The sequence below is a fragment of the Halosolutus gelatinilyticus genome, from assembly GCF_023028105.1.
Taxonomy (GTDB): Archaea; Halobacteriota; Halobacteria; order Halobacteriales; family Natrialbaceae; genus Halosolutus; species Halosolutus gelatinilyticus.
In genome coordinates this window covers 223,337-332,402 of the sequence record NZ_CP095491.1, presented here as the reverse complement: position 1 = coordinate 332,402, position 109,066 = coordinate 223,337, and the positions used below count along the sequence as shown (strand labels likewise).

117 protein-coding genes and 1 tRNA gene (2 of these 118 cut by a window edge) are annotated in these 109,066 nt (G+C 65.6%); 49 read left to right on the top strand and 69 right to left on the bottom strand.

Annotated elements, in window-relative coordinates; all coding sequences use genetic code 11:
• Both MUH00_RS01730 and MUH00_RS01725 read right to left on the bottom strand, forming a co-directional pair.
• Positions 1 to 902, bottom strand: partial view of an amidohydrolase family protein gene (locus MUH00_RS01730; RefSeq protein ID WP_247002051.1) — the 5' portion only. 121 nt of this gene lie to the left of the window's left edge; 902 of the gene's 1,023 nt are visible here — the first part of the coding sequence; its start codon is at positions 900 to 902; its stop codon lies beyond the left edge, outside the window.
• Between the two features lie 112 nt (positions 903 to 1,014).
• Positions 1,015 to 2,247 (bottom strand): HD domain-containing protein, encoded by a 1,233-nt coding sequence (locus tag MUH00_RS01725; protein ID WP_247002050.1) that lies wholly within the window; start codon positions 2,245 to 2,247, stop codon positions 1,015 to 1,017.
• A 276-nt stretch (positions 2,248 to 2,523) separates the two neighbouring features.
• On the opposite strand from MUH00_RS01725, the gene MUH00_RS01720 reads away from it, so the two are divergent.
• Entirely contained in the window at positions 2,524 to 2,772 is a 249-nt protein-coding gene (locus tag MUH00_RS01720) for a hypothetical protein (RefSeq protein WP_247002049.1), read from the top strand.
• A gap of 52 nt (positions 2,773 to 2,824) precedes the next feature.
• On the opposite strand, the gene MUH00_RS01715 is transcribed toward MUH00_RS01720, so the two are convergent.
• Positions 2,825 to 3,004, bottom strand: coding sequence for a hypothetical protein (locus tag MUH00_RS01715; RefSeq protein WP_247002048.1), 180 nt, complete (start codon positions 3,002 to 3,004; stop codon positions 2,825 to 2,827).
• 106 nt (positions 3,005 to 3,110) lie between these two features.
• Entirely contained in the window at positions 3,111 to 3,737 is a 627-nt protein-coding gene (locus MUH00_RS01710) for a TetR/AcrR family transcriptional regulator (RefSeq protein ID WP_247002047.1), read from the bottom strand.
• Between the two features lie 131 nt (positions 3,738 to 3,868).
• Here MUH00_RS01710 and MUH00_RS01705 point away from each other — a divergent pair, with 131 nt between their 5' ends.
• Positions 3,869 to 4,273 (top strand): VOC family protein, encoded by a 405-nt coding sequence (locus MUH00_RS01705; RefSeq protein WP_247002046.1) that lies wholly within the window; start codon positions 3,869 to 3,871, stop codon positions 4,271 to 4,273.
• 126 nt (positions 4,274 to 4,399) lie between these two features.
• Here MUH00_RS01705 and MUH00_RS01700 read toward each other — a convergent pair whose 3' ends face one another.
• The 9 genes from MUH00_RS01700 to MUH00_RS01660 all read right to left on the bottom strand — a co-directional run bounded on the left by MUH00_RS01700 (position 4,400) and on the right by MUH00_RS01660 (position 14,112).
• Positions 4,400 to 5,512, bottom strand: coding sequence for a Gfo/Idh/MocA family protein (locus MUH00_RS01700; protein WP_247002045.1), 1,113 nt, complete (start codon positions 5,510 to 5,512; stop codon positions 4,400 to 4,402).
• 147 nt (positions 5,513 to 5,659) lie between these two features.
• Positions 5,660 to 6,628 (bottom strand): sugar phosphate isomerase/epimerase family protein, encoded by a 969-nt coding sequence (locus tag MUH00_RS01695; protein WP_247002044.1) that lies wholly within the window; start codon positions 6,626 to 6,628, stop codon positions 5,660 to 5,662.
• Positions 6,629 to 6,757: 129 nt separating this feature from the next.
• A complete protein-coding gene (locus tag MUH00_RS01690; RefSeq protein WP_247002043.1) occupies positions 6,758 to 7,843 on the bottom strand; it encodes a Gfo/Idh/MocA family protein in 1,086 nt (361 codons plus the stop codon).
• Positions 7,844 to 7,882: 39 nt separating this feature from the next.
• Positions 7,883 to 8,086, bottom strand: a complete 204-nt coding sequence (locus MUH00_RS01685; RefSeq protein ID WP_247002042.1) for a DUF8005 family protein — start codon at positions 8,084 to 8,086, stop codon at positions 7,883 to 7,885.
• Entirely contained in the window at positions 8,079 to 9,272 is a 1,194-nt protein-coding gene (locus MUH00_RS01680) for an ABC transporter ATP-binding protein (protein ID WP_247002041.1), read from the bottom strand. The genes MUH00_RS01685 and MUH00_RS01680 overlap by 8 nt, the downstream gene beginning before the upstream one ends.
• A 2-nt stretch (positions 9,273 to 9,274) precedes the next feature.
• Entirely contained in the window at positions 9,275 to 10,324 is a 1,050-nt protein-coding gene (locus MUH00_RS01675; RefSeq protein WP_247002039.1) for a carbohydrate ABC transporter permease, read from the bottom strand.
• 1 nt (position 10,325) lies between these two features.
• Positions 10,326 to 11,339 (bottom strand): carbohydrate ABC transporter permease, encoded by a 1,014-nt coding sequence (locus MUH00_RS01670; protein WP_247002037.1) that lies wholly within the window; start codon positions 11,337 to 11,339, stop codon positions 10,326 to 10,328.
• A gap of 8 nt (positions 11,340 to 11,347) precedes the next feature.
• Positions 11,348 to 12,814, bottom strand: a complete 1,467-nt coding sequence (locus tag MUH00_RS01665) for a substrate-binding domain-containing protein (RefSeq protein WP_247002035.1) — start codon at positions 12,812 to 12,814, stop codon at positions 11,348 to 11,350.
• A gap of 218 nt (positions 12,815 to 13,032) precedes the next feature.
• Positions 13,033 to 14,112 carry a TrmB family transcriptional regulator gene (locus MUH00_RS01660; protein WP_247002033.1) on the bottom strand — a complete coding sequence of 360 codons (1,080 nt, stop codon included), beginning with the start codon at positions 14,110 to 14,112 and terminating at the stop codon, positions 13,033 to 13,035.
• A 199-nt stretch (positions 14,113 to 14,311) separates the two neighbouring features.
• Here MUH00_RS01660 and MUH00_RS01655 point away from each other — a divergent pair, with 199 nt between their 5' ends.
• Positions 14,312 to 15,157 (top strand): DUF8054 domain-containing protein, encoded by an 846-nt coding sequence (locus tag MUH00_RS01655; protein WP_247002031.1) that lies wholly within the window; start codon positions 14,312 to 14,314, stop codon positions 15,155 to 15,157.
• Between the two features lie 14 nt (positions 15,158 to 15,171).
• Here MUH00_RS01655 and MUH00_RS01650 read toward each other — a convergent pair whose 3' ends face one another.
• The 10 genes from MUH00_RS01650 to MUH00_RS01605 all read right to left on the bottom strand — a co-directional run bounded on the left by MUH00_RS01650 (position 15,172) and on the right by MUH00_RS01605 (position 25,691).
• The gene (locus tag MUH00_RS01650) at positions 15,172 to 16,137 is read right to left on the bottom strand and encodes a carbohydrate kinase family protein (protein WP_247002030.1); all 966 of its coding nucleotides are present in this window, start codon (positions 16,135 to 16,137) and stop codon (positions 15,172 to 15,174) included.
• Positions 16,138 to 16,374: 237 nt separating this feature from the next.
• Entirely contained in the window at positions 16,375 to 16,995 is a 621-nt protein-coding gene (locus tag MUH00_RS01645) for a nitroreductase family protein (RefSeq protein ID WP_247002028.1), read from the bottom strand.
• A 267-nt stretch (positions 16,996 to 17,262) separates the two neighbouring features.
• On the bottom strand, positions 17,263 to 18,339 hold the full coding sequence (locus MUH00_RS01640) for a methionine synthase (RefSeq protein WP_247002025.1): 1,077 nt from the start codon (positions 18,337 to 18,339) through the stop codon (positions 17,263 to 17,265).
• The gene (locus tag MUH00_RS01635) at positions 18,336 to 19,343 is read right to left on the bottom strand and encodes a 5-methyltetrahydropteroyltriglutamate--homocysteine methyltransferase (protein ID WP_247002023.1); all 1,008 of its coding nucleotides are present in this window, start codon (positions 19,341 to 19,343) and stop codon (positions 18,336 to 18,338) included. The genes MUH00_RS01640 and MUH00_RS01635 overlap by 4 nt, the downstream gene beginning before the upstream one ends.
• A 143-nt stretch (positions 19,344 to 19,486) precedes the next feature.
• Positions 19,487 to 20,713 carry an outer membrane protein assembly factor BamB family protein gene (locus MUH00_RS01630; RefSeq protein ID WP_247002021.1) on the bottom strand — a complete coding sequence of 409 codons (1,227 nt, stop codon included), beginning with the start codon at positions 20,711 to 20,713 and terminating at the stop codon, positions 19,487 to 19,489.
• Between the two features lie 131 nt (positions 20,714 to 20,844).
• Positions 20,845 to 21,426: a HemK2/MTQ2 family protein methyltransferase gene (locus MUH00_RS01625; RefSeq protein WP_247002019.1), complete on the bottom strand. Its 582-nt coding sequence runs from the start codon at positions 21,424 to 21,426 to the stop codon at positions 20,845 to 20,847.
• On the bottom strand, positions 21,427 to 22,617 hold the full coding sequence (locus tag MUH00_RS01620; protein ID WP_247002018.1) for a mechanosensitive ion channel family protein: 1,191 nt from the start codon (positions 22,615 to 22,617) through the stop codon (positions 21,427 to 21,429). It lies immediately after the preceding gene.
• Between the two features lie 190 nt (positions 22,618 to 22,807).
• Positions 22,808 to 23,644, bottom strand: coding sequence for a 16S ribosomal RNA methyltransferase A (locus tag MUH00_RS01615; RefSeq protein ID WP_247002016.1), 837 nt, complete (start codon positions 23,642 to 23,644; stop codon positions 22,808 to 22,810).
• An 83-nt stretch (positions 23,645 to 23,727) separates the two neighbouring features.
• Positions 23,728 to 24,645: an ABC transporter permease gene (locus tag MUH00_RS01610; protein WP_247002014.1), complete on the bottom strand. Its 918-nt coding sequence runs from the start codon at positions 24,643 to 24,645 to the stop codon at positions 23,728 to 23,730.
• A complete protein-coding gene (locus tag MUH00_RS01605) occupies positions 24,642 to 25,691 on the bottom strand; it encodes an ABC transporter ATP-binding protein (protein ID WP_247002012.1) in 1,050 nt (349 codons plus the stop codon). The genes MUH00_RS01610 and MUH00_RS01605 overlap by 4 nt, the downstream gene beginning before the upstream one ends.
• A 394-nt stretch (positions 25,692 to 26,085) precedes the next feature.
• Between MUH00_RS01605 and MUH00_RS01600 the strand changes: the two genes are divergently transcribed.
• Positions 26,086 to 26,757 carry a helix-turn-helix domain-containing protein gene (locus tag MUH00_RS01600; RefSeq protein WP_247002010.1) on the top strand — a complete coding sequence of 224 codons (672 nt, stop codon included), beginning with the start codon at positions 26,086 to 26,088 and terminating at the stop codon, positions 26,755 to 26,757.
• A gap of 159 nt (positions 26,758 to 26,916) precedes the next feature.
• Here the strand turns inward: MUH00_RS01600 and MUH00_RS01595 are convergent, their stop codons facing one another.
• From MUH00_RS01595 to MUH00_RS01585, 3 genes are read right to left on the bottom strand one after another with little or no spacing between them, the layout of a single operon-like run.
• Positions 26,917 to 27,513, bottom strand: a complete 597-nt coding sequence (locus tag MUH00_RS01595) for a DUF655 domain-containing protein (RefSeq protein ID WP_247002008.1) — start codon at positions 27,511 to 27,513, stop codon at positions 26,917 to 26,919.
• 45 nt (positions 27,514 to 27,558) lie between these two features.
• Positions 27,559 to 27,915: an RNA polymerase Rpb4 family protein gene (locus MUH00_RS01590; RefSeq protein WP_247002006.1), complete on the bottom strand. Its 357-nt coding sequence runs from the start codon at positions 27,913 to 27,915 to the stop codon at positions 27,559 to 27,561.
• A gap of 13 nt (positions 27,916 to 27,928) precedes the next feature.
• Positions 27,929 to 28,237 (bottom strand): 50S ribosomal protein L21e, encoded by a 309-nt coding sequence (locus MUH00_RS01585; RefSeq protein WP_247002003.1) that lies wholly within the window; start codon positions 28,235 to 28,237, stop codon positions 27,929 to 27,931.
• A gap of 172 nt (positions 28,238 to 28,409) precedes the next feature.
• Between MUH00_RS01585 and MUH00_RS01580 the strand changes: the two genes are divergently transcribed.
• Both MUH00_RS01580 and MUH00_RS01575 read left to right on the top strand, forming a co-directional pair.
• Positions 28,410 to 29,594 carry a cystathionine gamma-synthase gene (locus MUH00_RS01580; protein WP_247002001.1) on the top strand — a complete coding sequence of 395 codons (1,185 nt, stop codon included), beginning with the start codon at positions 28,410 to 28,412 and terminating at the stop codon, positions 29,592 to 29,594.
• Between the two features lie 59 nt (positions 29,595 to 29,653).
• A complete protein-coding gene (locus MUH00_RS01575) occupies positions 29,654 to 30,337 on the top strand; it encodes an MBL fold metallo-hydrolase (RefSeq protein WP_247001999.1) in 684 nt (227 codons plus the stop codon).
• Positions 30,338 to 30,418: 81 nt separating this feature from the next.
• Here MUH00_RS01575 and MUH00_RS01570 read toward each other — a convergent pair whose 3' ends face one another.
• Entirely contained in the window at positions 30,419 to 31,543 is a 1,125-nt protein-coding gene (locus tag MUH00_RS01570; protein ID WP_247001997.1) for an RNA ligase, read from the bottom strand.
• 117 nt (positions 31,544 to 31,660) lie between these two features.
• Between MUH00_RS01570 and MUH00_RS01565 the strand changes: the two genes are divergently transcribed.
• Both MUH00_RS01565 and MUH00_RS01560 read left to right on the top strand, forming a co-directional pair.
• Positions 31,661 to 32,125, top strand: a complete 465-nt coding sequence (locus tag MUH00_RS01565; RefSeq protein WP_247001995.1) for a hypothetical protein — start codon at positions 31,661 to 31,663, stop codon at positions 32,123 to 32,125.
• An 82-nt stretch (positions 32,126 to 32,207) separates the two neighbouring features.
• Positions 32,208 to 32,882, top strand: coding sequence for an RNA ligase partner protein (locus MUH00_RS01560; protein ID WP_247001993.1), 675 nt, complete (start codon positions 32,208 to 32,210; stop codon positions 32,880 to 32,882).
• A gap of 121 nt (positions 32,883 to 33,003) precedes the next feature.
• Here the strand turns inward: MUH00_RS01560 and MUH00_RS01555 are convergent, their stop codons facing one another.
• The 3 genes from MUH00_RS01555 to MUH00_RS01545 form a co-directional block, all read right to left on the bottom strand.
• On the bottom strand, positions 33,004 to 33,270 hold the full coding sequence (locus tag MUH00_RS01555) for an elongation factor 1-beta (RefSeq protein ID WP_247001991.1): 267 nt from the start codon (positions 33,268 to 33,270) through the stop codon (positions 33,004 to 33,006).
• Between the two features lie 6 nt (positions 33,271 to 33,276).
• Entirely contained in the window at positions 33,277 to 33,456 is a 180-nt protein-coding gene (locus tag MUH00_RS01550) for an HVO_2753 family zinc finger protein (RefSeq protein ID WP_247001989.1), read from the bottom strand.
• Positions 33,457 to 33,749: 293 nt separating this feature from the next.
• Complete coding sequence (locus tag MUH00_RS01545) at positions 33,750 to 34,700, bottom strand: DUF106 domain-containing protein (protein WP_247001988.1); 951 nt, start codon at positions 34,698 to 34,700, stop codon at positions 33,750 to 33,752.
• 171 nt (positions 34,701 to 34,871) lie between these two features.
• Here MUH00_RS01545 and nreA point away from each other — a divergent pair, with 171 nt between their 5' ends.
• From nreA to MUH00_RS01530, 3 genes are all read left to right on the top strand, one after another.
• Complete coding sequence (gene nreA, locus MUH00_RS01540; protein ID WP_247001986.1) at positions 34,872 to 36,173, top strand: DNA repair protein NreA; 1,302 nt, start codon at positions 34,872 to 34,874, stop codon at positions 36,171 to 36,173.
• A gap of 68 nt (positions 36,174 to 36,241) precedes the next feature.
• The gene (locus tag MUH00_RS01535; protein WP_247001984.1) at positions 36,242 to 36,469 is read left to right on the top strand and encodes a hypothetical protein; all 228 of its coding nucleotides are present in this window, start codon (positions 36,242 to 36,244) and stop codon (positions 36,467 to 36,469) included.
• 75 nt (positions 36,470 to 36,544) lie between these two features.
• Positions 36,545 to 36,736, top strand: coding sequence for a hypothetical protein (locus tag MUH00_RS01530; protein WP_247001982.1), 192 nt, complete (start codon positions 36,545 to 36,547; stop codon positions 36,734 to 36,736).
• A gap of 182 nt (positions 36,737 to 36,918) precedes the next feature.
• Here MUH00_RS01530 and MUH00_RS01525 read toward each other — a convergent pair whose 3' ends face one another.
• On the bottom strand, positions 36,919 to 37,071 hold the full coding sequence (locus tag MUH00_RS01525) for a hypothetical protein (RefSeq protein ID WP_247001980.1): 153 nt from the start codon (positions 37,069 to 37,071) through the stop codon (positions 36,919 to 36,921).
• A gap of 141 nt (positions 37,072 to 37,212) precedes the next feature.
• Between MUH00_RS01525 and arcD the strand changes: the two genes are divergently transcribed.
• Positions 37,213 to 38,649: an arginine/ornithine antiporter ArcD gene (gene arcD, locus MUH00_RS01520; protein WP_247001978.1), complete on the top strand. Its 1,437-nt coding sequence runs from the start codon at positions 37,213 to 37,215 to the stop codon at positions 38,647 to 38,649.
• Between the two features lie 15 nt (positions 38,650 to 38,664).
• Here arcD and MUH00_RS01515 read toward each other — a convergent pair whose 3' ends face one another.
• The 6 genes from MUH00_RS01515 to MUH00_RS01490 form a co-directional block, all read right to left on the bottom strand.
• Positions 38,665 to 39,792, bottom strand: coding sequence for an AI-2E family transporter (locus MUH00_RS01515; protein ID WP_247001977.1), 1,128 nt, complete (start codon positions 39,790 to 39,792; stop codon positions 38,665 to 38,667).
• A gap of 152 nt (positions 39,793 to 39,944) precedes the next feature.
• Positions 39,945 to 40,661 (bottom strand): PHP domain-containing protein, encoded by a 717-nt coding sequence (locus MUH00_RS01510; RefSeq protein WP_247004041.1) that lies wholly within the window; start codon positions 40,659 to 40,661, stop codon positions 39,945 to 39,947.
• 199 nt (positions 40,662 to 40,860) lie between these two features.
• The gene (locus MUH00_RS01505) at positions 40,861 to 41,370 is read right to left on the bottom strand and encodes a DUF302 domain-containing protein (protein ID WP_247001974.1); all 510 of its coding nucleotides are present in this window, start codon (positions 41,368 to 41,370) and stop codon (positions 40,861 to 40,863) included.
• Positions 41,371 to 41,490: 120 nt separating this feature from the next.
• Positions 41,491 to 41,874: an RDD family protein gene (locus MUH00_RS01500; protein WP_247001972.1), complete on the bottom strand. Its 384-nt coding sequence runs from the start codon at positions 41,872 to 41,874 to the stop codon at positions 41,491 to 41,493.
• A 345-nt stretch (positions 41,875 to 42,219) separates the two neighbouring features.
• A complete protein-coding gene (locus tag MUH00_RS01495) occupies positions 42,220 to 42,918 on the bottom strand; it encodes a CPBP family glutamic-type intramembrane protease (RefSeq protein WP_247001970.1) in 699 nt (232 codons plus the stop codon).
• A 6-nt stretch (positions 42,919 to 42,924) separates the two neighbouring features.
• Positions 42,925 to 43,209 carry a DUF5789 family protein gene (locus MUH00_RS01490; protein WP_247001968.1) on the bottom strand — a complete coding sequence of 95 codons (285 nt, stop codon included), beginning with the start codon at positions 43,207 to 43,209 and terminating at the stop codon, positions 42,925 to 42,927.
• A 118-nt stretch (positions 43,210 to 43,327) separates the two neighbouring features.
• Between MUH00_RS01490 and MUH00_RS01485 the strand changes: the two genes are divergently transcribed.
• Positions 43,328 to 44,281 (top strand): cell division protein CdpA domain-containing protein, encoded by a 954-nt coding sequence (locus MUH00_RS01485; RefSeq protein WP_247001966.1) that lies wholly within the window; start codon positions 43,328 to 43,330, stop codon positions 44,279 to 44,281.
• Between the two features lie 113 nt (positions 44,282 to 44,394).
• Positions 44,395 to 45,126: a GNAT family N-acetyltransferase gene (locus tag MUH00_RS01480; RefSeq protein WP_247001964.1), complete on the top strand. Its 732-nt coding sequence runs from the start codon at positions 44,395 to 44,397 to the stop codon at positions 45,124 to 45,126.
• A gap of 27 nt (positions 45,127 to 45,153) precedes the next feature.
• Here the strand turns inward: MUH00_RS01480 and MUH00_RS01475 are convergent, their stop codons facing one another.
• From MUH00_RS01475 to MUH00_RS01460, 4 genes are all read right to left on the bottom strand, one after another.
• Complete coding sequence (locus MUH00_RS01475; RefSeq protein ID WP_247001962.1) at positions 45,154 to 45,639, bottom strand: metal-dependent hydrolase; 486 nt, start codon at positions 45,637 to 45,639, stop codon at positions 45,154 to 45,156.
• Between the two features lie 78 nt (positions 45,640 to 45,717).
• The gene (locus MUH00_RS01470; protein ID WP_247001960.1) at positions 45,718 to 46,236 is read right to left on the bottom strand and encodes a CinA family protein; all 519 of its coding nucleotides are present in this window, start codon (positions 46,234 to 46,236) and stop codon (positions 45,718 to 45,720) included.
• A 286-nt stretch (positions 46,237 to 46,522) separates the two neighbouring features.
• Complete coding sequence (locus MUH00_RS01465; RefSeq protein WP_247001958.1) at positions 46,523 to 47,611, bottom strand: right-handed parallel beta-helix repeat-containing protein; 1,089 nt, start codon at positions 47,609 to 47,611, stop codon at positions 46,523 to 46,525.
• A 425-nt stretch (positions 47,612 to 48,036) separates the two neighbouring features.
• Positions 48,037 to 48,399, bottom strand: a complete 363-nt coding sequence (locus tag MUH00_RS01460) for a nuclear transport factor 2 family protein (RefSeq protein ID WP_247001957.1) — start codon at positions 48,397 to 48,399, stop codon at positions 48,037 to 48,039.
• Positions 48,400 to 48,530: 131 nt separating this feature from the next.
• Here MUH00_RS01460 and MUH00_RS01455 point away from each other — a divergent pair, with 131 nt between their 5' ends.
• Positions 48,531 to 49,631: a pyridoxal phosphate-dependent aminotransferase gene (locus tag MUH00_RS01455; protein WP_247001955.1), complete on the top strand. Its 1,101-nt coding sequence runs from the start codon at positions 48,531 to 48,533 to the stop codon at positions 49,629 to 49,631.
• Positions 49,632 to 49,650: 19 nt separating this feature from the next.
• Here MUH00_RS01455 and MUH00_RS01450 read toward each other — a convergent pair whose 3' ends face one another.
• The gene (locus MUH00_RS01450) at positions 49,651 to 49,989 is read right to left on the bottom strand and encodes a DsrE family protein (protein ID WP_247001953.1); all 339 of its coding nucleotides are present in this window, start codon (positions 49,987 to 49,989) and stop codon (positions 49,651 to 49,653) included.
• 129 nt (positions 49,990 to 50,118) lie between these two features.
• Between MUH00_RS01450 and MUH00_RS01445 the strand changes: the two genes are divergently transcribed.
• A complete protein-coding gene (locus MUH00_RS01445; RefSeq protein WP_247001951.1) occupies positions 50,119 to 51,309 on the top strand; it encodes an ArsA family ATPase in 1,191 nt (396 codons plus the stop codon).
• A gap of 182 nt (positions 51,310 to 51,491) precedes the next feature.
• Positions 51,492 to 51,722, top strand: a complete 231-nt coding sequence (locus MUH00_RS01440; RefSeq protein WP_247001949.1) for a helix-turn-helix domain-containing protein — start codon at positions 51,492 to 51,494, stop codon at positions 51,720 to 51,722.
• A gap of 96 nt (positions 51,723 to 51,818) precedes the next feature.
• On the opposite strand, the gene MUH00_RS01435 is transcribed toward MUH00_RS01440, so the two are convergent.
• Both MUH00_RS01435 and MUH00_RS01430 read right to left on the bottom strand, forming a co-directional pair.
• Positions 51,819 to 52,379 (bottom strand): DUF8108 domain-containing protein, encoded by a 561-nt coding sequence (locus tag MUH00_RS01435; protein ID WP_247001947.1) that lies wholly within the window; start codon positions 52,377 to 52,379, stop codon positions 51,819 to 51,821.
• Between the two features lie 183 nt (positions 52,380 to 52,562).
• A complete protein-coding gene (locus MUH00_RS01430; protein WP_247001945.1) occupies positions 52,563 to 53,501 on the bottom strand; it encodes an SDR family oxidoreductase in 939 nt (312 codons plus the stop codon).
• A gap of 168 nt (positions 53,502 to 53,669) precedes the next feature.
• Here MUH00_RS01430 and MUH00_RS01425 point away from each other — a divergent pair, with 168 nt between their 5' ends.
• Positions 53,670 to 54,116, top strand: coding sequence for a DUF7344 domain-containing protein (locus MUH00_RS01425; protein ID WP_247001943.1), 447 nt, complete (start codon positions 53,670 to 53,672; stop codon positions 54,114 to 54,116).
• 171 nt (positions 54,117 to 54,287) lie between these two features.
• Here MUH00_RS01425 and MUH00_RS01420 read toward each other — a convergent pair whose 3' ends face one another.
• Complete coding sequence (locus MUH00_RS01420) at positions 54,288 to 55,079, bottom strand: endonuclease V (RefSeq protein WP_247001941.1); 792 nt, start codon at positions 55,077 to 55,079, stop codon at positions 54,288 to 54,290.
• Between the two features lie 203 nt (positions 55,080 to 55,282).
• On the bottom strand, positions 55,283 to 56,221 hold the full coding sequence (locus MUH00_RS01415; protein ID WP_247001939.1) for a rhomboid family intramembrane serine protease: 939 nt from the start codon (positions 56,219 to 56,221) through the stop codon (positions 55,283 to 55,285).
• A 216-nt stretch (positions 56,222 to 56,437) separates the two neighbouring features.
• Between MUH00_RS01415 and MUH00_RS01410 the strand changes: the two genes are divergently transcribed.
• The 4 genes from MUH00_RS01410 to MUH00_RS01395 all read left to right on the top strand — a co-directional run bounded on the left by MUH00_RS01410 (position 56,438) and on the right by MUH00_RS01395 (position 59,368).
• Positions 56,438 to 56,878 carry a DUF5788 family protein gene (locus MUH00_RS01410; RefSeq protein WP_247001937.1) on the top strand — a complete coding sequence of 147 codons (441 nt, stop codon included), beginning with the start codon at positions 56,438 to 56,440 and terminating at the stop codon, positions 56,876 to 56,878.
• The gene (gene polX / locus MUH00_RS01405; protein ID WP_247001935.1) at positions 56,878 to 58,629 is read left to right on the top strand and encodes a DNA polymerase/3'-5' exonuclease PolX; all 1,752 of its coding nucleotides are present in this window, start codon (positions 56,878 to 56,880) and stop codon (positions 58,627 to 58,629) included. The genes MUH00_RS01410 and polX overlap by 1 nt, the downstream gene beginning before the upstream one ends.
• 57 nt (positions 58,630 to 58,686) lie before the next feature.
• Positions 58,687 to 59,148: a Mut7-C RNAse domain-containing protein gene (locus tag MUH00_RS01400; RefSeq protein ID WP_247001933.1), complete on the top strand. Its 462-nt coding sequence runs from the start codon at positions 58,687 to 58,689 to the stop codon at positions 59,146 to 59,148.
• A gap of 64 nt (positions 59,149 to 59,212) precedes the next feature.
• A complete protein-coding gene (locus MUH00_RS01395) occupies positions 59,213 to 59,368 on the top strand; it encodes a hypothetical protein (protein ID WP_247001931.1) in 156 nt (51 codons plus the stop codon).
• An 18-nt stretch (positions 59,369 to 59,386) separates the two neighbouring features.
• Here the strand turns inward: MUH00_RS01395 and MUH00_RS01390 are convergent, their stop codons facing one another.
• Positions 59,387 to 60,163 (bottom strand): PHP domain-containing protein, encoded by a 777-nt coding sequence (locus tag MUH00_RS01390; protein ID WP_247001929.1) that lies wholly within the window; start codon positions 60,161 to 60,163, stop codon positions 59,387 to 59,389.
• 362 nt (positions 60,164 to 60,525) lie between these two features.
• On the opposite strand from MUH00_RS01390, the gene MUH00_RS01385 reads away from it, so the two are divergent.
• The gene (locus MUH00_RS01385; RefSeq protein ID WP_247001927.1) at positions 60,526 to 60,813 is read left to right on the top strand and encodes a DUF7565 family protein; all 288 of its coding nucleotides are present in this window, start codon (positions 60,526 to 60,528) and stop codon (positions 60,811 to 60,813) included.
• Positions 60,814 to 61,000: 187 nt separating this feature from the next.
• On the opposite strand, the gene MUH00_RS01380 is transcribed toward MUH00_RS01385, so the two are convergent.
• Both MUH00_RS01380 and MUH00_RS01375 read right to left on the bottom strand, forming a co-directional pair.
• Positions 61,001 to 61,438: a transcription elongation factor Spt5 gene (locus MUH00_RS01380; protein ID WP_247001925.1), complete on the bottom strand. Its 438-nt coding sequence runs from the start codon at positions 61,436 to 61,438 to the stop codon at positions 61,001 to 61,003.
• Complete coding sequence (locus MUH00_RS01375) at positions 61,438 to 61,611, bottom strand: protein translocase SEC61 complex subunit gamma (RefSeq protein WP_247001923.1); 174 nt, start codon at positions 61,609 to 61,611, stop codon at positions 61,438 to 61,440. The genes MUH00_RS01380 and MUH00_RS01375 overlap by 1 nt, the downstream gene beginning before the upstream one ends.
• Positions 61,612 to 61,730: 119 nt before the next feature.
• Between MUH00_RS01375 and MUH00_RS01370 the strand changes: the two genes are divergently transcribed.
• Entirely contained in the window at positions 61,731 to 61,940 is a 210-nt protein-coding gene (locus tag MUH00_RS01370; RefSeq protein WP_247001920.1) for a hypothetical protein, read from the top strand.
• Between the two features lie 81 nt (positions 61,941 to 62,021).
• Here the strand turns inward: MUH00_RS01370 and MUH00_RS01365 are convergent, their stop codons facing one another.
• From MUH00_RS01365 to MUH00_RS01355, 3 genes are all read right to left on the bottom strand, one after another.
• The gene (locus MUH00_RS01365; protein ID WP_247001918.1) at positions 62,022 to 63,155 is read right to left on the bottom strand and encodes a S1C family serine protease; all 1,134 of its coding nucleotides are present in this window, start codon (positions 63,153 to 63,155) and stop codon (positions 62,022 to 62,024) included.
• Positions 63,156 to 63,375: 220 nt separating this feature from the next.
• A complete protein-coding gene (locus tag MUH00_RS01360) occupies positions 63,376 to 64,614 on the bottom strand; it encodes a mandelate racemase/muconate lactonizing enzyme family protein (RefSeq protein ID WP_247001916.1) in 1,239 nt (412 codons plus the stop codon).
• A 118-nt stretch (positions 64,615 to 64,732) separates the two neighbouring features.
• Positions 64,733 to 65,800, bottom strand: coding sequence for a glucose 1-dehydrogenase (locus MUH00_RS01355; protein ID WP_247001914.1), 1,068 nt, complete (start codon positions 65,798 to 65,800; stop codon positions 64,733 to 64,735).
• Between the two features lie 287 nt (positions 65,801 to 66,087).
• Between MUH00_RS01355 and MUH00_RS01350 the strand changes: the two genes are divergently transcribed.
• Positions 66,088 to 68,340 (top strand): COG1361 family protein, encoded by a 2,253-nt coding sequence (locus MUH00_RS01350; RefSeq protein WP_247001913.1) that lies wholly within the window; start codon positions 66,088 to 66,090, stop codon positions 68,338 to 68,340.
• A gap of 6 nt (positions 68,341 to 68,346) precedes the next feature.
• On the opposite strand, the gene MUH00_RS01345 is transcribed toward MUH00_RS01350, so the two are convergent.
• From MUH00_RS01345 to MUH00_RS01330, 4 genes are all read right to left on the bottom strand, one after another.
• Complete coding sequence (locus tag MUH00_RS01345; RefSeq protein ID WP_247001911.1) at positions 68,347 to 69,408, bottom strand: TrmB family transcriptional regulator; 1,062 nt, start codon at positions 69,406 to 69,408, stop codon at positions 68,347 to 68,349.
• A 210-nt stretch (positions 69,409 to 69,618) separates the two neighbouring features.
• Positions 69,619 to 69,819: a DUF7534 family protein gene (locus MUH00_RS01340; RefSeq protein WP_247001909.1), complete on the bottom strand. Its 201-nt coding sequence runs from the start codon at positions 69,817 to 69,819 to the stop codon at positions 69,619 to 69,621.
• Positions 69,820 to 69,952: 133 nt separating this feature from the next.
• The gene (locus MUH00_RS01335; protein ID WP_247001907.1) at positions 69,953 to 71,203 is read right to left on the bottom strand and encodes an alanyl-tRNA editing protein; all 1,251 of its coding nucleotides are present in this window, start codon (positions 71,201 to 71,203) and stop codon (positions 69,953 to 69,955) included.
• A 105-nt stretch (positions 71,204 to 71,308) separates the two neighbouring features.
• The gene (locus tag MUH00_RS01330; RefSeq protein ID WP_247001905.1) at positions 71,309 to 71,857 is read right to left on the bottom strand and encodes a helix-turn-helix domain-containing protein; all 549 of its coding nucleotides are present in this window, start codon (positions 71,855 to 71,857) and stop codon (positions 71,309 to 71,311) included.
• A 274-nt stretch (positions 71,858 to 72,131) separates the two neighbouring features.
• Between MUH00_RS01330 and MUH00_RS01325 the strand changes: the two genes are divergently transcribed.
• The 4 genes from MUH00_RS01325 (at position 72,132) to MUH00_RS01310 (ending at position 74,114) form a co-directional block, all read left to right on the top strand.
• Positions 72,132 to 72,216, top strand: a tRNA-Leu gene (locus MUH00_RS01325).
• Positions 72,217 to 72,406: 190 nt separating this feature from the next.
• Positions 72,407 to 72,658: a hypothetical protein gene (locus tag MUH00_RS01320; RefSeq protein WP_247001903.1), complete on the top strand. Its 252-nt coding sequence runs from the start codon at positions 72,407 to 72,409 to the stop codon at positions 72,656 to 72,658.
• A 223-nt stretch (positions 72,659 to 72,881) separates the two neighbouring features.
• Entirely contained in the window at positions 72,882 to 73,445 is a 564-nt protein-coding gene (locus tag MUH00_RS01315) for a DUF420 domain-containing protein (protein ID WP_247001901.1), read from the top strand.
• A 111-nt stretch (positions 73,446 to 73,556) separates the two neighbouring features.
• Positions 73,557 to 74,114 carry a methyltransferase family protein gene (locus tag MUH00_RS01310; RefSeq protein WP_247001898.1) on the top strand — a complete coding sequence of 186 codons (558 nt, stop codon included), beginning with the start codon at positions 73,557 to 73,559 and terminating at the stop codon, positions 74,112 to 74,114.
• 27 nt (positions 74,115 to 74,141) lie between these two features.
• On the opposite strand, the gene purF is transcribed toward MUH00_RS01310, so the two are convergent.
• Positions 74,142 to 75,614 carry an amidophosphoribosyltransferase gene (gene purF / locus MUH00_RS01305; RefSeq protein WP_247004039.1) on the bottom strand — a complete coding sequence of 491 codons (1,473 nt, stop codon included), beginning with the start codon at positions 75,612 to 75,614 and terminating at the stop codon, positions 74,142 to 74,144.
• A 311-nt stretch (positions 75,615 to 75,925) separates the two neighbouring features.
• Positions 75,926 to 76,816 carry a ribonucleotide-diphosphate reductase subunit beta gene (locus MUH00_RS01300; RefSeq protein WP_247001896.1) on the bottom strand — a complete coding sequence of 297 codons (891 nt, stop codon included), beginning with the start codon at positions 76,814 to 76,816 and terminating at the stop codon, positions 75,926 to 75,928.
• A 132-nt stretch (positions 76,817 to 76,948) separates the two neighbouring features.
• Here MUH00_RS01300 and MUH00_RS01295 point away from each other — a divergent pair, with 132 nt between their 5' ends.
• Positions 76,949 to 78,796, top strand: coding sequence for a MutS-related protein (locus MUH00_RS01295; RefSeq protein WP_247001895.1), 1,848 nt, complete (start codon positions 76,949 to 76,951; stop codon positions 78,794 to 78,796).
• 21 nt (positions 78,797 to 78,817) lie between these two features.
• Here the strand turns inward: MUH00_RS01295 and MUH00_RS01290 are convergent, their stop codons facing one another.
• Positions 78,818 to 79,357 carry a DUF6735 family protein gene (locus MUH00_RS01290; RefSeq protein WP_247001893.1) on the bottom strand — a complete coding sequence of 180 codons (540 nt, stop codon included), beginning with the start codon at positions 79,355 to 79,357 and terminating at the stop codon, positions 78,818 to 78,820.
• 158 nt (positions 79,358 to 79,515) lie between these two features.
• Here MUH00_RS01290 and MUH00_RS01285 point away from each other — a divergent pair, with 158 nt between their 5' ends.
• Positions 79,516 to 80,190, top strand: coding sequence for an HAD family hydrolase (locus MUH00_RS01285; protein ID WP_247001891.1), 675 nt, complete (start codon positions 79,516 to 79,518; stop codon positions 80,188 to 80,190).
• Positions 80,191 to 80,262: 72 nt separating this feature from the next.
• Here the strand turns inward: MUH00_RS01285 and MUH00_RS01280 are convergent, their stop codons facing one another.
• A complete protein-coding gene (locus tag MUH00_RS01280; protein WP_247001889.1) occupies positions 80,263 to 80,700 on the bottom strand; it encodes an SRPBCC domain-containing protein in 438 nt (145 codons plus the stop codon).
• Between the two features lie 73 nt (positions 80,701 to 80,773).
• The gene (locus MUH00_RS01275; RefSeq protein ID WP_247001887.1) at positions 80,774 to 81,220 is read right to left on the bottom strand and encodes an SRPBCC domain-containing protein; all 447 of its coding nucleotides are present in this window, start codon (positions 81,218 to 81,220) and stop codon (positions 80,774 to 80,776) included.
• Between the two features lie 111 nt (positions 81,221 to 81,331).
• Here MUH00_RS01275 and MUH00_RS01270 point away from each other — a divergent pair, with 111 nt between their 5' ends.
• The 4 genes from MUH00_RS01270 to MUH00_RS01255 all read left to right on the top strand — a co-directional run bounded on the left by MUH00_RS01270 (position 81,332) and on the right by MUH00_RS01255 (position 85,049).
• Positions 81,332 to 82,621 carry a DUF7405 family protein gene (locus tag MUH00_RS01270; RefSeq protein WP_247001885.1) on the top strand — a complete coding sequence of 430 codons (1,290 nt, stop codon included), beginning with the start codon at positions 81,332 to 81,334 and terminating at the stop codon, positions 82,619 to 82,621.
• 226 nt (positions 82,622 to 82,847) lie between these two features.
• Positions 82,848 to 83,861, top strand: a complete 1,014-nt coding sequence (locus MUH00_RS01265; protein ID WP_247001883.1) for an alcohol dehydrogenase catalytic domain-containing protein — start codon at positions 82,848 to 82,850, stop codon at positions 83,859 to 83,861.
• A gap of 69 nt (positions 83,862 to 83,930) precedes the next feature.
• Positions 83,931 to 84,731 (top strand): NAD-dependent epimerase/dehydratase family protein, encoded by an 801-nt coding sequence (locus MUH00_RS01260; protein ID WP_247001881.1) that lies wholly within the window; start codon positions 83,931 to 83,933, stop codon positions 84,729 to 84,731.
• A gap of 96 nt (positions 84,732 to 84,827) precedes the next feature.
• Positions 84,828 to 85,049 carry a DUF7535 family protein gene (locus MUH00_RS01255; protein WP_247001879.1) on the top strand — a complete coding sequence of 74 codons (222 nt, stop codon included), beginning with the start codon at positions 84,828 to 84,830 and terminating at the stop codon, positions 85,047 to 85,049.
• A gap of 118 nt (positions 85,050 to 85,167) precedes the next feature.
• Here MUH00_RS01255 and MUH00_RS01250 read toward each other — a convergent pair whose 3' ends face one another.
• The 3 genes from MUH00_RS01250 to MUH00_RS01240 form a co-directional block, all read right to left on the bottom strand.
• Complete coding sequence (locus MUH00_RS01250; RefSeq protein ID WP_247001877.1) at positions 85,168 to 86,175, bottom strand: glutathione S-transferase family protein; 1,008 nt, start codon at positions 86,173 to 86,175, stop codon at positions 85,168 to 85,170.
• 97 nt (positions 86,176 to 86,272) lie between these two features.
• On the bottom strand, positions 86,273 to 87,511 hold the full coding sequence (locus MUH00_RS01245) for an iron-containing alcohol dehydrogenase family protein (RefSeq protein WP_247001875.1): 1,239 nt from the start codon (positions 87,509 to 87,511) through the stop codon (positions 86,273 to 86,275).
• Positions 87,512 to 87,577: 66 nt separating this feature from the next.
• Complete coding sequence (locus MUH00_RS01240) at positions 87,578 to 88,543, bottom strand: ring-cleaving dioxygenase (protein ID WP_247001873.1); 966 nt, start codon at positions 88,541 to 88,543, stop codon at positions 87,578 to 87,580.
• Positions 88,544 to 88,653: 110 nt separating this feature from the next.
• Between MUH00_RS01240 and MUH00_RS01235 the strand changes: the two genes are divergently transcribed.
• The 3 genes from MUH00_RS01235 (at position 88,654) to MUH00_RS23100 (ending at position 90,566) form a co-directional block, all read left to right on the top strand.
• Positions 88,654 to 88,875, top strand: a complete 222-nt coding sequence (locus MUH00_RS01235) for a hypothetical protein (RefSeq protein WP_247001871.1) — start codon at positions 88,654 to 88,656, stop codon at positions 88,873 to 88,875.
• On the top strand, positions 88,872 to 89,714 hold the full coding sequence (locus MUH00_RS01230) for a beta-keto acid cleavage family enzyme (protein ID WP_247001869.1): 843 nt from the start codon (positions 88,872 to 88,874) through the stop codon (positions 89,712 to 89,714). Before MUH00_RS01235 ends, MUH00_RS01230 begins: the two co-directional genes overlap by 4 nt.
• 330 nt (positions 89,715 to 90,044) lie before the next feature.
• Positions 90,045 to 90,566: a sulfurtransferase gene (locus MUH00_RS23100; RefSeq protein ID WP_425603032.1), complete on the top strand. Its 522-nt coding sequence runs from the start codon at positions 90,045 to 90,047 to the stop codon at positions 90,564 to 90,566.
• A 6-nt stretch (positions 90,567 to 90,572) separates the two neighbouring features.
• Here MUH00_RS23100 and MUH00_RS01225 read toward each other — a convergent pair whose 3' ends face one another.
• Complete coding sequence (locus tag MUH00_RS01225; RefSeq protein ID WP_247001867.1) at positions 90,573 to 90,971, bottom strand: helix-turn-helix domain-containing protein; 399 nt, start codon at positions 90,969 to 90,971, stop codon at positions 90,573 to 90,575.
• 219 nt (positions 90,972 to 91,190) lie between these two features.
• Between MUH00_RS01225 and MUH00_RS01220 the strand changes: the two genes are divergently transcribed.
• The 3 genes from MUH00_RS01220 to MUH00_RS01210 all read left to right on the top strand — a co-directional run bounded on the left by MUH00_RS01220 (position 91,191) and on the right by MUH00_RS01210 (position 94,309).
• The gene (locus MUH00_RS01220; protein WP_247001865.1) at positions 91,191 to 92,138 is read left to right on the top strand and encodes an NAD(P)/FAD-dependent oxidoreductase; all 948 of its coding nucleotides are present in this window, start codon (positions 91,191 to 91,193) and stop codon (positions 92,136 to 92,138) included.
• Positions 92,138 to 92,788 carry a class I SAM-dependent methyltransferase gene (locus tag MUH00_RS01215; protein WP_247001863.1) on the top strand — a complete coding sequence of 217 codons (651 nt, stop codon included), beginning with the start codon at positions 92,138 to 92,140 and terminating at the stop codon, positions 92,786 to 92,788. The genes MUH00_RS01220 and MUH00_RS01215 overlap by 1 nt, the downstream gene beginning before the upstream one ends.
• Positions 92,789 to 93,220: 432 nt before the next feature.
• Positions 93,221 to 94,309, top strand: coding sequence for a DNA methyltransferase (locus tag MUH00_RS01210; protein ID WP_247001861.1), 1,089 nt, complete (start codon positions 93,221 to 93,223; stop codon positions 94,307 to 94,309).
• A 269-nt stretch (positions 94,310 to 94,578) separates the two neighbouring features.
• Here MUH00_RS01210 and MUH00_RS01205 read toward each other — a convergent pair whose 3' ends face one another.
• Positions 94,579 to 95,241 carry a potassium channel family protein gene (locus tag MUH00_RS01205; RefSeq protein WP_247001859.1) on the bottom strand — a complete coding sequence of 221 codons (663 nt, stop codon included), beginning with the start codon at positions 95,239 to 95,241 and terminating at the stop codon, positions 94,579 to 94,581.
• A gap of 228 nt (positions 95,242 to 95,469) precedes the next feature.
• Here MUH00_RS01205 and MUH00_RS01200 point away from each other — a divergent pair, with 228 nt between their 5' ends.
• Both MUH00_RS01200 and MUH00_RS01195 read left to right on the top strand, forming a co-directional pair.
• The gene (locus MUH00_RS01200; RefSeq protein WP_247001857.1) at positions 95,470 to 96,918 is read left to right on the top strand and encodes an NCS2 family permease; all 1,449 of its coding nucleotides are present in this window, start codon (positions 95,470 to 95,472) and stop codon (positions 96,916 to 96,918) included.
• A 109-nt stretch (positions 96,919 to 97,027) separates the two neighbouring features.
• A complete protein-coding gene (locus MUH00_RS01195) occupies positions 97,028 to 97,285 on the top strand; it encodes a glutaredoxin family protein (protein ID WP_247001855.1) in 258 nt (85 codons plus the stop codon).
• Between the two features lie 146 nt (positions 97,286 to 97,431).
• Here the strand turns inward: MUH00_RS01195 and MUH00_RS01190 are convergent, their stop codons facing one another.
• Positions 97,432 to 98,397 (bottom strand): transcriptional regulator, encoded by a 966-nt coding sequence (locus MUH00_RS01190; protein WP_247001853.1) that lies wholly within the window; start codon positions 98,395 to 98,397, stop codon positions 97,432 to 97,434.
• Between the two features lie 169 nt (positions 98,398 to 98,566).
• Between MUH00_RS01190 and MUH00_RS01185 the strand changes: the two genes are divergently transcribed.
• From MUH00_RS01185 to MUH00_RS01170, 4 genes are all read left to right on the top strand, one after another.
• Complete coding sequence (locus MUH00_RS01185) at positions 98,567 to 99,886, top strand: tRNA(Ile)(2)-agmatinylcytidine synthase (protein WP_247001851.1); 1,320 nt, start codon at positions 98,567 to 98,569, stop codon at positions 99,884 to 99,886.
• Between the two features lie 101 nt (positions 99,887 to 99,987).
• Positions 99,988 to 101,097 (top strand): OBG GTPase family GTP-binding protein, encoded by a 1,110-nt coding sequence (locus tag MUH00_RS01180; protein ID WP_247001849.1) that lies wholly within the window; start codon positions 99,988 to 99,990, stop codon positions 101,095 to 101,097.
• A 104-nt stretch (positions 101,098 to 101,201) separates the two neighbouring features.
• Complete coding sequence (locus MUH00_RS01175) at positions 101,202 to 103,028, top strand: Na+/H+ antiporter NhaC family protein (protein WP_247001847.1); 1,827 nt, start codon at positions 101,202 to 101,204, stop codon at positions 103,026 to 103,028.
• Positions 103,029 to 103,091: 63 nt separating this feature from the next.
• Positions 103,092 to 103,886, top strand: coding sequence for a VOC family protein (locus tag MUH00_RS01170; protein ID WP_247001845.1), 795 nt, complete (start codon positions 103,092 to 103,094; stop codon positions 103,884 to 103,886).
• A 51-nt stretch (positions 103,887 to 103,937) separates the two neighbouring features.
• Here MUH00_RS01170 and MUH00_RS01165 read toward each other — a convergent pair whose 3' ends face one another.
• On the bottom strand, positions 103,938 to 105,065 hold the full coding sequence (locus MUH00_RS01165) for a hypothetical protein (protein ID WP_247001843.1): 1,128 nt from the start codon (positions 105,063 to 105,065) through the stop codon (positions 103,938 to 103,940).
• Positions 105,066 to 105,547: 482 nt separating this feature from the next.
• Between MUH00_RS01165 and MUH00_RS01160 the strand changes: the two genes are divergently transcribed.
• Entirely contained in the window at positions 105,548 to 107,821 is a 2,274-nt protein-coding gene (locus tag MUH00_RS01160) for a BGTF surface domain-containing protein (protein ID WP_247001841.1), read from the top strand.
• Positions 107,822 to 108,032: 211 nt separating this feature from the next.
• On the opposite strand, the gene MUH00_RS01155 is transcribed toward MUH00_RS01160, so the two are convergent.
• Complete coding sequence (locus tag MUH00_RS01155; protein ID WP_247001839.1) at positions 108,033 to 108,449, bottom strand: thiol-disulfide oxidoreductase DCC family protein; 417 nt, start codon at positions 108,447 to 108,449, stop codon at positions 108,033 to 108,035.
• A gap of 205 nt (positions 108,450 to 108,654) precedes the next feature.
• Here MUH00_RS01155 and MUH00_RS01150 point away from each other — a divergent pair, with 205 nt between their 5' ends.
• Positions 108,655 to 109,066: the beginning of an HTTM domain-containing protein gene (locus MUH00_RS01150; RefSeq protein WP_247001838.1), read on the top strand. Its footprint extends 1,178 nt past the window's final position; the window shows 412 of its 1,590 coding nt (coding positions 1-412); it begins with the start codon at positions 108,655 to 108,657; the stop codon falls past the right edge of the window.

The following is a 109,066-nucleotide window of genomic DNA, read 5'->3' as shown; positions in this document are numbered from 1 at the left end:
TCGCGGCCCGGTTCGAGCGCGCCGTAGTTTCGATCGACCAGTTCGGCGCCGTGGACCGTGGCCATACGGAGGATCTCGTCGGCCGGCAGCGACGAGAGTTTCGCGACGAACTCCATCTCCCGGAACATCGACGGCGAGTTGAGCATCACGTTGTCCGTCCCGAGCGCGAGCGTGGTCCGCTCGGCCAGCTCCTCGAACGGGGGCAGTCCCACGTCGGTGACGAGGTTCGATCGTGGACAGACGACGATCGGGACTTCTTGCTCGGAAACCCGCTCCAGATGGTCGGATTCGGGGTGGACCATGTGGACCAGGAAGTCCGGCTCGAGGTCCAGCGCGGGATCGATGTCGGTCGCGTCGACCTCGCCGGCGTGGATGCCGAACGGCTTGCCCGCCTCGCGGGTCGCGGCCCGCTCGCGATCGAAGGCGTCGTCGTTGGCGCCGCTCGCGCCGAACCCGTCGCCCGCGCGCATGGCGTCGATCGATCCGCGTGCGAACGCGAAGGCCTCGACATCGAGGTCGGCCGCGGCCTCGTCGAGCATCTCGACGCCGGCGATGTCGCCCTCGCGGAAGTCGAGACAGGCGGCCGTCCCGCTTCGCTGCATGAACCCGAGCGATCGACGCATCGCCGAGACCAGTTCCTCGCGATCGGCCTCGCGGAGCAGTCGGTGTTTCAGCCCGTCCGGCGGGGCGACGAGTTCCACGAGCGAGAGGCCGCGGCCCGCCTCCTTCGCGATCGAGTCGCCGATGTGGGTGTGTGCGTTGACGAACGCCGGCACGATGATGTCGGTACTCTCGACCGATACTTCTTCGATCGCCTCAATCTGACCCTCGCCGTCGACGACGAGCCGTCCCTCGACCGGCTCGAACTCCCGGCCCCGCAGAATCGTCCCTGTGTATTCCATATCCGAGTGTTCGTCGGCGCTTCCTTGAACGGTTCGACACGGCGTGAGCCGCGTCTCGACTCCGTGATCGAGCCGGTCGGCGATCGCCGCCGTCGGGGACGCGGCGTGTCGATCACTCGACGAACTGGTCGAGTGTCGCGTCGAGGCCGTTTCGAACCTCCGTTACCAGCGCCCCGTTGATATCGAGTCCCAGCACGTCGACGGCCGCGCGGCCGACCCGATCGCGCCGGCCGGCCGGCGAGTAGACCCCGAGACGCCACTGGGAGTGTTGGGCCGCCCGGAGGGCGCCGACGAGCGGCGACTGCTGTTCGAGGTGCCGGATCTCGCCGTTGACCATCACGCGCGTCGTCGACTCCGTCATGGAGGGGCGCGGCGGAACGTCGAGGATGACGGTCTCGGGATCGACCGCTGCCTCGTCGGCGATCTCGCGCTCGAACTCCCGGATCGTCCCGTGATCGGCTTCGATGACGCCGCCCGGCACGTCGTCCATCTCGGCCCACACGGCTCGCTTGAAGAGATCCCGCTGGTCGAGACGGCGGGAGAATTCGGTCGTCGCCTCGCACGATCGCAGGGCCACGATCAGGTCGTAGTCGTCCATCCGTTGGAGGGTCGCGGCGTCGACGTCCGCGTCCGGCGCGTCGAGCAGTCGTTCCGTCCCGCGGCGGAGCATCGCCTTGCCGATCCGGGCGACGCTGTGGCTGTAGACGGTCGGGTTCATCAGCGCCCGCGCCACCAGCAGGCTTTCGGCCGTCTGGACGTTCCCCTCGTCCAAGACGAGTTCGCCGTCGACGAACGCGAGTTCCCTGACCAGTCGACCGGTGTCGATCGTCCCGTAGGGAACGCCGGTGTGGTGGGCGTCCCGCACGAGGTAATCCATCCGATCGACGTCGAGTTCGCCCGAAACGAGTTGCCCGAACCGACCCTCGCCGGCGACGAGGTCGGCGACCGTCTCGGGAACGAGGTCGTGATCGCGCAACACGTCGCCCACCTGTCCCTGGGTCAGGAGGTCGTGGACGTCGTCGTGGTACCGGCCCGTCCGCCGGTAGATCAGCGATTCGAGGTTGTGACTGAACGGGCCGTGACCGACGTCGTGGAGGAGGGCCGCTGCGTGGACGCGCTCGGCCTGTCTGCCCTCGACGCCGAGGTGTTCGAGCGCGGCGCACGCGAGGTGGTAGACGCCGAGGCTGTGTTCGAACCGGGTGTGGTTCGCGGAGGGGTAGACGAGCGAAACGGTGCCGAGCTGTCTGATCCGTCGCAACCGCTGGACGGCCGGCGTGTCGAGGAGGTCGCGCGCCACGCCCTCGACCCGGATGTGGTCGTGGACGCTATCCTTGATGATCTTCATGCCGAACCGTTCGGCGCGCTCACACAAAAACCGTCGCGCGAAATCCGAGGCGAGCGGATTCGACCATCGTACCCGCGACCAGTACGGCTTTCACCGCCGAACGCGAATTCCGGATATGGCCGCGATGACGATTATGACGATCGCGCTGTTCGCGATCACGATCATCTGTCTGATCGCGCTGCTGTACATTTCGACCCAGTGGGAAGAGTGAGTCGAAAGCCGCGAATGCCGGCACTATCTCTAATGGTGTCGCCGTGTGTCGTTCCAGTACCGCCAATGACCGATCTTACTATTCCACCGGATGCCAACACGGACCGGGCTGCGGCGCTCATCCGGGAACACGTCGACGTCGGCGACGAGGTCGAGGTCTGGGAGGGCGATCGAACCGGCGCGGACGATCCCGAGCACGTGGGTACGGTGACTGGATTCGAACCCGGCTACCTGGAACTCGACGGGCAGTCGCCGGGGGAGGGAAGCATCCGGTACGACCAGATCCGCTCGGTCGTCCGCGTCGACACGCGGTGAGGAAGGCCGGGCGCGATCGACCGACGGCCCGACGGAAGCAGGTGATCGACGCTCACTCCCGATCGTCCCGGTGATCGTTGTGCGCCGCTCGGAGTCGATCGAGCTCGCGAGTCGCCGCCGGCGATCGGCGGTGTTGCGGGTCCGCGATCGCCTCGCCGGAGCCCTCGATTCGCTCTTCGGGATCGGCGACGACGATCCAATCGCGCAGTCGGGTGCGGATCGATCGGAGCACGCGCGAACGAACGGACGCCAGGACTAAAACGTCCCATATCGGAGAATCGAGCGGTAGTTGCCGCGGTTTCGGTGTCCGTGTTCCGTAGAGAGCGCGAACACGGGAGTCAATTCGGGCGATCGGATACCCCGAGCAGCTCCGATTCGAACCAGGCGATGGTCTCCAGGGTGGTATCGCGCGCCGAATCGGTGTCGAGCGAGAGGTCCTGGTTGCGCGCGCCGTCGATGGCTGCGAGGAGAAACACGGCAGCTTTTTCCGGGTCGATCGAGCGAAACGTCCCGTCCTCGATGCCTTCAGCGATGATTTCGGCGGTCAGATCTACCAGATAGGTGTGGTTCCGAGTGAATCGTTTTCGGAGTTTGGGATCGTGTACGGCTAACGCCTGGAGCTGGTGGATGGCAATGTGATAGTGTCGTCCGTGCTCGGCGACGCCGCCGGGGCCGTACGCCTGAAATTCCAGGACCGTCCACAGTTTCTCGGAAGGGGCGTCCTCGTCGTCGATTCCCATCAGACGCTTCGTTCCTTCGAGAACGTGATCGAGGAGCGATCGGAGTAAGTCGTCTTTCGAATCGAAGTAGTAGTGTACGAGACCCCGGTTTTTTCCGGCCCGTTCGGCCACTTTTCGGAGCGTGAGCCCCTGGTACCCCTCCTCGGCGAGCACCCACACGGTCGCTTCCATGATCATCTCGTGCGTGTCGAATTGATCCCAGAATTCGTCGCCCGGATCCGGCATGTCCGGTGCTATCCACCGTAGCTAATTCAATCTACATGCTCCGGAGCGTATCACCACCGAAAGCGTTAAGCGACGACGGCTCGATCAGAAATTAGCCAAGCGGCTAAAATTGGCACCCGACGAGGAAGATCATGTTCGAGAAACTATCGATGGTGACGCGAATCGTTTCGGACCAGGAGGAGGCGCTGGCGTTCTACAGGGATAAGCTGGGGTTCGAAGTCACGGGCGATCACGAGGGGCCGCACGGTCGGTTCCTGACGGTCGCTCCGGAAGGCGACAGCACGGGCCTCGTTCTGATGAGTCCCGACGGATTCGACGACGAAACCGCGGGCCAGCTAGAGACGCTCCTCGGTAACGATTTCGGGCTCATCTACGAGGTAGACGACTGCCGGAGCGCCTACGAAACGCTCAGAGAGAAGGGGGTAGCGTTCCGCGGCGAACCGGAAGAGATGCCGTGGGGGACGCAAGCGGTCGCACTCGATACGGACGGGAACGAGATCGTCGTTCAGGAACCCGTCGCGTCGAGTTCGTTCTAACGGCGAGACGCCGTCGATCGGATCCCGACGTACGTTCGGGTTGGAGACCCGCGAATCAACTGCGCCCCTTCGAACGCGGCCTTTTCGGTCCGAATTCGGTTCGAGACGCCCGAATCGGAACTGGCGTTACTCGATCGTCACCCACTCGCCGCGCTCGTCGCTCTCCTCGATCGCCGCGAGCACGCGCTGAGCGGCGAGGCCGTCCTCGAAGCTGGGTGCGAACTCGCCGTCGTCCGCAATCGCGGAGAGGAACTCGTAGTTCTCGTGGACGAACGTGTGCTCCCAGCCGACGACGTGGCCCGGCGGCCACCAGTGGTCGACGTAGGGGTCGTCCGCGTCGGTGACGAGGATCGTCTGGTAGCCCCGATCGCCCTCGCGGAGCAGTTCGAGTTCGTTCAGCCGTTCGAGCGAGAACTTCAGGCTCCCCTTCGAGCCTTGGATCTCGATCGTGTGGTCGTTCTTGTGGCCGTTCGCGAAGCGGGAGGCTTCGAGCGTCCCCATCGCGCCGTTTTCGAACGCGACCTGCGCGGAGTAGGCGTCGTCGACGGTGACCGGTCGGGTCTCGTCGCTTCCTTCCACCGGTCGCTCCTCGACGAACGTCTGCAGGTGGCCGCTCACGCGCTCCATCTCGCCCGCGAGGTCGCCGACGAGGAACCGAAGCAAGTCGACCGTGTGAGCGCCGAGGTCGCCCAGCGCTCCGGACCCGGCCATCTCCTCGTCGTTGCGCCACGACCACGGCGCGTCGGGATCGACCAGCCAGTCCTGGAGGTACCGCCCGCGGACGTGGTGGATCTCGCCGAGTTCACCGTCGTCGAGCAGCCGCTTTGCGTACCGGATAGCCGGGACGAACCGGTAGTTGAAGGCGCAGCCGTTCACCACGCCGGCCTCGCGAGCGGCGTCGGCCATCCGCTCGGCCTCCTCGAGCGTCGGCGCCAGCGGCTTCTCGCAGAACACGGGGGTGCCGGCCTCGAGCGCGGCGATCGAAGGCTCGGGGTGGACGTGGTTCGGCCCGAGGTTGTAGAAGACGTCGACCTCATCGACGACGTCCCGCCAGTCGGTCGCGATCGATTCGAAGCCGAGCCGATCGGCAGCTTCGGTGAGCGCCGCCTCGTCGCGGCCGATCAGGACGCTGCGCTCGGCGTCCGGAGCGTCCGGGAAAAACATCGGCAGCCGCGCCAGTGCGTTCGCGTGGGCTTTCCCCATGAATCGGTAGCCGAGTACGCCGACTTCGAGTGTCATGCGAGAATATTCACAATAGACGTAGTTAGAGGTTTTCGTCGCGGCGGGTTCGTAACGGAGTCCAGACGGGGCGAAACGGGCTCGGCAGGGATGTACCGGAGCCGGGGCGGCCCCCGAGGGATCACCGCCTCCCGCCGACGGCGCTCGTTACTCGGCCCAGTAGGCTTCGCCGGGCTGCTCGCGGAAGATCGCCCGATCGAGCAGTTGGACGGCCTTCTCGAGGCCCTCGCGGGAACTGGTCAGCGAGTCCTCGTGTTCGATGCTCAGGGTGCCGTCGTAGTCGACCATCCGCAGCGTCGAGACGACGTCCTTCCAGTGGGACTCGCCGTGGCCGTAGCCGACCGAACGGAAGATCCACGATCGGTTCGGTTCGTCGTCGTAGGGCGCGGTGTCGAGGACGCCCTTCTCGCGGGCTTGCTCCTCGTAGACGCGGGTGTCCTTGGCGTGGAAGTGGTGGATGGCGTCCGCCTCGCCGAGCAGCCTGATCGCGTCCGTGATCGAGATGCCCTGCCAGTAGAGGTGCGAGGGGTCGAAGTTCGCGCCGACCCGCTCGTTGGTCGCCTCGCGCAGGCGAAGCAGGCCGTGGGGCTCGTAGACCAGCATGTTCGGGTGCATCTCGATCGCCAGATCGACGCCGTGATCGTCGGCGTACTCCGCGAGGTCCGACCAGTAGTCGACGGCGACCTCCCACTGGTACTCGTGGGCGTCGGCGTGTTCGGTCGGCCACGGCGCCGTGATCCAGTTCGGCACCTCGTCGTTCGGGCCGCCGCCGGGCAGCCCCGAGAAGCACGTGACCGCGTTCACGTCGAGCTGGTCGGCGAGTTCGATCGCCTCGCGGAGTTCGGTGTCCGCCGCCGCGGCCTGCTCGTCGTCGGGATGCAGCGGGTTGTTGTGCGTCGCGAGCGCGCTGATATGCATGCCGTGCTCGTCGAGCAACTCGCGCACCTCGGCTTGCGCGTCCTCGTCGTCGAGGAACTCGTCTCTGGGCAGGTGCGTGTCTCCGGGGTAGCCGCCGACGCCGGGTTCGATCGCGTCGACGCCGATGCCGGCGAGGTACGCGACCGCGTCCTCGAGCGATTCACCGTACAGTGGCGGGGTGTGAATGCCGATATCCATACGTGCGAACCGTGGACGCCCCGGCCTATAAATCCAGTGTTGAAAACCGAATTAATTTCCGGGTAGCGCGGCTCTCGATGTCGATCTTCGGTCCACAGTTCCGGACGGATCGAACGGGGAGATGCCCGATCAGGACTCCACTCGCGGTTCGAGCGAAACGGTTCGGCCCGTCTCGCTCGAGCGGTAGATCCCATCGACGATCCGCTGGACGGTCAGCGCCTCCTCGACGGCGCCGCCGATCGACCGCCCGGTGGCGATCGCCTCGTAGAACGCCCGCTGTTCGTCGCTGTGCGTGTCGTTCTCCCGGGTTTCGATCGTCGCGTCGACGAAGTGGTCGGTGCCGTCCGAACTCGCCGAGTGGATCGTGAGTTCGTTCTCGTAGAGGTCGAAGACGGCCGCGGCCTCCGTTCCGTGGACGACGAACTCCTTCGACGGCGGTCGGTTGGTCGCCCAGGCGGTTTCGAGCGAGATCGTTCGCCCCTCCGCGCAGCGAACGAAGGCGCTCGCCGAGTCGTCGACGTCGAATCCGTCGGGACCCGCGTCGGTGCCCCACATCTCGAGGTAGGCGTAATCGTCGCGGGAACCGAACTCCGATCGGGTGACGCCCGAGACCTCGTCGACGGCGGGGTAGTCGAGCAGGTACAGCGCGAGATCGATGGCGTGGACGCCGAGATCGATCAGCGCGCCGCCGCCGGCGATGTCGCGGCGGGTGAACCACGATCCGCGGCCGGGGACGCCCCGCCGTCGGACGTAGTTGGCCTCGACGTGGGTGACCTCGCCGAGTTCGCCGCGATCGATCCGCTCCTTGATGAGGCGCACGGCGTTCAGGAACCGGTTGTTGAACCCGACCATGCAGGTGCTCTCGGACGCTGCGGCCGCCGCGGCGATCCGCTCCGCGCTCTCGATCGAGTGGGCGAGGGGCTTCTCGAGGAGGACGTGTAGGCCGCGCTCGAGCGCGTCCACGGCGTACTCCTCGTGGTACTTGTTCGGCGTGGTGATGACGATCGCGTCGCCGGCGTCGTAGAGGTCGCGGTGATCCGCGTAGACGTCTGCGGCGTATCGACTCGCGAACCGATCGCGCGCCTCCTTCGAGACGTCCATCCCGCCGGCGAGCGGGACGCCCAGCTGCTCGAGCCGATCGGCGTGGTACTGGCCGATGTTCCCGAGGCCGACGATGCCGGTCGGAACGGTCGCGAGATCCGCATCCGCGGTCATCGACCCTCCGCTCGATCGCCGGTCACGTTCGGATCACCATCAGTACAGTTGCTTCTCTGTATCTGTTCGCTCATTCTCTTGCTGTTGTCGCTGCTTGCGTCGAGTTCGGCCGCGACGATACTGCTTGATTCCCGGAACGATCTTGTTCTTCAGGTCGAGGACGAACGAGACGATCCCGTAGATCCAGAAGAAAAACAGGATCGTAAACCCGCCGTAGTAGACGATCGGAACGAGGTTACTCACGCTGACCACCGGATTCGGCCTCCGGCTGTGCGGCTGCCGCCGACAGCTGTTTGATGCCGTGGACGAGCGCCTCTCCCGACGCCGTATCGAACAGGTGGATCTTCGACCGGTCGAGGACGACCGACACCGACTCCTCCTCGCTGATGTCGGTGTCCGGGTCGACGCTCATCAGCAGCTGGCTCGACGAGGACGACGCCTCGTCGCTGGTCATCATCTCGGCGCTCGTGCCGTCGAGCGAGAGGTAGACGAAGATCTGGTCGCCCATCGGCTCGAGCACGTCGGTTCGCGCCTCGATGACGTCCGAGGCGTCGCCGACCTGGTTCGCGTTGCTCGTCAGGTGGATGTCCTCCGGACGGATACCGACCGTGACGCCGTCGCCGACGGTCGTCTCGATCGCGGACGGATCGAACGCGAGGTCGAAGTGCTCGGTCTCGACGCCGCCGGCGGTGAGGGTACCCTCGACGAAGTTCATCGACGGCGAGCCGATGAAGCCGGCGACGAACAGGTTCGCGGGTTCGTTGTAACAGGTAAGCGGCGGATCGATCTGCTGGAGTTCGCCGCTGTTGATGACCGCGATCCGGTCGGACATGGTCATCGCCTCCGCCTGGTCGTGGGTGACGTAGATGATCGTCGTGTCCAGTTGCTTGTGGAGCCGCTGGAGCTCCGTCCGCATGTGGACGCGAAGCTTCGCGTCGAGGTTGGCGAGCGGTTCGTCCATCAGGAAGACGTCGGGTTCGCGGACGATCGCGCGGGCGATCGCGACGCGCTGTTGCTGGCCGCCCGACAGTTCGTTCGGCTCCCGTTCCAGCATACCTTCGAGCTGGACGATTTCGGACGCCTGCTGGACGCGACGATCGATCTCGTTCTTGTCGTATTTGCGGAGCCGAAGGCCGAACGAGATGTTGTCGTAGACGTTCATGTGCGGGAACAGCGCGATGTTCTGGAAGACCATCGAGACCCCGCGGTCTTTCGGCGGGAGGGTGGTGACGTCGGTATCACCGATTTTGATCGTTCCCGCTGTCGGTTTCGTGAGGCCGGCGATGGTCTCCATCGTCGTCGATTTCCCACAGCCCGACGGGCCGACCAGACAGATGAACTCGCCGTCTTCGATGTTGAGATTCATCTCGTCGACGGCGACGACGTCTTCGTATCGTTTCGTGACGGTATCGAGTGTTACGCGTGCCATTGTTACTCCTTGAGTGCTCCTTCAGTCAATCCGCTGACGATCTTTTCCTGTGCGACCACGACGAGGATCACCATGGGCAACACGCCGACGATGCTGGCAGCCGCCATCAGGTTGAAATCCGTCGTGTACTGGGTCTGGTAACTCAGGATCCCACCGACGAGCGGCGACCACTGCTGGGGCTCGTTCTGCAGCGCCATGATCGAGCTGAAGAAGTACTCGTTGTAGACGGCGATGAACGTCAACACGGCGGCGGTCGCGACGCCGGGTGCCGACAGCGGCATGATCACGCGAAACAGCGCGCCCAGTCGGGTCGTCCCCTCGACGCGCGCTGCGTCCTCGAGCCCGTCCGGAATCTGGGCGTAGAACGTGGTGAGGATGAAAATCGACAGCGGCAGGAACAGCGCGCTGAAGGGCATGATCATCGAGCCCGGCGTGTTGACCAGCCGCGGCGGCGAGAGCAGTTCGACGTCTAGGAACGGCACCGTCACCGGGAGCAGTTGGATACCCAGGAACGGCACCGTTACCGGATTGCCGAGGAACACCTCGTACAGCGGGATGAGAAACGCCGCCGGCGGGAAGTACGAAATCGCCAGCACGGCGAGCATCATCAGGCCGCGACCGGGGAACTCCAACCGCCCGAAGACGTAGCCCGCGAGGCTCGCGAGGACGATGACGATGATCGTCGTCGTCGTCGCGAGCACGAAGCTGTTGAAGACGTAGAGGTGGAACGGCACCTGCTGGAACACCTCGACGAACGCTCCGGGGTTGAGGTCCTGAAGTGGGGGCGTCGGGAACGGTATCTCACCGACGATCGGGAACCCTACCTCCCAGTCACCGCCGAGAATCTGGGCGTTCGGCGTCAGCGCGAGCACCAGTAGCCAGTAGAACGGGAACAACGTCGTCACCAGGAAGAACCCGGTGATGACGTAGAACAGCGCGCGGTACAGCCGCTTGCGCTTTTCCGGCTCGTTGACGACGCCGTGGACCCACCGTTCGAGCGGTCCCCTGTTCTCGTCGGCGATCGTCTCGGCCGGCTGATCGCTCGTTGCCATCCTAGAATCCCTCCTTGTACTGCTGGTAGATGACTCCCATCACGGCGATCGCGATGATGCCGGCGGTGACGAACGCGATCGCGGACGCGAGGCCGCGGTTGGTGTTGAACGTCGCCACGACCATACACGATAGCGACGGAACCGTCGTACAGCCCGACACCGTGTCGATGAGACCGTAGATCCGCATCGCGTCGATCGTCCGGAACAGGATCGCGATCCCGAGCGCCGGCAGGACCAGCGGGAACGTGATGTAGCGAAACTCCTGCCACTTGGTCGCACCCGCGACCTTCGCCACGTCGTAGAGGCTCCGGTCGATGCTCTGGAGGCCGGCGAGGATGAGCAGCGCCATGAACGCCGTCGTCTTCCAGATATCGGCGACCGTGATGATCAACAGCGAACTCCACGGATCATTCAGCGTGTTCACTGGCTCGACGATCCCCCAGTTGGCCAGGTACTCCGTCATGAATCCGGTGTCCGGGTGGAACATCAGGTAGAAGATCATCCCCTGGATGACGACCGGGATCGCCCACGGAATGATGATCGCCGCGCGGACCCACCGGCGGCCACGGAAATCCTGATCCAGGACCAGTGCCTGACCGAAGCCGATCAGCGTCTCGAAGAAGACGCTTACGACCGAAAAGATCAGGGTCACCGCCAGCGCGCTCCGGAACGCCCCGTCGACGTGGACGAACGGGAAGTTCCCGTCGGTGCTGACGCTCGGAAGGAACGTCGTCGACCCCGGCATTCGCGGGTCGGCGCCGCCGGTGAACAGCTGGACGTAATTCTCGAACCCGACGAATACCGGTTCCTCCAGGACGTTTTGATACAGCGACAGCTCGAACGTCCGCAACAGTGGATAGAGCGCGATCGCACTCAACAGGAGCACGATCGGCGACAACAGCAGGTAGGCGAACCCGGTCTCCCCGAGGTTCTCCATCCACCGCGTGATCGCAACGATCGGGCCCGATCGGTTCGTCTGCCGCGCGGGCCCGCTCACCGAGTCTTCGGTACTCATTTGTTGGCTTATTGCTGCTCGATAGCTTCCAGACTGTTCTGGAGGTCGGCGGCGGCGTCTTCCGGACTCTTCTCGCCGGCGACCGCGCGGTTGACCTCTTCGGCGATGCTTTGGGACTGGTCGGGCCACACGGTGGTCACCGGACGCGGCATCGCGTTCTCACCGGCGACGCGGAGCGTGTCCATGTAGCGGCCCATCGGCTCGACCTGTTCGGCTTCCTCCGTGTCGAAGAGGTGCGGCTTCGGCGGGACCCAGCCCCAGAGGTCGAACATGCCGAGGTTGAACTCGTCGACCATCATCGCGCGGAGAACCTCGATGGCGTCCGCCTTGTTCTCGGAGTTCGGGTTGAGGACGGTGAGCCAGCCGCCGAGGGCGGCCGTCGTGCCGCCGGTTCCGGGCTGGGCCGCCTCGTCCTCGGTCACGCCGTAGGGGATCGGCATCGCGCCGTAGTCCTCGACCGGGATTGTGTCTTTATCGCCGTCGATGTTCTGGTTGATCGCGTACGGCCAGTTGCGCTGCATGGCCGCCTCGCCGCTGAGGATCGCTTCGCGAGCGTTCTCTTCCTGCCACGACGTGATCGAGGGCGTGGCGATGCCGGTCGGATAGTCCTCGTGGGTGTGTTCGCCGTGTTCCTCGGCGACGAACGTGCGCATCATCCGCAGCCCCTCGATAAACTCCGGTTCGTCGACGGTGACCGGTCGATCGCCGACCGGACCGAACAGGTTGTCGAAGCCGCCGAAGTAGGCGCCGCCGAACGAGGACATGACCTCATTCCACGTACAGCAGGCGGTTCCCTCGTAGATGTCCCACTGCGTGGCCAGCCCGTATTCCGCGTCGGAGTTCTCGACGATCTCCTGGGTGACGTCGGCCCACTCCTGCCAGGTCATCGGTTCGGTGGCCCACTCGTCGAAGTCGTCGTCGGTGAAGCCGGCGTTCCGCGCGTAATCCTTTCGGTACTGCATCGTCGGGTAATCCGGGAATATCGGGATGCCGTACAGGTCGTCCGAATCGGGATCGCGGCCCATCGCGGTGAACGACTCGAAGTACTCGTCTTCGACGAGCGAGAGGTCCTCGTCGTCGAGTTCGTCGCTCAGGTTGGCGATGTGGTCGCGCTGGATGAAAATGTTGACCCACCCGCTGTCCATCATGAGCAGGTCCGGCTGGACCTCTTCGGCCTGCAGCAGGTTCGTGTAATCGCTCCGCCGGGTGCCGGTGTCCTCGTGACCGGGCTGGAGTTCGATTTCGATTCCATCCGCCCCGCTGTCTTCCAGCAGTTGGATGAACTCGTCGCCGATCGCCTCCTCCATGTTCGGGCCGACCCCCACGACGACGGCGTCCGCGGACGAACTGCTGTCGCCGTAGATGCAGCCAGAGAGGCCGACCGCGGCTCCGCTCACTCCGGCTGCCTTGACGAACGTTCGTCGGGAAACGCTCGAAGTAGTGCTGTCCTTCCCCTGTGAGGACTTCTCACTCATAGAAAAGACTATGAGAGTTATTCATATTTATACCTAATGGATTGGGTACAACAGGTGTTGTTAACGTGAATTACACCTTCAGTTCAACCGGTCTGTAATTTCGGACAGATTGTCGCGATCGCGGAACGACCCTCGCTTCTCGCGACCCGAACGAGTTGTGGCTCGGATGCGAGTACCATACTGCACTTCTGTTGGGATCGGTCCCGATCGAGGCGGCGTCATCGGTCGATCGACTCGATCGTAATCCGAACGCCTTCGAAGTCCTCGATCATGGCGCCCCAGCCGCCAACGGTGTAGCGATCGTCGTCGGTCGCGAGCGTCACCGACGCCTCGCCCGCCAGTTGGGCCAGCGGCGCCGGTCGGCCGTCGTTCGTCGCGACGCCGGCGTACGTCGCGTCGGTGATCCGACCGCGTTTGGTCACCTCGCGACCCGTGTCGGTCTCGAATCCCCGAATCGTCGCTTCGATCGAATACCCCTCGTCGAGCAGCGGGACGACGTCCCGGATGCACTGCCGGAGGTCGACGTAGGTGATCGGAGGTTCGTCCCGTTGCCCCGCGTAGATCGTCTCGTGAACCTCCCAGAGGCAGGTGAGGAAGTACCAGTGGAAGACGTAGGCGTGCGTCCGGTCGTTGACGATGACGCCGTACTCGTTCGTCGAGTCCACGTGGGGGGAGAAACACGCCCACGATCGATCGACGAGCGCGAGAAACGGCGACGGAAGGGCGCGGTACCGCGCCTCGGTGCAGGTTCGAGCCAGCGTCCTCTCGTCGGGCAACTCCGGATCGCCGACCGTCGGCGGGAACAGACAGATCTTGACGTCCACGCCGTTCTCGAGGGCGACCGCGAGCGCGTCCGCGAGGTCCTCGAACTGGGCCGGCGTCAACCCGATCTGGACCTGGTTCGTGGCCGATCGGATCAGTTCGTCCGCCTGCGCGAGAACCGTATCGAGTCGCTTGACGATGCTGACCTTGTGCTCTTTGATGTCCGGACGACTCCAGCGGTTCTCGATCTCGTCGGCGGCCGTTTCGAACCGGTCGGCGCGGGTCCGAAGATCCGCGAGGACGTCGGCCGGGTCGTGTGCGCGAGCGTGGAGACTATCCTGTTCGTAGGTCTCGATGTAGCCCTCGTCCTCGAGCCCGCGCAACACGTCGTAGATCCGCGGATCGGGGACGGAACTGGCTTGTGCGAGGTCCGTCGCCGGCGCGGAGCCCAACTCCAGTAACGTTACGAACGCGTCCGCCTGGTACGGCGAGAGTCCGGCGTCCTCGAGCGTGTTCCTGAGTTCGTCACCGTCCATGCGGGCTCACCCGGCGCCGTACGCCGTTCGGATCCGTCGTCGACCGCCGTCGGAGCGACGACCGAATGTCCCGACCGGTCGTCGAAATTCGACGCGATCCCATCACGATTTCGGTCATTCACGAGAGGTATAACACCCGTTGTAAATAAGTTTGTCTTCCGTCGCTACACTCAAGGTGATCCAACAGGAACGACCCGTCATGACCGACCCTCTCGAACGGTTTCGTCGGCCCGAGTACACCGGTGAGAATCGGTGCTGGCCGTGTACCGTCGTCAACGGCGTGCTCGTCGCGATCGTCGCCGGCGCGCTGGCGATCCTCGATCGACGGACGGCCGCCGCGGTCGCCGCCGTCGTCGGCGCGGTCGCCATCGCGCTGCGAGGGTACGTCGTCCCGTACACGCCGCAGTTCGCCCCCCGGCTCGTCGCCGCGCTCCCGATCGACGGGTTCGATCACGTCGAGCCCGGCGACGAACCCGGATCGCTGTCCGATCCCGCGCCCGCCGATGCGGACGCCGACGGCGAATCCGAACGGCCGAGCGGCGAAGCGGTTCTGACCGCGCTGCTCGAGGCCGACGTCGTCGAGCCGGCCGGCGAAGACGTTCGGCTCGCGGACGACTTTCGCGAGGAGTGGCGCCGCGAGATGCGGGCGCTGCGCGACCTCGATTTCGACGGGCTCGCGCGGGTCGCCGACGAGCAAACCGCGCCGTCGATCGGGGCGCGAGCGGACCGAAGCTGGGGTCGGTCGATGCTCGTTCTCGAGGGCGACAGCGGCGTTCCAACCACGCTGCGACGGGGCGTGGCCGTCGCCGAACTCGCGGCCGCCCGGGCGCTCGAATCCCGCGTCGAGTCCGGTCCGATTCGCCGCGCCGCCGGCCGGCCGTTGCGGTCGCTCCTCGATCGCTGCCCGCTCTGCGACGAGGAGCTGGCCGTCATCCAGTCGAGTTGCTGCGGCGAGGTGACGCCGATCGGACAGACGCCGCCACAGAAGCTGGTCTGTTCCTCGTGCAACGAGCGGTTCTTCACGTTCACCGAACCCGAGCGCTGATCGGCGCGCGTCGACTACTCGTTCTCGATCGGCTCGTCCTCGATAGCCCGGACGGCGTCTCGATCCGGGAGCGCCGCCATCGCCCCCGCGGCCGTCGTCGCGGCGGCCCCGACCGCGTTGGCGAACGCCAGCGTCTCGGCCAGTCCGCGTCCCTCGCGCAATCCGGCGATCGCGCCGGCGACGAAGGCGTCCCCCGCGCCCGTCGTGTCGACGACGTCGGACTCGAAGCCCGGGTGGCTGGCCGTCCCCTCCCACTCGGTCCCGTCCGCGCCGACGGCGATCGCCCCCGACTCGCCGCGGGTGATGAACGCGAGGTCCGGCCCGGCGGTCAACGCGTCCCGGGCGATCGACGCGGCGTCGTCGCCCGCGAACCCCAGTCTCGCGAGTTCCCCTTCGGTCGCCTTCAGCACGTCGACGGTCGCGAGCGCCGTCCCGACGACGTCCCGGTACGTTTCCTCGTCCGACCACAGTTCCGGGCGCTCGTTCGGGTCGAACGATACCGTACAGCCCCGGTCGGCGGCCCGTTCGATCAGGTCGAGCGTGGCCTCGCGCGAGGACCCGGCCGCGAGCGCCACGCCGCCGACGTGGACCCACTCGCAGCCGTCGAGAACCGCGTCGTCGACCCGTCCCGGTTCGAGCCGCGTGTCCGCGGTCCCCTCGCGGTAGAACGAGAACTCGCGATCGCCCGTCTCGTCGTGCGTGACGAACGCGAGCGAGGTCTTCGCCGCCGGATCGCGCTCGAGCAACCGCTCCGGAAGCCCCTGGTCGACGAGCGTCTCGTACAGGTATCGGCCGAACGGATCGTCTCCCACGCGCGTCCAGAACAGCGGCACACGCTCGAGGCGGGCGAGCGCCACGGCCACGTTCGCCGGCGCGCCGCCGGGCCGCCGATCGAACCCCTCGACCGTCGCGATCGGCCCCGGTTCGTCGGGGAGAAAGTCGATCAGCGTCTCGCCGGCGATCAGGATGTCGTGACTCATGGACCCCCGTTTGCCCTCCCGGTGATAAGGTGTTGCGGACCGTCACCACCCGACGTCGTCCGGGACACGATCGAATCGCCTCGACTCCTTCGCGAGCCGACTCCGGTCGATTCGCCCGTCGAAGGCCCTCCGAACGACGGGGGTTCCGGCAGGAGCGCGGTCGACGATCGTCGATTCCGGTGCGAGTTGTGATCCGATCCGATTCGAAGACGGGCGTTCGGCTCGCGCGCCGGGGCGTTACTCCCGGAAGCCGCCGCGGTGGAGCACCTCCGCGAGGGGCTTGCGATCGCTCGGCCGTTCGCGCTCGCGGAGGTCGTCGGACAGCGTCTCGGGCGGCGCGCGCTCGCCGATCGCGACCATCGCTTCGACCGCGAACTCCGTCGGAACGTCGAGTTCCTCGGCCGCGCGTTCGTAGTCGAACCCGGCCATCCCGTGAACGGCGAGGCCGCGGCGCGCACCTTCGAGTGCGAGGTTCTGCCAGGCTGCACCGGTGTCGAACGAGTGGGTCGGCGCCGGCTCGCCGTTGTGGTCGAACGTCGTCTTCGAGACGATCACCGCGAGGACGGCCGCATCCGTCGCCCACGATCGGTTTCCGTCGGCGAGCAGATCCACGAACGTCTCCCACTCGTCGTCCTCGCGCGCAGCGTAGATGAACCGCCAGTGCTGGTTGTTGTACGCCGAAGGCGCCCAGCGGGCTGCCTCGAACAGCGGCAGGAACTCCTTCTCGTCGAGCGCCTCGCCGGTCATCGCGTACGGCGACCACCGGTTGACGAACAGCGGGTCGATCTCGTGATCCGGGTCGCGGTGGTCGGCAACTTCGTCGTCGAGTTCGTGGGCTTTCGAAGCGGCTCGTTGCATCGTCCTCCCGTTAGTACCGCTCCTACGTATACGTTTCCAGACATACCGGTTATCAGGTAACGGTCGCGCCGTCGGCTCGTGTTTCCGAACCACATACGAAAACGATATGAAAGGAACGTGTCGCGTGTTATCGAACGAAACGCGCCGTCGGGTCAAGCGCGTCGCCGAGCGAAACGCGAGAGCACTCGACCCGGACCGCGATCGGAACGGATCACCGAACGAACGAAATCGGCTGCGATCGGCGCTTCGGGCCCGTGACGACTGTCGTCAGTCGTCGGCGGTCGCCGCGTGTTCGCGATCGACGTCGACGTTGCCCTCGTCGAGGTCGGCCTCGACGTTGCGGGCGGCTTCGACCATGTTCGCCATCTTGCCGTAGGCGACCTCGCGGGGGAGCAGCTTCACGCCGCAGTCCGGCGAGACGACGAGCTGCTCCGGCGGGACGACTTCGAGGCCCTTCTTGATGTTCTCCTCGATCTGCTCGACGGATTCGACCTCGGCGACGTGGACGTCGGTGACGCCGAGAGCGAGATCCGCCGTGAACTCGGGATCCGTGAAGACGTCGAGCTGATCGTAGTCGCCGTTGGCGAGTTCGAGGTCGAACTCGTCGACGGGGAACTCCAGAATCTCGGGGTAGATTCGGGAGTAGTCGCCGTAACAGACGTGGAGGCCGATGCGGACTTCCTCGGGGATGTCGGCGACGATGTGTTCGAGCGCCTCGCCGACGATCGCGTGGTCGTCGGGCGTCGTCGCGAGTGCGGGTTCGTCGATCTGGATGTACCGCGCGCCGGCGTCGACGAGCTTCTCGATCTCCTCGTTGACGAGGTCGGCGAGGTCGAGTGTGAGCTCGTCGTCGCTGTCGTAGGCCTCGTTGAACGACCAGTTCGCGAGCGTGTACGGACCCGTGATGGGAACCTTGACCGGCCGATCGGTCGCGTCGGCGGTGAACTCGTACTCGTCGACGAGCCAGGAGTCGGTGTACTCGACCTCGCTCACGACCGAGGGCTTGTCAAAGTAGTTGTGCCCCCAGACCTTGACGGGGCCGTTGAACTCGTAGCCCTCGATGCGGTGGGCGAAGAACTCGACCATCTCGTTGCGCCGCATCTCGCCGTCGACGACGACGTCCAGGCCGGCGCGCTCGTGCTCTCGTGCGATGAGGCGGGCCGCGTCGTCCTTGGCTTCCTGGTAGTCGTCGGCGTCGAACTTGTGGTCCGGGTCCTCGTAGAGCTCCTTCGCGCGGTTGAGCCACTTCGGCTTCGGATAGCTGCCGACGACGGTCGTCAGGATGAAGTGGTCGTTCTCGTGGTGGTCGGGTCGGAACTGGTCTTTGTTCTCCTTCGTGCTCATGCTGCTTTCACCTCCGCGAGGTCCGCAGCCTCCGCAAGGACGGCGAGTTTCTCCTCGAACGTCGCGTACGGCAGGTAGAACGTCTCGGTGTTCGTCGTCAGGTAGACCGTCTCGAACTCGGTGACGGGAAGTTGATCGAAGACCCACTCGACCCGATCGCGGATCGCTTCGGGGTCCTCTACGAGCGTGTTCTGGCCGTCCGCGAGGCCGAGCGAGACGTCGGCGGCGGCGCCGTACTCCTGGATGTTGTACAGGTTGTCCTCCCGGTTCGCGACGAAGTCGAAGCCGACCGCGTCGATATCCGCGTCGAGCAGGTGCGCGTAGACCTTCTCCTCGAGCGCGCCCCAGTAGGGCTGGACGACGATGTCGGCGTCGGTCGCGCTCGCGACCCGATCGATCGCCTCGCTCGCGCGCTCGTCCTGCCCGTCGTCCGGCGCGTTCTCGACGAGCGACGGTTCGAGCAGGAACAGCGTCTCGTGCTCCGGGAAGGCCTCGATTTCGCCTTCGAGGAAGTCGGCGATCGCCGCGAGGAACTCGGCCTCGTCGCCGTAGTGGTCGTCGGTGGCGAGATCCGCCAGCGAGTACGGGCCCGGCAGGACGGCCTGCAGACTATCGTCCTCGTCGAGCAGCTCCGCCGCGGCCTCGAGTTCGCCCGCGACGTCGCCGGAGAACCCGAGGTCGTCGGTCACGACGGGATCGCGGTAGAAGTTGTTGTTGTCGTAGTAGCGGACGATCCCCTGGGTGTCGACCGCGTCGTGGACCGCCAGCGGGTGCGCGAGCATGTCGTCCCAGCGAAGCTGTCCCTCCGCGACGCGATCGAGGCCGGCCTCCCGCTGGACGTCGATCACTTCCTCGCGCGCCTCCTCGTAGGCCGCCGCGATCTCCTCGCCCTCGTCGCCGCTGATGAGATCGTGTTTCTGGTGGCCCTTGAGGTCCGAGAGGTCGTCTTTCGCCCAGTCCGGGAGCGGGAAGAGCCCCGGCGTGGTCGAAACGTATTCGGTCATTCGTGATCTCGGCTAGGCTATACCGACGCTTAATATTTTCCATCCGTTCTAATACGTGGTAGTAATTCCATCGGACGTGTTCGCGCCTCGAGACGATCGGTAAAATAGACGTTGGGCGCGTATATGGGTGTTCTCCGTCCGAATCACTCCAGCGCTAGCAGCGCGTACGTTTCCTCCTCTTCGACTTCCGCGACGACGTAGAGTGTCCCGTCGTCGAGGACCGGCCCCGGTCCGACGCGGCCCTCGAAACGCCGCTCGAACCGGAGCGCCGGCCCGTCGGACGGGTCGCCGCCGGGCGTCGGATCGACCGCCCGGAGGCGGTCGCCGCCCACGAACAAGGTGTCGCGACCGAACGCCGGCGCGGTGTGACGCCAGTCGCCGATGTCGTACTCCCAGTAGCGGGTTCCGGAGTCGGAACTGATCGCCTGGAGCGATCGGCCGTTGGCGACGAAGACGACGCCGTTCGCGAGGCCGATTCCACGATCGGCCGCGCCGGTGTCGATCGACCACTGGATCCCGTCCGCGGCGTCCGCGTTTGGGCCCGCCGCCAGTGCGTGCGTCGTTCCGTTCCGGCAGTTGACGTAGACGGCATCGGTATCGACGCTCGGGGGACACGTCGGTGCCGCGGGGAGCTGCCACCGTTTCCAGCCGATCCCGTTCTCTGCGAGGGCGTAGACCATCCCGGCCTCCGTGGCGACGATCGAGTAGTATCCCATGAAGACGGCGGTGTGATCAATCACCTGTCCGAAGACACCCCGTCGCCACTGGACGCTGCCGTCTTCCGGATCGAGCGACACGACTTGCTCGCCCACCCCGCAGATTAGCGATGATCCGGCATACGTCGCCGTCGTCGTTACCCGTCCCGGCGTCTCGAAGGTGCGCTCCCACAGCGTCTCGCCGCTCTCCGAATCGATCGCGAGAACCGCGTCGTGCGTCGAGACGTAGGCGACGCCGTCCCAGAGCAACGGTGCAGTATAGACGTCGGCGAACGTCCACAGTTCCGTCCCGTCGTCGGCGTCGAAGACGCGGAGCGTGTCTCCATCAGGGAAGTAAACGCGACCGCTGACGACGACGGGGTCCTCGTACGCTAGCTGTGCGACTTCGACCCGCCAGCGTTCGGTCACCCCGTCGACCGGCGCTTCGCCGTCGGCGACCGCCCGGGTGTGGGCGGCGTTACAGCCGAACGTCGACCACTCGCCGTTCGCGCCGTTTACGTGCCGACTCGGATCCGGAAGTTCGTCGACGCCCGATTCGGGCGGGTCGTCGGGGTCCGGTTCCGTTACGGATCGATCGGTCAGTTCCGAACAGCCCGCGATCGCGACGCTCGCGGCACCGACGCTCGCCAAGAGGGCCCGTCTCGTCGGAGACATACTTTCGCCATTTCAGTAGATTTGATAAATACCTTCGGTATCCGCAAGCGCGTCCCGACGCGCGTTCGGAATCGAACCGGTCACGCTCCGAAGGAGGCCGTACGATCGGATCTCACTCCACCGGATCGAACTCAACGAAACAATTTGAGCACCGTCAGCGTCTCGAAGGGGAACGACTCGTCGGCGACGGCAACCGCACTGAAGTCCTCCTCGCCAGCACGCTCGACCACGTCGTCGACGCCGGTGAGGCTGCTGACGAGCAGGTAGACGACGCCGTCCGGCGCCAGCACGCGATCGACGGTTTCGAGGAACGGATCGATGACGGCCCGGCCGTCCTCGCCGCCCGAGAGGGCGCGTTCCATCCAGTCGTCCCACTCGTTCTCGGGATCGGTCGGCAGGTACGGCGGGTTGAACGCGACGACGTCGAAGGCGCCGTCAGCGAACGGCGTCACGAGGTCCGCCCGAACCACCTCGACACCCTCGCCCCGGGCCTGCTGAACCGCGTGCGGATTCAAGTCCGACGCGATCACGCGGGCGGCGGTCTCCTCGGCGATCCGTCCCGAGACGTATCCCGAGCCGGTGCCGACTTCCAGGACGAGATCCTCGGGGTCGGCGTCCGAGAGCCGATCGCAAACCGTCCGGGCGAGCAGCTCCGAGTCCTCCGCGGGCTGGTAGACGTCCGTTTCGACGCCCCGACGATCGCGCAGTCCCATTTACTCCCCCTCCGGGGGCGACACCCGTCGGTCTTCCGACTCGCCCCGGTCGCTCGCATCTCGGGTCCCGTCGGTCGCACCGCGCGCGCGATCGTCCGCGATTTGGAAGCCGCCCGTCTCGGCGCGGCCGGAGAGTTCGCGCTGCGGGTACGGGATCTTGATCCCCTCGTCCTCGAAGGTGCGCTTGATCGCGTTGATCGCTTCGGTCCGGGCCCGCCAGCGGCGTCGCCCGCTCGGCCTGTCGATCCAGAACCGGACGCCGAGGATCACCGCCGAGTCGCCGAACGCCTTGCCGACGACCTGCGGCGACGGCGCGTCGAGGATCCGATCGATCTCGGACACCGCTTCCTTCGCGAGGTCGGACGCCCGCTCGACGTCGGTCGCGTAGTCGACGCCGACCTCGACCTCGATGCGGAGTCGGCCGCGCTTCGATCGGTTGGTCACCATGCTCGACGAGATGACGTCGTTGGGGATCATCACGTACTCCCCGTCGAACGTCTTGAGCCGCGTGTTGACGATCGAGATGTCGGTGACGACCCCCTCGTCGTCCTCGACGGCGATCCAGTCGCCGATCTCGAAGGGGCGATCGAACATGAGGACGAAGCCGGCGATCACCGTCCCGAGGGTCTGGCGCGCGGCCATACCCACGACGATGCCGAGGAACCCGGCCCCAACGAGGAGTCCGCTCAAGTCCTCGACCCAGACGCTGAGGATGACCACGAGCGACACCGACCAGATGATCACCTGCGTGATGCGGTGGGTGACCTCGCGCTGGTGGTCCGTGACGACGGCCGCGGAGCCGAGCAGTTCCTTCAGGAGCCTGCGGGCGAATCGCGTGACGATGAACGTCGCGACGAGCAGGATGAACGTGACGACTACCCGTGTGATCGTCTCGCCGCCGAATCCGAACTGGCTCGAGATATTTTGCAGATCGCTCGTCAGTCCCCACGTACCGAGGGTTACGCTGAGACTCAGGAGACCACTCCCAACGAGGACCGTCATCGTAACGATGTCGCTGTACAGCGGTTGCGTTCGCTCGTTGAGCCAGTCCTGGAGCTGTCGGTAAGAGAGGAGCACGATGAGCAGGAACCCGACCGCGGCGAACGTCACCGCGAGCTTGAGTTGTAGCGTGTTGAAGATCGTCTCCAGTTTGTCGAGTGCCGTCGGGTCACTCGTCAGTGCGTCAAACATAGGTCGGTTCGTCTCGCCGGCGTATCGTCGGTGCACCCTTGAGTATTCGTCGGTCGGCTCCCGTCGATTCGGATCGTCCGCGTCAGTTTACGCGGTTTACACCGATCGAGCGGCCGAGACGAATCCTCCGCCGATCGGCCCGGTCACTCGGTCGGCCGCCAGACGTCGGTCCGGCTATTCGGCAACCCGGCTACTCGATCGGTTGCCCGACGTCGAGCGCCAGTTGCGCCAGTTCGGCGAACTCCGCGGGCGTCACCGCGTCGGCGCGCTTTCCCAGCAGGTCCTCGTCGGCGGCCTCGACGACGGCGTCGGGGTCGTCGAGCCCCGAGATATGGGCCGTGTTCCGGATCGCGTTCCGGATCGTCTTGCGGCGCTGGGTGAACAGCGCCTTGACGAACCGCAGGAAAAAGTCCTCGTCGCCGACCTCGTAGTCGGGGTCTCGGGGAACCAGCCTGACGACCGCGCTCCGGACCGCCGGCGGCGGCGAGAAGGCCTCCTTCGGGATCGACTCGACGAGTTCCGGTTCGGCGAAGTGCTGGGTCGAGACCGAGAGCCGGCCGTACTCGGAGGTTCCGGGCTCGGCGACCATCCGCTCGGCGAACTCCTGCTGGTACATCAACACGAGCGGCTTGCCCTCGGGGAGCAGCCGAAAGGTGATCTCGCTGGAGACGCCGTAGGGGAGGTTCGACACCGACGCCGTGAAGTCGGGCAGGTCGACCGCGAGGGCGTCGCCCTCGATCACCGTCAGTTCCCCCGCGTCGATCTCGTCGGCGAACTCCTCCCGCAGGAAGGCCGCGAGGTCCCGATCGCGCTCGATCACGGTCACCTCGTCGGCGATCGCGAGCAGTCGATCGGTCAGCGCGCCCGTCCCGCCGCCGATCTCGAGGACGTGGCTCGCGTCGGCGTCGATCTCTTCTAAGTAGGTCGGCAGCCGATCGAGGACGCGATCGTCGACGAGGAAGTGCTGATCGCGGTCCGGATCGCCGCGCACGCCCGCCCGGGCGATCAGCCCGTCTGGATCTCTCATCGCCGGCGCTTCGTGCGGGGCGGGTGTAAACGCACCGTCTCGCGGTCCGGCGAGGTCCGGTCTGACGAACCTCGTTCGGTAACTCAATCGACTCGCGAACTCGAAGTGCGGTACAACAGGACGGTGGCGATACCACAGAGCGCGAGGCCGAGCGCACCGAGGGCGGCTACCGCCGGTACGACGGTGTTCCAGACGCCGGAGAACGCCGTCACGTCGATCACGGTGAGGACGTCCCGGCCGAGCATCAGCGCGCGAACGGCGTCGACGCCGTACGTGACCGGGTTGTACGTCGCCAGGACCTGCATCCACTCCGGTAAGACCTCGATCGGCAAGAAAGCGCTCGAGAGGAACAACATGGGATACTGCAACAGGTTCGCCCAGATGACGGTCGACTCGTGATCCCGCGTCACGAGCGCGGCGATGTTCGAGAACGCTGCGAACCACAGCGAGAACACGACGGCGATCGCGAAGATGCCGACTAGTCCGGGCAGCCCCGTCTCGACGTACGTGCCGACCGAACCGCCGGTATCGATCCACAGGACCGCGTAGCCGAGTGCGAGGATCATCCCCGTCTGGACGACGATCCGGAGAACGTCGGCGAGGGCTTTCCCGAGGAAAATCGCCCCGCGATGGGTCGGCGAGACGAGCACCTTCTCCAACATGCCGCTTTCCATGTCGTCGACCAGTCCGATCCCGGAGTTGCCGGCCGCCTCCATCGCCGACAGGATGACGATGGCCGGCGTGAGGTAGATCACGTAGGAGACGTCCGTTCCGAGCGCGTCTCTGAGCGCGTCTCCGGTGATCTGCCCGAACACCTCGGTGAACAATACGAGAAAGATGAGGGGCGTCAGCAGGGCCTCGAGCACCACGAACGGGTTACGGAGGTTCTTCCGCAGCCATCGCTTGAGCGTGACCCAGACGTCGCCAGCAAAGCTGTTTCCGACCGCCCGCCCGTCGATCTCCCGCTCCCGTCCGGGCTCGCGTTCCGCGGTCGTGCTCATCGACCCACCTCCGTCCGGACGGACGCGTCCGGCCGTTCCGCTTCCGACGCCCCTTCGCGCGCCGTCTCGCCGGTGATCGCGAGGAAGACGTCGTCGAGCGTCGGCGATCGAACGTCGAATCCCGTCACGGTGAAGCCGGCATCCCGAAGCGCGACGAGGAGGTCAGTCCCGGCCCGCCGCGCGCGCTCGGACGCGATCGCGATGCCATCGTCGGTGCGTTCGATCGTCGCGTCCGCGAACAGTCCCGACTCGCGCGCGATCCGGGCGGCCTCGGTCCGCTTGTCGGCGGTCGAATCCTCGATCGTGATCTCGAGGACGTCGCCGCCGACCTGCGATTTGAGCGCATCCGGTGAATCGGTGGCGACGATGTGCCCGTTCTGGATCACGGAGAGACGGTCGCAGAGCTCGTCGGCCTCCGCCAGGTACTGGGTCGTGAGGAACACGGTCGTCCCTCGTCGGTTGATCTCTCGGAAGTACTCCCAGAGGCGATTCCTGGCCTTCGGATCCAGGCCGGTCGTGGGCTCGTCCAGGAACACGAGCGGCGGCTCGTGAACCAGCGCGGTCGCCGCGTCAAGGCGTTTTTGCATCCCGCCGGAGAAGTCGCCAGCGCGCTTGTCTGCGACGTCCGCGAGATCGACGAGTTCTAACAGGTCGTCGATCCGCTCGGCCCGCTCGCTCCGGGGGACGCCGTAGGTCTCGCAGGCGAACCGGATGTTCTCGCGGGCCGTGAGTTCGCGATCGACGCTCGTCTCCTGGGCCATGTAGCCGATGGACGAGCGGACGGCGCGCGCGTCGTCGACGACGTCGAACCCGTTGACCGTCACCGAGCCGGCGGTGGGTCGTAATAGCGTCACGAGCGTCTTGATGGCGGTGGTCTTTCCTGCCCCGTTCGGCCCCAGAAACCCGAAGAATTCGCCTTCGGGGATTTCGAGGTCGATCCCGCGAACCGCTTGCGTTCCGTCCGAGTACGTGAGTTCGACGTTCCGCGCCGCGATCGCGTTCGACGGCGCGTCCCGCGTCTCGCCCGGTTCGACGGACGCGCTCATACGCTCACCTCCGTCCCCGCCGCACCCGCGCCCGGCGTCTCGACGTCTCCGATCGCGCGGGACCGGACCCGGATCGTGCTCCGAGACGGAGTAGGGGTACCTACTTGTGGTCGAATCTCGCTCGACCTCGATCGATCGTCCCCGATCACAACCGCACCGAAAGCGGGTCGTTCGGCGGTTGCTGTCCGGACGGTATCGCATCTCTCGTCGGAATCTCGTTTCACCATCACGTCGAGAGAGGAGCTGCTCATCCTCGGGAATAGCGCCGTGCATGCACGGCGTTTTTATCAGGCGGGCACGATTACTCGCATTCGATGGCATCGATCGCTCGTCGTCCGGCACCGCCGCACGCGAGGAACCGACCGATCGACCGGCCGCTCGAAAACCGAATCCGATGAGATACGTAACCGTCGTACTGACGCCGACCGAAGAATACGTCTGCCAGCAGATAGAGGGAGAGTACGTCGATCCGAGGGAAATCCGGATCGACGGAACACTGGTCGCCACGCAGGAAGTGATCCATTACGTCAACCTGCTCAACGACGGGACCGCCGTCGGGGTCGCACAGTTCAGCGGCGATGCCGATCGACTCGCGGCGATAGAATCCGACTATCCGGAGATCCTCTCGTGTACGGTAACGGGTGGTGAGACGTGGCTGGCGTACATGCACTACGAACCCGACGAGCTTCAAACGACCCTTCTCGAACTGATCGACGCCGAGGCGATCAGCATCGACTGGCCGATGCGGGAGACCCGCGACGGGCTGCGAGTAACGTTCTTCGGTTCGGAGCCCGCCCTCCATCGGATGATCGCCAGCATCCCCGACGAAATGGACCTGACGCTCGAACGGGTCGGAGAGTATCAGCGGGAGATGGACGATCCGGCGGAGAACCTAACCGACCGCCAGCAGGAGATCGTACGGACGGCGATCGCGATGGGCTACTACGACATTCCGCGGGATGCAACGCAACGCGACCTGGCGGACGAACTCGGACTTTCGCGAGGGACGATCGGGGAACATCTTCGACGAGCGGAAGCCAATTTGATCCGATCGGTGATCGTGTGAAAGCGCGCGTCGGCTCGGTGCCGCGGTAAAAATGGACGAGGCAATTCGACGGTCGTCGCGCCGTTCGAACCGAGAACGGATGACGGACTGGCCGAGCCGGTCGCTCTCCGCGTCACGGGTTCGGGGACCGGCGACGGACGCCGACTGCGAGAAATCGAGTTACTGGTTCTGCTCCTGTTCGCGCCGGCCGACGAACGTCTGGTACTTGAGGTCGTCGTCGCGCAACTCCTCTAAGATTCGTTCGACGAGGATCTCGTCGGGATCGTGCAGCCCCGAGACGCGGTCGGAGAGTTCCTCGAAGCTCTCGAAGGGTTTGCGCTTTCGCTCGTCGAGGATGCTGTTGCGGAGCTTCTTCCCGATCCCCGGCAACAGGTTCAACTGGTGGAGTCGGAGCGTGATCGGCTGGGCGTCGTTGTAAAAGTCGACGAACCGCTCCTCGTTTTCTTCGACGAGATCGGCGACGACGTACTCGAGTTCGGACTGGGCGCCCGAGGAGAGATCCTCGTACTCGACGCGGTGAGCTTCGGTGACGATCTCCCGCTCTTCCGGGGGTTCAACGACGACCTCGGTCCCGATCGTGACGCGCTCGTTCTCGTCGAACGCGACCTGGTAGAGCCGGAAGTCCTCGATACCCAGCGCGTATCCCGCCGGCGACTTCTCGTACTGCGGACGGCCGTCGTCCGACAGTCCGTGGGCGAGGTAATCCAACACCACTGCGCGTCGAACGGTCGTCTCGTCGCTGTCGGCTTCGCTCATTAGTTGTCGATACGGTGACGTCGTACTTAAAGAGTCGGCCCGGTTTCAGCGGTACTGCGCGACGACGTTAAGAATCTCGTCGAGTTCGTCCCCCGACAGCGAGTACCGTTGCTGGGCGTACACCGATCGGAGTTCGTCCCGGTTGCGCGGCAGGAGGTTCGCGATCTTGTACGCCGTCGCTTCGTCGACTTTCTCTATGTCCCGGAGCTGGTCGACCAGTTCCTGTGCCTCCTCGGGTTCGAGGATGGCGAACCGGTTGACGTGTTCGATCGCCCGCGCGAGCTCGTAGCGCAGCTCGCGATCCTCGTCCAGCGCGCGTTCGGCTTCGATGTCGGCGAGCAGTTCCTTCGCTTCCGAAACCGTGAGGAACTCCTCGTCGACGATCTCTTTGAAGATCGTCATGTCGTCCCCGTATTCAGAGGTCGACCGCGTCCTGATCCTGGGCGCGCAGGTGGGCCGCGGAGACGATGAGCGTCTTCTCCTTGCCACCGTCGATGATGCGGACCTTGAAAGCGCGACCCTGTTTGCCGACGACTTCGCCGGTGTGGCCGTCGAAGCGCGGATGGAAGCGGCCTTTCGGCACGCTGGGGTCGATCTTCAGGTGGACCTTCTGTCCGCTTTCGTACTCCTGAATCGCTCGCTGCGGCGGCGACGTGCCCCGCTCTCGAGGATCGTTGGCGAGTTTCTTTCGGGTTCCCTGACGAGGGCCTTTAGAGTTCGGCATAGTCGTACGCCCCTCTTACTTGGTGATGGTTATAAAACGCACGTTCCGGACTCGCGGGACCGTCGATCGTGTGGGGTTGGTGCGAACCACCGGCGTATCGACCTCGGTCCCGTTGCGGTTCCGAAGCGACGGAAAGGTAAACGTAACCTGCGTCGACGTCATCGGTCCCGGTATGACCGACGAGCGATCGCGAGACGCGGAACAGGAGTACCGGATCGAGACCCGATCGATCCACGCCGGACAGGACCCCGACGAGGAGACCGGTGCGTTGATGACGCCGATCCACGCTAACTCGACGTACGAACAGGACGCGCCGGGCGATCACCGCGGGTACGAGTACTCCCGGACGGGGAACCCGACGCGGGCAGATCTGGAGGCGAACCTCGCGAGCCTCGAGAACGCCGACTATGGCCGGGCGTTCGCGAGCGGCATGGCCTCGATCAACACCGTGCTCAACCTGCTCCAATCGGGCGATCACGTCGTGACGGGCAACGACGTGTACGGCGGCACCCATCGCATCTTCACGCAGGTGTACGAGGATTACGACGTCGAATTCTCTTTCGTCGACATGACCGATCTCGACGCGATCGAGGCGGCCTGCAGACCGGAGACGGAACTGCTCTGGCTCGAGACCCCCACCAATCCGCTCATGTCGATCGTCGACATCGAGGGCGCGGCCGAGATCGCCCACGACCACGACGCGCTCTGTGCGATCGACAACACGTTCGCGACGCCGTACCTCCAGCGGCCCCTCGATCTCGGCGCCGATATCGTCTCGCACTCGCTGACCAAGTACCTCGGGGGCCACTCGGACGTCGTCGGCGGCGCCCTACTGACCAACGACGAGGACCTGGACGAACGGTTCGGCTTCTACCAGAATTCGGTCGGCGCGACGCCCGGTCCCTTCGACTGTTTCCTCGTCCTCCGGGGGACCAAGACCCTGCCCGTCCGCATGGATCGCCACTGCGAAAACGCCAGCGCGATCGCGGCGTGGCTCGACGATCACCCCGACGTCGATCGGGTCTATTATCCCGGACTCGAATCGCACCCGGGTCACGAGATCGCCCGCGAACAGATGGACGACTTCGGCGGGATGCTGAGTTTCGAACTCGACGCGAGCCTCGAAGAGGCGAGCGCGGTCGTCTCGAACACGGAGGTCTTCACGCTCGCCGAGAGCCTCGGCGGCGTCGAGAGCCTGATCGAACAACCCGCGCCGATGACCCACGCCGCGATCCCGCGCGAGGAGCGAACCGAGGCCGGACTGACGGACAGCCTCATCCGCGCGAGCGTCGGCATCGAGCACGTCGACGACCTGATCGGGGACCTCGACCGCGCGATCGAGGCCGCGCTCTCGTAACGCGACGCGATTCGCGACTATTACGAACCCCTTTCTGGATCCCGATCGAACGGCATCGTATGTCCGAACGAGACGAGGCGGGCCTGCACGCCCTCCCGATCGACGTCGAGTACGGCGGTCGCGAACTGACGATCACCCCGGCGGTCGTCGAGACCGATCGCGGGCTGGTGCTGATCGACGTCGGTCCGAAAACCGCCGTGGACTCGCTGGACGTCCACCTGCAGGACCTCGGCTACGGGCTCGGCGACGTCTGGCTGATCGTCTGCACCCACCACGACCGCGACCACGTCGGCGGCCTTGCCGCGGTCCTCGATCGCGTCGACGCGGCCGTCGCGACCCACCGCGACGAGGCGCCGTTCGTGCGGGGCGATCGCGCCCCGATCAAGGGCGACGGCGATCGGTACGCCCCGGTTTCGGTGGATCTCGAACTCGCCGACGGCGTCCGAATTCCGACGCTCGCTGGACCGATGCAAGTCGTCGAAACCCCCGGTCACACCCCGGGCCACATTTCCCTGACCTTTCCGGAGGGCGGTCTGTTGCTCGCCGGCGACGCGCTCGTCGCGGACGGCTCGGAACCGCTCGCCGGTCCGAAACCGGAGTTCACGCACGACGTGGACCGCGCGACGGCCTCGGTCGGCCGGCTCGCGGAACTCGACGTCGAACACACGCTGTGCTACCACGGCGGCTACGTCGCGCGGGACAACGATCGAATCGCCGAGATCTACGACGAACTCCGGACCTGACGGCGCGATCGACTCCCGGTCGCGCTCGGCCGGAGCCTCGCCACCTTCGCCCTCGGGTTCGGCCGATCGCCCGCCTCGCGGTCACTCCCGGGCGATGTGGCCGTCGAGGTAGTTCCGGATCTTGTCGTTGGTCGCCTGCGTCCGCTTGCGGAAGGTGACGACGCGCTCGCCGTCCTCGCGGCGGTCGGCTTCGATCTCGATCCGGAGCCCCTGGCCGCGGAGGTGTTCGAGGAGGACGTCGATCGATTCCTCGCTCGCGCGGACGGTGTGGCGCTCGCCGACCGTTCCGCCCGCATCGACGGTTTCGATGCTCTCGCGCATCGAGAGCAGGATAGCCTCGCCCAGATCGCGCGCTCGCTCGCGCACTTCGTGGTCCGATTCACCCCGCTCGACAGTCTGGAACCCCTCCCGGATGAGCCGGCGGAACACGAACTCCCGGCCGTAGTCGAACGGGAGCGAGAACGCGTACGCGAGATCGCCCCGGTTCGAAGCGGACGTCGTGTACTTCAGCTGCCGAGCGCAGTCGGGCGATTTCATCACGACGCCCTCCCGATCTTCGGCGTCCAGCCCGCGGACGATCCGATCGACCGCCGCGGCCGCGTCGGCGACGTCGTAGGTGCCGAACAACTGGGTCTGCGGGACGTCGAACTCCTCGTACCGTTCCCGCCGCGCTGACACCGCGAGCGGCTCGCCGGTTCTGCGGTCGCGCCAGTCGAACGCCCGGAAGGCGATCGAGTCGACGCCGGGGTAGTCGTGCGCCGTGTAGGGGTTCTCCGGACCGATCATCTCGCCGCAGACCGTCGCCTCGGGGTGGGCGTCGAAGAGCGGGTCGAGATCGACGACCCGGTCCGCGATGCGAGTCGTAAACGGGCAGACCATCCCGCTGCGCGAGAACGCGAGCACGTCGCCGTCGATCCGGGCGAACCGGACGTTGTACCCGTTCAGCTTCTCTTCGACGGCGATCTCCTCCTCCCCGTCGAACTGGTTCGGAATCCCCGTCTCCAGAACCAGGGTGCGCGGAATCTTCGGAAACCCGCGGACGACCTCCCCCGCGATCAGGGCCGTGCCGCGTTCGACTCCCTGACGGTAGTCCGGCACGTGACGGTACTCGAGCCCGTCGTAGGAGCGTTCCTCGAGGTGGTCGGTCAGGGCGTCGAACGCCGATTCCCCGATCCCGAGCTTTCTGTGATACTCGGTACCATTCATCACAGTGGGCTACGATCCGATGACAGAAGAATCACCGCCCGACCGTCGACGATCGCGATCGCCCCGTCGGCTCCCGAAACGGAATTCTCATCGGCCTCGAGTCCCAATCGTCTCGATATGCAAATCGAACTCCGCGTCTGCCAGCACTGTCTCGACGGCGAGCACGGCAACGATCGCCGAACGGAGCTCATCAACGACATGGTCGAGTGCGCGGAGCGGATCAAGGAGTACAAGGACGTCATCGATCTGGAGGCGGTCCACATCCGGAAAGTCCGGGAGGACGAACCCGGTAAGCCGGAGTCGCTGCCCGTCGTCTCGGCGACGATCCAGAACAATCAGGTCGTTCTGAACGACCTCCAGCTCGTCACGGAGGGACAGGACGGAAACATGCTCATCTACGTCAATCCGCAGGACATCCTGACCGTACTGGCCGGCAACGTCGACGAGATCAGCAAGGTCGTCCCCGGCGACGTGACCGTCGATCTCTCGGCGACGGGCGCGGAGTTGATCTCCCACGCGGACCTCGGGGCGGAGGGGCCGACCGCCGACGACGACGGGCCGGGATCGGATCTCGATATCTGAACCGCGCGAAGTCGGGAGTCGCGGCCGATCGCCGGCCGTAGCCGGACCTACTTATTTCCCGGCGCGGTGCCTATCCACAGGTATGGGAAGCGAGGCGTTCAAACAGCGGTTCGTCCTCGATACGTCCGTCTTCATCACCGAGGAGATCCGCCAGGAGGACGAGTCGATCGAGGATGCCGTGCTCAGGCTGCTCGAACTGATCGCGAACGCCCGCCTCAATCTCGGTATCTCCTGTTACGTCCCGCCGACGATCCACGACGAACTGACGACGATGCTCGCCGATCGCGGCGTCGGCGACGAGGTGTTCTCGAAGCTCAACACCTGGGTGATCCGGAAGCACCCCGATCGGTACGAGGTGATGATCCCCGCGAACGTCGTCTACAGCTTCGTCCACGAGATGAGCGATCGGGTCAACCGGGGCCTGCGCGTCTCGGAGGAGGCGGTCCGACGCGCCGAGCGAAGCGGCGACGAACCGCTCGAGGGCCACGAGCACAAGACCGAGGTCGACGCCGTGATCTCCGACCTCCGGGACAAGTACCGGGGCGCGATGCGGACCGGCGTCCTCGATTCGCGGGAGGATTTCGACCTGCTGATCCTCGCCCGAGAACTCGACGCCGGCGTCGTCACCGAGGACACCGGGATCATCGACTGGACGGAGGACTTCGGCCTGCGGTATCTGCGCGGCCGGGAGTTTCCCACCCTGCTGGAGCAGTACCTGCAAGCCGTCGATCCCGAGTCGAAGCGGACGATCGAATGACGCCGATCTCCGATCAGCGAGGGGCCGCGGCTCGTCGATGCGAGGCGTCCGAGCCGGCGGCTCACGATTCGAGTAAGCGACCGGCCGGTTTGCCGATCGATCGGCCGAAAAGGCGACGACGTTAGATGCGACCGACGTTCTCGACGCCGACGCTCTCGACGCCGTCGACCTCGGTGAAGTTCTCCTCGACGGTCTCCGTGCCGCCCGCGCCGTCGGGGACGATCACGGTCGGGTAGAGCGCGACGAGGCCGAACGCGACTTCCTCGCGTTCGACGCCGTTGATCTTGGCGCCCTCTGGGAGGGCGCTCTCGAGGCGCTCCTGGAGCGCGTCCAGGTCGATTTCGGGGCTGTTCGGCATTACCTTGACTTTGGCAGCTACTTTTCCCATAGTGGATCAGGGACCGGTGAACCCGCAGTCGGGGCACTCGTAGAGGTTGCTCTGTTTGCGGCACTTGGCACAGCGGAAGATCTGCTGGCCGCACTCGGGACACTTGAACGCGGCGGCATTCGTGCCCGCGATGTTGATCCCGCAGGACACGCAGGAGCCTGTGTTTCGGTCGTCCGACGTACTCATACCCCTCCCTTCCCGCCCGCCGCTTTTAACCATTTTCTTTCGATGGTCGACTCTCGCGGAGCCTCCCGACGGACCCGAACAGACGGCCTGCCGTACGGCGGACGATCGGCTCGAATCGGGTCGACTCGCGACGCTCCCGAAAGCCGGGGCGCACTCGCCGATCACGGGAGCCTGTCGGCTTCCGAAACGCGTCGATAACCCGACCGAAACAGGATAACAAACCCGAAATCGAGATCACCGTCTCGACCCGAAGTTAGCAGGTGGCTGGGCGGAGAAGAACGGGTTCGTCGGTGCTACGACGAGGTTCCGGTCCCGATAGCGAGCGCCTTCTGGATGATCTGTCGGGAAGCTACCGAACAGAGGAAGTACCAGACGATCCACGCGGAAATCGGTCCGACGAGCGGCTGTCGCCACGAGACGGCACCTGCCAACGGCACGACCATCCCGATCTCGTCGGCGCCGAGGTGGCCACCGTTTACCTTCCATCGGAGCCAGAGAAATATGGGAATCGTCAACAGCATGGTCCAGACCGTCGGTCGGAACCGAAGCTTCATCATCCCGAGCTGGTCGGCGGCGGCAGCCAACTGCTGCTCTCGGATTCGCTCGAGCGCTTCGTCGTCCCCGCGTTCCTTCGCGGCCTGCTGATACTCCTTTAATTTCCGCAGCCGCCGCTGATACCGCCGGAGTTTCTCGCGGTCGGTAAGCCGCGACTGTAACATCGTCGAGTAGAAGCCGGTGCCGATGGCGAGCAGGAGGATAACGACGTGAAACGGGACGACATCGGTGACCGGCCCGAGCAGGACGTTCTCGGCCGACGCGACGATACCCCGCACCCGCGTACTCCAATAGCCGATGAAGAGGAGGAACGCGACCGCACCGGCGGTCTTGTCGAAGGAGGACCATCGTACGGGCTCCATCGGCGGTAAATTCGCGTCGTCGAATAGCGTCTCCGCCCTCGACGGTCCCGCTGTGTCTGCGGCTCCGTCACCGATCGGTTCGCCGGACGTACCGCCCTTTTTCAGGTGCGAGCGAACCTGCTCGGGGTCGGCGATCGCAAATCCGGCGCCTGCACTGACGAGGACTCCTTCGTCGAGAAGCCGTCCCCACTGCCGACCGGAGAGGTCCGTTCTGACGTCGCTCCACTCGAGTTCTTTGGACCCTCCGTCCGACCGATCGAAGACGACGGCGACGGCTTCTTGCATCGATGGATCGGTAAGGAGTGCTTCCAGTTGCTCGATGGGCATTCGATAGTCGAACTCCCCCGACACAAAATCATCAACCCTTCGTTCAGGTGCTGCCCATCGCTGTGAGTTCTCGTTTGACCGTCCAGCGTCGCGTAACGACCGGTCGTATCCGAACGCGTCTCGCGTCGCCGAACTCAACATTCAAACCCGGTCGCCCCCTACAATCGATGAATGCGCCTCGACGACTACATCGAGGACTTAGAGCCCGACGAGGAGGCCGAGCGACGCCGTCTCGCGAAAGAGAAGTCCTACGCGATCACGGACCACCTCGAGGAGTTCGAGCGCCGGTTCGACGACGCCCTGAGCGGCGACACCCTCGTCGGATCGACCGCGCCCTCGATCTTCGTCGGACGATCGAACTACCCGGACATCCCGATCGGGGTGCTCTCGCCGGTCGGAGACGAGGGCGCGGCCGAAGACTACGTCACCGACGGCGAGTGGTACCGCAAGGGGTACGCGATCGACGACGTGCTCCAGCGCCGGACCGGCCTATTGAACTCGAACAAGCGCGCGAACGTTGACTCGCCGAGCATCGCCAGTCGACTCGCGCCGTCGGTCCACGACGCCTGGACCGGGTTCGTCGGCGTCCAGCGCGAGGTCGCGATCGCCGATCGGCCGGTCGATCTCGAGATCGGCTTGAACGACAAACCCGACCTCGGCCTCGACGCAGGGACGGACGTCGCCACGCCGCGCGGCCCGCGGGCGAACGCGCGCAACGCCGAACTCCGGGAGAACCCACACGTGCCTCGCCCCGTCAAGAAGACGCTGGAGGACGACGACTGGCAGGCCCAGGGCGCGATGACCTACCTCTACCGGCGCGGGTTCGACGTCTACGACATTAACTCGATCCTCTCGGCGGGCGCGCTCGGCGAGGCGGACCAGCGCCGGCTGGTCCCGACGCGGTGGTCGATCACCGCGGTCGACGACACGGTCGGCCAGTACCTTCGCGGGCGCATCGGGAACGCGCCCAGCGTCGACGAGGTGCAGGTGTGGGCCAACGAGTACGTGGGCAATCGGTACTGGGTGATTCTCGCGCCGGGCAACTGGGAGTTCGAACTCGTCGAGATGAAGGCGCCGGGCAGCATCTGGAACCCCGATCCCGGGGGCAACACCTGGATGGCGAGCGCCTCGGAGGGGTTCGAGGGCCGATCGAGCTACGTCGAGGAGACCGCCGGCGCGTACTACGCCGCCCGGTTGGGCGTCCTCGAGTACCTCGAATCGATCGGCCGGCAGGCGAAGTGTCTCGTCCTGCGGGAAGTGAGCGACGACTACTGGGCACCCGTCGGCGTCTGGCAGGTCCGCGAGAGCGTTCGCAACGCCTTCGAGGGAGAGTACGGCGAGTCGGAGACGTTCCACGGCGCCGTGAAGGCGATCACGCCGCAGCTCCCGGTGTCGTACGATCGACTTCGGCGGAAGTCCGAACTCGCGGCGGGCGTCCAGTCGAACCTCGATGCGTTTTCGAACGTTCAGTAGTCCGATCGCAGGGCAAATTCCCGGGTCAACCCCATAAAATACATACATTTGTCAAACAATATACTAGTATGGAGCCATTCGTTCCGCTGTTCGTCCCGGGTGCACCCGGTGGTCCAGAACTCCTGATTCTCTTGTTCAGTATGCTTCTATTTGCGCTCCCAGTCGCTGGAATTGCGGTCGTCATCTGGGCGTTCACGCGCGGTCGCAGCAAGGGCACCGACGTTGCCGCGCTGGAACAACGGGTGGCAACCCTCGAGCGGCGCGTCGAGTATATCGAAGAGGAAAATCGCAACTAACAACCGCGTACGGCGAGAGCACCGCGTCGACGTCGAACCCCGGCACCTAAGCCCTCCGAACGCGTTCGGAGTCGTATGTGGCTCTCGTTCGTCAGCCCGGAGTTTCTCACTGCGATGGCGGTGCTCGCCTTGCTCGTCGGCGTTCCGCTCTTCGTCGTGCTCGTCATCGCGGTCCTCACCGGGTACGTCCAGCACGACGCTACGCAGTTCCTCGCGGAACTCGAGGAGGAGGAGGACTCGGCGGGCCGGGTCGAGGACGATCGGTAGCGCGCCGCCCGATCGGTTACTCCGCCGACCCCGCCCCGTTCGTCGACGCGACGACCGACGAGACGCCATTCAATGAACGTGGCGACGTCGGCGGCGAAGGCGTCGACCACGTGCCACTCGGAGAACTCGACGTCCCCCGAGGCGTCCGGGTCGGGTATCTCTTCGATCGTTCGCTTGGCGATCTACTTCATCGTGAGGCGCTCGAGGAAGCCGTCCTCCGAGTAGCGCAGCACGCCGCCGAAGAAGCCCCGAATCGAATAAAACCCGCCCGCGCCACCACCGCCGTCGACGGATGTAGGGGCGATTACGAGATCGAGCGATGGGGCCGAACCCAACTGCCAGATGAATATCAAGCTAGTCGTGATAGTTTTCTCACGCGGAATTTGCGACCTGTGAACGCGACGTTCGGCACCGGATCACATGCATTTGAGTTATGGACCGTTCGATTTTTATGCTCCATCTGCATAATTCGGTCGATGACACTCGACTTCACGCCGACGACGATCGACGATCTGGATCCGGAGCGTCGGCCATCGGCACGGCTCGCGCTCCTGCCGGTTCTCGCCGTCGTCGTCTTTCTGGGCGTCGGGTCGGCCTACCTGGGGCTCGATCCGCACGCTCCGCTGCTGTGGAGCATCGTCTTCGTCGGCGCGTTCGGCCGCTACCTCGGCTACGCGTGGACCGACCTCTACGACGGGGTCGCCAACGCCCTCCTGATGGGACTGCAGGCGATCCTGATTCTCTTGACGATCTACGCGCTCATCGCGACGTGGGTCGACGCCGGTACGATTCCCGCGATGATGTACTACGGCCTCGAGACATTGACGCCGACGGTGTTCCTACCCGTCGCAGCCGTCCTCGCGGGCGTCGTCGCCTTCTCCATCGGCTCCTCGTGGACGACGGTCGGAACGCTCGGGGTCGCTTTCGTCGGGATCGGCGAGGGGCTCGGCGTCCCCGCGGCGATGACCGTCGGCGCGGTCCTCTCGGGTGCGTACGCCGGCGACAAGCAGTCGCCGCTGTCGGACACGACGAACCTCGCCGCCGGGGTGACGAACACGCCGCTGTACGAGCACATCTATCGGATGCGAACGGGGACGATCGCCGCGTTCGGCCTCGCGGTCGCCATCTTCGCCGCGCTCGGGCTCCGAGCCAGCGGCGCGGTGCCGGCCGATCGGATCGCGGAAATCCAGACCGCGATCGCCGGCAGTTACGACGTCTCGCTGCTAGTGTTCGTTCCGCTCGTCGTGACGTTCGGCCTCGCGCTCCGCGGCTATCCCGCCCTGCCGACGCTCGTGGCCGGCGTCTTCGCCGGCGTCGGCACCTCGATGCTCGTCCAGGGGACGGCCTTCGTTCCCGCGTGGGAGGTCTTCCTGTCTGGGACCACGCCCGAGACCGGCTCTGAACTAGTCGACGACCTGCTCGAGACGGGCGGACTCACCGGCTCGGCCTGGACGATCGCGGTCGTCGTGGCCGCGCTCGTCCTGGGCGGCCTGCTCGAGAAGACCGGCGTCCTCGCCGTCCTCGCCCACCGGCTCTCGCGGGGCGTGACGAGTTCGGGCGTCCTCGTCGCCGGAACCGGCATCTCCGCGGTTCTCATCAATGCGCTCACCGCTCAGCAGTACATGAGCATCGTCCTGCCCGGGATGACGCTGCGGAACCTCTACGAGGAGTTCGGCCTCGACAGCGATCAGCTTTCCCGCGCCGTCGAGGCGGCCGGGACGCCGACCGGCGCGCTGATCCCGTGGCACGCCGGTGGCGTCTTCATGTGGTCGGCGACCGGGGTACCGACCCTCGAGTACGCGCCGTTCTATCTGTTCGGGTACCTCTCGCCGCTGGTTCTGTTCCTGATGGCGCTGACCGGCGTCGGTATCCCGTCGACTCGCCGATCGGCGACGGTCCAGACGGCCGACTAACCGACCGACGTCCGATCAATCGACGGACGGCGCGCTCTCGCCGTCCGGGACCCGCTGTTCGTCGGAGACGGACGCCGATTCGGCGGCGCCGGAAACGGGCACCGGCGCAGTCCCGATGTGCGGCTCGCCGCTGGTCAGTTCGGTCTGGTTGAAGACGTTGAGGCCGGCTTTGAACACGGCCAGGATGACCGGGCCGAGGAACAGCCCCATGATTCCGAGCAGGTAGATCCCGCCGATGACGCCGACCAGCACGACCGCGGGATGGAGTCCGGAGCCGCGATCGACGAAGATCGCACGCAGGTAGTTGTCGACGACGGAGAGCACGAGGACGCCGTAGACCAGCAGCGCCACTCCCGCGAAGTGATCGCCCGCGGACGCGAGGTAGCCGACCGCGGGTCCCCAGACCAGCCAGATACCGACGGCCGGCAGGAAGGAGACGACGACCATGATGACGGTCCAGAACGCGGCGTTCGGGAGCCCGAGCAGGTAAAATCCGAGTCCGCCGAGTCCGCCCTGGACCAGCGCCACGAGGACGTGACTTCGGATCACGGCCCAGGTGACGACGTCGACTTCTTCGAACAGCGCATCGCGCACCTCGTCTTCGAGCGGCGCCACGTCGGCGAGCCAGGCGACGAACGCTCGCCCGTCGACGAGCAGATAGTAGAGCACGAAGACGAGGACCAGCAGGCCGATACTCATCCGAATACTGGCGGTCAGCAGGGAGACGACCTCCAGGAGCACGACTTCGGCGGCGTTCGAGAGGAGATTTTCGAGTTCGGTGATGGCCTGTTCTTCCACCGCTGAGAGCGCTTCCTCCCCGAGACCGGCGTCGAGGGCCGCCGTCCGGATCGATTCGACCACTCCCGAACCGTCGACATCGTTCAGAAACGAGAGCGTCGTCTGGAGGATGACGATCGAGAGGTACAGTATCGGGACGACGGCGGCGACGATCGCGAACGTGGTGAGGAGGAGCGCCGACGGGCGCGCGCCAAGCGACGGTTCGAGCCGTTTGTGAGCGGGGTAGAGCACGAACGCGAGGAGGGCGGCCGCCATCACGTACTGCAACAGCGGGGCGATCATCAGGGTCGTGATCGCGCCGAGAATCACGAGGAGGAGGGCGAAGAACGCGCTTCGAACGTCCATGCACCGACGTCGACCCACTCGTACGTAAACGTTGACATTTCGGCGAGCGATCGCGCGTCGAGCGACGGAACCGTTCCGGGGCGATCGCCACCTTTCGATTCGCCTTCGCGATCGGTGGGGTCGAGTGTCGGCCGACCGGCGTCGATGCTGCGCTAGTCGAGGGGCGAAACGGGATCGAGACCGAGTTCGGAGAAGCGATCGTCGAGCAGCGAAACCCGTTCGACCAGTTCGTCGGGTCGGTGGGAGTCGGTACCGGGAACGAACCGGACTCCCCGATCGCGAAGCGCGTCGAGAAAGGCCGGAGCCGGGTGGTACTTGCCGTACTCGAGGCCCACCTTGCCGGCGTTGATCTCCGGGACCGTCGTCGACCCGACGAGGGCGTCCGCGACCCGTTCGTAGTGGCGGTCGGTCGCGTACCCTCGAAGTTCGGGGGTTCGCTCGATGGCGTCGACGTGGCCGAGCACGTCGAAGGCGTCGAACTCGAGGAGAGCGACGATCTTGCGATAGTAGCCGTCGACGAGCTCGCGGCGCTCGCTCTCGGAGTGCTCGACGAAGTACGAGCGGTTGAAGATGCACTCGTCTTCGAGTTCGTGAACGCTGCCGATCACGTAGTCGAAGCCGGCCTCCTCGATGAACGACTCGATCGCGGGTTCGTCCCGGGGATCGTAGTCGAGTTCGACGCCGTCGTAGATCTCGACGTCGTAGCGCTCTCGCAGGCTCTCGATCGCCTCCCGGCGCCGCTCGTAGGTCAGATCGAGGTTGAACCCGTGTTCTCGCTTCGCCCGCCCGGGCACCGATCGGGTCGACACGTTGCAGTGGTCGGTGATCCCGACGGCGTCGAGGCCGGCGCGCTCGGCGGCTTCGAGCATCTCCGGGAGCGGTCGCCCGTCGGAGTAGTTCGAGTGGACGTGGTAGTCCGCGCGGAGTGTCACCACGCTCCGGTACGTGGTCGGGAACCTAAAAGACGGGGTCGTCGTCGCTGACCGATACTCGATCGCCGGTCGGTCGCTCGTTTATACTCACCACTGCGCACTCATTCGCCGGTACTCGCCGATCGGCGACGGCACTTCAGTCCGTGACCTCAGTTTCGACCGAGTCGAACCGCTCGAAGGCCTCCGCGGTGAGGTTGCCGGTCGTGTCGACGATGTCGGCCCACGCCTCGGTGTCCGGCGCGATACCCAACAGGCGGGCGATATTCATGATCGAGACGTGGTAGACCCGCTGTCGTCCCGGCTCTTCCTCCCAGACGATCACGTTACAGGGGAACAGTCCGCCGATACGCAGGGTTTCGTCGAGCGCCCGATCCGCGATCTCGGGGTTGCACGCGCCGAGTACGTAGTAGGGGTCGCGATCGGCGTCGTCGGACGCAGTCCGACTGCTCGAGGCACGTCGTGCCTCTCTGTCGACCTTCTCGTTCAGCAGGTCCGAAGGCGAGAACTCGACGGGGATGCCGAAGCCGACGTCGAGACAGACCTCGCGGACGTGTTCGATCGCCTCTTCGTGGCCCATCTCGAGGACGGCCTGCTTCTCGCCGTAGTCGTCCGGATCGATCGCCGCGGGATCGATGGGAAGGCTCATACGCGGTACATCACGCGGGGAACGCATAACAATGGGTGGGAGCGGCGCGGTATCCGACGATGCGGATCGATCGCCGCGTATCGCTGTCATCGCGCCTCGTTCACCGCCGCCTCGGTTCCGTTAGGCTTTGACGACCGTCGTACCTCCGATGATGTCGCCGAGTCGCTGATTCTCGTCCGTCGCCAGAATGAGGACGATGGCGACGATGATCGAAAGCAGCGCCGCACCGCCGAGTATCTTCGTGATATTGCGGAGCACCGCCTCCCCAGCCGTGCAGTCGCGTCCGTCGGTTCGCACGACCCGGATCCCGACCAGCATCTTTCCGGGCGTCTGTCCCCACTTGGCCTCCGACCCGGCGTAATACGCGACGGCCAAGACCAGACCGATCAGCCCGCCTAGGGCCTCTGCTCCCTGCATCCTTCCGGCCCCGCCGCCGGCTCCGGCGCTCGCTCCGATACCGATTACGAAAAGCGAAATCAACATGATGAGGACAAGAACGAACATCACGATCCCGTCGATAAGCCATGCGAATCCGCGTTCGAGTACTCCGGCATAATTATTGTGTTGGCGTGACACATTCGCATTACGGCCATCTAACCAATCCGGTATATGTCTGTGGATTCCGCGCAACTCGACCGGAAAGCATCATCGGGCGATCGTCGCCCAATCCTCGTCCGGTTCCGGGTGCGGCTGTATCGGAACGTTGTCGACGAACTCTACATCGATGCGGTCGTCCATACCCGCAGTACTGGATCAGCATGGAAGAAACCGATGCTCGGTGTCAGCAGCGATACCGCGGCGACCTCTCGACCGTTCGGTCCGCCTGCTCGCGTGGCGATCGGGCATCGATCACAGCGGAACCGGCAGCCACTCGAAATACCGCAGGTACGGCAGCGGATCGAACAGCGGGTCGTGCAGGACCAGCCAGTCGAGCAGGACGAGGCCGGCGCCGTGGGCGATCACTGATGGCAGGATCGAGTTCGACTCGTAATCCACCGCGCCGAAGAGGATGTCCGTCGGCCCCGACAGGAGGAACTCGATCGGCGGCTTCGAGGAGTGGTGGATCATGTAGACGACGGGGCTGATGAACACGGCCTTGAAGCCGATCTCCCTGACACCCACACAGAGGAGTCCCCGGTAGTACGTCTCGGCGGCCAGCGCCAGCATGAAGAGTTTGACGGCGTGGGGGAGAAAGTCGCCCATTGCGGCGGAGGTCTCCCACATCGGATAGTACGTCCGGATGGTCGGCAGGGTCGACCCGACCAGGTAGAAGGGGAGGACGAACATCGAGAGCAAGACGGCGTTGCGGATCGCGACGCGGTCGATCGTCCAGCCGATGCGCCGCCCGTGCGAGAGGCCGAGCGCGAGCGGTCCCCCGATCAGGAGCGTACTGTCGACGATCGCCCGGTGCCCGAGATCCGACGGAACGAGGTGCATCCACAGCACCGTCAGGACCGCTCCGGTCAGTAGCGACTTCTGGACCCAGGAGAGGCGATCGAACTGGGCACGAGCCCAGTCGAGCGGCGTCCGATCCGCTTCGGTGGACACTGCTCGTTACTCGTCCGCGGTCGGAATCGGCCCGGTGCCGACGACGTCGCGGACGTGGCGTTCGAACTCCTGGTGGCGCTGGAAGTACGTTTCGTCGATCGCGCCGAGGACCGTCGACAGCTCTCGCGGCCCGTCGGGCGTTCGGATCACGCTGTCTCCCTCGAGCCGATCGATCTCGCTCTTCTCCTTCGGCCACGTCAGTCGCGAGGTGACGCGGGCCAGCGGCGCACCCTCGACCGGGGTCTGCTCTCCGAGTGAGACGGCCGGCGCGTCGTCGTCCTCATCGCTCATGTCCGGGAGTTCTCGAGGGGCGCGATTCAAGCTTTCGTTTCCGCGGGTCGCCGATCCTCTCTCTCGAACGAAATGTGTCTGACATACCGTTTTGTGTCGGGAGGTTGAAGGCGGGCGTATGACTAGCCTGACGGAGGTATACGACGGGACCGCGCGGGAGGCGGCGAGCCTCCGACGGCTGTACGCGGGGACGGCGCTCGTCTGTCTCGGGGCGGTGCTCTCGATGGTGGCCGTCCTCGTGCCGACGACCGATCCGTTCACGGGGTACGTGGTCGAACTCACCGCCTGGGAGATGGGCGACCACTACGCCGCCGTCCGCGTCGCCGGCGTGCTCGCCGGGATCGGCGTCCCGGCCGCGCTCATGGGCGTCTTCGTCGTGTTCCCCGCCGGGCGACGGGTGCGAGCGGCGGCCGCGATCAGCGCGAGCCTCTGCCTGCTCGGGGTCGCCCTTTTCTGGCACGCCTATCCATACCACTGGCGGGGGTACGGCGAGGATCTGACGCTGCACGTCTCCGCGATCTACCTGCTCGGGCTGTTCATGGCCGTCTGCTGTCTGTTCATCGGCGTCGTCAACTTCAAGACCCGAAACGCCCCCGGCGGGATGCTCGAGATGAACGTCACCCGCAAGAACAAGACGGTCGTCGAGTACGACGAGACCAATGAGGCGGGCGGCCTCGGCGGGATCGGGTTCCTCGGCGGCACGCCGGACGGCGACGTCGAAACGCAGACGAACGCGGCGGACGGCGGCGGGGGGTGGACGTCGCCGAGCGCCGAACGGTCTCCGTCCGGGAGCGGATCCAACCCGGCGCGGGGCGTCGGCGCGGCGACCAGCGACGGCGGGTCGGCGACCGCCGACATCCGATCGCCGCTCGACGCGTCGGCCGAGGGTGCTGACGCGAAGGCCGTCGGTTCCGCCTCGACGTCGGCCGGACCGACCGATCGCTACTGCGGCAACTGCAGCCACTTCGAGTACGTCCGATCAGATTCGGGGATGACGCCGTACTGTGCCCGTCACGAGGCGGCGATGGACGACATGGACGCCTGCGAGGAGTGGACGCCGAACCGTCGGTGACGGCGTCGCGAGCCGATTCGAGGGCCGGTTCTCCGACTCCGACTCCATCGACGCGAACGTGTCGAACGGTAGCAATAGCCAAGGTCTAACAGACCGGTCGTCGTACGATCGCTATGGACGCGATCGAGCGGCCGACGTTCTCGTCCGACGCACGCAAGCGCATCTACGAGTACGTCGAACGGCACGGAACGGTGAAACGGCACAGACTGATGGACGTCGTTTCGATCCCGTCGAACGAGCTCGAAACCCACCTCGAGACGCTCGAAACCGACGGGTACATCGCGGACGACGGCGGGACGCTCCGGCTCGCGTTCGAGTTCGGCGCCGTCCAGGAGTACGCGATCGACGGCGTCGAGTTCGTAATCCGGCCGGCCCACCACGACGATTTCGACGGGCTGATCGAGGTGATACGGGACGTCACCGCCGAGGAGACGTACGTCGTCGCCGAGACGATCGCCGAGCAGTTGCTCTACGAGGACACGGTCACCCGTCACAACAGCGTCGCATCTCGCGTCTTCTTCGTCGCGACCGTCGACGGCGATGTCGTCGGCTGGACGCACCTGGATCTCCCGCAGGTCGAACGCGTCCAGGAGGTCGCCCAGCAGACCGTCGGCGTCACGAGCGCCTACCGCGGCCGCGGGATCGGGAGCAAACTCCTCCACCGCGGAATCGAGTGGGCCGAGGCCAACGGCTACCGGAAGGTGTACAACAGCATCCCGGTCGTCAACGAGCGGGCGCTCGAGTTCCTGACGATCCACGGCTGGGACACCGAAGCGATCCGCAGGAACCACTACACGATCGAGGGCGAACACGTCGACGACGTGATGATGGCCTACGAACTGTAACCGATCGCGGCCGCCGACCCGCGAGAATCAGATTCCCAGCGCCTGCCGTCCCAGTTCGAATCCCCACTGCGGCACCTCGTAGACGACCAGGGCGACGAGGGCAACTTCTCCGACCGTGACCGCGACGGTGACGATATCCGCGCGCTTGCTGCTGACCGGGACGCCGATCGGCAAGCCGTACTCCTTCTTCAACAGGGGGTAGAAGAGCGCGATGCCGCGTTTGCTGCCCGCGATATCGAGCACGTAGTGGGTGAGGATGCCGATCCAGACGTACTCGAGGTTGCCGAATACGGAGGGGAAGACGACGAAACCGACGAGGATCGGGAGGTTGTGCAGCGTCTTCCGGTGTTTTCCGAACGCCGTGTCGACGTCGGGAAAGAGCGCCCCCAGCGTGACCGGGACGCCGATCGCGAACATCGTCCGGAACGTCTCCGCGTTCCCGGCCGGTTCGAGCAGGTACCCCAGTCCGATGCTCAGCAACGCGGCGTTGAGAACGTGCCCCTTCTTGTTCATCGAGTCCTACTGGACAGTCGAGTTCCGAATACCTTTCTCTCCCGACTGTCTCCGTTTCGGACCCGTCGTCGAGGAGTACTACTCGGATCGATCGTCGATCGCCGCGAGCAGATCCGAGAGCGCCCGATCCACGGTCTTCGCGCGAACGACAGCCCGATCGCCGTCGAACTCGCAGCGCGAAACCGCCGCGTCGGAGGTTCCGGTTCCCCACGGACCGGCGTACGCGACCCCGATGTACACGGTTCCGACGGGGTTTTCGTCCGTGCCGCCCGTCGGACCCGCGACGCCCGTCGCCGAGACGCCCCACGTGACGTCCGCGACGTCCCTGACGCCGCGGGCCATCTCGCGCGCGACGGGTTCGGAGACGGCCCCGTATTCGTCCAGCGCTTCTCGACTGACACCCAGGTGTCGACGTTTGGCGTCGTACGCGTAGGTCGTCAGGCCCGAGTCGAAGTAGTCGCTGGCGCCCGGGACTGCCGTGATCGCCGCGCCGATCAGGCCGCCGGTGCAGGACTCCGCGACGGCGAGCGATTCCTCGCGATCTCTGAGCGCGTCGGCCACCTTCATCGGGAGCTCCCGATCGATCCGGTCGTTCATACCGGTACGGAACGTGCCGTCGGCTTGTAAGCGATCGGTGTGCTCGCGAGGGAGTGGGCGCGTACCGTTCGGTTCAGGGCGAGCAGGTGCGGGGTGGCGGAAGAGCGAACTGGTTGCGGACGGCCGAGAACGGCGAAACGAACTCGACCCAGACGCGATCCGCGGGCGTCCGCGGTGATTCCGCTCGGATTCGAGCCCGGACCCGAAGCCCGACCCTTCCCGGACGGACCCCGACGTCGCTTTCCGCGAGCTCCGTGCGCCGGGTCGGAGTACCGGTCGAAGCGCGTTAACCGCCGAACCACGCGCTAAAGACGTCGATCAGGAGGCTCGTTCCGATATCTCCGCGTTCCCAGTCGCCGAGCGCCTCTCGGAATCCATCGGTTTCGACGGCGCCGGTTTCGTCGTTGCGGTAGTCGTCGACCGACGGGCTCTCGCTTTCGGGTTCGTCGCCTTCGGAATCCTTCGGTTCCTCCTCGGCGCAGACCGCTTCTGCGGCCGACGTCGGACATCCGTCGGGAACGAAGTTCCGCGGATCGTTACCGTTGCCGCCCTCGAAGTTCACCGTCCCGTCGGCGATAGTTCGCCACCCGCCGTGGAACTCGTCGTCCCACTCGGTATCGAAGACGTCGATTCGACTTCCCTCGTCGTTCGCACCGGCGACGAACGAGTAGTGGTTTCCGTTCATGTCGAAGTGGCAGTCTCGCACTTCCACGGGGCCCGGCGACCACGCCCAGACGCCCCGTCCGTGGCGGTGCTCTCGATCGTCGGTAACGGACGCGACGCAGTTTTCGACGGTCCCCTCGGCGAGTCGGTACTGCGAGATCCGGTTGTTCGCCGCGTAACAGTCCCGCACGGCGACCGTTCCGCCGCTTCCCCAGTCGGTGCCAGGTGCCGAACAGTAGAGTCCGTTGTCGCTCATCTCCTGAACGTTGACGCGTTCGATCTCGAGGCGCCCCTCGTGGTCCGGGTCGACCCAGATCCCGGTCGCGCCGCCTTTCTCGCGTAGGCACCCGTCGCCGAGCCACACGTTCTCGATGCGCGACGTCCCGCCGCCGGTATCGGCTGCGCCGATGATCGTGTGATCGCCCATGTCGACTGCGCCGTCGACCGCGATATTTCGGATCGTCCAGTCGGTTCCGTTCGCGACGATCGTCACGCCCGCTCCGGCGGCCGTCACGTCGTACGTGACGTTCTCGAGGAGTTCGGAATCGCCGACCTCGACGACCTTTCGTTCGTCCTCGGGGACGGTGACGGTCTCGTGATCGGAAGCCGCCGCCGTTCCAGTGAGGGCCGTTCCCAGCGCTGCAGCGCCGGCTATTTTGAGGTACGATCTCCGATGAAGCAGTCCGTCTTCGCCGCTCTCCGTAGTCCACATAGTACCGTCGAATCAATAGATATTTCGAGCATAATCGATTCCGAGTATTTTCAGTACCTGTGAATCAATTTTCACCGGCTGTGAGTCGACCGGCGCTACGTTCTGCCGCCACCGTGGGTTCGCTCGAGAGTTCGCGAATCCGTTGACCGCGAGAAGAACTGCTGCCGCGACGGCTGCCGTTTCGGCGATCCCGGCGTCGTCGATCGATCTCGATCCCACCTCGCAGGCGGCGGTTCTTCGCCGAGGCGGGAGAGCCTCCCGGCCGCGGCCGTATAGCGCCGATCGGTGCGCCGAGCGGTTCCGAGTAGGGTGGAATCGGCGGTCCCGCGGCCGTTCGCGCGCCACCGCCGCACGAAGACGAAGCGAGGAATCCCGAGACGGAACCAGTACGTCAGCAGAACCGCTGGACTGCAGGACGATCGCCCTCAGACGGTGTCCCGATCGGTGTACGACCACCGGTCGGTGATCAGGCCGTCGTCGTCGAACTCGTGGTGGTCCGCGAAGCCGAATTCGACCTCCTCGCCGTCCTGTACGCCGGTGAACCGGCCGCGAACCGCCGCGCAGTCGTCGACGACGAGCATCCGATCGATCTCGTGGAGCCCATCCTCGAGCGGCCGATTGCGCTCGTAGAACGCGCGCAGTTCGTCGATACCCTCAATGGTGCCCTGGCCCGGCCGTTCGTACCGAACGTCGTCGGCGAACAACTCGAGCAGGGCCTCGGTCTCGCCGTCGTCGACGTAGTCGTAGTACGATTCGAGCACGGATCGCGGTGCGACGTCGAGCGACATAGTTGCTCCTCCTCGCGGGGGAAGAAAACGGTTCGCGTTCGACGCGGTCGCCGGCGCCGCAGGGTCACGGGTCGGTATCGGAACCGTGGCGTGACGAAAGAACCACGGCACGGGCGCTCTCATGCACCCGTATGGAGTACGAGACGCCGCTGTTCTTTCACGTGATGCAGTACGCGGCCCGGGCCGATCGCGACGTCGTCGACATGGTGAGCGGCAACCCTGACTGGGAACCGCCCGAGGCGCTGCGGGACGGGCTTCGAGAGTACGCCGATTTCGATCCCGATCGGTTCCAGTACCCGCCGAGCGAGGGTCTGCTCGAACTGCGCGAGGAGATCGCCGCCAGGCGCGGGGTCGACGTCGAGCAGGTCGTCGTCACCAACGGCGCGGGCGAGGCGAATTACCTCGCGATGGCGCGAGCGCTCGAGCGCGATCGGGGCCGCGAGATCCTGCTGATGGATCCGGTCTACTCCTACTACCCGGGCAAGACGACGATGCTCGGCGGCACGCAGTCGTACGTCGCCGCCGACGAGAGCGGCCAGCTCGACCCCGCGGACGTGCGGGCGGCCGCGAGCGAGGAGACGGCCGCGATCGTGGTTAACTCGCCGAACAACCCGACGGGCGCGGTTTACCCCGAGGAGACGGTCGAAGAACTCGTCGCGATCGCCGAGGCGTACGACGCGATCCTGGTCGGCGACGAGGTGTACGACCACTACGATCTCTCGGGGGAGTTCGCGAGCGCGCTGGAGTTCGACTCGGACCACCGGATCGTCACCAACGCGTTCTCGAAGTCGCTGGCGATCACCGGCTTCCGGGTCGGTTACGCCGTCTTCCCGCCGCACCTCGTCGCGAACGCAAAGAGCCGCCACATGCTCGTCAACGTCGCGGGCAGCCGTCCCTCACAGTACGCCGTCCTGCGGGCCTTGCGCGAGACCGACCCCGACTACTACGAGCGCAACCGGGAGCTGCTGGCCGATCGGGTCGCGACCTTCACCGACGCGCTCGACGCGGCGGGCGCCGAGTACACCACGCCCCAGGGCGCGTTCTACGTGATGGCGCGCTTCGACGGCTACCCGGGCACCCTGGAGAACGTCGAGAAGCTGATCGACGAGGCCGGCGTGGCCGGGATGCCCGGCGAGGCGTTCGGCGACTCGCGACGCGACTGGCTCCGGTTCGCGCTCGTCACGCCGCGCGTCGAGGAAGCGGCCGATCGGCTGGCCGACTACTTTTCGTAACTCGGCAACCGCCGGGCCGTCACGGGCGGAGGTACGCGTACCCGTCCGACTGCAGTCGCGTCACTTCGACGGCGCCCTCCGGAACGGTCTCGACTCCGTCGACGAGATCGGATTCGTCCATCTCCATCATGTCCATCGTATTCCGGCAGGCCTTGAACGCGACGCCGTCGTCCAGCAGCGCTCGAACCTGCTCCACGTTGCCGTCGGTCGCGTCGATCGCCGCTATCCCGTCCGCCTGAACGACGACCGCGACGTCGTCAATACGATTCGTTTCGTCATCCAGAAGGTTCCTTGCGATCGCGAGCGCCGTTTCCTGTTCGGTTTCGTCCCCCGAGAGGAGGTGCACGACGGTTTGCATGTACGCCGGTAGAGTCCCGGCACGACTGAAGGGACACTGCTTGCAACGACTCGCCGCCGATCGAGCTCGCGGCGACCGCGGGCGCCGAGGACCGACGAGTACTCGTGTCCAGACGGGTAACGGTCCGATATGAGTGGACTCGACGTCGAGCCGGCCGACGAAGAGGCCGAGGAGGATCACACGATCGAGGTGACGCCGACCGATTCCGTCGGCGGGGAGGAGACCCGAACCGTTGACGTCGAGCCATCGGACGAGCCGATCGACGGTCCCGACTACGTGCTCTACGGCGGAAAAGGCGGCGTGGGAAAGACCACGATGGCGGCGGCGACCGCCCTCGACAGCGCGCGCGGCGGGACCCCCACGCTGGTCGTCTCGACGGATCCCGCGCACTCCCTCTCGGATACGTTCGAGGGCGACATCCCGTCCGAACCCGGCCGGATTCGCGACGATATCCCCCTCTACGCGGCCGAAATCGATCCGGAGGCCGCGATGGAGGAGGGCGAAGCGGCCTTTCTCGGCGGCGGTCCCGCGGCGGAGTCCGAGGGGAGTTCCGACGGGATCTTCGGCGGTGGCGACGAGGGTGGCGCGGGCGAGATGGGCGGCCTCGGCGGTCTCGGGGACCTGCTCGGCGGCGACGAGTCGCCGATGGAGTCGCTGCTCGGCGGCGCGATGCCCGGGGCCGACGAAGCCGCCGCGATGCAGCTTCTGCTCGAGTACATGGACGATCCCCGGTTCGATCGGGTGGTCGTCGACACGGCGCCGACAGGACACACCCTTCGGCTGCTCAAACTTCCCGAACTGATGGACACCATGATGGGCCGTCTCCTCCAGTTCCGCCAGCGGCTCAGCGGCGTGCTCGAGGGAATGAAAGGAATGTTCGGCGGGCAGGGGCCGCCGACGGACGAGGACGACCTCGCCGATCTGAACGAGCTTCGCGATCGGATCGAACGCCTCCGGGCGGCCCTGCGCGATCCCGCGCGGACGGACTTCCGGATCGTCATGGTTCCCGAGGAGATGAGCGTCTTCGAGTCGAAGCGGCTGCGCCAGCAGCTTCGGGAGTTCGAGATCCCGGTCGGCACCGTCGTCGTCAACCGCGTGATGGAGCCGCTCTCGAACGTTACCGACGACGTCGACGGCGAGTTTCTCCAGCCGAACCTGGGCGACTGCGAGTTCTGCCAGCGGCGGTGGGACGTCCAACAGCAGGCGCTCGCCGAAGCGCAGGAGCTCTTCCGCGGAACCGACGTTCGTCGGGTTCCGCTCTTCGCCGAAGAGGTGCGGGGAGTGGGGATGCTCGAGGTCGTGGCGGCCTGTCTTCGGTAGTCGGCGTCGGCGACGCGGACGATCGGTCGATTCCGATCCCTGGCCTCGCGGTGCTCGTCGCTCTCGCCCGGCGGCTCCCAGGATACCAACTCTCAATTACCATCGGTGTTCCGACTCCCAGTTGCTGGGAACCGGTAGCGCGGTTGATATCCACACCCGAACATCGTCCTCACGAGGCCGACATGCGATCGAAGAACACACCGGGCCGCTCCCCTCACCGCGAGATCCTCGCAGTGCTCGCCGAGTCTCAGCCGGCGACGATTTCGGAGTTGGCCGCGTCGCTCGACGCGCACCCGATCACCATCGAGCGCCACTGCTACGATCTTCAGCAGGACGGCTACGTCCGCCAGTGTATCGGCGGGACGTTCGCGCTCGACGAGAACGCCCGGTGCGAATCGCCAGCAGCCGATTGAGCGAACCGAATCCCCTCAAAAAGAGCGCTGCGATCCCATAGCACAGTCGTCGCTCTCGCGCCGGTTCGCGTCGGAGCGGCCTCGTCGATATCGGTTTCATTCTCGCTCGACGTCCCGGACCCGATCGCGGCGCTCGACGTTGCCGGAATCGGAACGCGAGTCGGGCCGATCGGCCGCCGAGTCGATGCCCAGCAGTTCGTTGGTCGCACACGCGAGGCAGTAGTGATTACGACCCTCCGACCGCGTGACGATCGGAATCCCCGCGATCGCATACTCCTCGCGGTACCGCCGAATCAGTCCCCGATCGATCGGGTCGCCGCAGTCGACGCACCGTTCCGAACGGCCCTCGTCGGTTCGGATCATTCGCCGTTCGACGGTCCGGACCCGGCCGAACCGCGTCAGCCGGTGACGGCGATCGAGGCGGCGCCGAACCCCGGGATTGATGAACAGTCCGATCGCGACGAATACGAACGCGAACCCGAGCATGAAGAGGGTAAACAGCGCCCGAGTTCCGGTGAATCCGTCCTCAGCCACCGCGGAGAGAACGCTCCAGGTGAGCAAGCTACCGGTGCCCACGAACGTCCATCCGAGAACGGCGTAGAGGTACGCGGAGATGGTGTCCGCCAGTCCGACTGCACTCGACGATCCGGACGTCACTGATACTGATAATATCGGCTCAGTGAAAATAAGTCTACGGAATCAGATCGCTTCGGAATCCGCCCGGCGCGAGCGCGATTCGCGATCTTGAACCGCGACCTCAAGTTCAAATCGCGATCTCGAACCGCGACCCGAATCGCCGTCTCGAATCGCGGCCGCGGTTCGTCGGCGGCTCCGGGCCGCTCAGACGAGTTTCCGGAGGAGTCGATACCCCGCGTCGCGCAGCTGGTCGGGCAGGAACCGGCTGTACACGCCGAGCTGTCCGAGCGGGCCGACCGGGTAGCGCGCCGGCGGTTCCGAACACGTGCCAGCGTCGACGATCGCCGCCGCGACGTCGTCCGGCTCGGAGGCGAAGGGACCGCCCGTGCCGCCCCCGATCAACTGCGCGTCCTCGTAGATCTCGTACAGTTTCTCGTAGGCCGGCGTTCGATCGGTCTCGGGGAGTTCCTCGTCGACGCGATTCGTGAAGTTCGTCTCGACGGGGCCGGGTTCGATCAGGACGACGTCGATGCCGAACTCGTCGACTTCGGCGCGCAGCGAGTCGCTCATCGCCTCGAGTGCGTGTTTCGAGCCGGAATAGGCGCCGGAGCCGGGGAAGGAGATCCGGCCGGCGACGCTCGAGACGTTGATGATCCGGCCCTCGCCCTGGGCGCGCATGTGCGGCAGCGCGGCGCGGGCCAGCCGGTGGGGTCCGTAGACGTTGACGTCGAACTGGCGGTGCAGATCGACCGTGGAGACGTCCTCGATCGGTCCCATCTGGGCGTAGCCGGCGTTGTTCACGAGACAGTCGATCGCCCCGCCGACGTCGACGGTCTCTTCGACGACGGCGGCGACTTGATCGGGATCCGTGACGTCGAGTTCGAGCGTCGTACAGCCCGCGTCGGCGAGATCGGCGATGTCGTCCGGGTTGCGAGCGGTCGCGAACACCTGCCAGTCCGCCTCGAGAAACGCCGCGGCGGTCGCACGGCCGATGCCGGACGAACAGCCGGTGATCAGGACGCACCGTTTGCGCGTGTAGCGGTCGTCGTCGATCGTCTCCGCTCGCGTTCGGTCGCGATCGTCGGCGACGGCGCGGCCCCCGTCGTCGGTATCTGCTTCCTCGGCGTCCTCAGCGATGGCCATGCGCGAGTGGTTCGTGTGGCGACACCTAAGTAGCGACGGTTTGTCGCGCTCGCTGGTGGGTCACGATCGCAGGAACGTCGCGGTCGATCCGCGCGATCGAGTTTCAACGGCCGTTGTACACATACGCAGTAAAAATTATTATTCATGGGAGACTATACGAATACAACCGTGACGAGCTCAGATTGGCCGACCGACGAGACCCCTGCCGAATCGACGCGTGCTTCGGACGTCGAAGCGCCGAACTGCTCGCTTTCACTCGACGCCGTCTTCGAACTGCTCTCGGACGAGCGCAGTCGGCGGCTGCTCTACGTCCTGTCCGATCTCGACGGAACGGCGGCGATCGACGACGCCGTCGAACATCTCGCCGCCAGCGGGGACGAACCGGCGGGTACCAGCCCGGCACCCGCGGCGAAACGGTGCGTTCGCACCGCACTCCACCACGCTACGGTCCCGCGGTTAACCGACTACGGCGTCGTCGACTACGATCCCCGAGGCGGGGTCGTGACGCTCACCGAATCCGGCGACCGGCTCCAGCCGTACCTCGCGGTCGCTCGAGAACGCGACCGGGCGGACGGCCGATCGGTTCTCGGCGGGGCCACGAAGACGGAGTGGTGAGTTCGTCCGGCGGGCGTCCATTCGCGGGCGATCCCGCGATCGCACTCGCCTTCGGTCGCGAACGCCGGATCGCGGTCCTCGACGTCGCCGCAGAAGGTACAGTCGGTTCCCGCGTCCGTCCTCTCGAAAGCCGGACGGAAGCCGGCGTCCCCGGTTCGGCTCGGCTCGACCTCACTCGACGCGGTCCCGCTTCGCTTCGTCGGCGTAGCTGTCGGCGAGTCGCACCGGTTCGGGGAGCTTGTACGACGTCGCGAGCGCGAGGGCGACGTCCGCGGCGACTTCGGGGCCGACGCGGTGGCCCGGGCTCACGTAGAGCGGGTTGATGTACCGATCGGGCGAGTCGTACTGGCGGGTCTGGACGGCGTACCCCAGGAGGGTTCCTTCCGGCGCGTCGACCCGCGCGTTCGCCTCGATCGCGACCCGTTCGCCTTCCGGCAGGTTCTCGACGGTCGATCGCGGCCGGCCGCAGAGGAGGCTCTTGGCGACGCCGATACACGGCGCGTCCAGCACGACGCCCATGTGCGTCGCGATCCCCGCCTGCCGGAAGTGGATGCGGCCGCTGCCGTCGAACAGCAGCAGCTCGGGATCGACGGACAGCGCTTCGAGCGCGGCGAGGATCGGGCGGCCCTCGCGGAAGGAGAGCAGCCCTGGGATGTACGGGATTTCGAGGGGCGTCACCGCGTAGGTGCGTTCGATCACCTCACCGCCCTGCATCGCGACGACGGCGCTGAGCGCGCGGTCCTGGTCGCCCTCCTCGTTTTGCAGGAACGACTGGTCGACCCCGACCACGATCGGTGGCTCCTCCTCGCTCGCGGCCGACGCCAGCGGGTTCGAGAGGCGATCGGGGTCGATCGCGTGATCGTCGGTGAACACGGCGGTCTCGGCGATCTCGCGCTGGAGATCCTCCATCTCCTCGCGCGAGAGTCCGGCGTCGGGGACGAGGTCCGGTCGAACGGGTTCCATCGATGGTGTGCGTAGCAGGCCCGAGAAAATCAGTGTCCGGGTTCTCCCGATCGGCGTTCGAGTGTAGCGACTTCCGTAAGCGAGTATCTGATACTGAAAACACCACGAAAGCCCCACCCGCGATGGCTTACGCGCCAGACGGTACGGGCGGGGCTTTCGTGGTGATCTCGATCGGCGTGTGAGAAGCGGACCGATCGAAGGGATCAGAACCGGCCGCGACCGGGACCGCCGGGGCCGCCAGGGCCGCCCGGACCGCCCGGGCCGCCACCGCCGAGTTGGAACTGATTCGGGGCGCGGACGTTCTGCGTGCGCTTGACGTACTCGCCGTAGCCCAGTCCGATCACAAGGCCGATCAGGTGTGCGCCGTGAGCAATATTGCCGCCGCCACCGGTGCTGAGGAAGAATACACTGAACACCGCGTATCCGCCGGCGAGTACCCAGATCGGAACGGGGAGAATAAAGTATAGGTACACTTTGAGGTTCGGGTTCAGGATCGTGAGTACGCCCATGATCGCGAGCGCTGCACCGCTGGCTCCGACGACGCCCGGCGTAAACGGAGTTATCGTACTGGCCTGTAATATCTGGATGGTGATTTGGCCGAGACCGGCGAGCGCACCGCTAACGAGAAAGAGGATAGCGAAATCTCGCGACCCGACGTACCGCTCGACGAGCGGTCCGAAGAAGAATATCACGATGCTGTTTCCGACGATGTGGTAGAAGCCGCCGTGTGCAAAGATCGAGGTAAACCACGTCCAGACGTACTCTGGATAGTAGGGCCGCAAGACGAACAGGGTTTGCATTAACTCCGAATTGATGGAGCCAATGATGATTTGGAGTCCAAATGTGAGCCACATCAGCGCGAGGAACGTGTACGTCATGTTCCCGCGGAAGTACCCCAGCGGGCCGCCGGGACCGGTGTCGATCGGGAGCCTGTCCGAGAGACTCTTCGATCGCGACGTGCTCCCTCCGTTCACGGAATCGTCGAACCCGCTGTCGAAGACGCCCTTGGGGTCGTTCCAGTTATTGAGCGCGGAGCAATCGTGATTCTCCGGCAGGCGGTGCTCCGCGCAGTAGGTCCCGCCGCAATGCCGACAGTTGTACGGCATGCTTTCGTTTTTCCCACACACGTCACACGTGGCCATTGCATGGGGGTATGCATGGCACAGCTAAGGGATTTGGGGTTTACACCGGGCGATGCCGGGTTCGACGGGGCGAATCGGGCCGATCGTCGGGACGAATCGGGCGATAGCGACCGGCTGAGCCGAACCGATCGCGGGGTGAACCGAACCGATCGTCGGAACGGGGCGGATCCCCGAATCGACGGACGTTTTTTGACGATTCGGCCCGCAGTTCGTGGTGTGCAACCGTACGAGCGCAAGCAACTGCTCGAGCGCGTCGATCGCGAGGGCGCGACCGTCGGCGCGGACATCCCGAAGACGATCGCGGTGCAGGGGGAGGAGATCGACCTCCGGCAGTTCGTCTTCGAGATCAAGCGCCGCGAGACGGTCCCGCCCGGCGAGCGCGACCGCGTCGAGCAGGCCAAACGGAACCTGCGGCGCGAGCGGCTCGAGCGCCTCGAACTGATCGAGGAGGGCGACATCACCCGCGAGGAGGGCGAGGAACTCGCCCGGAGCATCATCGGGATCGATCGGGCCCTGAACGCGCTCCAGAGCCTCGGCCCGACTGACCTCGAGCGCGAGCAGAAAGCCAACCAGGCCGCCGACACCAAACGCTGGATGTCGTTCCTGAAGCAGGCGCTGGGCCGCGACGACAGCGCGAGCGCGCGGAGGGGTCCCTGATGGCGACGAACGCCGAGATCGCCGGCCGGTTCGAGGAGTTCGCCGACCTGCTGGAGGCGAACGACGTCGAGTACAAACCCCGCGCGTACCGCCGTGCGGCCGACAACATCCGCGCCCACCCGTCGCCGATCGCCGACTACGTCGACGCCGACGACCGCGAGTCGATCGAGGAGATCGATGGCGTCGGCGACGCGATCGCCTCGAAGGTCGCCGAGTACGTCGAGACCGGCGAGATCGAGGAACTGGAGGAGCTGCGCGAGGAGCTGCCGATCGACGTCGCGGACATCACCCGGATCGAAGGCGTCGGTCCCAAGACGGCCGGAACGCTCTATCGCGAGCTAGGGGTCGAGACGCTCGACGATCTGGAGGAAGCCGCCGAAGCGGGACGGATTCAGGAGGTTTCGGGCTTCGGCCCGAAGACCGAGCAGAACATCCTCGACAACCTCGAGTTCGCCCGATCGGTCGGGCAGCGCCAACTGCTCGGCGAGGCGCGGCCGCTCGCCGACGACGTGCTCGCCTTCCTCGAGTCGGTCGACGCCGTCGAGCGCTGCGAAGTGGCAGGCTCGATCCGCCGGTGGCGCGAGACGATCGGCGACGTGGACGTACTCGCCGCGACCGACGCCGGCGAGGACGTGATCGACGCGTTCGTGAACTGGGACTCGGTCGACAGTGAGATCGAGTCGGGACCGGAGAAGGCGAGCGTCCGGATCGGCGAGATCCGAGTCGACCTGCGCGTGGTCGTCCCGGCGGAGTTCGGCTCCGCGCTCCAGTACTTCACGGGCGGCAAGGACCACAACGTCGCCCTGCGCAACTACGCGATCGATCGGGGGATGAAGCTGAACGAGTACGGCGCCTTCGACGTTTCGGGCGTCGAGGACCACGAAGCCGGCCAGCGCGTCGGCGAACGCGTTGCCGGCGAGACCGAGAAAGGCATGTACGAGGCGCTGGGCCTCGAGTGGATGCCGCCGGAACTGCGCACGGACTCCGGCGAGATCGCCGCCGCGGCGGCCGGCGAGTTACCCGACCTGCTCGCCCGGGACGACATCCGCGGCGACCTCCACGCTCACACCGGCTGGTCGGACGGGAACAACACGATCTCCGAGATGGTCGAGGCCGCCGAGGCGCGCGGCTACGACTACCTCGCGATCGCCGATCACGCGGAGGGGCCGGGCGTCGTCGGCGGTATGGGGCTCTCCGACACGCAGATCCTAGAACAGGTCGAGGCGATCCGCGAGGTCGACGCCGCAGCCGGCATCGAGGTCTTCGCCGGTATCGAAGCGAACGTCGACGCCGCTGGGGAGATCGGCCTCTCCGACGAGGTGATCGACGCGCTCGACGTGATCGTCGCCTCGCCCCACAGCGCGCTCGATCAGGGCTCCGATCGAGCGACCGAGCGACTGATCCGCGCCGTGGAGAACCCCGCTGTGGACGTTCTCGGCCACCCCAGCGGCCGGTTGCTCAACGAGCGATCGGGCCTGGAGTTCGACGCGTCCGCGCTCGGCGAGGCCGCCGCCGACTCGGGGACCGCACTCGAGGTCAACAGCAACCCGCACCGACTCGACCTCTGGGGCAGCGCCGTCAAGGCGGCGATCGAAGCCGGCGCGACGATCGCGATCGACACCGACGCGCACACGACCTCGACGCTTGAGTACATGCGCTGGGGCGTCCACACGGCGCGTCGCGGCTGGGCGGAACCCGCCGACGTGATCAACGCCTGGGAGGTCGACGAGTTGCGCGATTTCCTGCACTGACTCGATCGCCGCCCGTCTCCGATCGTCTTCGACCACCTCATCGGCTCACGATTCACCATGCAACTTCTCCTCGACGTCATGTGCGGCGGCCTCGACGCCTACCTGCGGATGTGCGGTCACGATACGGTCTACGCCGGCGATCGGGGTCTCGAAGCCGACGACGACCTGCTCGCGGTCGCCCGCGACGAGGGCCGGGTGGTGATCACCCGCGACGTCGAACTCGCGGGCCGGCCCGACGACGCAATCCTGCTCGAATCCCGCGAGGTTGAGGGGCAACTTCGAGAACTCGCGGACGCGGGAATCGACCTCGCGCTGGCGACCGAACCCGAGTTCTGCGGTCGCTGTAACGGCCCGCTCGATCGGGTTCCAGAGACCGCACCGACGCCCGAGTACGCGCCGGACTCCGCGTCGATCGACGTCTGGCGGTGTATCGAGTGCGGCCAGCACTTCTGGCGCGGGAGTCACTGGGATCGCGTGGCGCGAACGCTGTCTCGAATCGACGACGGCTCGAACCGGTGACGACCGGACACTATCGGCATGATCCGACCGGAACGTCTTCCGTATCGACGGTGATGACAGAGACATGCCAGAGGATACCGATCGCCTCGACGAGGCCGGCAAACAGGCGGCGTACATCACCAACGAGTGGAGCGACGACCCCGCAATCATGCAGACGCAGGCGCTGTGCTACGTCGGGTTACAACTCGAACGCATCGCGGACGCGCTGGAGGATCAGTAGCCGATCGCACCGCCGAACTCAGTAGACGCCCGCGTCGTCGAACCGGCCGTCGTAGGCGATGTGCTGGGGGTGGGTCGCCTCCATCCCCGAGAGAAAGAACCGATCGACCTTCTGCCAGGTGTTCTCGTAGCCGAGGTGGGCGAGTTCGGCCGCCGTCGTCCGGACCCGTCGCCAGCCGTTCTTGTAGACGACGCGGCGAGGGACGCCGTCGGTCAGGGCCTCCACGAGGTCGGCTTCGGTTTCGAACCGCTCCTCGAACGCCGTGTAGGCGGCCCCGATCGAACTCGGGAGGTGCGCGTACGACGACGTAAACGGCGGCGCCGACAGTCGATCGGCGATCTCGCGGGCGCGGCGATTGTGTATCGGCAGGTGTTTCGGGTTGAAGATCTCGATCGCGTCGATCGCGTCCGCGTACCGGTGGAGGTCCGCCTCGGTGAGGCTCACGTTAGCGAACTCCGGGTGCGGCGCGAGGACCGTCGCGCCCTGGCGCTCGAACTCGGCCATCGCCGCCTCCAGCGAGATGAAGTCCGGGATGGGATCGTCGAGTCCGAGTGCGAGGACGTGTTTTCGATCGCTCCACGGCCCGGTGAACACCTCCCGGGCGGGAACGACCAACAGGTCGTCGCTCGAGTAGGCCGCCGCGCGCTCGCGGATCTCGGGCAGGCGTGTAAAGTGCGGTGCGTAGACGATCGCGTCGAGCCCGGCACGCTTCGCGCGTTCGACGATCCGGTCGTCGAGCACCTTCACGTGACAGTCGACTCGAAACTCCCCTCCATCACTCACGAGTATCGTCATCTTTCGAGAGTACCGAGTTATGGATTCTGATTCGGCGGCCGTCCGCGATCGGACGATCGCAATCCGGCGCTCGGTTCCGACGAATCGGTCGAACCCATCGTCGGGGCGATCGAAGCCGACTCCGGACGGTCAGCGATCCGGACGTCTCTGCGTCGTACTTGAAGAACGAATACGACGGGACGGAAATCGTCTGTCGAGCGATCTAACGGACGCTCTCGGCGCCGGACGGCCGTTTCGATCGAGTGCTCGCAGCCGAGCTGCAGGTGTGAATTCGGGCCGACGAAGCGGTATCAGTCGCGTGTCATCACTGACCACTGAAACGACGAAAAGACCAAGAGGTCAGCCCGTCGACTACCGAGAGAATGGCCTGGCAATGTGGCATCGGCGGCTGCGGTTCGGTGTTCGAGGACGTCGAGTCGGCGGTGGTCCATCAGGCGACCGAACACGAACGCCGCGAGTGCAAAGTCTGCGGAACCATCGTTCCGGACGGCTACCTCGCGATCCGCCACACCTTCACCGAACACAGTCGTGCCGAATACGTCCGCGCCTACGGTGCCAGCTCCGAAGCGGTGCGAGAGCGCGAGGAACTCCTCGACGAGATCAACGAGGTCGCCGACCTGCAGGCGATCGCGAACGAACTGAAGCGGTAGTCCGTTTCGATCGGCGGACCCGAACGGGGAACGGGGCTCATCGAGGGAGTCGTGCGGCTACGGATACGAACCGCTTTGCGGGCGCGTTGCGCCTCGAGTCCCCTCGCTTCGCGAGGCTGTCGCTTCTCGAAAAATTCGGGTCAAAACGACCTCGGCAGGGGTAGCGAGCGCCGAGTGAACCGACTCGCTATCGCTCGTCGGAATCGAGCACGCGAATCTGATCGCCTCGCACCGTCACCGGAATCGGAACCGTCGCCTCGTACAGTTCGACCGTCACCTGATCCTTGCCCTCGTCGATGCGCTGAACCTGCGCCTTCTCGCCTTTGAACGGGCCAGCGATGAGCTCCACGATGTCGCCCTCGGCGATCCCCTCGACGTCCGGCTTCGGCGAGAGGAAGTGCTCGACCTCGGAGATGTCGGACTGGCCGGGGACGATGCTCCGCGCGTGCGGGATGTCCTCGAGGACGCGCTCGAGGACGGCGTTGCCGTCCGCTTCGACCATCACGTAGGAGGTCAGCGAGTCGGGGGCGAGCGCGGCGTGGATCTCCGACTCCTCGCGATTGATGATCATATCGGCGACGGTGCGCTCCTGGCTGGCCGTGGTCTTGACTGCGTAGATGCCCATCAGGCACCACCGGGGAGATACAGCATGACGGCGCCGATGAGGAACCCGATGAAGCCGACGAGTACGATCCCTGCGCCGGCGATCTTCGACACCTGGAGGAACTCCTCGGTCGTGGGTGTCGTCGCCATTTTCAACACCCGAACGTACGAGGTGAGGTCGTACGGAACGTCCATATCTACCCTTTTACAACGGAGGGTCTTTTATCTGTCTTTCGTCTCCGCCGATCGATCGCCGGCGACGTTGCACTCGACGGCCCGCCCGACAAACCCCTCGACGACGAACTCCGGCCGTCATGGCCGAAGACGATACCGACAGAGCCGACGAGTACGAGGCGGAACGAGAAGCCGAAATCGAGGACGAACTCGAGCGCATCGATCGGGATCCCGACGAGGTCGACGACGGCGACGACAACCTCGGAACCCAGAACGCACCCCGCGAGGACGAAGAAGAGATAGACGACCTCGAAGATGCAGAGGAGGACCTGAACGAACGCGCGGAGTGAGTCGGCGGCGAGGGTGGAGATCAGCGACGAGGGGCCGGGTCCTGCGAACGAGTGGCGGCCCCGCGGCGCGGTCGATCGCGACTACGGCAGTTCGGTCTCCGGTCGGGCTTCGAGAGTGAGTTCGACCGTCCGGCGCTCGCCGTCCCGGATGACCTCGACGTCGATGGTCTCCCCGGGCGAGGTTTCGAGTGCGAGGACCGACGACAGCCGATCCTGATTCGAGATCTCGTGATCGCCGATGCTGATGATCACGTCGCCGCCGGTCGGGACGGGTTGGCCGTCGACGACCTCCTCGCCGTCGGCCGGTTCGAGCACGCCATCGGCGGGAGAATCCGGAACGACTTCGGTGACGAGCACGCCCCGCGGGCGCTCGAGGTCGTTTACCTCGGCGACCAGCGGCCCGACAGGCAGGACTCCGACGCCCATGTACGCGTGTTCGTACTCGCCGTTCTCGATCAGCGACGGAACGACGCGCTCGGCGAGCGCCGCGGAGATGGCGAACCCGATCGCCTGGCCGGCGCCGGCGAAGACGACGCCGAGGACGTTCCCGTCGAGGTCGACCAACGGCCCGCCGCTATTGCCCGGATTGACGGGCGCATCGGTCTGGATCGCCGCCGGGATCGAGAAGCCGGTCGGACTCGGAAGCGAGCGATCGACGCCGCTGACGATCCCCTGGGAGATCGACGCGTCGAGTCCGAGCGGGTTCCCCAGCGCGACCACCTCCTCTCCGATCACCGGACCGTCGTCGGCGAACGAGAGGCCGTCGACGATGTCCGGGAGGTCGTCGACCGAGAGCACGGCGAGGTCGCTGTGGATGTCCGTGCCGACGATCGAGGCCGTCCGCCACTGTTCGTCGCGAAACTGAACTTCGACTTCGCTCGCGCCGCTGACGACGTGATTGTTGGTTACCAAGTATCCCTCGTCCGCGTCGATCACGAATCCCGATCCGAGTCCGCCGGGGGACTGGGGGCCGCCACCGAACACTCTTATGAGGACGACGTCGTCGATGGCCTCCTCGTAGACCGCCGTGTACTCCCTCCCTCCTTCGCCTTCTGCGCCGTCTTGCTGATCCTGGACTCGTCGCGTCGCAGCGGTCCGGTCCGCTTCCCGCTGAGCGGCCCCGACAGCTGCCGCGGAACTGCCGGTCACGAGCGCACTACCGATCCCGCCGAACGCGCGGAGTACCCCGCGCCGTCCGAGTGTGTCTCGGGTCACGCTGAGACTCACCCCGACGACCCCAATAAAACATTCACCGGCGAATCGCCCCGAACCCGCCGAGAGGGGTGGAAGCGAGATCGGCTGCCGGCCGTCCCGCAACCGCCGCGTCGACGATCGACGCGGTTGCTCACCCGGTTCGAGTCCGAGAGGAGAAGTAGAGATCGTCCCGGCGCGTCGTCGATCGCCCTCGGTAGGGCGGGCTCGATCGAGCGGTCGATCAGGCTTCGTCGAAGAGGTCGTCGCCGTCGACCATGTGCTCTTCGACGGCGTCGAGGTCGAGCGTGAGGCCGAGTCCGGGTTCCTCGGGGATCTCGATGTACCCGTCTTCGATGACGTCCTCCTCGACTAAGTCCTCCCACCAGCCCAGTTCGTAGCTGTGGTACTCGACGGCCAGCGAGTTCGGAATCGCCGCGCCCACGTGGGCGCTTGCGACCGTCGCGACCGGCGAGGAGACGTTGTGCATCGCCACCGGCACGTAGTACTGGTTGGCGACGTCGGCGATCTTGCGGGTCTCGCGCATGCCGCCGACCTTGGGCAAGTCCGGCGCGATGATGTCGACCGCCTGGTTCTCGATCAGGCGCCGCTCCTCGGTGACGCGGTAGCGGTTCTCGCCGACGGTGATCGGCGTCGTCGTCGACTTCGTCACTTCCTCCTGGACTTCGAGATTCTCCGGCGGGACGGGGTCTTCGAGCCACCAGACGTCGTAGTCCTCGATCGCGGCGGCGAGGCGCTTCGCGCTGCCGCCGGAGAACGTCCAGTGGCAGTCGAAGGCGACGTCGGCGCGGTCCTTGACGCGCTCGGTGACCTTCTCGACGATCTCAGCCTTGTGGCGGATCTCGCCGGGGCGGAGGTGGCGGTTCGCGCGGTCCTTCTCGAAGCCCGAGGGGACGTCGAGGTCGAACTTCAGCGCGTCGTAGCCGAGCTCCTCGACGACGCGCTCGGCCTCGTCGGCGCAGGCCTCGGGATCGGCCTCCTCCTCGGTGTGGCAGTCGCAGTAGACGCGCATGCGGTCGCGGTACTTGCCGCCGAGCAGCTGGTAGGCCGGCACGTCGAGGATCTTGCCCGCGAGGTCGTGCAGGGCGATCTCGATGCCCGAGATGGCGGTGACGGTGACGCCCTCGATGCTCCCCTCGCCGGACATCTTCTGGATCAGGTGCTCGTAGAGGCGATCGATGTCGAGCGGGTTCTCTCCGATAACGAACGGTTTCATCCGCTCGATCAGTTCGGGAACCCCCGCGCCCCAGTAGGCCTCGCCGGTGCCGACGATGCCGGCGTCGGTGTAGACGCGGACGAGCGTCCACGGGAAGTTCCCGTCGACCATCGTCGTCTGGACGTCCGTGATCTCGGCGTCGCGGCCGCCGCCTCGTTTGGCCGTAACTCCCATCGTGTCCGCGGAGAGGTCCCGCATGGTGTACTCCGCGTTCGGGTCGTGCAGTTGCGAATAATCGACTCCCATGGCCCAAATAGTTACTCGAAAGCTGGTAATAGTTTCTATCTCGACGGCCAACGACGGGGCGAAAACGGCGATCAGTGGCCCTACACGTCTCGAAAATATAAACCCCAGGTGGGTCGGCTCAGGCCGACGCGAACTCGATCGCGGTCTTGATGACGTCGTCGTCGGTTTCGAAGGCGGTCTCGAACTCGTCGAGCCCGTACACTCCGGTGACCAGATCGTCGGTGAACGAGCGCGGAAGTTGACTGAGCGTATCGACGGCGGCCTCGAAGTGGCCGCGGTGGGAGTTCACCGTGCCGAGGAGCGCCTTGTTGTGGAGCACCAGCTCTCGGTGGAGCCGCCCGCCGTCGACGTCGAACTCCCAGGGTCCCGGAACGCCCAGCAGGACGCCGACGCCGTTCGGCGCGAGCGCCTCGATCGTTTCGAAGGCGTGTTTCGCGTACCCCGTCGCCTCGTAGACGACGTCGACGGCCTCGTACTCGTCGGGAATCTCGGAGACCGGCGTCTCCCGGGAGTCGACGTACGTCGCACCGAGCGACTCGATGATGTCGATCGACGGATCGGGCCGGTCGCGCCGCCCCAAACAGTAGGTTCGATCGATCTCGAGGACGTCCTCGAACATCGCGAGCGTCAGCAGGCCGAGCGAGCCGTTGCCGAGGACGAGCGCCGACTCGGGCGACCACTCGAAGGCCGATCGGGAGGCGGCGGCGTGGTCGATGGCTTTCTCGCTGATGCTGATCGGCTCGACGAGGAATCCGAGCGCGGCGAGGTCGTCGGGAACGGAGACGAGAAACTCGGCCGGGCTGGTGAAATACTCGGCCATGAAGCCGTGGTCGCCGACGATACCGCGCTCGACGTACTCGCCTTCGGGAGCCATGTCGGGTTCGCCCCGTTCGAAGTACTCGTTGGTCCCGTTCGGCGCCCGTCGGACGGTGGGAACGACGCACTGTCCTTGCTCGAGGTCGGTCCCGTTCGGGTCTTCGACGACGCCAACGGCCTCGTGGCCGAGGATCAACCGGTCTTCGCCGTCGGGAAGACCGCCGTGGTGGCCCGCGATGACTTCGTGGTCCGTTCCGTCGACGCCCACGCGGAGCGTCCGGACGAGCGCCTCGCCCGGCCCGGGTTCGGGTCGGGGTATCTCGACGAGGTCGGGTGTTCCAGCTCCCGGTTCGACTGCGATTGCTTTCATACCTCTAGCATGGCGGGCCGATGCTAAAAGATTTATCCAATACGTAGTAAACATTCGAACAGTGTGCGATGGTCGCCGACGCGGGGCCGCTCCCGCCTGATCTCCGCGCCTCGGACGGAAACGGTCCGGCGATTCGGCTCCCCGACGCGCGTTCGACCTCGCACGACCGGGATCTCCGTCGACCGTCGGCTCCGCTCGATCGTCATTCCCACACGACAGTTCAGGATTCTCGTCTTTCAGCGCGATCGTGACAGCGATATTAGGGGGAGGACGTGATAGCACGCGTCATGCGGAGACGGGGGTATCTCCTCGCCGGGGGGAGCGTCGCAGCGACGATCACGGGCGCCGTCGCGTCGATCAGACGGCATCTCGCGGAGAAAACGACCGCCGTCTTTCAGGACGACGATACCGTCGCCGTACGGATCGTCGAGACGAACGCACCGGTCGACGCCGGAGCGCTGCTCGAGGTCGCGATCGAAGTCGAAAACAGGGGCTCCGCGGCGATTCGGCCGGACATCGAGTGCTTCTTCGACGGCGAGCAGCGATCGACCGTCAGGACGACGATCGATCCCGGCGAGACGAAAGTCCTCGACGACTTCTCGTTCTACACCGTTCCGACCGGCCGCGACGACGCCGTAACGGTGCGGTTCGAAACCGAGGACGACGCGGCCGAGCGAACCGTCGACGTGCTCGCGATTCCGGACCTCGATCCGGCCCAGACGAGCCCCGACAGGGAGCTAACGGTGCAGCCCGGAACGTCGGTACTGTTCGAAGTCGAATCCGAGGTGCTCGGCGAGTACGGCGGCGGAACGCGGTGGTTCGTCGACGGTGAGTTCGACGGACAGTCGATAGGTCCCTGGTATAGCGCGTACTACGGCCACCGGGGCGCGGATCACTGGCGGACGTCGTTCGAGTCGACGGGCACCTACGAGGTGGCCGCGGCCATCGGCGGCGAGGACGAAACGTACCGCGCGACGTGGACGGTCCGCGTGACGGAGTCCGGGACCCAAGGGCCGGTCGTCGCGGGCCGCGAGCCGAGCGAGGAGGCGATCGAGGCGGTCCGCGGCGAGCCGATCGAACTCGCGCTGGAGATGGCCCATCCGGACGGGGGCCTCGATCGAGTCGTCTGGTGGCTCGGACACGCGGACGCCGTGCTCGGAGAAAGCGAGGTGAGCGGCTCCAAGGACACCGCGACCCTGGAGCTCGATCACCACTGTCACGGCTGCCCGATCGTCACCTGGGTGATCGACGAGAACGGGGCCGTGACGTCCGAATCCCCGTGGATAATCGAGTCGGTCGTCGACGACCCCGACGGCGAGGTCGACGTGACGATCGTAGAGACGAACGACCCGGTCGACACCGGCGCCGTCCTCGAAGTGACCGCCGAACTCGAAAACGGCACCGCGTCCGCCCTCGAGCGAGAGGTCGACCTCGTCGTCGGCCACGACCCGGAACTGGTCGACAGTCGATCGGTGACCGTCGAGAGCGGCGCGAGCGAATCGATCCTACTGGAGTTTGCGACGGCTGTGGTCCGACGAACGCAGACGTTCCCTGCCCGAGTCGAGACCGAGGACGCCGCCGACGAGGTGGCGGTCGAAGTGATCGGAACGGAAGACGACGATGCGGAGCCGAGCGCGGAACTGGCCGTCGCCGACCAGAAGGGCGACGGCGAGACCCTGCTCGTCGAGCGCGCGACGGCCGACGTCGAATTCTCCGTCGAGGCGGAGTACGGCGGTGCGAAGATCGAAACCGACGCGTTTGACGCCAGGGAGATCGTCGAACCGGCCGAGATCGAACTCGATCCACCGGTCGCGGACGACACCTCGATCGAAGTGCGCGTTCTGGCGGCGGAGACCGGCGACGAACTCGCGGCCGAGACGATCGCGTACGCCGCCGACGCGCCCGAACCGTCGTTCGAAATTTCGAGCGTCGAGACGGCCGACGAAGTCACCGCCGGCGACTCGATCGACGTGACGGTCGAGATCGAGATCGTCGGCGGGAGCGCTGGCGAAACGGACGTCCGGTTGGATATCGGCGATCGGGAGAGCGTCGACAGTGAGTCGGTTTCGATCGCCGCCGGTCGGACCGGCGCGGTCACCCTGACGTACTCGACGACGGCGGAAGACGTCGGCGACGTCCTCGTCACGGCGAGCACGCCGGACGACTCGACCAGCGTCGTGGTCTCGGTGCTCGAACCGGACGAATCCGAAAGGGACGCCGCCGAGAGAGACGATTCGTCCGGTGACGGTTCTGACGAGGGCGATTCTGGCGGCGACGATTCCGACGGAGGTGACTCCGACGGCGCCAGTTCCGACGAGGGCGATTCTGACGGAGAGCGTACCGACGGAGACGGAGCCAGTGGGGCCGATTCTACTTCCGACGGCTCGGGCTCGAACGGTTCGGAGTCGGACGAATCGGATTCTGACGCTGCGGCGTCCGGCGGTTCGGAGTCGGGATCGGACGGAACGGACGGCGCCGAGTCGGGATCCGCGGCCGGCGACGCAGACGAGTCGGGGTCCAGCGCCGAAACCGCGGAGTGACCGCCGTCACTCGTCGAGTCGGCGAACGGTGATCGACTCGGCTCCGAAGTCCTCGAGGAACGCGCCGCTCCCGCCGACGGCATACCGATCGCCGTCGATCTCGATCGAGAAGGCGTTCTCGATCGGGTGCGTCGAGGTCACGGGACGGACGAGGCTCTGGTGGACGTCGACGATTTCGCCGGTGAGCGTCGCGGGCTCGTCGTCCTCGACGAGCGGCGAACCGGTGACGGTCGCCTCGAGCCGGGCGCCGCCGGACCGGTGAAGGGCGATCTGGAAGACGGCGTGTCGGAACCCCTCGTACGTCTGCGGTAACTCGCCGGGGGCTTTGACGTACCGCTCTTCGGCCATCGGCCAGTAGTTCGCGAGGAACGACCCCGCGAGCACGGGCGCGAGTTGCTCCTGGGAGATCGAGACCGCCCTGGTGTCGCTCGTCGAACTCGCGAGCATCTGGCCGGGTGCGAGCAGGCCGTGGTGCCGATCGACGGTCAGCATCGTCGGGACGAGCGCCTCCCAGGTTCGGACGGCGCTCGCGATTCCGGAGAGAGACGCGACGTCCTGGCTCCGCGTCTCGGTGCCCCCGAGCAGGAGGAGAACGAGCACGCCGCGGTCCACCGTTTCTTTGAGTGTCGACCGAACGCGGGGGAGCACGTCCGCTGGCACCGAGAGCAACACCTCGGTCCGAGCGTTCGAGAGCAGCGTCTCGATCCGTTTCAGGACCGTCTGCCGCGATTTGATCACTTCGAACTGCTCGCCGGTGCGATCGGTGGTCGTGTACCGCGATCGGAGTTCCGGCTCAATCCGCTCGACGCTGTCCGTGAGTTTCTCGACGACGGTCTCCGGATCGACGGGCCGGATTACCGTCGGGACGGCGTGATCGTCGACCTGGACGAACCCTCGCTTTTCGAGCCCCTCACTGATGCTGTAGACGTACCGCTTCGAAACGTCCGCCGCGTCGGCGATCGCACTGGCCTTCGATTCGCCGTGTTCGAGGATCGCGAGATAGGTATCGATTTCCTTGGCCGAGAGACCGAACCCCTCGAGGAGCCCGGCGAGGTCGTCCACATCCATGAATATCTAGTATATCACGAATTTCCGACCATCGTTAAAGATTCCCACTACGGCGACTCCGCGCCGAACCGGACCGCCGCCCGATCGACATCCGAATCAAGTGTTCGCGGGGCCGACTCGCGCCGGCCCCCCGGAGAATGCCGATCGACTGGCTGCGCCGAAACTAGGCCGTTCAGTCTCCGGTCTCGTACGTATCGTACTCGGTTCGGCTTACTCTCCGGCGTCGATCGCGGCGAACCAGCCCCGAAACGTGAGCAGGTACGAGGCGACGGGTGCGAGCACCACCAGCGGAACGGCGTACGAGAGCATCGTGAACGGATCGGGCGGAGCCGCGATCGTCGCGGCCATCACCGCGAGTACGGACAGCATCAGCGTTGTGTGCAGAAACCGCCGGGCTGCTCGGGACTCCATGTGCGAACGTGTTCGACGATCGAAATAATCTTTCCGCCCGATCGCTTCGGTCACGCGTCGAGCGAGCCCGCTCCGGGGGCTCTGCATCAGCGGGAGAACGACAAATTCCGAGCCCGCGGCTCCGCGATCGGCGTTACGGGTTCACCGCTGAGAGCACCTCGTCGGGCGCGGCGTCGAAGCCGCCCGCCTGTGCCACCCGTTCCGAGCCACCGCCGCCGCCGCCGAACTGGTCGGTCACGTCCGTGACCACCGCTGCCGCGGACACCGATCCGTTCGTCGCGACGACCGCGTACGGGGAGTCGCCGGCGCCGACGAGCACAACGACATCGGCGACCTCGCCGACCACTTCCCTCGCGACCTCGCTGGCCTCGTTCGAGTCGACGTCCTCGACCGTCGTCGCGATCCACTCGCACCCGCCGCGATCGAACGGCGTCTCCCCGGCGAGGCGCGTCTCGACGAGTTCCCGTCGAAGCGTCCGGACCTCTCGCGCGAGGCCGTCGCGCTCGTCGGCGAGCCGATCGAGTTCGTCGGGGACGTCTTCGACGGCGACGCCCAGCGCGCGCTTCGCGCCGTAGGCGGTCCGCTTCTCGACCGTGCGCCGACCGATCGCCCGCGGCCCGACGGCGAGTTCGACGCGCGTCACCCCCTCACCGGGGTTCGATCGGTCGAGGACCGTCACGGGGCCGATTTCGCGCGTGTTCCGGACGTGGGTCCCACCGCAGGCCGCGACGTCCCACGGCTCGCCCGCGCTGCCGTTGACTGCCCCGTTCGGGCGACCGCCGTTTCCGTTGTCGTCTCCACTTCCGATCGTGACGATCCGGACACGCCCCTTCCGGAACGCGCCCTCCTCGGTCGCCTCGTTGAACGCGATCCCGTCGCGTTCGCGCGCCTCCGCGACGGGAACGTCCTCCCACGAAACGGGGCGAGACTCCCAGACGGCCCGGTTGACCAGTTCGTTCAGTTCGATCAGCGTCTCGTCGTCGATCGGCGTGCTTGTCTCCAGGTCGACCCGAACCTTCTCGTCGCTGATGTCGAACCCGCCGTAGCCGAGGTCGTCGAGGAGGCGTCTGCCAGCGCCGTAGAGGACGTGGCTGGCGGTGTGGGCGCGCATGCAGTACATCCGGAACGACCAGTCGATCGAACACAGCACGCGCTGACCAGTCGCGAACGACGGCTCCGCGGCTAAGACGTGCACCTGCTCACCGTCGGCGTACCGGACGCCTTCGACCGCGACGTCGCCGATGGTTCCGCGGTCGGCCGGCTGGCCGCCGCTCTCGCCGTAGAAGTAGCTCGTCTCGAGCCAGACCTGTCGGCCGTCGATGGACGTCACTTCCGTCTCGAATCGCGTGGTGTACGGCTCCGCCGCCGCCCGTTGCCCGCTCATCGGTCGTACTCCGTGACGCGGTACCAAAAGTCTGCTCGCCGATAGACCGCGATCGATCGCCGTTTCGCGCGCTCGACCCCCGTCGCGCCCGATCGGAACCGATCGTTATTCGGCGAGTCGGACGTCGAGGCGGTCTTCGAGCGCGTCGATCAGGCCGCCGCCGATGCCGGCCTGCGTCGCGCGGCCCTGTTCTACGGCGAGGATGTCCTTCTCGCGGGCGCCGAGTTCCTCGGCGAGCTCCTCGCGCTGGAGGGCGGCCTCCTGACGGGCTTCGACGAGGGCTTGACCGTAGTCGGAGACGAGATACGGCAGGGGGTCATCGTCGTAGTTGGTTCCTTCTTTCTCCCAGTGTTCCGAGTCGCCGTCCCAGACTGGGTTCGCCTTCGCGACGTTCCGGGCGGCCTTCTTCTTTCGGCTCTGTTCGTCTCGAGAGCCGTCGGACCCCGTGCTCGAGCCCTGAGAGCCCTGCGACCCCTGCGAGCCGCGCCGTTGCTGTCGCCGCTTTCGACTGTCGTCGTGGGGCGCGCAATCGGGGCAGACCTCGAGCTCGGCGCCGGCGACTTCCGCGCGCCGGAGCGAGTTGCTTTCGGCACCACAGAGTTCGCAGTTCGTCCCGCCGCCGCCGGCGGACGAACCGGTCGAATATTTAGCCATGGTAGACTTTGGCAACTGCCGCATTTCAAATCTCCGCTTGGACGGAGCCGTGAGACGTCCGCGCAGACGCGGGCTCAGCGGAGCCGACCGTGTTCGCCCGGCCACCGATCGGGACCGAAGGCGGCGCGAGTCGTCGCACCGAACAGCCGTCGAAATCGGCAGCGTGTGCGTTGGTACGACCACGCAGAATCGAGTGAGATCGTGATGTATTTAAGGGGGCACCACCCACGTTCAGTTGCAGTCGGCGAGAAGCCGACGACAAAAACGCACGCGAGCGTGGGTAGCCAAGCCAGGCCAACGGCGCAGCGTTGAGGGCGCTGTCCCGTAGGGGTCCGCCGGTTCAAATCCGGTCCCACGCATCGCAAACGCGGGCTTCGCCCGCAAAACGCGAGGCGGCTCCGCCGCCGAGCGAGACGATGCAGGTGATTTCCCTTCGTGGACATCACCCACGCACAATTCCTTTCGACGCTACTTCCGAACAGCGGCCGGTCTCGAACCCGGAACTCCGGGTCGATCCGTCGATGAGCGGCGGCATCGCCGTTCTCGACCGTGGATCCGCCGCGCGGAGCGATCGACTCGATCGACGGTCGCGCGGATCGAACCACACCGATTACCGCCCCGGGGTGGGCGTACGCGCCCGAACTCGTGACGATGTCGCTCTCCTACCTCGCCGCGCGTCGCGAAATCGCCACGTGGTCCTTCGACGGCTCGGACCCCGCAACGCTCCAGCGGCAACTCGAGGCCGTCCAACAGTCGGTCGGCCCTGCATCGTTCGTCATCCTGCTCGTGACGGTCGCCTGAAGCGTCTACATCCTCGTAGCGGGGACGGCCGGGATCCACGACGTCGACGTGGGAAAGACGGTCTCACCGGCGCTGCTCGTCGGCTTCGGATCGTTCCTCCCGGATGTTACGTGATCGATGCTGCGAACCGATTCGCCGCCGTCCGCCGGCCGTCGACGCCCCGCCCGAGAGCGGATCGCTCCGAGACAGTAATCGCTTTCCGATCCGGCGCTAACGACGACGTATGGAGTACGTTTCGCGAGACCGGGTCCGTCCGTTCGCTGCGATCCTGAGTATCGTCTCGCTCGCGATCGTCTTCGCCGCGGCGGGCGGCCGGATTCCGTCATCGACCGTGCCGATCGCGCCCGAGTGGGTCCTCGACCTGATCCCCCACGTCAACGTCGCGATCAGCGCGACGGCGATCGCCACGATCGTGATCGGCTGGCGGGCGATCCGTCACGGACGGATCGACAGACACCGCAAATCGATGGTCGCCTCATTCGGCCTGTTCGCGACGTTTCTTGCCCTCTACCTCTACCGGCTGGTTGCGACCGGCGGCCCGCAGCCGTTTCCCGGCCCCGATGCGGTCTACCAGTTCGTCTACCTGCCAGTGCTCGCGATCCACATCCTGCTGGCGATCGTCTGCATTCCGCTGGTGTACTACGCGCTGTTGCTCGCCGCCGCGTACCCGATCGACGAACTCGTCCGGACGAACCACGCCCGCGTCGGCCGGATCGCCGCGAGCCTGTGGCTAATCTCGTTCTCGCTGGGGATCGTCGTCTACGCGCTGTTGCACGTCGCGTACTGACGTCGATCGCATTCGGACCGAATTCGTCGAAGGTGGCAAATTCAGATCATTTATTACCGCGTGAACGAACGATCGGCCCTGCTTCTCCAGACGGATCCGGGGGTCCCGTCGATGCCTGCCTTTCTGATCGCGGTCGGAATCTGGATCCTCTCGGACTGGTCGCTCGCCCTGCGATATCGGGACGCGGCCGACACGAACCAGGATCGTGGCTCGAAGCGCGCGATCGGACTGGCCGTCGTCGGGGGCGTTCTCGTCGCGGCCAGCGCCGCGACGCTCGCGCCGTCGGTGCGATTCCCGTACTCGACGAGCCCCTTCTGGATCGGCCTCGCGGTGATCCTCGTCGGTGTCGGGGTCCGCCAGTATGCCGTGTGGACGCTCGACGAGGCCTTCTCGCTCGTCGTTACGGTCGACGGAGACGACGAGGTGGTCGATTCGGGCCCCTATCGCTGGGTTCGCCACCCCTCGTACACGGGGGCGCTGCTCTCGCTGCTCGGGCTCGGTGTCGCGATCGGCAACTGGCTGAGCCTCCTCGTCCTCGTCGTCGCCGGACTGAGCGGGTACGGATACCGAATCAGGGTCGAGGAGCGCGCGCTTCGCGAAACGCTGGGCGAGGGCTACGTCGAATACGAAAATCGAACGCCGTACCGGCTGATCCCCGGACTCTGGTAGCACCCGGGCTCCGACGATGGCTCGGTATCAGTCGTCCGCCGGGAGGGTTCGGCTCCCGAGGTCGGGCCGGCTCACGTCCCGATCGGTCTCCTCGCCGTCGATGTCGTAGGGGTACTCGCCGGTCACGCAGCCGAGACAGAGGTCGATGCGCTCCTTCTCTAAGACGTCGGCGACGGCGTCAGTCGAGAGGTACGCGAGGCTGTCGGCGTCGATCGCGTCGCGGATCTCCGCGGTCGTCTTGTCCGACGCGATCAGTTCCCCGCGGGTCGCCATGTTGATGCCCATGTAACAGGGGGCGACGATCGACGGCGCGCCGATCCGGACGTGAACCTCCTCAGCGCCACAGTCCTTGAGCAGCTGGACCAGCTGCGTCGAGGTGGTCCCGCGGACGATCGAGTCGTCGATGACGGTGACGGTCTTGCCCTCGATCGTCGATTTGATCGGGTTCAGCTTCAATCGGACCGCGCGCTCGCGCTCGTCCTGGGTCGGCATGATGAAGGTACGACCGACGTACCGATTTTTCATCAGCCCCTCGGCGAACTCCACGCCGTCGTCGTCCCGGTCGCGGGGTTCGCCGTCGGCCGTCGTCTCGCTCGCGGCGTCGGCGTAGCCGGAGGCGAACGCGCGCCCGGAGTCGGGGACGGGCATCACGACGTCGGTTTCGACGCCGCTTTCCTCCCAGAGCTTGCGTCCCAGTTCCCGTCGGGCCTCGTAGACGAGCGTGCCGTCGATGACGCTGTCCGGCCGGGCGAAGTAGACGTGTTCGAAGAAGCAGTGGGCCGTATGCTCCTCCTCGATCAACTGGTAGGAGTCAAAGCCCTGGCCGTCCTCCTGAAGGACGACCAGTTCGCCGGGTCGGACGTCGCGGACGAGTTCGCCGTCCAGCGTGTCGATCGCCGCCGACTCGGAGGCGATCATGTAGCCGTCGTCGAGCTTCCCGATACAGAGCGGTCGGTTCCCTTGCGGGTCGCGGACGCCGAGGACGGTGTCGTCGTGGCTGATCGTCAGCGAGTACGAGCCGTGGATCCGCTGCATGGTACGCTTGACCGCGCGCACGAGGTCCTCCTCGAGCAGGTTGCGCGCGAGGTCGTGGGCGATGACCTCGGTGTCGCCGTCGCTGGTGAAGGCGTGGCCGACGGCCGCGAGTTCCTCGCGGATTTCGTCGGCGTTGATGAGGTTGCCGTTGTGGCTCAGGCCGAGCGACCCGCTCTTGAACGAGACGGAGAACGGCTGCGCACAACAGGAGTCGACCGACCCCGCGGTGGGATAGCGGGTGTGGCCGATTCCCGACGATCCGTTGAGCACGTCGAGGTCGTCCTCGTCAAAGACGTCCCCCACGAGCCCCATCTCGACGTGGCTGTGTTGCTGGAACCCGTCGTGGGTGACGATCCCCGCCGACTCCTGGCCGCGGTGCTGGAGTGCGTAGAGCGCGTAGTACAACGGCCGTGCCGCGTCGCGACCGCCCAGTGAGACGCCGACGACGCCGCACTTTTCGGTCATCCCTGTTCGCCGGGGAGTCTCGCCCCGCGCTTCAGTCATGGTCGTCCGTAGGGCGCCGAGTCGATAAAAATCCCCGTGTTTGTGCTTCCCCGGCGGCGTTCGACGCCGATTTTTGTGCACGTTCGTGCGCACCACCGGCCAGTCGCCCGAAGGCGATCGACTCCGGCGGCGTCGAATCGCGATCGTCGTTCCGTTCCGGTCGGTAGCGGCCAATTCGAGGGCGATCGACCGGGCGTCGATCGACCGACCGATCGTTACCGCGATCGGATCGGCACGAACGTGGTGATCGGGCTGGTCGTGTCGAATCTGCGCTACCCGTCCAGTTTCACGAGTTCGTCGACGTCGGGCATCTCCGCGGTGGCGTCGGTGATCTGTTCCGTCCGCTGGGCGTGCTTCTCGGCGGCGTAGCTCACCAGTTCGGCCTCGTCGAGGCCGGTCGCGTCGTCCTCCGAGGCGCCGCCGACGATCCGCTGGACGAGCATCGCCAGTTCGCCGACGGTCTCCTCGACGAGTTGCGGGTCGACGCCCTCGTCGCGCACCAGCGTCTTGAGCTTCCACATGCCGAAGCCGACGTGACGGCCCTCGTCGCTGCGGATCTTCGAGAAGCCCTCGACGAGCCCCGGCAGCTTCGGTAGCTCCTCGTAGTCGCCGCTGAAGTTCGATTGGACGCCGTAGTAGCCCGTCTGAGCGAGGATGCCCTCGATCGCCATGTGGTAGTGGCAGTACGCGATCGCGCGGTTTTCGGGCGTGTCGTCGACGAGCAGTCGGTGCATCGCAGCGTCGTTGCGCTCGAACAGTTCGTCGTAGGGCTCGGAGAACCACCGATCGTCGCCCGGCGAGGACCGCTCGAGTTCGCGCCGCTCTTCTTCCGGGTTGATCACGGTGCGCCAGTACCGATCGAAGAAGTCGGCGTGTTTGGCCTCCTCGTACAGTTGCGTCGTGACGAACTGCTGGTCGGCGACGTCACCGAGGACGACCGCGAGCGGCGAGAGGTCTTCCGTAACGGCCTCCTCGCCCGCACCGAATAGGGCCAGGGTCTCGCGCAGGCCGTCGAACGCGACCGGCGGCGCGTCGGAAATCGCCTCGCGATCGGGTTCGAGGTCGATCTCGTGGGGATCCCAGTGGCGCTCGACGGCGTTGCGGTAGTAGCGAAACGAGCGCCGATCGCGGTCGATCGCGGAGCGAGTGCCGTCCGTTGACATACGGTCGCGTTCGAGACGCGACGAAAAAGCGCTGCCGTTTACAACAGCCTGACAGTTTTCTCTCGTTCATCGGACGCGTCCGGTCGCGACGGCGGGCAGAGCGTTGAAGGCGGTTCGCTCGAACCTACGGGTATGCGACTCGAGGAGTACTGGGGGGTCGGTCCGAAGACGCGAGCGACGCTGATCGAGGAACTCGGTCGAGAGCGGGCGATCGAGGCGATCGAGAGCGGTGACGTTCGCGCGCTCGCGGACGCGGGGCTCCCCCGCGGCCGGGCGACGCGCATCCTGCGCCGGGCGACCGGCGGCGAGGGGATGGATATCCTGGCGACGAGCGACGCCCGATCGGCGTACAAGGAACTGCTCGACCTGGCCGTGGACCACGCCGTGACGCAGCGAGCGGCCGATCGGATCCGCGTACTCACGCCGCTCACGAACCGCGCGGCGATGGCGGCTCGTCTCGACGACGTCCTCGCCGCGCGCGACGCCTGGGCGGCCCTCGACGATGCCGATCGTGAGGCCGTCCTCGACGCCTACGAGCGCTACGATGAGCGCGACGGCAGCGACCACGCCGCCGTCGAGGCCGCGCTCGCACTCCTCGATGCGGGCGTCGACTCCGGCCCCTTCGAAGCGATCGCGGAACTCGAGCGCGAGCGCCTCGCCGAGGCCGCGGCCGCGCTCGCTGCGCTCGACGGCGAGCGGGGCCGGGTTCGTGAGGATGCTGACGAGGAACTCGACCGACTGCGAGACGCGCTCGGCGCCATCGAGGACATGGACGCGAACGCGCTCGAACTGATCGAGGACCTGCGCTCGGACGGCGTTCGCGACGTCGGGCAGTTCCGCGAGGCGTTCGAGGATCACCTCCTGGGAGCGACTGACGCGACGATCGACCAGGTGCGCGAGGCGATGCCGACCGACGCGGCCGACGCGACCGACTTCGTCGGCGGGACGCTCCGAACGCTCCGCTCCGATCTGACCGACGCGATCGACGAGCGCGAGGAGACCGTGGCGAGCGAGTTCGAGGAGACGCTGGCGGAGAGCAGCGAGGCCGTCGAGCAGGCGATCGCGGCCGTCGACGACATCGCGCTCCACCTGTCGCTCGCCCGGTTCGCGCTCGCGTACGGCTGTACGCGACCGGCGTTCGTCGAGGGGGACGAGGCGGCCGTCTCGGTCGTCAACGCCCGCAACCTCACGCTCGTGACGCGGGAGGACGGCACCGCAGCGAGAGTCAGAGACGACCGCGAGGACGGCACCGCAGCGCGAGCCGGAGGCGATCGCGAGGACGAGTCGGTGCAGCCGATCACCTACGGCCTCGGCGATCACGGCGTCACGAACGTCCCGGAGAGCATCGAGGCGCCGCCGGGCGAGGAGCACGTCGCGGTGTTGACCGGCGCGAACAGCGGCGGGAAGACGACGCTGCTCGAGACGCTGTGTCAGGTCGTCCTGCTCGCCGCGATGGGGCTCCCCGTGCCGGCCGATCGGGCTGAGGTGACGCCCGTCGATTCGCTCGTCTTCCACCGCCGCCACGCGAGTTTCAACGCCGGCGTCCTCGAGTCGACGCTGCGATCGATCGTGCCGCCGCTGTCGACCGGCGGGCGTACCCTGATGCTCGTCGACGAGTTCGAGGCCATCACGGAGCCGGGGAGCGCGGCCGACCTGCTGCACGGCCTCGTGACGCTGTCGGTCGACCGGGACGCGCTGGGCGTGTTCGTCACCCACCTCGCGGACGATCTGGAACCCCTGCCGCCCGAGGCGCGGGTGGACGGCATCTTCGCCGAGGGGCTGAACCCCGACCTCGAACTCCTGGTCGACTACCAGCCGCGGTTCGACACGGTGGGTCGATCGACGCCGGAGTTCATCGTCTCGCGGCTGGTCGCGAACGCGTCCGATCGAGCCGAACGCGCCGGCTTCGAGACCCTCGCGGAGGCCGTCGGCAACGACGTCGTCCAGCGGACGCTGGCGGACGCCCGCTGGAGCGAGTGACATCCGAACCCGGTCGACCGATCACCCGCCGCTTTCTCGCCAGTGATCGGGCCGAGGCTCGTCCGCGCCGATCGACCCATCGTAGGTGTACACCGTTCCGCCCTGATCCTCGCAGACGCGCGCTTCGAGGTACGCCAGCGCGGCGCGCCTGGAGAGGCCCCCCATCTCGACGACGTCTCCCAGGACGGTCTTGGTCGCGCGAAACCACGTCCGGAGATCGCGGTCCGCGCTGCCGGGCGCGACGTCGACGATCGCGCCGCGGCCGCCGTCGTGGCCGTCGCCCCACTCGAGCCAGCAGACGCGGTAGGTGGCGATCGCGTAGTCGTCCGCGGGGTCGACCACGTACAGCGCCTCGTGAACGCAGGGGTCGAGGTAGTCGGCGAGGATCCGATCGCGAGCGATCGCGTCCGCCAGCAGGTCGGCCGCGACGGCGCCGTCCGCCAGCGGGGTTTCGGCCGTGATCGACGTCGCGAGGGAGAGATCGTTCGCGCCCCAGTGGCTGTATCTGAGATCGTAGAGGTGGTCCGGCCGCCGGTAGGCGACGAGCGCTCTATGTCCCATCGGTTCGGCCCCCGTCGGACGGTTCGGTGGTCGGTTCGGGCCGCACCCTGTCGTGATGCATCGCCGGCACTGGCCGCCTTTCGGTACTTCAACCTCCGGCCGATCGCGCGAGAACACAACGACGATACCGTCTCGCGTCCTAGCGTCGCGCACTCGGTATGACGGACTACGATGCGATCGTCTTCGACAACGACGGCGTGCTGACGACACCGACGGACCGCGACGCGCTGATCGAAGCGGGTCGAGCCGCGTTCGAGGAGGTCGGCGTCACCGATCCGGCGGACGACCACGTCGAGACGCTGCTGGGACCGACCGTCGACTCGCTGCACCGCACCGCCGACGAGCACGGCGTCGACCCGCAGGACCTCTGGATCGCCCGCGAGCGCGCGGCGATCGACGCCCAGCTCGAGGAGATCCGGGCGGGTCGGAAGCGACTCTACGACGACGTCGACGTCGTTGACGCCCTCGAGACGGCGAAGGCGATCGTCAGCAACAACCAGCACGAGACGATCGGGAACATTCTCGATTACTTCGACCTGAACGGATTCAACCCCTGGTACGGCCGCGAGCCGACGATCGAGGGCATCGATCGGAAGAAACCGACCCCGTACTACCTCGAACTCGCGCTGGAGGAACTCGGCGCGACGAACCCGCTGTACGTGGGCGACACCTGGGTGGACGTCGAAGCCGCCGACGCCGCGGGCATCGACTCGGCGTACATCTGGCGCGATCACGCGGTCGGGTACGAGGAGTGGACGGCCGCGAGGCCGACCCACGAGATCGAGACCCTCGCGGCGATCCCCGATCTGGCCGGCCCCGCCACGGAGTCGTAGTCCCGAGAGCGATCGCGTTTCCGCGGGCGATCGCTTCGCCGGCGATTCCCGTTTGCCGCGGTTCGAACGCCGTCAGGCCACGACGCGCGCCTCCGCGCGGGTTTTTATCGCCTCGTTCATCGCCTCGAACCCTCGGCGGACGTTCGACTCGTCGAGCAGCAGACCGACGAGGAGGCCGTGGAACGTCTCGCGCTGGGTGAACCGCGTCCGATCGTCTGGGAGAGCTTCGAGTTCGAACGCGTGTTTGCCGTCGAACAACCCCGGAAGTCCGAGTCGACCGAGCCAGACCAGCCGTCGGCCGGGAGTCGCTTCGAGCACCCGCGGTCGGAGCGTCGCCGCGCGCGAGTCCGGCGGTTCGATCCGAACGCGGAGTCGAGTGCCGGTGATGGCGTCTCCTTCTATCGTCGGGATGAACGGGTTCCACGACGGGTAGGCGTCGAAATCGGACAGGACGGACCAGACCACGGCCGGCGGTGCGTCGATCGAGATCGACGCGACGAGTTCGGTCATCACCGATAGGAGGCGTCTCGAAGGGATGAGACTGCCGCTAGCGGGAGGACGGATCTCGATCCGATCGGGACCGTCACGCCGGCGCGTTCACCCGCCCCTCGGCGCGCGCCTTGATCGCCTCGTTCATCGCCCGAAACCCGCGTCCGGTCTCGTTCCTGTCGAACAGGAGCGGGACGAGCGCGCCCCGGACGGTCTCCCGGTGGAGCAACCGCGTCCGTTCGCCGTCGTCGATCGGTTCGAGGTGGAACTCGTGGTAGCCGTCGAAGGCGAACGGGACGCCGAGTCGGCCCTGCCAGACGAGTCGTCGTCCCTCCTCGACGGCGATAACCTCGGGTTCGAACGTCACCGGCCGCGACTCCGGGGGATCGATCCGAACCCGAAGTCGTTCGCCTTCGACGGCGTCGCCCTCGATCGATCGGATGAACGGGTTCCACGACGGGTACTGGTCGAACTCGAGGAGCACGTCCCAGACCACCTCTGGCGGGGCGTCGATCTCTTCGAACACTTCTGCCTGATCCATGCTAGCAGCGTACACCGCCCGCGGAGATGGGTGTGTCGGTTGCGCGGGCCGGCGGATCGGGTTGCCGGTGACACCAAAACCCCCTTTGTCGCTCGGTTCCGAGGAGTGACTATGACAGGGTCCGGTTCCCCTCCCGGCGTGGCCCGCGGCCTCTCCCGTCGAGCGTTCGTCCGAACCGCGGTCGCGATCGGCGGCGCGAGCGCGCTCGCCGCCTGTATGGGGCGCGAAGACGCTGACGTGCCGCAGGCCGACCTCGCTCCCGAGGAGCGACCAGACCGTCAGCACGCCTGGAACGAGTACCTGGCGGCCGACGATCACGGGAACGTCACGCCGCCGGAACACCACCTCCTGCTCGGCCTCGAATACGTCGGCGACGGCCCCTCGGGCGAGGAACGTACCCGGCTCGAGGACGCGCTGGCGAGCGTCGAGCGGGCGTACCGATACGGCAACGACGGCCTCGTGCTGACGATCGGGTACGGCCCCGCCTACTTCGACCGGTTCGACGACGCCCTTCCCGAGTCGGTCGACCTTCCGGAACCGGAAGCCCTGACGCCGATCGAGGACCCGGAGCTCGACGGGTTCGACGCGCTCGTCCACCTCGCCAGCGACCGCGGCCACGTCGTCCTGAGCGCGGAGGAGGCGCTGACCGGCGAGCTCGACGAGGTGAACGGCATCGGGGTCGAGGGAACGTTCGAGGACGTTTTCGAGGTCGCCGACCGCCGGACGGGCTTTATCGGCGACGGCCTCCCGGCGAAGAACCAGGAGGGCATCCGGGGGATTCCGAACTCCGAACCCGTCCCCGAGGACGCGCCGCTGTTCATGGGGTTCAAGTCCGGCTTCAAGCGCAACCAGGCCAGCGAGGACCGCGTCACGATCGAGGACGGCCCGTTCGCGGGCGGGACGACGACCCACCTCTCGAAGATCCACCTGCACTTAGACCAGTGGTACGAACAGGACAGCCGCGAGCAGCGCGTGGCCAAAATGTTCTGCCCGGCCCACGCCGCGGAGAATCGCGTCGAGGGCGCCGGTCACAACCTCGGGAACGCCAGCGGCGTCGAGGACTGCATCGATCGGGCCGAAGAGGACGCCCGAACGAGCGGCATCGTCGGCCACGCCCAGAAGGCCGGCCGCGCCCGCGAGGACGGCGATCCCATCATCCTCCGGCGGGACTTCAACTCGACCGACGACGATCAGGCCGGCCTGCACTTTCTCGCCCACCAGCGATCGATCGCCGACTTCGTCGCGACGCGCGAGGCGATGACCGGCAGCGATCTCACCGACGGGGCCGTCGGCGCCCGGACGAACAACGGCATCCTCCAGTACATGACGGTGCGCAATAGGGCGAACTACTTCGTTCCGCCACGACGCCTTCGCGCGCTTCCGTCGCCGAATCCGGAGTAGGACGTCGGCCGCCGGAACCGACGCGTTCGACGACGGCCGATCACGCGGCGCGATCGGTTCGACGAGTTCGGCGACTTCCTCGCGTACGCGCGACCACAGCAAAACGAGGAACGATCATACCGAGCATCGATGCGCGGTAACGGCGATCGATGCGAGACGAGAGCCGGTGCGACGGCGAGTGCCGCCTCCCCTAGGGTCTTTGCCGTCGCGGCCGACTCGGAACTCGATGCGCGCCGCAGCCTTCACCGAGTTGATCGGCCCGGACGGAGTCAGCGTGATCGATCGGCCGGCCCCCGACCCCGGTCCCGGCGAGGCCGTCGTCGACGTCGAAGCCTGCGCGATCAACCGCCACGACCTGTGGATCCTCGAGGGCGACTCCGCGATGGTCGACGCCGCCGACCTGCCGTTCGTCACGGGGCTGGACGTCGCCGGCGTCGTCCGCGAGGTCGGCGACGACGTCTCGGAAATCGACCCCGGGGACGAGGTCGTCCTCTGCCCGAACGAGACCTGCGGAACGTGCCGGTTCTGCAGGGAGGGCCCGGAGAACCTGTGCGAGGAGTTCTCGCTGTACCACGGCGGCCTCGCCGAGGCCGCGACCGTCCGGGCCGATCGCCTCCTCGAACGCCCGGCGGGCGTCTCCGCGACCGCCGCGGCAGCGCTTCCGACGGCGTATCTGACCGCCTTCCACATGCTCCGGCGGGCTGACGTCGGCGCCGGCGATCTCGTCTTCGTCCCGGGCGCGACCGGTGGCGTCGGCGTCGCGACCGTCCAGCTCGCGTCGATCGTCGGCGCCCGAACCGTCGGCACCTCCTCGTCGGCGGCGAAACTCGATCGGGTCCGCGATCTCGGACTCGATCACGGGATCCAGTCGACCGATCCCGACGAGATCCGCGATAGCCTCGCGGACCTTGGCCCGGCCGATGCCGTGATCAATCACCTCGGCGGCGAGTACACCGCCCTCGGTCAGGACGCGCTGCGCCGCGGCGGGACGATGGTCGTCTGCGGGCGAACCGCGGGGAACGCGTCGTCGATCGACGTCCCGGATCTGTTCCTGGGACACAAGCGGATCGTCGGCTCGACGATGGGGACCCAGGACGACCTCCGGCGACTCGTCGACCTCGTCGCCGCCGGCGACCTCGACCCGGCGATCGACGAGACATACCCCCTGGCGGAGACCGGGAACGCGTTCGCGGCGATGCGAGAGCGCGAGAGCGTCGGGAAGCTCGTCGTCGAACCGTAGGGATCGGATCCAATCCGTGCCAGAACGCGCCGGCCCGACCTATTTCACGCCGGTCGGCGTCCGTCCCGTATGACCGACATCGCGATCACCGGTGCGTCGGGCCGGGTCGGGCGGGAGGCGATCGAGGCGTTTCCGGACGACGACCTGACGCTCTTCTCGCACAGCGAGTCGGAAGATCTGGACACGACGCCGCTCGAGGTCGCCGATCGAGACGAGTTCGTCGACGCGCTCGGCGACCAGGACGTGCTGATCCACCTCGCTGCCAACCCCGATCCGCGGGCCGAGTGGGACACGATCGAGGGGCCGAACGTCGACGGCGTCTACAACGCCTACGAGGCGGCCGTCGAGAACGATCTGGAGCGCGTCGTCTTCGCGAGTTCGAACCACGCGGTCAACATGGACAACGCCGTCTCCCCGATCCGCCCGGAGTCGACGGTCGGCAAACCAGACGTGGTCCGCCCCGATGACCCGCCGAATCCGGACACCTATTACGGCGTGAGCAAGGTCTTCGGCGAGGCGATGGGGTCGTACTACGCGAAGCGCCACGGACTGGACGTCGTCAACCTACGGATCGGCTGGCTGCTCTCGCGGGACGAACTGCGCGAGGAGATCGCCGATCGCGACGGGGCCGGGGAACGCTACGCCCGCGCGATGTGGCTCAGCCCCGGCGACTGTCAGCGCGTGATCCGCGCGACTGCGACGCGATCGCTCGGCGAGACGCCGACGGTCGCCCACGGCATCTCCCGGAACGCCGAGCGATTCCTCTCGCTGTCGGAGACGATGCTCGAGTTCGACTATCGGCCCAGAGACGACGCGGCCGAAGTCCTCGACGACGAGGTCGACGGCCGAAACGGGCTGGAAACGACGTGAGGGACGGCGCGCTCGCACCGATCGCACTCGCCCGACCGGGTGCGATCGATTCCCGATATCGAAACACGCAATAGCGGAACCGTCCTACTCCAACACATGTCAGACAAGGTGTCGGAGTGGGCGGGTTACACGGAAAACCTCGAGATGTCCGTATTCGGGTACATTATCGCGGTCCCCATCGTCATCATACTGCTGCCGTTGCTCCCGATCCTTGTGCTCTTCTGGCTCGTCTGGCGCGCCGTCACCTCCGAAGAGGAGATCGAACCGAGTTACCAGACGTGGCGCGAGCAGTCGGGTCGACCGCCGAGCGGTTCCTAAAGCGTGAGGAGTTCGGTTTTCGTATCGGTTTCTGCGCGACTCGTCGATCGGTCTACGGCGTCGACGCCGATCGGCGTCCGCGGCCGAGTTTCGATCGAGAGCCGCGATAGAGTCCCGATCAGTCGTCCGCGCCCGCCGACGCGGCTGACAGCGGCGCCTCCCCGGGCAACTCGTCCCGACCGTGGGGCGCCTCGAAGTCGAGGTCGGGACCGCGAGCGACGAGCCGGTTCGGGTTGACGTCCGGGTGGGTCGTGTAGTAGTGTTCCTTGATGTGGTCCATCCGCACCGTCTCGCTGAAACCGGGGGTCTGGTAGAGGTCGCGCAGGTACGGCCAGAGGTTCTCGTACTCGCGGACGTACTGGACGTTACACATGAAGTGAGTGTGGTAGACGGTGTCGAATCGGACCAGCGTCGTGAACATCGCGATATCCGCCTCGGTGAGCCGATCGCCGGCCAGGTAGCGCTGCTCCCCGAGCACGTCGTCCCAGCGATCGAGCGCCGCGAACAGGTCGTCGACCGCCTTGTCGTAGGGCTCCTGTTCGGTCGCAAACCCGGCCCGGTAGACGCCGTTGTTGATCGGCTCGTAGATCTCGTCGATGATCCGATCGACCTCTTCTCGGTAGCCTTCGGGGTAGAGGTCGACGTCGTTCGTCGCGATCGAGTCGAATTCGGTATCCAGCATCCGCATGATCTCCTTCGACTCGTTGTTGACGATCGTGTCCCGCTCCGTGTCCCAGAGGACAGGGACCGTCACCCGGCAGGTGGCGTCGGGGTCGGCCCGGACGTACAGTTCGCGCAGGTAGTCCGCGCCGTGGACGTGATCGCGGGTGCAGCCCTCCTTCTCGGGCGTAAATTGCCAGCCGTCCTCGTCGCGATAGGGGTCGACGACCGAGACGGAGACGGCGTCCTCGAGACCCTTCAGCGCGCGGGTGATCAGGGTCCGGTGCGCCCACGGACAGGCGTAGGAGACGTAGAGGTGGTACCGGCCGACCTCCGGCTGGAACTCGGCGTCCGGATCGTCGCGGACCCGATCCCGGAACGTCGTCTCCTGGCGCTGGAAGGACCCGTCGTCGCTGTTCGATTCGGAGGCGTCGGTGCGCCACTCGCCGTCGACGAGCATGTTCATACCCCGACTAGGACCCGGACGCAAAAGTGTCCTCGCTAACCCTCGCGTAACCGGCGTCGGCTGCGCGATCGTCGGAACTGGCGTTCACTGACCGCCGTCAGTACGCCGCTTCGAGCACGGTTTCGATCTCCGCCCGCGTCGGCTCCAGTCCAGACGGCGCGTTCGCCATGAAGGAGTCGGCCAGAATCGCGTCGGCGACGGCCGGGAATTCGTCGGGTTCCGAGCCATCGACGTCCCGAAGCCGCGCCGGCAGATCCAGCGCGTCGCGAACGTCCGCGACGGCCTCGACGATCGCCTCGGCTCGATCGTCCAGCGCCTCGCGATCAGCCGCGCCATCGCGATCGGTTTCACCGTCGACGCCAAGCGCGTCCGCGAGCAGATCGCGCCGGCCGTCGACCTGATCGAATAGGTAGCGCAGGACGTGCGGTGCGACGACGCCATGGGCCGCGCCCTGCTGGACGTCGTACGATCGGGTCAGGCCGTGTCCGAACGCGTGGATGATCGACAGCGTCGTCTCGCCGGGTCTGGCGATTCCGTACTGGACGAGCATCGTCCCCTCGAGAACGGGTTCGAGCACGTCCTCCGCGGGGTCCTCCTCGCCGAGTCGCCGGAGGCCATTCCGCAGGAGACCCAGGCCGCGCACGGCGGTCGCGTCCGTGACCGGCGTCGCGTTCGCCGCGTAGAGCGTCTCGATCCCCTTGTCGAAGCCGTTCATCGCCGACGCGGCGAGGATCCGCTTCGGCGTGGTCGCGACGAGCGCGGGATCGTAGACGATCGCGCTCGGCATCAGTCGCGGATCGCCGACGCCGCCGCCCGCCGGCTCGTCGACGAGACCGGAGTCGGGCGAGGCGGTGACGCCCGCGCCGGTCGAGAGGTCGGCGCCGGCCAGCGTCGTCGGGATCGCCACGATCGGCGGCAGTTCGCCGTCAGGGATCGAGATCGTTCCTCGATCCTGGAACTCCCGACCGACCGCGTCGGGATCGCGATCGTCGGCCGCGAGCGCGCTTACGACCTTCGCGACGTCGAGGCTGCTGCCGCCGCCGAGGGCGACGAGGACGTCGGCGCCGCGGTCTTCCATCGCCGCGAGTCCGTCGAACGCCGTGGCGAGGCGTTTCGCGGGTGTCGTCTCCGCGAAGACGCCCGCGAGTCGATCGCCCAGGCCCTCGGTGACGGGGCCGATCACCTCGGGGGAGGTCCCGACCGTCGACCCGCAGACGACGAGCGCCCGATCGAGACCCCGTCGATCGAGTTCGTCGGCGAGGTCGCCGACGCTCCCGGAGCCGAACCGGAGGGTACCGGGGTCGTACTCGAATCGGAAGCCGTCGGGTCTACTCACGCGGATCCCCTCTCGCTCGTCCGTTCGACGCGTCTTGTCCGGCTCGCGTCGTTCGTTCGACGCACGTTACTTGCCCCCGTCCTCGACGTTCGGGCCGTCGAACGCCGGTAGCTGGGCCTCGATCCGCTCGCGTTCGTCCTCGAGCCACTCCGGGAGGGTGAGCGAAGATCCGAGTTCGTCGACGTCCTCGTCGACGGCGAAGCCGGGCCCCGTCGTCGCGACCTCGAAGAGCACGCCACCGGGTTCCCGCGAGTAGATCGATCGGAAGTACTTGCGGTCGATCACCTGCGTCACGTTCAACCCGCCGTCCTGGAACGCGCTGCGCCACCGTTCCTGCTCCTCGACGTCCGCCGCCTTGTACGCGACGTGATGGACAGTGCCGACGCCCATCTGCCCCCTGTCGGCGTCGGTTTCGACGAGGTCGACGACCGACCCTGGACCACCCTCGGGCGTCCGGTACCGGCGCCGATCGCCCGTCTCGCCCTGGAACTCGTAGCCGAGAACGCCGGTGAGCACCTCGGCCGTCGGACCGACGTCGTCGACGGCGAGCGTCACGCTGTGAAACCCCCGAAGCTGCCGGTCAGTCGGGACCGGTCCCTCACCCCAGGGCCGGATGTCGGCCTCCAGCGCGTCCTCGCTCGCGATCAGTTCGAGGCCGATCCCGTCCGGATCGGCGAACCGGAGCACCGGCTCGCCGAACCGCTCGGATCGATCGATCCCGACGCCGCGGGATTCGAGCCGATCGACCCAGTAGTCCACGGAACCGGGTGAAATGAGGTAGGCCGCGTCCCGGGTCTGACCCGCCCCGAACCGGCCCTGACGGCCCCGATCGGTCCACGGGAAGAACGTGATGTTCGTTCCCGGCGTTCCTCGCTCGTCGCCGAAGTAGAAGTGGTACGTTCCGGTGTCGTCGTGGTTGACGGTTTTCTTGACGAACCGAAGACCGAGCGTATTGACGTAGAAGTCGGCGTTTGCGTCCGGATCGCCGGCGATCGCCGTCACGTGGTGGAGTCCGGGGGTCGTCGGTGTCATGATGGCTTCCGGTAGGGAGCGGACACGGGTATCGTTTAGCTGACGCCGGTGTTACCTGGGACGATCCGTGTTAGCACCACCCTTAATCGGGCTCCGATCGAGACGGTGGTATGGGCTGTCCCTACCTCGAGTACCGGCGCGAGTCGGGCGACCTCGCGTTCGATCGCGAGCGGGCGTACTGCACCGCAGCCGACCGGTTCGTCCAGCCGATGCGCGCCGACATCTGTAACGATCGGTACGACCTGGTCCACAGCGACCACTGCGAGATCTACCGAGAGCACGCTGTGGGGGCGACCGAACCGGCGGACTCCGCGGAGGAAGCCGACGAATGAGCTACGAGGACTACCTGTCGGGCGAGCCGGTTATCGTCACCGCGGCGCTGACGGGCGGCGTCCACGGCAAGGAGGCGAATCCGAACCTGCCGGAGACGCCCGAGGAGATCGGTCGAGCCGCCGCGGCCGTCGAGGCGGCCGGCGCGTCGGTGGTTCACCTGCACGCTCGAGAGCCGAACGGGGAGCGATCGTTCGCGACCGAGCGGTTCCAGGCGATCGACGACGAGGTTCGCCGCCGCGCCGACGACGTGATCGTCCAGCACTCGACGGGCGGCACCGCAGCGCCGAACGCCGATCGGCACCTGCCGCTGCGGACCGATCCGCCGCCGGAGATGGCCTCGCTGGACATGGGGCCGCTGAATCGGTACGACCACCTCACGAGCGAGAACACGCGAGCGTTGGTCGATTCGCTCCACGAGGAGATGCGCGATCGCGGCATCAAGCCGGAACTCGAGGTGTTCAACGACGGCCACCTGAACGAAGTCCACGGGTTACTGGAGCGGCGCGACCTCGTCGAACCGGTCTACGCGACGCTGATCTTCGGCGGCGGGACGCTCACCCGGCCGCGGCCCCGGAATCTGTTCAACGCCGTTTCCAACCTACCCGAGGGGGCGAAGTTCAACACTCTCGGATTCGGCCCCCACCAGCTACCGTTCGCGACGCTCGCCGTGTTGCTCGGCGGCCACGTCCGCGTCGGCCTCGAGGACAACGTCTACTACCGCAAGGGCGAACTCGCCGAGAGCAACGCGCAACTCGTCGAGCGGGTCGTCCGCGTCGCCGAGGAACTCGGCCGCGAGGTCGCGACGCCCGCACAGACGCGCGAGATACTGGGACTTTGATTCGTCTCTCCTTCCGCGGATAGCGAGGACGAGGCCGCGAAGGCCGTAGCTGACACCGAAGACGGAGATGTGTGACAGTCGCTATCGAGGCTGACGTCAGCGACTTTGCCTGTCAGCAGGCGGCCCAGCAGATGGAAGACGGCGGTTGTATCGTCGACCTCTCGTCGCATCACATGAACATCACTCGGTAACGGATCGAATGATACTAATAGTAATCAACCAGTTCTCTATAGTGATCAGAAGAACACGCCTGCAGCCTATGCGTATTGGCACTTCGTATATTTCGGACACGATAATGTCCGCCTCCTCGACGGTGGAAAAGACCGTTGGATGGCAACGGATTATCCGACCACGGACTCACCGAGCGATTTTACCCCGCAGCGATACGAAGTTTCTACTGTACGAACCGAGATCAGAGCAACGATCACTGAAGTCGAAGAAGCAACCCACCAGGATAATCCTGTGATTAGTGTTCGGAATCCAAAAGAGCATACGGGGTCTCTCACATATACGCTCATTTGGGCCACTCTTATGGTGCGAGGAGAACTCTCAGCGACCGCGGTACCACGATTTATCAAGAACTCACTCTTCAGTAAACCACGTATCCGTGGAAGTAAGAATATACCATTTGAAACGATCGTTGATAAGGACGGTACGCTGAGACCGATTGAAGAACTTCGCTCCATCGTGGAGTGCAACCAGTTAAACGCAGATCAAGAGATAATTATCTACTGTGCTGCCGGATACCGATCCTCGTTATTCTGGTTTGTCCTGTCTGAGTTGCTCGGGTTCGACTCAGTGAGGAATTACGATGGATCTTGGGTAGAATGGGGAAGCCAGAAGAGACGATAATGCCACCTATGGGCCTGTTTCTGGAGGATGGCCCTCCGTGTACGTATCTCGGAACTCCTGAATTAGTTGTCCAGTATTCGCATACCATTCGTTGAGCATTCGTTGGAACTCATCTGCAATCTCGTCGGGATCTGTGGGCCGGTAGACATGATGATAGCCGCCCTTGGGACAGCTTTCTTGCTCTTTCTTGGCAACTCCAGCCTCCTGGAGGCGTTTGACCGAACGATATGCCGTCGTCCGTTCACGGTCAATAACGTCCGCGATCTGATCCACAGTCAGCGACTCGGGACACTTCACTAACAGTCTAAACACCCCTCTGTCGAGCTCATTCAGCCCGAGCATACATTCGAGAAGTCCCTCGCATTCCCGTTCGTCTTGGAGTTGTTTTAGGACAGCGTCTGCCATTGTTGTCGGTATTTGGTGCTGCTACCAGATAAAGATTGCACATCTACTGCATACATCTCTACAGTCGTACAAAAAATCTTAAACGTTCAATTCGCTCTAACCGAGTGCCTTGAGCAGATTCACGCGGTATATCTCCGGATTGTGGCGCGTTCATGGAGTCGCGTCGTTCCTTAATCCGCGAGCGACAATCTTATCACTATTGTCCTCATTGCGCTAGTTATGCAAACAACTGGCGGCGACGATGTGGACTACGACGTTCTCGTTATCGGTGGTGGACCAGCGGGTTTGAGTGCTGCACTCCAGTTAGGACGCTCGCTCCGCAACGTCTTAGTCTGCGATAACGACGAACCCCGCAACGGTCCGGCAACGAAGGCTTACGGATATCTGACACGGGACGGCACCGAACCCCAAGAATTCCGTCGCGTCGGATGTGAAGAAGTAGCTCAATATGGCGGTGAGTTCCAAGATTCGCAGGTAACAGCGGTTACGAAAAACGGGAACAGATTCGTCAGCACACTCGATAATGACAAAACTGTCACAAGCCGGAAAGTTATTTTAGCGACTGGTGTCAGCGATCGCCTCCCTGATACCGACGGATTCGAGGAATTGTGGGGTAACGGGGTGCATCATTGTCCCTACTGTCACGGCTACGAAGTCCGTGATGAACCACTCGGAGTCCTCGTCAACAACCAACACATGCTCGAATACGCGAAACTCATCTATAATCTGAGTAGGGACCTGGTTGTGTTCACCGATGGGGAGGACGTCTTCGACGAGGAAACTCGGTCAGCGTTCGTCAAGCGCGGGATCAAAATCGAAGACGAACCGATTACTGCGCTCAATGGTTCTGACAGCGGCCTCGAAAGCGTCTCGGTCGCGGATGGGCGCGACATCGCCCGCCACGCCCTCTTCTACGTCCCGCCGATGAAGCAACACAGTGAGCTTCCGGAACAGTTCGGCCTCGAAGTGAACCAGGCTGGGTTAGTCGAAGCTACACAGTCGCAGCATGGTGTTGGCTTCACGTCGGTCGAGGGGCTCTTCATCGCAGGGGATGCCTCGAGCGGCTCTTCTCATTCAATAGCGACTGCTGTCGGCGACGGGACGGAAGTCGGTAAAACCGTCAATATGGAACTCTCGCAAGAAGCGTTTGAAGGGGGGTGGAAATAATGGACAAGGACCTCAAGGAGCTCGCCGATCGCTTCTCGCAGATAGCCCATCGCTACGACGATAAGCACGACAGTGAAGACAAGAAAATATACAATGCGTGCGCTTCGCTCGTCATTGACCACGCCGACCCACGTTCCGACGATGTCGTACTCGACCTTGGAACCGGTACGGGCCTGATTGCACTCGCGCTCGCCGGGAACGCCGAGCGTGTAGTCGGGCGCGACATCAGCGAGGGGATGCTGGATCAGGCACGCGAGAAGGCCGCTGACAACGGTATCGAGAACGTGGAGTTCGGTTACGGCGAGTTCCGCGACCCGCAATACGACGTCGAAGTGGACATCGTCGTCTCGAACTTTGCCCTCCACCACCTGCCCAACGAGGGGAAACGCGAGGCCATTGAGGTCATCGCCGATCTCGGTCCGCGTCGGGTCGTCCTCGGCGACGCAATGTTCTTCGGTTCGCCCGATCCTGAGGAGCCGTTATTCGGCCACGGGGTTGATGCGGAACCCGTCGGAATGCTCGTTGACGAACTCACCGACGCCGGATTTGCGCTGACGGCGGTCGAGCGCGTACACGACCAAGTGGGAGTCCTTGTCGCCGAAAGAACCGATGGCGATACGGGCTCAGTGGAATCCACAGCCGAGAAGTAAGCGTTGGCTGTGGTATGCATGCTCAGAGACAACCACTCTGGTTGATGCTATCTCACCGTTGAGAGTGGCTAGTGTCCCAACTCCTCTGCCTCACAAGGCTTAATTCACGATTCCGGCGGCAAACAGCGAGACCCACCATTCTCCAGGATCGCCAAGAACAATGGCCGCGACAGGCAGCGCCGGGACTCCGATCGTCCGCCCGGCTACCCGATCGCGCACCGGAACCAGCGGGCGCCGACCCACAGCGCGAGGGCGCCAACGAGCACGAACGTAACTTCTCCGTCGGGAGTCATTCGCGTTGTCAGTTCGACGGCCGGGTGAAAAACGCCGTTATCGTCGCCGTCGGTCGGTTTCGATCGCTCCCGGCAACCGACGATGTCGATCGACGAGATCCACACCAGTATTTAGGGGATCGGCGAGACCACACGATACATGGCAGACGACGGGGATCGGCACCGACAGAGTCGCCTGTTCACGGACGAGGACGGCGCGTTCGACGCGAACCGGGCGCGAGACGAGTCCCTGCCGGTCGAGGACGGCGAGGTCGTCGATACCGACCAGCTCGCGGATCATCAACGGTACATTCAGGGACGCGGCATCTACGACGAGCGCAACCGGGTCAACGACCTCACCGGCAAGGAGTGGAAGTACGCGACGAAGTCGGTGATCGCCGAGGGGTACCCACCGGACGTCCAGCACGACCTGCGGAGCGAACACGGCGGCCAGAAGCCGCCGCGGCTCTGCGCCGAGCTGATCGGCCGGTTCAGCAAGGCCGGGGACACCGTCCTCGATCCGCTCGCCGGCGTCGGCGGTACCCTGCTCGGGGCGAGTTTTTGCGAACACGAGGGGACCGGTCTCCGCGAGGCGATCGGCTTCGAGCGCAACGCCCGCTGGATCGAGATCTACGAGGAGGTCCTGGAGCGAGAGAACGAGGAGCGGCGCGTCCGCGGCGAGCCGCCCCTGGCAGCACAGGAAATACGCCACGGCGACTGCGCCGACCTGATCGCGGACGTCCCCGACGACTCGATCGACCTCCTGTTGACCGACGTGCCCTACTGGCACATGGACGAACTCGAGCAGACTCGCAACGAGCGGCGGACGCGGGAGAGCAAACTCGGTTCCTTCGACGCCGACGAAGCTGGCGACGGTCAAACCGGCGACGGCGAAACCGAGGACGATCCCGGTCGCGACTCGGACGACGAGGCGGGAGAGACGGGAACGAAAGCCGAGTGGCTCGCGGACATGGCCGAGAAGTTCGACCGGTTCGCCGACGCGGTGGCCCCGGACGGGCACGTCGTGGTCTTCATCGGCGACATGTACCGCGAGCAGTCCTACGAGTTTCTCTCGGCGGACCTCGCGCGGGCGATCGAGTCGACCGCACCGCTCGCACTCGCGGCGAATCTGATCTGGTACGATCCCACGAAGGACCTCCACGTCTACGGCTACCCGTTTTCGTTCGTCCCCTCGATGGTCCACCAGAACGTGCTCGTGTTCCGACCCGAGGCCGACGACGCCGACTGACCTCGCGGCGCTCCGCGAGCCGCGTCTGACCCCCGTCGTTCGGCCGTCTGACGCGGTTTTATCTCCGTTCAGTTCGTCGGCCGACGTAGGCGCGCTGCACGGACTCCCCCCTCCCATCCATCACCGTCGCGCGCCTGCCCCCACTGCTCCCGTCCCGTTTCTCGGCGAGAGCGATCTCGGTTCGGCCGGCGGCGCGCCGCGCCAATGCGCACTGATCGTGACCGGCCGTGCGGAACCGCTTCGCCCCGAAAACCGACGTTCGATCGCGATCAGGCGGCCGTCGAGAGCAGCGCCGATCGGAGAGCTGCCGCCTGGTCGGCCTCGACGATGACCGCGACCTCGTCGCCGACGTCCAGTTCGGTGCCCGGAAGCGGGATCGTCAGCGGTTCGTTTGCGCGCCCGTGTGCGTAGATTCGCGAATCTTCTGGCAGGTCGAGTTCGCTGATCCGCTTGCCGACGGCGGGGGATCCCTCGCTGATTCCGATGACCGTTAGCTGGAGGTTCGTCGCGAGGTCGGCGACGACGTTGAAGTCGCCGCCCAGCATGGCGGTCTTCGCGCCGGCCGCCCCGAGGCGTTCGGGGTAGATGATCTCGTCGACGTCGGCGGCGTACTTCTCGTAGATGTCCTGGCGGTAGTCCTCGTCTATCCGCAGGACGGTCCGACAGCCGTGGTGTTTTCCGACCATGCAGGCGGCGAAGTTGGCGTTGAGATCGGGCGTGAACGCGCCGATCGCGTCGGCGTCCTCGATCCCCGCGTCGACGAGGACCGCCTCGTCGGCGCCGTCCCCGTGGACCGTCTCGAACCCGTCGTCGTCGGCCCGATCGACCCGATCGAGGTCGCCGTCGACGACGACGACGTCGTGCCCTTCTTCGGTGAGGATGCGCGCCGTTCGGGAGCCGACCCGACCGTATCCCACGATGACAAACCTCATGGGAGAGAGATACACGCTCCGGGGTCAAATACGTTCGTTCGCGATCGGCGGCGAACGTCGCCTCCCGACGAGGGTCCCGAGCGGTCGCCCGACCGGATATTTCCGTCGTCGATGACCGTCATGCGTCCACGGCTGCGCACGAGCGTGTATAGATATCCGCCGACGGAGACGAAAACACTTAACTGAGCCCTGTTGGTATGCTCGCGCATCCAATATGGGGGCAGAGATTTGATCGCGGATTACTTCGATTTCGACGAACACGACACCGATCTGTCGACCGAACTGGTCGCCGGAATCACCACGTTCCTCGCGATGTCGTACATCATCGTAGTCAACCCGAACGTCCTCCTCCCGGCGATCATGGGGTTCAACGAGAACGGCGATATAAACCGGCAGACCACGATCGACGGTGCGACGTACACCGCGCCGGAGGTGTTCCAGATGCTCGCGATCGCGACGATCATCGCGTCGGTGGTCGCGATCGCGGTCATGGCACTGTACGCCAAACGTCCGTTCGGGCTGGCGCCGGGGATGGGGTTGAACGCCTTCTTCACGTTCACCGTCGTCATTGGTTTGGGAATCCCGTGGCAGACGGCGCTCGCCGCCGTCTTCGTCGAAGGAATCATCTTCATCGTGATCACCGCCGTCGGCGCCAGGAAGTACGTCATCAGCCTCTTTCCCGAACCGGTCAAGTTCTCCGTCGGCGCCGGTATCGGTGTGTTCCTCCTGTTCATCGGCCTCCAGGAGATGCAAGTCGTCGTCGCCGACCCCGCGACGATGGTCGCCCTCGGCGACATCGCGCAGAATCCGACCGCGATCCTCGCGTTGCTCGGCCTCTTCCTGACGTTCATCCTCTGGGCTCGCGGGATCACCGGGGCGATCATCCTCGGCATCCTCGGGACGGCGGCCGCCGGCTGGGCGCTGTTGCTCGCCGGCGTCGCGAACGCCTCCACGCTGGCTCCCGAGGTGTTGCTCGACCAGGAGACCGGCGAGGTCTCCTTCCAGATGGTCACGTCGCCCCACTACGACATCACCCCGCTGGTCGGCGCGTTCGTCGAGGGCCTGCGCGACGTCGATCCGTTGACGTTCGCGCTGGTCGTCTTCACGTTCTTCTTCGTCGACTTCTTCGACACCGCGGGGACGCTCATCGGCGTCTCCCAGTTCGGCGGCTTCCTCGACGAGAACGGCGATCTCCCCGAGATTGAAAAGCCGCTGATGGCCGACGCGATCGGGACGACCTTTGGCGCGATGGTCGGCACCTCCACGGTGACGACGTACATCGAGTCCTCGGCCGGAATCGAGGAGGGCGGCCGAACCGGCTTCACCGCCTTCGTCGTCGGCGCGCTCTTCCTGGCCACCCTCATCTTGATCCCGTTCGTCGCGATGATCCCCGCCTACGCCTCGTTCATCGCGCTCGTCGTCGTCGGGGTTATCATGCTCCAGGGCGTCCTCGACATCGACTGGCAGGACCCCGCGTGGGCGGTCTCGGCCGGCCTGACGATCACCGTCATGCCGCTGACCTACTCGATCGCGAACGGCCTCGCGGCCGGGATCATCGCCTACCCGCTCATCAAGACCGCGATGGGCGAGTTCGAGGACGTCCGCGTCGGCCAGTGGGGAATCGCCCTCGTCCTGATCGGCTACTTCTACGTCTACACCAGCGGCATGCTCGGCTGACGGCGATCGTCGCTGTACCGCCCCGTTCCCCGCTCTATTGCCGCGTCCTCGTCCGAAATCCGCTGCAACCACTGCGTTCTTAGGGATCGAGTCCCCAGTCGAACTCACGATGGCTGATATCACGTTCTACGAACTGCCCGGCTGTCCGTACTGCGCGAAAGTCCGCACGAAACTCGAAGCGCTCGGCCTCGACTACGACACGATCGAGGTCCCGCGATCGCACGCCGAGCGCACGGACGTCGAGACGGTCAGCGGCCAAACAGGCGTCCCCGTCATCACGGACGAAGCCCACGGCGTCGAAGGGATGCCCGAGAGCGACGACATCGTCGAGTACTTAGAGGAGACGTACGGCGACGGCGCTGCGTAAGCGGCCGTCGCGCCGTCCGACCGACTGCCGACGAGGCCGCGGACTGAGTGGACGGGGCCGTCGGCGTCGCTATCGATCCGGTAGATTCGCGGTGGAACGAGCGCCCTCTCGAATGCGGGCGCGGCGAGACGAGAGACGACCGGGAGTCAGGCTGCTTCCTCGCGCTCGGATCGCTCACGGATGACGTCGCGGAGTTCGTCCGCGTCCCTGAGCTGTTCGAGTTCCTCGCGCTCGACCAGCGCGGTGCCGTCGACGGACTCGCGTTTCGCCCGGTCGACGACGTAGATCGATCGCGTGCGTGTGACGCGCCCGATCGAACTCATGATCCGAGCGCGTTTCTCGGCGGCTTTCGTGAACTTGGAGTGGCCGGTGAGGACGACGTCGCTGTCGTCTTCGTCCTCGCTGACGGCTTTGAACGGCGATCGGACCGTCGGGTGAACCTGGTAACCCGCCCGCGTGAGGACAGCGACGACCTTCTCGTCGTCGGGGTCGGCCTCGGGGTCCGCCGGGGTCGATTCCGATTCGTGGACGTCGTCGGCGCCCTCCAGTACGTCGACGGGGCTCGTCAGCGGCGCGTCGAACAGCTCCTGAAGCGCCATGGCGACCTCGACGGAGGCGTTCATGCCGTCTTCGTACTTGGAGACGGTGCGCCGCGAGACGCCGAGTTCGTTCGCGAGCCGACCGAGGCTCCAGTCGCGATCCTCGCGCTCGTCGGCGAGCAGGTCGCCGTCGATGTTGACGTAGAGGCCGCCGGGTGCCGCGTAGATCAGCGGCGGAACGCCCTCGATGAACAGGTTGTACGCGGTGTCGGGACTGAGAACGGGGACGCCGTGGCGGAAGTAGACGACGTCCGGTTTGAGATCCTCGTCGCGACTGCGAAGGCCGATCACGAGCGGCGTCGCGTGGAGATAGGTGCCCAGGCGGCGCATCTCGTGGCCGGTCTCCTCGTTGAAGGCGTCGATGTTGCCGAGGATCTTCACGAGCAGGAGGTCGTCGCTCCGCCGCGCGGCGACGTCGAAGCTCTTCGGTCGGATCGCACACCGGTCGCTGACCACGAATTCCGCGTCCTCTAACATCGCGGTCACGTTGCCGACCAGTGCGGAGCGGGACATACGGGGATGTAAGTGATTCCTCATATAATAAGGTTTCCCCGACTGAACCACGCTGCCCGCATGCGATTTCAATTCATCTCGGCAACACCATTATATAGTGGTTCACGATCGTTCACGCCGATCGCACCGTCCCGAAAGGCGTTACTCCGCCGGGTTACAAGGGCCAGCGATGACCGTCGTCGGGATCGACGATACGGACTCTCGCGAGCGAGGAATGTGTACGACCTACGTCGCCACACAGGTCGCCCAGCGACTGCGCCACGAGGTGGGCGCCTCGGTCACGCGACTGCTCCTCGTCAGGCTCAACCCCGCCGTCGAGTACAAGACGCGGGGGAACGCCGCGCTGGCGATCCACACCGACGCCGCGCCCGAACGGGCGTTCGCACTCGCGCGCGATCGGCTCGCGGACCTCGCGGAGACGACCGACGAGCGGACGAACCCGGGGCTCGTCGTGGCCGATCACGGCCCGGGCGACGCGCCGACCGAGGTGAGCGGCTTCACCCGACGAGCGATCCGCGACCACCTCGACCCCGCGGACGCCGCGGCGCTGATCGATCGCGTCGGCTACCTGTCGTGGGGCGAGGGAACCGGCCGCGGCCGGATCGGGGCGCTCGCGGCCGTCGGAAGCTGGGACGCCCTCGACGAGTGGACCTACGAGTTCATCTCCTACCGCGAGCCCGATCGGTGGGGCACCGAGCGCGAGGTCGACAGGGAGACCGTCTTCGCGGCGGCCGATCGAGGCTATCCCGAGGTATGGGACACCGTCGACCGTGGCGAGGGCGAGACGGTTTGCGTCCCGCACACGCCGGGGCCGATCCTCCACGGGATCCGCGGCGACGACCCGGACGGCGTCCGGGCGGTCGCGGATCAAATCGAGAGCGAACCCGTCGCTGCGAGTCAGTTGTTTCGCACGAACCAGGGGACCGACGTCCACCTACGGGAGGGCTCGATCGAGTCGGCGGCGGACGGCCGCGCCTACCGACTCGACGGCCGGGTGGCGACGGTACCCGAAACGCGTCGCGGCGGCCACGTGTTCTTCGAACTCGAAGCCGACGCTACCGACCGAGAGTCCGCGGCCGCGGACGATACCTGCGACCCCGAAACGCCGCAACTGCCGTGTGCCGCTTTCGAACCCACGAAACGGTTCCGCGATCGCGTCCGGGCGCTTCGCGTCGGCGATCGGCTCACCGTCTGCGGCGAAGTCGCCCGCGGGACGCTCAAACTCGAGAAGATCGCCGTTCGCGACCTCGTGACGACCGATCGCGCGACGCCGATCTGTCCGGCCTGCGAGCGGACGATGGAGAGCGCCGGCCGGAACCAGGGCTATCGGTGTCGGGACTGTGGGACCCACGCCGACGGGAAGGCGACGATCGAGATCGATCGCGACCTCGAACCGGGCTGGTACGAGGTGCCCCCGTGCGCCCGCCGACACATCGCGAAACCCCTGGTCCGGGGCGGGTTCGACGCGCCGACGCACCCCGAACGGTAGCGTCGATCGCGGTCGGCGGCGACACCGCGGCAGCCTCGGGATCGGATTCGATCGGCGATTCTCGAAAGGGTTTTTCGACGCGACCGGCTTGCTAGGGACAAATGGGGCTCGAGGAGGAGATCGAGAAGATCGAGGAAGAAATCGCCAACACGCCCTACAACAAATCGACGGAGGCCCACATCGGCCGTCTGAAATCGAAACTCGCGGAGAAAAAAGAGAAGCTGCAAAACCAGAGTTCGGCGGGCGGCGGGACCGGTTACTCCGTCGAGAAACACGGCGACGCGACCGTCGCCCTCGTCGGGTTTCCCAGCGTCGGCAAGTCGTCGCTGCTGAATTCGCTGACTAACGCCGAGAGCGAGACCGGCTCCTACGAGTTCACGACGCTGGACGTCAATCCCGGCATGCTCCAGCACCGGGGTGCGAACATCCAAATGCTCGACGTGCCCGGGCTAATCGAAGGCGCCGCGACGGGTCGGGGCGATGGCCAGCAGGTGCTGGCGGTCGTCCGCAACGCCGATCTGATCGTCTTCGTCCTCTCGGTGTTCGAGATCGACCAGTACGATCGGCTCCAAGAGGAACTGTACGACATCAACATCCGCGTCGATCGGGAGCCCCCGCGGGTCACGGTCCGGCCGAAGATCAAAGACGGCATCAAGATCACCTCGAGCGTCGAACAGGAGTTAGACGAGAAGACGATCAAGGACGTCCTCCGCGAGCACGGCTACGTCAACGCCGACGTCAACCTCCAAGAGCAGGTGAGCATCGATCGGCTGGTCGACGGGTTGATGAAGAACCGCGAGTACATCCCCTCGATCGCCTGCGTGAACAAGGTCGATCTGATCGAGCCCAGTTACAAGGAGACCGTCGACGAGCAGCTCCGCGAACGCGACTTAGACCCCGAGGAGGTGACGTTCATCAGCGCCGAGAAGGAGAAGGGCCTCGACGCGCTCAAGGATCGAATCTGGGAGAACCTCGGCCTCATCCGGGTTTACATGAACAAACCCGGACGGGGCATCGACTGGGAAGAGCCCCTGGTCGTCCGGAAGGGAACGACCGTCGGCGAAGCGATCGAGAAGCTCGGCGGCGAGATGGAAGAGCGGTTCCGCTTCGCCCGCGTCACCGGCCCCAGCGCGACCCACGACGAGCAGCAGGTGGGGAAGGATCACGTTCTCGAGGACGAAGACGTGCTGAAGCTGATTCTGCGGCGGTAGCGCGGTCCCGACCGCGATGCCATTTTCTTATCACTTCTAAATTGTTTGGAATGTAATGGCTGTCGAAGGATCAAGATTATCCGATCGCTCGATGAATCTCCGGTATGTCCGAATTCGGTGCACTCTCGCTCGTCCCGCCGCTGTTAGCGATCGTGCTGGCTATCGTCACGAGAAAAGCAGTGCTCTCGCTGTTCCTCGGGATCTGGTCGGGCGGGATCCTACACGCTGGGGGACCGATCCTGTTCGACGATCCGGGCGGTTGGCTTCGAGGCCTTGTTACGGAGGGGACGATCTCGCCCGAGGCGAACTTTTTCGGTGATCCGGTTTCGTGGGGCGAGGGTGTCGTTACCTCCGGCTTCGGCCTGGTTCCAACCTTCGACTGGATCGTCGCCGCAATCATCGCAGACGACGGGTTCCACGCGCAGATCCTGCTGTTCACCCTGTTACTCGGGTCGGGCGTCGCTATGATCTGGAACCTCGGTGGCTCCTACGCCGTCCGGGACTGGGCGCTCTCGAAGATCGAGACCCCGCGCGGGGCGGGCGTGGCCGCCTGGCTGCTCGGCGTCCTGCTGTTCTTCGACGACTACGCCAACACGGCAATCGTCGGGAGCGCGATGAAAGACGTCTCCGACCAGCTCCGGATCTCCCGCGAGAAGCTGGCGTACATCGTCGACTCGACCGCGGCCCCGGTCGCGACGCTTGCGATCTCGTCGTGGGTCGCGTTTCAGCTCGGCCTCATCCGCGACGCGTACAGCGATCTCGGGGTGGAAGACCCCCCTTCGGCGTTCGAGGTCTTCCTCAACTCCATTCCGTTCAATATGTATGCCATCCTCGCTATTGCGATGGTGGCGATCGTCGTCGTCAGCCGACGGGACTACGGCGAGATGCTCGACGCCGAGCACCGCTCCTGGCGAACCGGGAAGGTCTATCGCGAAGACGCTCAGCCGATGCAAGACGTCGAGGCCGACCTCGGCGAACCCGCGGCCGCGACCCCCCGGCTGGTGAACTTCTTCGCGCCGGTCGCCGTGCTCGTCGTCGTCACGGTGGGCTCGGCCCTCCTGACGGGGCACGAGTCCGGGGCCAGCCTGTACGACATGGTGACGAACGCCGACTACGCGGCGGCGCTGACCTACGGCTCGTTCGCAATGGTCGTTTCCGGGTTCGTCCTGGGGAGGGTCTACGACATCTTCGACTTCCGCGAGGCGACGGACACGACGATCGACGGCTTCGGAATCATGCTCACCGCCGTCTCGATTCTCGTGCTCGCTTGGGGGATCGGCGAGGTCGTCGCGGCCCTGGCGACGGGCGACTACGTCGCCACGTACGTCGGAGAGTTCCTCCCCGCGGCCGTGCTCCCGGCCGTAGTCCTGCTGACGGCGGCGTTCATCGCGTTCTCGACCGGAACCTCCTGGGGGACGATGGCGATCCTGACGCCGATCGCGATCCCCGTCGCCTGGGGGCTCGCGAACGATCACACGATGGTCGCGGCGGTCGTCGGGGCGGTCTTCTCCGGCGCGATCTTCGGCGACCACTCCTCTCCGATCTCCGACACCACCGTGCTTTCGTCGACGTTCACCGGCGCCGACCTCGTCGACCACGTCAGGACCCAGCTCTACTACGCGGTAACGGTCGGTATCGTGGCGATCGCGCTGTTGCTCGTGTGGGGCGTCACCCGGATCACGCCGCTGGTCCTCCTGCCGATCGGCGTGGCGGTGCTCATCGCCCTCGTCTACGGCCTCTCCGAACTCGACGCCCGGCGCAAGGGGGTCGACCCGGTGTCGGTCAACGCGTCGCGAGAGACCACGGGCGGACCGAGGAAACCCGCCGCCGACACGACGGCCACGTCGGGGCCCGACGAACCGGCGGCGGAATCGGGGTCGCCGACGGACTCGAGCACTCGCGTCGACGATCGGACGGAAGACGCCGGCTAGGCGATCGCCGACGAATCGGCCGACTTCCACAACCTTTTGCGCCGGGCACACGTTCCCCCACGTATGGACGGAACGCTCGATCACACGATGATTCGCGTCGCCGATCTCGAGGACTCCCTCGACTGGTACCGGACCCACCTCGACTACGAGGAGAAGGACCGCTACGAGGGCGACGGCTTCACGATCGTCTACCTCGGGCCCGAGGACATGCACGAGAACGGCGCCATGCTCGAGCTCACCCACAATGAGGGCGAGGAGCCCGAGGTCGGCGACGCTTGGGGCCACATCGCCGTCCGCGTCCCCGAGGGCGAACTCGAGGACTACTACCAGCAGCTGATGGACGAGGGCGTCGAGGACTACCGCGACCCCGAGTCCTGCGGCGGCCGCTACGCCTTCGTCAAGGACCCCGACGGCCACGAGGTCGAGATCGTCCAGCGCGACCCCGCCGAGGGCGCGCTGTGGTCGCTCGATCACACCATGATCCGCGTCGAGGACGCCGACGAGGCGCTCGGCTTCTGGACCCGGAAGTTCGAGTACGACGAGGCCGGACGCTGGGAGTCCGACACCTTCGCCAACTACTTCGTCGAGCGCGAGGGCGCCGCACCCGAGGAGATGTCCGTCGAACTCACCTACAACTACGACGGCCGCACCTACGACATGGGCGACGCCTGGGGCCACCTCTGTATCCGCGTCGACGACCTCGAAGACGACTGGCACGTGCTCGTGGAACGCGAAGCCGACGACCACCGCGATCCCGAGAGCAACGACAACATGTACGCGTTCACGAGGGGCCCGGACGGCCACGAGATCGAACTGCTCGAACGCGATCCCGAGGCCGACTCGCTGTTCCCGTTCTGACCCTCGATTCGATACCGTTCGGTTCGCGTCGGACCGGTCGGCGATCGGCGGCTACTCGTCCAGAACGTCTTCGTTCCAGGTCGCCGACGCGGTGACTCGGTTGCCGTCGACTTCGTAGGACACCTCGTCCGCGGACGCCCCGAGTCTCGCCTCGAGTTCGGCTTCGGCGTCCCCGTCGAGTTCTTCGAAGGCGGCGGCGAACTCGCCGGACCACTCCGTCTCGCTCTCGATCGTGAGCGAGCTAACGACACCCTTTGCGTCGCCCAGCTCGTCGAGTTCGGCCCCGTCGACGGACTCGACATCTCCCTCGACGTCTCCGGCGTCGTCGAATTCGCCGTAGCCGCCGAATACGGTGTCGCCGTGACCGGCCTGTCCCAGCATCCACTCGAAGTCGCCACCGCGGTCGGCCGCCCGCTCGCCGTCGCCGGTGGAGGCTTCGATCGGGCCGCGAAGGGTGCCGACCGCGTCACCGCCATCGGAACCGTTCGCGATGACGATCCCATCGGCGCCGACGGCGATCGCACCGCCTTGTTCTCGGCTCGCTCCTTCGCCCGGTTCGTAGACGGCGAACTCACCGATCGCGTCGGTTTCTTCGTACTGGATCGCTACCGACCAGTCGTCCTCGGGTGCGTCCGTCAACGCGTCGTGAATCTCGTCCGCCCGGACGTCGCCCGCCATGACGATCGCGTCGTTGACCAGGAGGATCTCGTCGATCGTCGTCTCGAACTCGGTCGACGCTCCCGTCGCGCTTGATTCGCTCTCGTCAGTGGTGAGCAGCCCCGAGAGCCCGGTCCCCACCAGACCAAATCCGCCGACGAACGCGACGACCAGAACGCTCATCATCGGCAAGGCGAGCATCACGTCCTCTTGGTCGAGGAGCTCGTTCTCTGCACCCTCGTCGCTCCAGTTGCCCGTCGTTTCGCCGGCCTCGCCGGCAGCGTCGAGGGCCGCCCAGTCGACGTACGTGTAAAACGTCGCCTTCTCGTCTTCATCCCATGATAACCATCGCGCGTACGAAGGAAGGCTACTCCCGGCTTCCTCGCTGTCGCCGTCGTTCTCACCAGCCCCGTCGTCGCTTCCACCGGAGTCGCCCCCGCCGAGACAGCCGGCTATCGCACCCGTAGACACCGCCGCCGTCGCCCCCGCTCGCTCGAGCAGCGTTCGTCGGTTGAGTTCCATCGGGAGAACGGTTGAAAGTGTGCCCATAAAGTATTTCTGGCTCGACTACCGATCGCCGTCGGCTCCGGATCGAAATTCGAGCGTTCGAACCGAACACGCCGATTTGCGAATACGCCGACAGTATCGGAACGGGATCGTCGACTCCGACCGACGCGGGACGGATAATCACGCGTTGTCCTGTGTGTCTCGATCGGTGATGGAAATCGAGAAAAACCGATCGAACCCGGTTGAGCCCCCTGATTATGCCGATGTTTACTTGGTACAACAGACTGACTGTTCATCCAGAAAACTTATTACAGACCCTTTAATACATCCGGATACCCCTACCCGGTGCGAGCCGACCACCTCGGTCATTGCATCGGTGGTTGGTTCGCGCTCCAGGCGAATCGCACGCGAACCACACAATCACGATAACAACATAATACATGACAAACGAACCATCATACCGCGAAAAGGGACGCGCAGTGTTCCTGGCCGCGCTTATGGTCCTCTCCGTTGTCGCGATGGCAGCTTCCTTTACGGGCGCTGTCGCCGCCGACAACCACATCGACGCCACGTTCAGCGCGGACGATGTCGAGAACGTATGGATCGGCCAACAAGTGCAAATTACGGATCTCAACAAACCTGCTGACTTAGTGCAGGGCGACGACGCTGTCCGAAACCTCTACGTCGACGACAGCGGTAACGCGACCCTCGATACGAGCGACCTCGACCAAGGTCGCTACGAGATCCAGCACGGTAACCAGACAACGGAAACCTTCTGGATCTTCGAGCACAAGATCGACGTCGGGTTCGAAGACAGCACGGTCAATCAGGAAGAAACCTCCCTCACGTACGACGACGTCAGTAGTGAGGAAGCCCGTGCCGGAGATGTCACTCTCCACATCAGCGGTGAGCGCGACGGCGAATCGCTCAGCGCAAGCGACCTCGAAGAAATCTTCGGCGAAGACACGCAGGTCGACGACGAGGACAAAGTCGCAGTGACGGTTAACGACACTAACGGTGACAGCGTCTCGGCTGACTTCTCCAATTCGGACACCGGTAACTACACGTTCACGGTTTCCGTCGCCGACACGACCGCCGAAGAAACCGCTGAGGTCACCGTCAACGAGGCGATCGACTCTGACGCTTCGTTCGACGACAGAAACTACGAGGAGAACGCCGGCGACGTCGCCGAATTCACCGTCGACGTCCAGTCGACCAACAATCTCGTTGTCAACGTGACGGACCAGGAAGGGTACTACCGTGCTGAGATCGCCGTCGAGAACATCGGCGACGAGGACAACGTGACCGTTCAGTTCAACTCGTACAAGGCCGGCCACGGTAACGATGACGTCGTGACCGTCCTCGATGACGAGGGTGAACCAATCTCCGGCAGCGACGTGACCGTCACCGAGTACCTCGGCGGCGACGAGAATGCGACGTTCGGTGACGATCAGCGTCTCCTTCCGGGCGACTACGACCTCGAAGCCTACGTCAATGGTCAGTCCGACGAAGTCGACGCTGCGGTCCTGCTCCTCACCGAGCGATCGACCAGCGACCTGAAGCCGTCGGTCCTCCCCGGTGACTACAACGTCGACGATGTCGACGCCGACATCATCGCGGACAACGCTACCGAACGCGACTACGTGACCGAGCGTGACCTCCTGGTCACCGAAGTCGAAGCGTCCGGTATCTACGGCTACGCGTTCGACGACGGTAACTGGGCGAGCGGCGAGGGTCTCGAGTTCAACTTCGAAGACACGGACAAACCGCGCTACGGCACGCCCGACAGTTTCACGCTTGAGGATCTGAACAGCTCCGAATACAACATCGTCACTGACGAAGACAACAACAGGTTCTACGTCGTCGTCGATGTCGGCGCGGTCGAGGACCTCGGCGCCGACGAAACTTGGAACGCTGAGTTCAACGTAACCGAAGCCAACCCGTACGTCGATGAGAACGAAGTCGCTGACGCCGATTTCGACGTCGAAGAACCCACTATCGAACTCGACGGTGAGTTCGACGACGACGACCGCTTCAAGGTTGGTAACGGCGAAGCGTCCGAAATCGCCGCTACGACGAACGTCGCACCCGGTACGACAACTGACTTCCGTGTGCGTGCAACTTCGGAGATCTACACCGACGCCGCCACCGTCGACGAGAACGGTAAAGTCTCGACGACGTTCGATCTCAGCAGCCACGATCCCGGCGAGGAAATCCGTCTGGTCCGTGCCATGATCGACAGTGACACGAAGGCAGTGTCGGAAGGTATCTTCGTCCAGGGCGAACCCGTCGAAGAACCCGAAGGGATCAACCTCGAGACTAACGCACCGGAGACGGTCCAAGTCGACGGGGAAGCAACCCTCGACGTGAACATCACCAACAACGGTGATGAGGCGAACATGACCAACTACACGGTCACCATCGCCGGCGAAGAAGTCGACAGCGGCGAACTCGACCTCAACGCTAGCGAATCCTGGGAGAACTCCTACGACTTCAACACCAGCGCCGCAGGCGACATCGAGTGGTCGGTCACCACCGACGACGCCGAAGACTCCGGCACGCTGACCGTTACAAATGAGAGTGACGGCACTCCCGGTGACGGCACCTCCGGTGACGGTGACTCCGATGACACCGGCGGCTCTGATGACACTGGCGGTAACGACACCGACAGTGACGGCGATGACGGCGACAACCCCGTACCCGGCTTCGGCGTCGCTGTCGCGCTCGTCGCGCTGCTCGCCGCCGCCATGCTGGCCGTCCGCAAGGACTAACCAGTAACTAACCACCGGATCACTCCGGCCTTTGCGGTTTCATTTTATTGGCGCTATACCGGGTAGCAACGGCTGTACTTCTCGATCGTACCACGGGCCGTCATCGTGACTAACGATCGGTCGTGATCGGACTGACGACTGCGTACAGGAACGGCTACCCCATGGCGCGAATCGAGAAAAACGATGCAGTCCGCTGCCGCGGTGCTCGACGTTACTCGAGGAATCGCTCCTGGACGTTCCCGGTCGGCATCATGCAGCGATCGCGCTCGCCGAACAGGCGGTACCGATTACTGGCGACGAGGTCGTACGCGCGATCGCGAACCGATCGCGGCACGAACCGAAACGGGGAGCAGAGCGCGTAGACGCCGCCGAGCAGCGCCGCGATCCGAATGACCGCGCCGGACTTGACGTAGCAGTCGTCGCCCTCGATGAGCACGATCGACTCCAGTTCGTCGGTCGGGAGATCGTGGTCGGCTAACAGCTGTTTCCCGACCTCCGACTGGAGCGATGCGAAGTGGAACCGTTCCTCCGAGTCCCGCGGCACGAGAAACTGCACGAACCCGTTACAGAGGTTACAGACGCCGTCGAAGAGGACGATCGGATCGTCATCCGGAATCTCGACGCTCATCGGCACTGGGCTAGCGTTTGGCGGCTCGGCAGTTCAGTATTGCGATCGCACGCAGCCCCAGCGCAGTCGACCGACAGCGGACGACCGACCCGGCCCCGAACGGCCCGACGCCCGCCGACTTCGGGAACGGTGCAACGATCATTTCACCGTTCAACAAGCTTATACGAGTCCGGTCGAGACTCGTGGTAGACGGTGTAACAGCAGGATGGCACTGGACCGGCAACGACTCGCAAACGCACGGAATCGCCTCGCAGACGGCGCGGATCGCACCGCGAACGGAATCAGACGTCGGTTCGAGATCGACCGTCGGGCCCTCGCCGCGTTTCGCATCGCAGTCGGCGCGCTGTTGCTCGCCGACCTCCTGCGCCGGGCGCGGAAGCTCGAGGATTTCTACACGGATTCGGGCGTGCTCCCCCGGGAGGCGCTGTACTCGGACTATTCGCCGCTCTACTCCAACACCTTCCACACGCTCTCGGGGGAGACGTGGGCGCAGGCGCTCCTGTTCTGCGTCGCGGGGGCGTTCGCCCTCGCGTTGCTCGTGGGGTATCGGACGCGAATCGCGACGATCGCCTCGTGGCTGTTGCTGGTTTCGCTTCACCTTCGGAATCCGATGGCCA

Excerpts from the sequence above, each read along its gene's own strand:
- MUH00_RS01725 (WP_247002050.1), bottom strand. The coding sequence starts at position 2,247 with ATGAAGATCATCAAGGATAGCGTCCACGACCACATCCGGGTCGAGGGC.
- MUH00_RS01720 (WP_247002049.1), top strand. The coding sequence starts at position 2,524 with ATGACCGATCTTACTATTCCACCGGATGCCAACACGGACCGGGCTGCG.
- MUH00_RS01710 (WP_247002047.1), bottom strand. The coding sequence starts at position 3,737 with ATGCCGGATCCGGGCGACGAATTCTGGGATCAATTCGACACGCACGAG.
- MUH00_RS01705 (WP_247002046.1), top strand. The coding sequence starts at position 3,869 with ATGTTCGAGAAACTATCGATGGTGACGCGAATCGTTTCGGACCAGGAG.
- MUH00_RS01700 (WP_247002045.1), bottom strand. The coding sequence starts at position 5,512 with ATGACACTCGAAGTCGGCGTACTCGGCTACCGATTCATGGGGAAAGCC.
- MUH00_RS01695 (WP_247002044.1), bottom strand. The coding sequence starts at position 6,628 with ATGGATATCGGCATTCACACCCCGCCACTGTACGGTGAATCGCTCGAG.
- MUH00_RS01690 (WP_247002043.1), bottom strand. The coding sequence starts at position 7,843 with ATGACCGCGGATGCGGATCTCGCGACCGTTCCGACCGGCATCGTCGGC.
- MUH00_RS01680 (WP_247002041.1), bottom strand. The coding sequence starts at position 9,272 with ATGGCACGCGTAACACTCGATACCGTCACGAAACGATACGAAGACGTC.
- MUH00_RS01675 (WP_247002039.1), bottom strand. The coding sequence starts at position 10,324 with ATGGCAACGAGCGATCAGCCGGCCGAGACGATCGCCGACGAGAACAGG.
- MUH00_RS01670 (WP_247002037.1), bottom strand. The coding sequence starts at position 11,339 with ATGAGTACCGAAGACTCGGTGAGCGGGCCCGCGCGGCAGACGAACCGA.
- MUH00_RS01665 (WP_247002035.1), bottom strand. The coding sequence starts at position 12,814 with ATGAGTGAGAAGTCCTCACAGGGGAAGGACAGCACTACTTCGAGCGTT.
- MUH00_RS01660 (WP_247002033.1), bottom strand. The coding sequence starts at position 14,112 with ATGGACGGTGACGAACTCAGGAACACGCTCGAGGACGCCGGACTCTCG.
- MUH00_RS01655 (WP_247002031.1), top strand. The coding sequence starts at position 14,312 with ATGACCGACCCTCTCGAACGGTTTCGTCGGCCCGAGTACACCGGTGAG.
- MUH00_RS01650 (WP_247002030.1), bottom strand. The coding sequence starts at position 16,137 with ATGAGTCACGACATCCTGATCGCCGGCGAGACGCTGATCGACTTTCTC.
- MUH00_RS01645 (WP_247002028.1), bottom strand. The coding sequence starts at position 16,995 with ATGCAACGAGCCGCTTCGAAAGCCCACGAACTCGACGACGAAGTTGCC.
- MUH00_RS01640 (WP_247002025.1), bottom strand. The coding sequence starts at position 18,339 with ATGAGCACGAAGGAGAACAAAGACCAGTTCCGACCCGACCACCACGAG.
- MUH00_RS01635 (WP_247002023.1), bottom strand. The coding sequence starts at position 19,343 with ATGACCGAATACGTTTCGACCACGCCGGGGCTCTTCCCGCTCCCGGAC.
- MUH00_RS01630 (WP_247002021.1), bottom strand. The coding sequence starts at position 20,713 with ATGTCTCCGACGAGACGGGCCCTCTTGGCGAGCGTCGGTGCCGCGAGC.
- MUH00_RS01625 (WP_247002019.1), bottom strand. The coding sequence starts at position 21,426 with ATGGGACTGCGCGATCGTCGGGGCGTCGAAACGGACGTCTACCAGCCC.
- MUH00_RS01620 (WP_247002018.1), bottom strand. The coding sequence starts at position 22,617 with ATGTTTGACGCACTGACGAGTGACCCGACGGCACTCGACAAACTGGAG.
- MUH00_RS01615 (WP_247002016.1), bottom strand. The coding sequence starts at position 23,644 with ATGAGAGATCCAGACGGGCTGATCGCCCGGGCGGGCGTGCGCGGCGAT.
- MUH00_RS01610 (WP_247002014.1), bottom strand. The coding sequence starts at position 24,645 with ATGAGCACGACCGCGGAACGCGAGCCCGGACGGGAGCGGGAGATCGAC.
- MUH00_RS01605 (WP_247002012.1), bottom strand. The coding sequence starts at position 25,691 with ATGAGCGCGTCCGTCGAACCGGGCGAGACGCGGGACGCGCCGTCGAAC.
- MUH00_RS01600 (WP_247002010.1), top strand. The coding sequence starts at position 26,086 with ATGAGATACGTAACCGTCGTACTGACGCCGACCGAAGAATACGTCTGC.
- MUH00_RS01595 (WP_247002008.1), bottom strand. The coding sequence starts at position 27,513 with ATGAGCGAAGCCGACAGCGACGAGACGACCGTTCGACGCGCAGTGGTG.
- MUH00_RS01590 (WP_247002006.1), bottom strand. The coding sequence starts at position 27,915 with ATGACGATCTTCAAAGAGATCGTCGACGAGGAGTTCCTCACGGTTTCG.
- MUH00_RS01585 (WP_247002003.1), bottom strand. The coding sequence starts at position 28,237 with ATGCCGAACTCTAAAGGCCCTCGTCAGGGAACCCGAAAGAAACTCGCC.
- MUH00_RS01580 (WP_247002001.1), top strand. The coding sequence starts at position 28,410 with ATGACCGACGAGCGATCGCGAGACGCGGAACAGGAGTACCGGATCGAG.
- MUH00_RS01575 (WP_247001999.1), top strand. The coding sequence starts at position 29,654 with ATGTCCGAACGAGACGAGGCGGGCCTGCACGCCCTCCCGATCGACGTC.
- MUH00_RS01570 (WP_247001997.1), bottom strand. The coding sequence starts at position 31,543 with ATGAATGGTACCGAGTATCACAGAAAGCTCGGGATCGGGGAATCGGCG.
- MUH00_RS01565 (WP_247001995.1), top strand. The coding sequence starts at position 31,661 with ATGCAAATCGAACTCCGCGTCTGCCAGCACTGTCTCGACGGCGAGCAC.
- MUH00_RS01560 (WP_247001993.1), top strand. The coding sequence starts at position 32,208 with ATGGGAAGCGAGGCGTTCAAACAGCGGTTCGTCCTCGATACGTCCGTC.
- MUH00_RS01555 (WP_247001991.1), bottom strand. The coding sequence starts at position 33,270 with ATGGGAAAAGTAGCTGCCAAAGTCAAGGTAATGCCGAACAGCCCCGAA.
- MUH00_RS01550 (WP_247001989.1), bottom strand. The coding sequence starts at position 33,456 with ATGAGTACGTCGGACGACCGAAACACAGGCTCCTGCGTGTCCTGCGGG.
- MUH00_RS01545 (WP_247001988.1), bottom strand. The coding sequence starts at position 34,700 with ATGCCCATCGAGCAACTGGAAGCACTCCTTACCGATCCATCGATGCAA.
- nreA (WP_247001986.1), top strand. The coding sequence starts at position 34,872 with ATGCGCCTCGACGACTACATCGAGGACTTAGAGCCCGACGAGGAGGCC.
- MUH00_RS01535 (WP_247001984.1), top strand. The coding sequence starts at position 36,242 with ATGGAGCCATTCGTTCCGCTGTTCGTCCCGGGTGCACCCGGTGGTCCA.
- MUH00_RS01530 (WP_247001982.1), top strand. The coding sequence starts at position 36,545 with ATGTGGCTCTCGTTCGTCAGCCCGGAGTTTCTCACTGCGATGGCGGTG.
- arcD (WP_247001978.1), top strand. The coding sequence starts at position 37,213 with ATGACACTCGACTTCACGCCGACGACGATCGACGATCTGGATCCGGAG.
- MUH00_RS01515 (WP_247001977.1), bottom strand. The coding sequence starts at position 39,792 with ATGGACGTTCGAAGCGCGTTCTTCGCCCTCCTCCTCGTGATTCTCGGC.
- MUH00_RS01510 (WP_247004041.1), bottom strand. The coding sequence starts at position 40,661 with ATGCTCGAAGCCGCCGAGCGCGCCGGCCTCGACGCCGTCGGGATCACC.
- MUH00_RS01505 (WP_247001974.1), bottom strand. The coding sequence starts at position 41,370 with ATGAGCCTTCCCATCGATCCCGCGGCGATCGATCCGGACGACTACGGC.
- MUH00_RS01500 (WP_247001972.1), bottom strand. The coding sequence starts at position 41,874 with ATGTTCGTTCTTGTCCTCATCATGTTGATTTCGCTTTTCGTAATCGGT.
- MUH00_RS01490 (WP_247001968.1), bottom strand. The coding sequence starts at position 43,209 with ATGAGCGATGAGGACGACGACGCGCCGGCCGTCTCACTCGGAGAGCAG.
- MUH00_RS01485 (WP_247001966.1), top strand. The coding sequence starts at position 43,328 with ATGACTAGCCTGACGGAGGTATACGACGGGACCGCGCGGGAGGCGGCG.
- MUH00_RS01480 (WP_247001964.1), top strand. The coding sequence starts at position 44,395 with ATGGACGCGATCGAGCGGCCGACGTTCTCGTCCGACGCACGCAAGCGC.
- MUH00_RS01475 (WP_247001962.1), bottom strand. The coding sequence starts at position 45,639 with ATGAACAAGAAGGGGCACGTTCTCAACGCCGCGTTGCTGAGCATCGGA.
- MUH00_RS01470 (WP_247001960.1), bottom strand. The coding sequence starts at position 46,236 with ATGAACGACCGGATCGATCGGGAGCTCCCGATGAAGGTGGCCGACGCG.
- MUH00_RS01465 (WP_247001958.1), bottom strand. The coding sequence starts at position 47,611 with ATGTGGACTACGGAGAGCGGCGAAGACGGACTGCTTCATCGGAGATCG.
- MUH00_RS01460 (WP_247001957.1), bottom strand. The coding sequence starts at position 48,399 with ATGTCGCTCGACGTCGCACCGCGATCCGTGCTCGAATCGTACTACGAC.
- MUH00_RS01455 (WP_247001955.1), top strand. The coding sequence starts at position 48,531 with ATGGAGTACGAGACGCCGCTGTTCTTTCACGTGATGCAGTACGCGGCC.
- MUH00_RS01450 (WP_247001953.1), bottom strand. The coding sequence starts at position 49,989 with ATGCAAACCGTCGTGCACCTCCTCTCGGGGGACGAAACCGAACAGGAA.
- MUH00_RS01445 (WP_247001951.1), top strand. The coding sequence starts at position 50,119 with ATGAGTGGACTCGACGTCGAGCCGGCCGACGAAGAGGCCGAGGAGGAT.
- MUH00_RS01440 (WP_247001949.1), top strand. The coding sequence starts at position 51,492 with ATGCGATCGAAGAACACACCGGGCCGCTCCCCTCACCGCGAGATCCTC.
- MUH00_RS01430 (WP_247001945.1), bottom strand. The coding sequence starts at position 53,501 with ATGGCCATCGCTGAGGACGCCGAGGAAGCAGATACCGACGACGGGGGC.
- MUH00_RS01420 (WP_247001941.1), bottom strand. The coding sequence starts at position 55,079 with ATGGAACCCGTTCGACCGGACCTCGTCCCCGACGCCGGACTCTCGCGC.
- MUH00_RS01415 (WP_247001939.1), bottom strand. The coding sequence starts at position 56,221 with ATGGCCACGTGTGACGTGTGTGGGAAAAACGAAAGCATGCCGTACAAC.
- polX (WP_247001935.1), top strand. The coding sequence starts at position 56,878 with ATGGCGACGAACGCCGAGATCGCCGGCCGGTTCGAGGAGTTCGCCGAC.
- MUH00_RS01400 (WP_247001933.1), top strand. The coding sequence starts at position 58,687 with ATGCAACTTCTCCTCGACGTCATGTGCGGCGGCCTCGACGCCTACCTG.
- MUH00_RS01395 (WP_247001931.1), top strand. The coding sequence starts at position 59,213 with ATGCCAGAGGATACCGATCGCCTCGACGAGGCCGGCAAACAGGCGGCG.
- MUH00_RS01390 (WP_247001929.1), bottom strand. The coding sequence starts at position 60,163 with ATGACGATACTCGTGAGTGATGGAGGGGAGTTTCGAGTCGACTGTCAC.
- MUH00_RS01385 (WP_247001927.1), top strand. The coding sequence starts at position 60,526 with ATGGCCTGGCAATGTGGCATCGGCGGCTGCGGTTCGGTGTTCGAGGAC.
- MUH00_RS01380 (WP_247001925.1), bottom strand. The coding sequence starts at position 61,438 with ATGGGCATCTACGCAGTCAAGACCACGGCCAGCCAGGAGCGCACCGTC.
- MUH00_RS01375 (WP_247001923.1), bottom strand. The coding sequence starts at position 61,611 with ATGGACGTTCCGTACGACCTCACCTCGTACGTTCGGGTGTTGAAAATG.
- MUH00_RS01370 (WP_247001920.1), top strand. The coding sequence starts at position 61,731 with ATGGCCGAAGACGATACCGACAGAGCCGACGAGTACGAGGCGGAACGA.
- MUH00_RS01360 (WP_247001916.1), bottom strand. The coding sequence starts at position 64,614 with ATGGGAGTCGATTATTCGCAACTGCACGACCCGAACGCGGAGTACACC.
- MUH00_RS01355 (WP_247001914.1), bottom strand. The coding sequence starts at position 65,800 with ATGAAAGCAATCGCAGTCGAACCGGGAGCTGGAACACCCGACCTCGTC.
- MUH00_RS01350 (WP_247001913.1), top strand. The coding sequence starts at position 66,088 with ATGCGGAGACGGGGGTATCTCCTCGCCGGGGGGAGCGTCGCAGCGACG.
- MUH00_RS01345 (WP_247001911.1), bottom strand. The coding sequence starts at position 69,408 with ATGGATGTGGACGACCTCGCCGGGCTCCTCGAGGGGTTCGGTCTCTCG.
- MUH00_RS01340 (WP_247001909.1), bottom strand. The coding sequence starts at position 69,819 with ATGGAGTCCCGAGCAGCCCGGCGGTTTCTGCACACAACGCTGATGCTG.
- MUH00_RS01335 (WP_247001907.1), bottom strand. The coding sequence starts at position 71,203 with ATGAGCGGGCAACGGGCGGCGGCGGAGCCGTACACCACGCGATTCGAG.
- MUH00_RS01330 (WP_247001905.1), bottom strand. The coding sequence starts at position 71,857 with ATGGCTAAATATTCGACCGGTTCGTCCGCCGGCGGCGGCGGGACGAAC.
- MUH00_RS01315 (WP_247001901.1), top strand. The coding sequence starts at position 72,882 with ATGGAGTACGTTTCGCGAGACCGGGTCCGTCCGTTCGCTGCGATCCTG.
- MUH00_RS01310 (WP_247001898.1), top strand. The coding sequence starts at position 73,557 with ATGCCTGCCTTTCTGATCGCGGTCGGAATCTGGATCCTCTCGGACTGG.
- purF (WP_247004039.1), bottom strand. The coding sequence starts at position 75,614 with ATGACCGAAAAGTGCGGCGTCGTCGGCGTCTCACTGGGCGGTCGCGAC.
- MUH00_RS01300 (WP_247001896.1), bottom strand. The coding sequence starts at position 76,816 with ATGTCAACGGACGGCACTCGCTCCGCGATCGACCGCGATCGGCGCTCG.
- MUH00_RS01295 (WP_247001895.1), top strand. The coding sequence starts at position 76,949 with ATGCGACTCGAGGAGTACTGGGGGGTCGGTCCGAAGACGCGAGCGACG.
- MUH00_RS01290 (WP_247001893.1), bottom strand. The coding sequence starts at position 79,357 with ATGGGACATAGAGCGCTCGTCGCCTACCGGCGGCCGGACCACCTCTAC.
- MUH00_RS01285 (WP_247001891.1), top strand. The coding sequence starts at position 79,516 with ATGACGGACTACGATGCGATCGTCTTCGACAACGACGGCGTGCTGACG.
- MUH00_RS01280 (WP_247001889.1), bottom strand. The coding sequence starts at position 80,700 with ATGACCGAACTCGTCGCGTCGATCTCGATCGACGCACCGCCGGCCGTG.
- MUH00_RS01275 (WP_247001887.1), bottom strand. The coding sequence starts at position 81,220 with ATGGATCAGGCAGAAGTGTTCGAAGAGATCGACGCCCCGCCAGAGGTG.
- MUH00_RS01270 (WP_247001885.1), top strand. The coding sequence starts at position 81,332 with ATGACAGGGTCCGGTTCCCCTCCCGGCGTGGCCCGCGGCCTCTCCCGT.
- MUH00_RS01265 (WP_247001883.1), top strand. The coding sequence starts at position 82,848 with ATGCGCGCCGCAGCCTTCACCGAGTTGATCGGCCCGGACGGAGTCAGC.
- MUH00_RS01260 (WP_247001881.1), top strand. The coding sequence starts at position 83,931 with ATGACCGACATCGCGATCACCGGTGCGTCGGGCCGGGTCGGGCGGGAG.
- MUH00_RS01255 (WP_247001879.1), top strand. The coding sequence starts at position 84,828 with ATGTCAGACAAGGTGTCGGAGTGGGCGGGTTACACGGAAAACCTCGAG.
- MUH00_RS01250 (WP_247001877.1), bottom strand. The coding sequence starts at position 86,175 with ATGAACATGCTCGTCGACGGCGAGTGGCGCACCGACGCCTCCGAATCG.
- MUH00_RS01240 (WP_247001873.1), bottom strand. The coding sequence starts at position 88,543 with ATGACACCGACGACCCCCGGACTCCACCACGTGACGGCGATCGCCGGC.
- MUH00_RS01235 (WP_247001871.1), top strand. The coding sequence starts at position 88,654 with ATGGGCTGTCCCTACCTCGAGTACCGGCGCGAGTCGGGCGACCTCGCG.
- MUH00_RS01230 (WP_247001869.1), top strand. The coding sequence starts at position 88,872 with ATGAGCTACGAGGACTACCTGTCGGGCGAGCCGGTTATCGTCACCGCG.
- MUH00_RS23100 (WP_425603032.1), top strand. The coding sequence starts at position 90,045 with ATGGCAACGGATTATCCGACCACGGACTCACCGAGCGATTTTACCCCG.
- MUH00_RS01225 (WP_247001867.1), bottom strand. The coding sequence starts at position 90,971 with ATGGCAGACGCTGTCCTAAAACAACTCCAAGACGAACGGGAATGCGAG.
- MUH00_RS01220 (WP_247001865.1), top strand. The coding sequence starts at position 91,191 with ATGCAAACAACTGGCGGCGACGATGTGGACTACGACGTTCTCGTTATC.
- MUH00_RS01215 (WP_247001863.1), top strand. The coding sequence starts at position 92,138 with ATGGACAAGGACCTCAAGGAGCTCGCCGATCGCTTCTCGCAGATAGCC.
- MUH00_RS01210 (WP_247001861.1), top strand. The coding sequence starts at position 93,221 with ATGGCAGACGACGGGGATCGGCACCGACAGAGTCGCCTGTTCACGGAC.
- MUH00_RS01205 (WP_247001859.1), bottom strand. The coding sequence starts at position 95,241 with ATGAGGTTTGTCATCGTGGGATACGGTCGGGTCGGCTCCCGAACGGCG.
- MUH00_RS01195 (WP_247001855.1), top strand. The coding sequence starts at position 97,028 with ATGGCTGATATCACGTTCTACGAACTGCCCGGCTGTCCGTACTGCGCG.
- MUH00_RS01190 (WP_247001853.1), bottom strand. The coding sequence starts at position 98,397 with ATGTCCCGCTCCGCACTGGTCGGCAACGTGACCGCGATGTTAGAGGAC.
- MUH00_RS01185 (WP_247001851.1), top strand. The coding sequence starts at position 98,567 with ATGACCGTCGTCGGGATCGACGATACGGACTCTCGCGAGCGAGGAATG.
- MUH00_RS01180 (WP_247001849.1), top strand. The coding sequence starts at position 99,988 with ATGGGGCTCGAGGAGGAGATCGAGAAGATCGAGGAAGAAATCGCCAAC.
- MUH00_RS01175 (WP_247001847.1), top strand. The coding sequence starts at position 101,202 with ATGTCCGAATTCGGTGCACTCTCGCTCGTCCCGCCGCTGTTAGCGATC.
- MUH00_RS01170 (WP_247001845.1), top strand. The coding sequence starts at position 103,092 with ATGGACGGAACGCTCGATCACACGATGATTCGCGTCGCCGATCTCGAG.
- MUH00_RS01165 (WP_247001843.1), bottom strand. The coding sequence starts at position 105,065 with ATGGAACTCAACCGACGAACGCTGCTCGAGCGAGCGGGGGCGACGGCG.
- MUH00_RS01160 (WP_247001841.1), top strand. The coding sequence starts at position 105,548 with ATGGTCCTCTCCGTTGTCGCGATGGCAGCTTCCTTTACGGGCGCTGTC.
- MUH00_RS01155 (WP_247001839.1), bottom strand. The coding sequence starts at position 108,449 with ATGAGCGTCGAGATTCCGGATGACGATCCGATCGTCCTCTTCGACGGC.